Source organism: Streptomyces sp. NPDC043746 (genome assembly GCF_056436485.1).
Window position 1 is genome coordinate 1 of the sequence record NZ_JBWKCM010000013.1, and the last position, 111,044, is coordinate 111,044.

At 72.0% G+C, this 111,044-nt stretch carries 110 protein-coding genes and 1 riboswitch (1 of these 111 running past the window's edge); of the genes, 50 read left to right on the top strand and 60 right to left on the bottom strand.

What is annotated here, in order from left to right; translation table 11 throughout:
• Both AC0682_RS16020 and AC0682_RS16025 read right to left on the bottom strand, forming a co-directional pair.
• Window positions 1–264: hypothetical protein (locus tag AC0682_RS16020; RefSeq protein WP_478533392.1), on the bottom strand; the 264-nt coding region annotated here is incomplete at its 3' end.
• Between the two features lie 237 nt (window positions 265–501).
• Window positions 502–1,146: a DNA-3-methyladenine glycosylase gene (locus AC0682_RS16025; protein ID WP_478533393.1), complete on the bottom strand. Its 645-nt coding sequence runs from the start codon at window positions 1,144–1,146 to the stop codon at window positions 502–504.
• A 97-nt stretch (window positions 1,147–1,243) separates the two neighbouring features.
• Between AC0682_RS16025 and AC0682_RS16030 the strand changes: the two genes are divergently transcribed.
• The 3 genes from AC0682_RS16030 (at window position 1,244) to AC0682_RS16040 (ending at window position 3,344) form a co-directional block, all read left to right on the top strand.
• Entirely contained in the window at window positions 1,244–2,026 is a 783-nt protein-coding gene (locus AC0682_RS16030; protein WP_478533394.1) for a sporulation protein, read from the top strand.
• Window positions 2,027–2,156: 130 nt separating this feature from the next.
• Window positions 2,157–2,693 carry a YbhB/YbcL family Raf kinase inhibitor-like protein gene (locus AC0682_RS16035; RefSeq protein WP_478533395.1) on the top strand — a complete coding sequence of 179 codons (537 nt, stop codon included), beginning with the start codon at window positions 2,157–2,159 and terminating at the stop codon, window positions 2,691–2,693.
• Between the two features lie 138 nt (window positions 2,694–2,831).
• Window positions 2,832–3,344, top strand: coding sequence for an HNH endonuclease (locus AC0682_RS16040; RefSeq protein ID WP_254812864.1), 513 nt, complete (start codon window positions 2,832–2,834; stop codon window positions 3,342–3,344).
• Between the two features lie 82 nt (window positions 3,345–3,426).
• On the opposite strand, the gene AC0682_RS16045 is transcribed toward AC0682_RS16040, so the two are convergent.
• The 4 genes from AC0682_RS16045 to AC0682_RS16060 all read right to left on the bottom strand — a co-directional run bounded on the left by AC0682_RS16045 (window position 3,427) and on the right by AC0682_RS16060 (window position 6,765).
• A complete protein-coding gene (locus AC0682_RS16045; protein ID WP_478533396.1) occupies window positions 3,427–4,200 on the bottom strand; it encodes a sulfite exporter TauE/SafE family protein in 774 nt (257 codons plus the stop codon).
• 78 nt (window positions 4,201–4,278) lie between these two features.
• Entirely contained in the window at window positions 4,279–5,280 is a 1,002-nt protein-coding gene (locus AC0682_RS16050; protein WP_175535184.1) for an SPFH domain-containing protein, read from the bottom strand.
• Window positions 5,281–5,395: 115 nt separating this feature from the next.
• Window positions 5,396–5,824 carry an NfeD family protein gene (locus tag AC0682_RS16055; RefSeq protein WP_254812862.1) on the bottom strand — a complete coding sequence of 143 codons (429 nt, stop codon included), beginning with the start codon at window positions 5,822–5,824 and terminating at the stop codon, window positions 5,396–5,398.
• Window positions 5,825–5,967: 143 nt separating this feature from the next.
• Window positions 5,968–6,765, bottom strand: a complete 798-nt coding sequence (locus AC0682_RS16060; RefSeq protein ID WP_254812861.1) for an ABC transporter ATP-binding protein — start codon at window positions 6,763–6,765, stop codon at window positions 5,968–5,970.
• A 166-nt stretch (window positions 6,766–6,931) separates the two neighbouring features.
• Here AC0682_RS16060 and AC0682_RS16065 point away from each other — a divergent pair, with 166 nt between their 5' ends.
• Window positions 6,932–7,717 carry a hypothetical protein gene (locus tag AC0682_RS16065; RefSeq protein WP_478533397.1) on the top strand — a complete coding sequence of 262 codons (786 nt, stop codon included), beginning with the start codon at window positions 6,932–6,934 and terminating at the stop codon, window positions 7,715–7,717.
• Window positions 7,718–7,977: 260 nt separating this feature from the next.
• Here AC0682_RS16065 and AC0682_RS16070 read toward each other — a convergent pair whose 3' ends face one another.
• Both AC0682_RS16070 and AC0682_RS16075 read right to left on the bottom strand, forming a co-directional pair.
• Window positions 7,978–8,622 (bottom strand): response regulator, encoded by a 645-nt coding sequence (locus AC0682_RS16070; RefSeq protein WP_254812859.1) that lies wholly within the window; start codon window positions 8,620–8,622, stop codon window positions 7,978–7,980.
• Window positions 8,615–9,760: a GAF domain-containing sensor histidine kinase gene (locus AC0682_RS16075; protein WP_254812858.1), complete on the bottom strand. Its 1,146-nt coding sequence runs from the start codon at window positions 9,758–9,760 to the stop codon at window positions 8,615–8,617. Before AC0682_RS16075 ends, AC0682_RS16070 begins: the two co-directional genes overlap by 8 nt.
• Window positions 9,761–10,102: 342 nt before the next feature.
• Here AC0682_RS16075 and AC0682_RS16080 point away from each other — a divergent pair, with 342 nt between their 5' ends.
• The 3 genes from AC0682_RS16080 to AC0682_RS16090 all read left to right on the top strand — a co-directional run bounded on the left by AC0682_RS16080 (window position 10,103) and on the right by AC0682_RS16090 (window position 13,103).
• Window positions 10,103–10,828 (top strand): SDR family NAD(P)-dependent oxidoreductase, encoded by a 726-nt coding sequence (locus AC0682_RS16080; RefSeq protein ID WP_478533399.1) that lies wholly within the window; start codon window positions 10,103–10,105, stop codon window positions 10,826–10,828.
• A 74-nt stretch (window positions 10,829–10,902) separates the two neighbouring features.
• Entirely contained in the window at window positions 10,903–12,084 is a 1,182-nt protein-coding gene (locus AC0682_RS16085; RefSeq protein ID WP_478533400.1) for an S-adenosylmethionine:tRNA ribosyltransferase-isomerase, read from the top strand.
• A 272-nt stretch (window positions 12,085–12,356) separates the two neighbouring features.
• Window positions 12,357–13,103 (top strand): transglycosylase SLT domain-containing protein, encoded by a 747-nt coding sequence (locus tag AC0682_RS16090; protein WP_254812855.1) that lies wholly within the window; start codon window positions 12,357–12,359, stop codon window positions 13,101–13,103.
• 108 nt (window positions 13,104–13,211) lie between these two features.
• On the opposite strand, the gene AC0682_RS16095 is transcribed toward AC0682_RS16090, so the two are convergent.
• On the bottom strand, window positions 13,212–15,848 hold the full coding sequence (locus tag AC0682_RS16095) for an ABC transporter ATP-binding protein/permease (RefSeq protein WP_478533402.1): 2,637 nt from the start codon (window positions 15,846–15,848) through the stop codon (window positions 13,212–13,214).
• 310 nt (window positions 15,849–16,158) lie between these two features.
• Between AC0682_RS16095 and serB the strand changes: the two genes are divergently transcribed.
• Entirely contained in the window at window positions 16,159–17,412 is a 1,254-nt protein-coding gene (gene serB / locus AC0682_RS16100; protein ID WP_254812853.1) for a phosphoserine phosphatase SerB, read from the top strand.
• Window positions 17,413–17,607: 195 nt separating this feature from the next.
• Here serB and AC0682_RS16105 read toward each other — a convergent pair whose 3' ends face one another.
• The 4 genes from AC0682_RS16105 to AC0682_RS16120 all read right to left on the bottom strand — a co-directional run bounded on the left by AC0682_RS16105 (window position 17,608) and on the right by AC0682_RS16120 (window position 20,178).
• Window positions 17,608–18,126 (bottom strand): SixA phosphatase family protein, encoded by a 519-nt coding sequence (locus AC0682_RS16105; protein WP_254812852.1) that lies wholly within the window; start codon window positions 18,124–18,126, stop codon window positions 17,608–17,610.
• A 105-nt stretch (window positions 18,127–18,231) separates the two neighbouring features.
• The gene (locus AC0682_RS16110; protein WP_478533403.1) at window positions 18,232–18,492 is read right to left on the bottom strand and encodes a hypothetical protein; all 261 of its coding nucleotides are present in this window, start codon (window positions 18,490–18,492) and stop codon (window positions 18,232–18,234) included.
• Window positions 18,493–18,641: 149 nt separating this feature from the next.
• On the bottom strand, window positions 18,642–18,758 hold the full coding sequence (locus tag AC0682_RS16115; RefSeq protein ID WP_254812850.1) for an SGM_5486 family transporter-associated protein: 117 nt from the start codon (window positions 18,756–18,758) through the stop codon (window positions 18,642–18,644).
• 31 nt (window positions 18,759–18,789) lie between these two features.
• Window positions 18,790–20,178: a CynX/NimT family MFS transporter gene (locus AC0682_RS16120; RefSeq protein WP_478533404.1), complete on the bottom strand. Its 1,389-nt coding sequence runs from the start codon at window positions 20,176–20,178 to the stop codon at window positions 18,790–18,792.
• Between the two features lie 118 nt (window positions 20,179–20,296).
• Here AC0682_RS16120 and AC0682_RS16125 point away from each other — a divergent pair, with 118 nt between their 5' ends.
• Entirely contained in the window at window positions 20,297–20,971 is a 675-nt protein-coding gene (locus tag AC0682_RS16125; protein WP_478533405.1) for a FadR/GntR family transcriptional regulator, read from the top strand.
• Window positions 20,972–21,058: 87 nt separating this feature from the next.
• Here the strand turns inward: AC0682_RS16125 and AC0682_RS16130 are convergent, their stop codons facing one another.
• The 3 genes from AC0682_RS16130 to fabG all read right to left on the bottom strand — a co-directional run bounded on the left by AC0682_RS16130 (window position 21,059) and on the right by fabG (window position 23,120).
• Entirely contained in the window at window positions 21,059–21,427 is a 369-nt protein-coding gene (locus tag AC0682_RS16130; protein WP_478533406.1) for a hypothetical protein, read from the bottom strand.
• 200 nt (window positions 21,428–21,627) lie between these two features.
• Window positions 21,628–22,395 carry an enoyl-ACP reductase FabI gene (fabI, locus tag AC0682_RS16135; RefSeq protein WP_254812848.1) on the bottom strand — a complete coding sequence of 256 codons (768 nt, stop codon included), beginning with the start codon at window positions 22,393–22,395 and terminating at the stop codon, window positions 21,628–21,630.
• 5 nt (window positions 22,396–22,400) lie between these two features.
• Window positions 22,401–23,120: a 3-oxoacyl-[acyl-carrier-protein] reductase gene (gene fabG, locus AC0682_RS16140; RefSeq protein ID WP_031125501.1), complete on the bottom strand. Its 720-nt coding sequence runs from the start codon at window positions 23,118–23,120 to the stop codon at window positions 22,401–22,403.
• Window positions 23,121–23,357: 237 nt separating this feature from the next.
• On the opposite strand from fabG, the gene AC0682_RS16145 reads away from it, so the two are divergent.
• From AC0682_RS16145 to tyrS, 3 genes are all read left to right on the top strand, one after another.
• Complete coding sequence (locus AC0682_RS16145) at window positions 23,358–24,881, top strand: TldD/PmbA family protein (protein WP_254812847.1); 1,524 nt, start codon at window positions 23,358–23,360, stop codon at window positions 24,879–24,881.
• Between the two features lie 82 nt (window positions 24,882–24,963).
• Entirely contained in the window at window positions 24,964–26,358 is a 1,395-nt protein-coding gene (locus tag AC0682_RS16150) for a metallopeptidase TldD-related protein (RefSeq protein ID WP_478533408.1), read from the top strand.
• Window positions 26,359–26,410: 52 nt separating this feature from the next.
• On the top strand, window positions 26,411–27,682 hold the full coding sequence (gene tyrS, locus AC0682_RS16155) for a tyrosine--tRNA ligase (protein ID WP_478533409.1): 1,272 nt from the start codon (window positions 26,411–26,413) through the stop codon (window positions 27,680–27,682).
• A 93-nt stretch (window positions 27,683–27,775) separates the two neighbouring features.
• On the opposite strand, the gene AC0682_RS16160 is transcribed toward tyrS, so the two are convergent.
• A complete protein-coding gene (locus tag AC0682_RS16160) occupies window positions 27,776–28,054 on the bottom strand; it encodes a GlsB/YeaQ/YmgE family stress response membrane protein (protein WP_478533410.1) in 279 nt (92 codons plus the stop codon).
• 221 nt (window positions 28,055–28,275) lie between these two features.
• Here AC0682_RS16160 and AC0682_RS16165 point away from each other — a divergent pair, with 221 nt between their 5' ends.
• Together AC0682_RS16165 and AC0682_RS16170 are read left to right on the top strand one after the other, a co-directional pair.
• Entirely contained in the window at window positions 28,276–28,641 is a 366-nt protein-coding gene (locus tag AC0682_RS16165) for a DUF3099 domain-containing protein (protein WP_478533572.1), read from the top strand.
• A gap of 252 nt (window positions 28,642–28,893) precedes the next feature.
• Complete coding sequence (locus AC0682_RS16170; protein WP_478533412.1) at window positions 28,894–29,163, top strand: hypothetical protein; 270 nt, start codon at window positions 28,894–28,896, stop codon at window positions 29,161–29,163.
• A 40-nt stretch (window positions 29,164–29,203) separates the two neighbouring features.
• Here AC0682_RS16170 and moaA read toward each other — a convergent pair whose 3' ends face one another.
• From moaA to AC0682_RS16185, 3 genes are all read right to left on the bottom strand, one after another.
• Window positions 29,204–30,193 carry a GTP 3',8-cyclase MoaA gene (gene moaA / locus AC0682_RS16175; protein WP_478533573.1) on the bottom strand — a complete coding sequence of 330 codons (990 nt, stop codon included), beginning with the start codon at window positions 30,191–30,193 and terminating at the stop codon, window positions 29,204–29,206.
• Between the two features lie 256 nt (window positions 30,194–30,449).
• Window positions 30,450–32,090, bottom strand: coding sequence for a solute symporter family protein (locus tag AC0682_RS16180; RefSeq protein WP_478533413.1), 1,641 nt, complete (start codon window positions 32,088–32,090; stop codon window positions 30,450–30,452).
• Complete coding sequence (locus AC0682_RS16185; RefSeq protein ID WP_478533415.1) at window positions 32,087–32,452, bottom strand: DUF485 domain-containing protein; 366 nt, start codon at window positions 32,450–32,452, stop codon at window positions 32,087–32,089. Before AC0682_RS16185 ends, AC0682_RS16180 begins: the two co-directional genes overlap by 4 nt.
• 415 nt (window positions 32,453–32,867) lie before the next feature.
• Between AC0682_RS16185 and AC0682_RS16190 the strand changes: the two genes are divergently transcribed.
• On the top strand, window positions 32,868–34,406 hold the full coding sequence (locus tag AC0682_RS16190) for a S8 family serine peptidase (protein ID WP_478533417.1): 1,539 nt from the start codon (window positions 32,868–32,870) through the stop codon (window positions 34,404–34,406).
• Between the two features lie 83 nt (window positions 34,407–34,489).
• On the opposite strand, the gene AC0682_RS16195 is transcribed toward AC0682_RS16190, so the two are convergent.
• On the bottom strand, window positions 34,490–35,173 hold the full coding sequence (locus tag AC0682_RS16195; protein WP_478533418.1) for a lysoplasmalogenase: 684 nt from the start codon (window positions 35,171–35,173) through the stop codon (window positions 34,490–34,492).
• On the bottom strand, window positions 35,170–36,180 hold the full coding sequence (locus AC0682_RS16200; protein WP_478533420.1) for a sterol desaturase family protein: 1,011 nt from the start codon (window positions 36,178–36,180) through the stop codon (window positions 35,170–35,172). Before AC0682_RS16200 ends, AC0682_RS16195 begins: the two co-directional genes overlap by 4 nt.
• Window positions 36,181–36,547: 367 nt before the next feature.
• On the opposite strand from AC0682_RS16200, the gene AC0682_RS16205 reads away from it, so the two are divergent.
• The 5 genes from AC0682_RS16205 to AC0682_RS16225 all read left to right on the top strand — a co-directional run bounded on the left by AC0682_RS16205 (window position 36,548) and on the right by AC0682_RS16225 (window position 41,398).
• On the top strand, window positions 36,548–37,567 hold the full coding sequence (locus tag AC0682_RS16205) for a DEDDh family exonuclease (protein ID WP_254812844.1): 1,020 nt from the start codon (window positions 36,548–36,550) through the stop codon (window positions 37,565–37,567).
• 63 nt (window positions 37,568–37,630) lie between these two features.
• On the top strand, window positions 37,631–37,864 hold the full coding sequence (locus AC0682_RS16210) for a hypothetical protein (protein ID WP_078507646.1): 234 nt from the start codon (window positions 37,631–37,633) through the stop codon (window positions 37,862–37,864).
• Between the two features lie 79 nt (window positions 37,865–37,943).
• Complete coding sequence (locus AC0682_RS16215) at window positions 37,944–38,750, top strand: SURF1 family cytochrome oxidase biogenesis protein (protein ID WP_478533422.1); 807 nt, start codon at window positions 37,944–37,946, stop codon at window positions 38,748–38,750.
• A gap of 94 nt (window positions 38,751–38,844) precedes the next feature.
• Window positions 38,845–40,638: a glycoside hydrolase family 15 protein gene (locus AC0682_RS16220; protein WP_478533423.1), complete on the top strand. Its 1,794-nt coding sequence runs from the start codon at window positions 38,845–38,847 to the stop codon at window positions 40,636–40,638.
• A gap of 4 nt (window positions 40,639–40,642) precedes the next feature.
• The gene (locus AC0682_RS16225; protein WP_478533425.1) at window positions 40,643–41,398 is read left to right on the top strand and encodes an SDR family oxidoreductase; all 756 of its coding nucleotides are present in this window, start codon (window positions 40,643–40,645) and stop codon (window positions 41,396–41,398) included.
• Window positions 41,399–41,529: 131 nt separating this feature from the next.
• Here the strand turns inward: AC0682_RS16225 and amaP are convergent, their stop codons facing one another.
• The 5 genes from amaP to AC0682_RS16250 are packed head-to-tail and all read right to left on the bottom strand — an operon-like array spanning window position 41,530 to window position 43,865.
• The gene (gene amaP / locus AC0682_RS16230; RefSeq protein ID WP_478533575.1) at window positions 41,530–42,108 is read right to left on the bottom strand and encodes an alkaline shock response membrane anchor protein AmaP; all 579 of its coding nucleotides are present in this window, start codon (window positions 42,106–42,108) and stop codon (window positions 41,530–41,532) included.
• A gap of 5 nt (window positions 42,109–42,113) precedes the next feature.
• Window positions 42,114–42,809: a DUF6286 domain-containing protein gene (locus AC0682_RS16235; RefSeq protein WP_478533426.1), complete on the bottom strand. Its 696-nt coding sequence runs from the start codon at window positions 42,807–42,809 to the stop codon at window positions 42,114–42,116.
• The gene (locus tag AC0682_RS16240; protein WP_478533427.1) at window positions 42,806–43,156 is read right to left on the bottom strand and encodes an Asp23/Gls24 family envelope stress response protein; all 351 of its coding nucleotides are present in this window, start codon (window positions 43,154–43,156) and stop codon (window positions 42,806–42,808) included. Before AC0682_RS16240 ends, AC0682_RS16235 begins: the two co-directional genes overlap by 4 nt.
• Window positions 43,153–43,344, bottom strand: a complete 192-nt coding sequence (locus AC0682_RS16245) for a hypothetical protein (protein ID WP_018488194.1) — start codon at window positions 43,342–43,344, stop codon at window positions 43,153–43,155. The genes AC0682_RS16240 and AC0682_RS16245 overlap by 4 nt, the downstream gene beginning before the upstream one ends.
• Before the next feature lie 35 nt (window positions 43,345–43,379).
• A complete protein-coding gene (locus AC0682_RS16250) occupies window positions 43,380–43,865 on the bottom strand; it encodes an Asp23/Gls24 family envelope stress response protein (RefSeq protein WP_478533428.1) in 486 nt (161 codons plus the stop codon).
• Window positions 43,866–43,959: 94 nt separating this feature from the next.
• Between AC0682_RS16250 and AC0682_RS16255 the strand changes: the two genes are divergently transcribed.
• The gene (locus tag AC0682_RS16255; RefSeq protein WP_478533429.1) at window positions 43,960–44,883 is read left to right on the top strand and encodes a hypothetical protein; all 924 of its coding nucleotides are present in this window, start codon (window positions 43,960–43,962) and stop codon (window positions 44,881–44,883) included.
• Here the strand turns inward: AC0682_RS16255 and AC0682_RS16260 are convergent.
• The 3 genes from AC0682_RS16260 to AC0682_RS16270 all read right to left on the bottom strand — a co-directional run bounded on the left by AC0682_RS16260 (window position 44,873) and on the right by AC0682_RS16270 (window position 47,998).
• Window positions 44,873–45,664 (bottom strand): enoyl-CoA hydratase/isomerase family protein, encoded by a 792-nt coding sequence (locus AC0682_RS16260; protein ID WP_478533430.1) that lies wholly within the window; start codon window positions 45,662–45,664, stop codon window positions 44,873–44,875. The genes AC0682_RS16255 and AC0682_RS16260 overlap by 11 nt on opposite strands.
• Before the next feature lie 129 nt (window positions 45,665–45,793).
• Entirely contained in the window at window positions 45,794–46,015 is a 222-nt protein-coding gene (locus tag AC0682_RS16265; RefSeq protein ID WP_006123601.1) for a helix-turn-helix domain-containing protein, read from the bottom strand.
• 384 nt (window positions 46,016–46,399) lie between these two features.
• Complete coding sequence (locus tag AC0682_RS16270) at window positions 46,400–47,998, bottom strand: ABC-F family ATP-binding cassette domain-containing protein (RefSeq protein ID WP_478533431.1); 1,599 nt, start codon at window positions 47,996–47,998, stop codon at window positions 46,400–46,402.
• Window positions 47,999–48,205: 207 nt separating this feature from the next.
• On the opposite strand from AC0682_RS16270, the gene ypfJ reads away from it, so the two are divergent.
• Together ypfJ and AC0682_RS16280 are read left to right on the top strand one after the other, a co-directional pair.
• Window positions 48,206–49,099: a KPN_02809 family neutral zinc metallopeptidase gene (ypfJ, locus tag AC0682_RS16275; protein ID WP_478533433.1), complete on the top strand. Its 894-nt coding sequence runs from the start codon at window positions 48,206–48,208 to the stop codon at window positions 49,097–49,099.
• 110 nt (window positions 49,100–49,209) lie between these two features.
• Entirely contained in the window at window positions 49,210–49,623 is a 414-nt protein-coding gene (locus AC0682_RS16280) for a VOC family protein (RefSeq protein ID WP_254812839.1), read from the top strand.
• Between the two features lie 96 nt (window positions 49,624–49,719).
• On the opposite strand, the gene AC0682_RS16285 is transcribed toward AC0682_RS16280, so the two are convergent.
• From AC0682_RS16285 to AC0682_RS16295, 3 genes are all read right to left on the bottom strand, one after another.
• On the bottom strand, window positions 49,720–51,087 hold the full coding sequence (locus tag AC0682_RS16285) for a hypothetical protein (protein WP_478533577.1): 1,368 nt from the start codon (window positions 51,085–51,087) through the stop codon (window positions 49,720–49,722).
• Window positions 51,088–51,272: 185 nt separating this feature from the next.
• Window positions 51,273–52,400, bottom strand: coding sequence for an alpha/beta hydrolase (locus AC0682_RS16290; RefSeq protein WP_478533435.1), 1,128 nt, complete (start codon window positions 52,398–52,400; stop codon window positions 51,273–51,275).
• Window positions 52,401–52,497: 97 nt separating this feature from the next.
• The gene (locus AC0682_RS16295; RefSeq protein ID WP_254812837.1) at window positions 52,498–53,157 is read right to left on the bottom strand and encodes a class II aldolase/adducin family protein; all 660 of its coding nucleotides are present in this window, start codon (window positions 53,155–53,157) and stop codon (window positions 52,498–52,500) included.
• A gap of 277 nt (window positions 53,158–53,434) precedes the next feature.
• On the opposite strand from AC0682_RS16295, the gene AC0682_RS16300 reads away from it, so the two are divergent.
• From AC0682_RS16300 to AC0682_RS16330, 7 genes are all read left to right on the top strand, one after another.
• Entirely contained in the window at window positions 53,435–54,709 is a 1,275-nt protein-coding gene (locus AC0682_RS16300; protein ID WP_254812836.1) for an inorganic phosphate transporter, read from the top strand.
• 12 nt (window positions 54,710–54,721) lie between these two features.
• Window positions 54,722–54,961, top strand: a complete 240-nt coding sequence (locus tag AC0682_RS16305; protein WP_254812835.1) for a hypothetical protein — start codon at window positions 54,722–54,724, stop codon at window positions 54,959–54,961.
• Between the two features lie 150 nt (window positions 54,962–55,111).
• Window positions 55,112–55,240, top strand: a riboswitch (cobalamin riboswitch).
• A 209-nt stretch (window positions 55,241–55,449) separates the two neighbouring features.
• Entirely contained in the window at window positions 55,450–56,415 is a 966-nt protein-coding gene (locus tag AC0682_RS16310) for a cobalamin biosynthesis protein (RefSeq protein ID WP_478533578.1), read from the top strand.
• 58 nt (window positions 56,416–56,473) lie between these two features.
• Window positions 56,474–58,111: a cobyric acid synthase gene (locus AC0682_RS16315; protein WP_478533437.1), complete on the top strand. Its 1,638-nt coding sequence runs from the start codon at window positions 56,474–56,476 to the stop codon at window positions 58,109–58,111.
• Window positions 58,108–60,144: a putative cobaltochelatase gene (locus AC0682_RS16320; RefSeq protein ID WP_478533438.1), complete on the top strand. Its 2,037-nt coding sequence runs from the start codon at window positions 58,108–58,110 to the stop codon at window positions 60,142–60,144. The genes AC0682_RS16315 and AC0682_RS16320 overlap by 4 nt, the downstream gene beginning before the upstream one ends.
• Window positions 60,144–60,743 (top strand): cob(I)yrinic acid a,c-diamide adenosyltransferase, encoded by a 600-nt coding sequence (cobO, locus tag AC0682_RS16325; protein WP_478533439.1) that lies wholly within the window; start codon window positions 60,144–60,146, stop codon window positions 60,741–60,743. The genes AC0682_RS16320 and cobO overlap by 1 nt, the downstream gene beginning before the upstream one ends.
• Window positions 60,737–62,095 carry a cobyrinate a,c-diamide synthase gene (locus tag AC0682_RS16330; RefSeq protein ID WP_478533441.1) on the top strand — a complete coding sequence of 453 codons (1,359 nt, stop codon included), beginning with the start codon at window positions 60,737–60,739 and terminating at the stop codon, window positions 62,093–62,095. Before cobO ends, AC0682_RS16330 begins: the two co-directional genes overlap by 7 nt.
• A gap of 34 nt (window positions 62,096–62,129) precedes the next feature.
• On the opposite strand, the gene AC0682_RS16335 is transcribed toward AC0682_RS16330, so the two are convergent.
• Window positions 62,130–62,852 carry a ZIP family metal transporter gene (locus AC0682_RS16335; RefSeq protein WP_478533442.1) on the bottom strand — a complete coding sequence of 241 codons (723 nt, stop codon included), beginning with the start codon at window positions 62,850–62,852 and terminating at the stop codon, window positions 62,130–62,132.
• 208 nt (window positions 62,853–63,060) lie between these two features.
• Between AC0682_RS16335 and cobC the strand changes: the two genes are divergently transcribed.
• Window positions 63,061–64,653, top strand: a complete 1,593-nt coding sequence (gene cobC, locus AC0682_RS16340; RefSeq protein WP_478533443.1) for an Rv2231c family pyridoxal phosphate-dependent protein CobC — start codon at window positions 63,061–63,063, stop codon at window positions 64,651–64,653.
• Window positions 64,654–64,776: 123 nt separating this feature from the next.
• On the opposite strand, the gene AC0682_RS16345 is transcribed toward cobC, so the two are convergent.
• Window positions 64,777–65,823: an SCO1860 family LAETG-anchored protein gene (locus AC0682_RS16345; RefSeq protein WP_478533445.1), complete on the bottom strand. Its 1,047-nt coding sequence runs from the start codon at window positions 65,821–65,823 to the stop codon at window positions 64,777–64,779.
• 308 nt (window positions 65,824–66,131) lie between these two features.
• Window positions 66,132–67,244, bottom strand: coding sequence for an amidohydrolase family protein (locus AC0682_RS16350; RefSeq protein WP_478533447.1), 1,113 nt, complete (start codon window positions 67,242–67,244; stop codon window positions 66,132–66,134).
• Between the two features lie 161 nt (window positions 67,245–67,405).
• Here AC0682_RS16350 and AC0682_RS16355 point away from each other — a divergent pair, with 161 nt between their 5' ends.
• The 6 genes from AC0682_RS16355 to AC0682_RS16380 all read left to right on the top strand — a co-directional run bounded on the left by AC0682_RS16355 (window position 67,406) and on the right by AC0682_RS16380 (window position 73,440).
• Window positions 67,406–68,512, top strand: coding sequence for a pyridoxal-phosphate-dependent aminotransferase family protein (locus AC0682_RS16355; RefSeq protein ID WP_478533448.1), 1,107 nt, complete (start codon window positions 67,406–67,408; stop codon window positions 68,510–68,512).
• A gap of 315 nt (window positions 68,513–68,827) precedes the next feature.
• Complete coding sequence (ectA, locus tag AC0682_RS16360; RefSeq protein WP_478533450.1) at window positions 68,828–69,358, top strand: diaminobutyrate acetyltransferase; 531 nt, start codon at window positions 68,828–68,830, stop codon at window positions 69,356–69,358.
• Window positions 69,359–69,622: 264 nt separating this feature from the next.
• Entirely contained in the window at window positions 69,623–70,885 is a 1,263-nt protein-coding gene (ectB, locus tag AC0682_RS16365) for a diaminobutyrate--2-oxoglutarate transaminase (RefSeq protein ID WP_478533451.1), read from the top strand.
• Window positions 70,886–70,972: 87 nt separating this feature from the next.
• On the top strand, window positions 70,973–71,371 hold the full coding sequence (locus AC0682_RS16370) for an ectoine synthase (RefSeq protein WP_018512207.1): 399 nt from the start codon (window positions 70,973–70,975) through the stop codon (window positions 71,369–71,371).
• 5 nt (window positions 71,372–71,376) lie between these two features.
• The gene (gene thpD / locus AC0682_RS16375) at window positions 71,377–72,270 is read left to right on the top strand and encodes an ectoine hydroxylase (RefSeq protein WP_478533452.1); all 894 of its coding nucleotides are present in this window, start codon (window positions 71,377–71,379) and stop codon (window positions 72,268–72,270) included.
• A gap of 135 nt (window positions 72,271–72,405) precedes the next feature.
• A complete protein-coding gene (locus tag AC0682_RS16380) occupies window positions 72,406–73,440 on the top strand; it encodes a VOC family protein (protein WP_478533453.1) in 1,035 nt (344 codons plus the stop codon).
• On the opposite strand, the gene AC0682_RS16385 is transcribed toward AC0682_RS16380, so the two are convergent.
• On the bottom strand, window positions 73,416–74,486 hold the full coding sequence (locus AC0682_RS16385; RefSeq protein ID WP_478533454.1) for an alkene reductase: 1,071 nt from the start codon (window positions 74,484–74,486) through the stop codon (window positions 73,416–73,418). The genes AC0682_RS16380 and AC0682_RS16385 overlap by 25 nt on opposite strands.
• A gap of 207 nt (window positions 74,487–74,693) precedes the next feature.
• Here AC0682_RS16385 and AC0682_RS16390 point away from each other — a divergent pair, with 207 nt between their 5' ends.
• Window positions 74,694–75,206 (top strand): MarR family winged helix-turn-helix transcriptional regulator, encoded by a 513-nt coding sequence (locus AC0682_RS16390; RefSeq protein ID WP_478533455.1) that lies wholly within the window; start codon window positions 74,694–74,696, stop codon window positions 75,204–75,206.
• A gap of 12 nt (window positions 75,207–75,218) precedes the next feature.
• On the opposite strand, the gene AC0682_RS16395 is transcribed toward AC0682_RS16390, so the two are convergent.
• From AC0682_RS16395 to AC0682_RS16410, 4 genes are all read right to left on the bottom strand, one after another.
• On the bottom strand, window positions 75,219–76,301 hold the full coding sequence (locus AC0682_RS16395) for an aminotransferase class V-fold PLP-dependent enzyme (protein WP_478533456.1): 1,083 nt from the start codon (window positions 76,299–76,301) through the stop codon (window positions 75,219–75,221).
• Between the two features lie 85 nt (window positions 76,302–76,386).
• Window positions 76,387–77,103, bottom strand: a complete 717-nt coding sequence (locus AC0682_RS16400) for a DsbA family oxidoreductase (RefSeq protein WP_478533457.1) — start codon at window positions 77,101–77,103, stop codon at window positions 76,387–76,389.
• Between the two features lie 180 nt (window positions 77,104–77,283).
• Window positions 77,284–78,804, bottom strand: coding sequence for a hypothetical protein (locus AC0682_RS16405; RefSeq protein WP_478533459.1), 1,521 nt, complete (start codon window positions 78,802–78,804; stop codon window positions 77,284–77,286).
• Between the two features lie 89 nt (window positions 78,805–78,893).
• Entirely contained in the window at window positions 78,894–80,414 is a 1,521-nt protein-coding gene (locus tag AC0682_RS16410; RefSeq protein ID WP_478533461.1) for an aldehyde dehydrogenase (NADP(+)), read from the bottom strand.
• 144 nt (window positions 80,415–80,558) lie between these two features.
• Between AC0682_RS16410 and AC0682_RS16415 the strand changes: the two genes are divergently transcribed.
• From AC0682_RS16415 to AC0682_RS16425, 3 genes are all read left to right on the top strand, one after another.
• Window positions 80,559–81,329: an IclR family transcriptional regulator gene (locus AC0682_RS16415; RefSeq protein ID WP_478533462.1), complete on the top strand. Its 771-nt coding sequence runs from the start codon at window positions 80,559–80,561 to the stop codon at window positions 81,327–81,329.
• Window positions 81,330–81,441: 112 nt separating this feature from the next.
• Entirely contained in the window at window positions 81,442–82,893 is a 1,452-nt protein-coding gene (locus AC0682_RS16420) for a peptidoglycan D,D-transpeptidase FtsI family protein (RefSeq protein WP_478533465.1), read from the top strand.
• A gap of 183 nt (window positions 82,894–83,076) precedes the next feature.
• A complete protein-coding gene (locus tag AC0682_RS16425) occupies window positions 83,077–84,276 on the top strand; it encodes a TerD family protein (protein ID WP_478533467.1) in 1,200 nt (399 codons plus the stop codon).
• A gap of 60 nt (window positions 84,277–84,336) precedes the next feature.
• Here the strand turns inward: AC0682_RS16425 and AC0682_RS16430 are convergent, their stop codons facing one another.
• The 4 genes from AC0682_RS16430 to AC0682_RS16445 all read right to left on the bottom strand — a co-directional run bounded on the left by AC0682_RS16430 (window position 84,337) and on the right by AC0682_RS16445 (window position 87,843).
• Complete coding sequence (locus tag AC0682_RS16430) at window positions 84,337–84,567, bottom strand: hypothetical protein (protein ID WP_003969918.1); 231 nt, start codon at window positions 84,565–84,567, stop codon at window positions 84,337–84,339.
• Between the two features lie 252 nt (window positions 84,568–84,819).
• The gene (locus tag AC0682_RS16435) at window positions 84,820–86,283 is read right to left on the bottom strand and encodes a hypothetical protein (RefSeq protein WP_478533469.1); all 1,464 of its coding nucleotides are present in this window, start codon (window positions 86,281–86,283) and stop codon (window positions 84,820–84,822) included.
• Window positions 86,284–86,380: 97 nt separating this feature from the next.
• Window positions 86,381–87,091 carry an antibiotic biosynthesis monooxygenase gene (locus AC0682_RS16440; RefSeq protein ID WP_478533471.1) on the bottom strand — a complete coding sequence of 237 codons (711 nt, stop codon included), beginning with the start codon at window positions 87,089–87,091 and terminating at the stop codon, window positions 86,381–86,383.
• A gap of 95 nt (window positions 87,092–87,186) precedes the next feature.
• Window positions 87,187–87,843 (bottom strand): DUF4232 domain-containing protein, encoded by a 657-nt coding sequence (locus AC0682_RS16445; protein WP_478533473.1) that lies wholly within the window; start codon window positions 87,841–87,843, stop codon window positions 87,187–87,189.
• 171 nt (window positions 87,844–88,014) lie between these two features.
• Here AC0682_RS16445 and dapA point away from each other — a divergent pair, with 171 nt between their 5' ends.
• A complete protein-coding gene (gene dapA, locus AC0682_RS16450) occupies window positions 88,015–88,902 on the top strand; it encodes a 4-hydroxy-tetrahydrodipicolinate synthase (protein ID WP_478533475.1) in 888 nt (295 codons plus the stop codon).
• A 20-nt stretch (window positions 88,903–88,922) separates the two neighbouring features.
• Here the strand turns inward: dapA and dapD are convergent, their stop codons facing one another.
• Complete coding sequence (gene dapD, locus AC0682_RS16455; protein ID WP_478533477.1) at window positions 88,923–89,921, bottom strand: 2,3,4,5-tetrahydropyridine-2,6-dicarboxylate N-succinyltransferase; 999 nt, start codon at window positions 89,919–89,921, stop codon at window positions 88,923–88,925.
• A 10-nt stretch (window positions 89,922–89,931) separates the two neighbouring features.
• On the bottom strand, window positions 89,932–91,176 hold the full coding sequence (locus tag AC0682_RS16460) for an MFS transporter (RefSeq protein ID WP_478533479.1): 1,245 nt from the start codon (window positions 91,174–91,176) through the stop codon (window positions 89,932–89,934).
• Window positions 91,177–91,294: 118 nt separating this feature from the next.
• On the opposite strand from AC0682_RS16460, the gene AC0682_RS16465 reads away from it, so the two are divergent.
• Window positions 91,295–92,170 (top strand): winged helix-turn-helix transcriptional regulator, encoded by an 876-nt coding sequence (locus tag AC0682_RS16465; RefSeq protein WP_478533481.1) that lies wholly within the window; start codon window positions 91,295–91,297, stop codon window positions 92,168–92,170.
• 177 nt (window positions 92,171–92,347) lie between these two features.
• Here the strand turns inward: AC0682_RS16465 and AC0682_RS16470 are convergent, their stop codons facing one another.
• Together AC0682_RS16470 and AC0682_RS16475 are read right to left on the bottom strand one after the other, a co-directional pair.
• Window positions 92,348–92,920 carry a TetR/AcrR family transcriptional regulator gene (locus tag AC0682_RS16470; protein WP_478533483.1) on the bottom strand — a complete coding sequence of 191 codons (573 nt, stop codon included), beginning with the start codon at window positions 92,918–92,920 and terminating at the stop codon, window positions 92,348–92,350.
• Window positions 92,920–93,246: a DMT family transporter gene (locus AC0682_RS16475; RefSeq protein ID WP_018512172.1), complete on the bottom strand. Its 327-nt coding sequence runs from the start codon at window positions 93,244–93,246 to the stop codon at window positions 92,920–92,922. The genes AC0682_RS16470 and AC0682_RS16475 overlap by 1 nt, the downstream gene beginning before the upstream one ends.
• Window positions 93,247–93,580: 334 nt before the next feature.
• Between AC0682_RS16475 and AC0682_RS16480 the strand changes: the two genes are divergently transcribed.
• Window positions 93,581–94,564 carry a DUF7847 domain-containing protein gene (locus tag AC0682_RS16480; RefSeq protein ID WP_478533486.1) on the top strand — a complete coding sequence of 328 codons (984 nt, stop codon included), beginning with the start codon at window positions 93,581–93,583 and terminating at the stop codon, window positions 94,562–94,564.
• Window positions 94,565–94,573: 9 nt separating this feature from the next.
• On the opposite strand, the gene AC0682_RS16485 is transcribed toward AC0682_RS16480, so the two are convergent.
• The 9 genes from AC0682_RS16485 to AC0682_RS16525 form a co-directional block, all read right to left on the bottom strand.
• Complete coding sequence (locus AC0682_RS16485; RefSeq protein WP_478533488.1) at window positions 94,574–94,939, bottom strand: VOC family protein; 366 nt, start codon at window positions 94,937–94,939, stop codon at window positions 94,574–94,576.
• 53 nt (window positions 94,940–94,992) lie between these two features.
• Complete coding sequence (locus tag AC0682_RS16490; protein WP_003969897.1) at window positions 94,993–95,331, bottom strand: metal-sulfur cluster assembly factor; 339 nt, start codon at window positions 95,329–95,331, stop codon at window positions 94,993–94,995.
• The gene (gene sufU, locus AC0682_RS16495; protein ID WP_478533490.1) at window positions 95,328–95,783 is read right to left on the bottom strand and encodes a Fe-S cluster assembly sulfur transfer protein SufU; all 456 of its coding nucleotides are present in this window, start codon (window positions 95,781–95,783) and stop codon (window positions 95,328–95,330) included. Before sufU ends, AC0682_RS16490 begins: the two co-directional genes overlap by 4 nt.
• Before the next feature lie 10 nt (window positions 95,784–95,793).
• Window positions 95,794–97,062 carry a cysteine desulfurase gene (locus AC0682_RS16500; protein WP_478533492.1) on the bottom strand — a complete coding sequence of 423 codons (1,269 nt, stop codon included), beginning with the start codon at window positions 97,060–97,062 and terminating at the stop codon, window positions 95,794–95,796.
• Window positions 97,059–97,823 (bottom strand): Fe-S cluster assembly ATPase SufC, encoded by a 765-nt coding sequence (gene sufC / locus AC0682_RS16505; protein WP_478533494.1) that lies wholly within the window; start codon window positions 97,821–97,823, stop codon window positions 97,059–97,061. The genes AC0682_RS16500 and sufC overlap by 4 nt, the downstream gene beginning before the upstream one ends.
• A 7-nt stretch (window positions 97,824–97,830) precedes the next feature.
• A complete protein-coding gene (locus AC0682_RS16510; RefSeq protein WP_478533496.1) occupies window positions 97,831–98,148 on the bottom strand; it encodes a bifunctional 3-phenylpropionate/cinnamic acid dioxygenase ferredoxin subunit in 318 nt (105 codons plus the stop codon).
• Entirely contained in the window at window positions 98,148–99,365 is a 1,218-nt protein-coding gene (sufD, locus tag AC0682_RS16515) for a Fe-S cluster assembly protein SufD (RefSeq protein WP_478533497.1), read from the bottom strand. The genes AC0682_RS16510 and sufD overlap by 1 nt, the downstream gene beginning before the upstream one ends.
• A gap of 98 nt (window positions 99,366–99,463) precedes the next feature.
• On the bottom strand, window positions 99,464–100,885 hold the full coding sequence (gene sufB / locus AC0682_RS16520) for a Fe-S cluster assembly protein SufB (RefSeq protein ID WP_478533498.1): 1,422 nt from the start codon (window positions 100,883–100,885) through the stop codon (window positions 99,464–99,466).
• Window positions 100,882–101,625 (bottom strand): helix-turn-helix transcriptional regulator, encoded by a 744-nt coding sequence (locus AC0682_RS16525; protein WP_478533500.1) that lies wholly within the window; start codon window positions 101,623–101,625, stop codon window positions 100,882–100,884. The genes sufB and AC0682_RS16525 overlap by 4 nt, the downstream gene beginning before the upstream one ends.
• 136 nt (window positions 101,626–101,761) lie before the next feature.
• On the opposite strand from AC0682_RS16525, the gene AC0682_RS16530 reads away from it, so the two are divergent.
• From AC0682_RS16530 to AC0682_RS16540, 3 genes are all read left to right on the top strand, one after another.
• Complete coding sequence (locus tag AC0682_RS16530; RefSeq protein ID WP_478533502.1) at window positions 101,762–102,688, top strand: ABC transporter ATP-binding protein; 927 nt, start codon at window positions 101,762–101,764, stop codon at window positions 102,686–102,688.
• Window positions 102,685–103,452 (top strand): ABC transporter permease, encoded by a 768-nt coding sequence (locus tag AC0682_RS16535; RefSeq protein WP_478533503.1) that lies wholly within the window; start codon window positions 102,685–102,687, stop codon window positions 103,450–103,452. The genes AC0682_RS16530 and AC0682_RS16535 overlap by 4 nt, the downstream gene beginning before the upstream one ends.
• 86 nt (window positions 103,453–103,538) lie before the next feature.
• Window positions 103,539–104,546 carry a COX15/CtaA family protein gene (locus AC0682_RS16540; protein ID WP_478533504.1) on the top strand — a complete coding sequence of 336 codons (1,008 nt, stop codon included), beginning with the start codon at window positions 103,539–103,541 and terminating at the stop codon, window positions 104,544–104,546.
• 57 nt (window positions 104,547–104,603) lie between these two features.
• On the opposite strand, the gene AC0682_RS16545 is transcribed toward AC0682_RS16540, so the two are convergent.
• Entirely contained in the window at window positions 104,604–104,981 is a 378-nt protein-coding gene (locus tag AC0682_RS16545) for a hypothetical protein (protein WP_018488130.1), read from the bottom strand.
• Window positions 104,982–105,068: 87 nt separating this feature from the next.
• On the bottom strand, window positions 105,069–106,022 hold the full coding sequence (locus AC0682_RS16550) for a heme o synthase (protein WP_478533506.1): 954 nt from the start codon (window positions 106,020–106,022) through the stop codon (window positions 105,069–105,071).
• Window positions 106,023–106,310: 288 nt separating this feature from the next.
• Here AC0682_RS16550 and tkt point away from each other — a divergent pair, with 288 nt between their 5' ends.
• The 3 genes in view from tkt to zwf are tightly spaced (at most 34 nt apart) and all read left to right on the top strand, a layout consistent with a single transcriptional unit that may run on beyond the window.
• Window positions 106,311–108,398 (top strand): transketolase, encoded by a 2,088-nt coding sequence (gene tkt / locus AC0682_RS16555; protein ID WP_478533507.1) that lies wholly within the window; start codon window positions 106,311–106,313, stop codon window positions 108,396–108,398.
• A gap of 34 nt (window positions 108,399–108,432) precedes the next feature.
• A complete protein-coding gene (tal, locus tag AC0682_RS16560) occupies window positions 108,433–109,551 on the top strand; it encodes a transaldolase (protein ID WP_478533508.1) in 1,119 nt (372 codons plus the stop codon).
• A 5-nt stretch (window positions 109,552–109,556) separates the two neighbouring features.
• On the top strand, window positions 109,557–111,044 hold the 5' portion of the coding sequence (gene zwf, locus AC0682_RS16565) for a glucose-6-phosphate dehydrogenase (protein WP_478533509.1). Its footprint extends 45 nt past the window's final position; the window shows 1,488 of its 1,533 coding nt (coding positions 1–1,488); it begins with the start codon at window positions 109,557–109,559; its stop codon lies beyond the right edge, outside the window.

Here is a 111,044-nt window from a genome sequence, read left to right on the forward strand (position 1 = left end):
TTCCTTCGGTCCCGTATCACCGGGGCCCTCCGGGCGCTTCCCTTCGTTTACTTCTGTATCCTGCTGTCTTGCGTTTCCGACTCTATCAGACTCTTTCGCGTCCGATTCCCGGTCGAAGCGGGATCCTGCTGTTCGCTTTCCAGGGTTCTTCGCTTTCGCGCTTTTCCCTTTCGGCGGTTCCAACTTTACCAGACTCTTTTTCGTTCCGTTTCCGGTCCGAATTCGATTTCCGGCGGCCAGTGGAGCGGCCTTGCCTTTCGGCATGTCCACTACGTTAGCCCATTCCCTTGGCGGCTCATAATCGAGCCTGTCCAGCGAATTACGGGCACACCTGACTGGCATGCGGAATACGCACCCGCCAGGGTGATATGTCGTAGTGGTTTGGCCTCTTTGGGGGTGGCCGGTCCGGTCCGAAGGGCCGTGCCGACAGCTGCACCCGTGTCAAGTGGCTCGGACTACATTAGGCGTCCGCCCGGGGCTCGTCAAGTTGCTCATGGTCCGTCACTTCGGCTTGCGGCGGCGGGGGGCGTGGGCGCGGTAGAGGCTCACGGTGGGATCGCTCTCGATCCAGAAGCGCCAGGGCTGGTGGGCTCCGTCGCCGCCGACTCCGGTGCGGGGGCCGCTGCGTACCTGGTCGGCGGGGGGCGGGGTGCCGTGGAGAGCGGAGATGGCAGCGGTGGGGCCCGCGAAGAGGTCGCTGCCGTTCAGCGTGCGATCGACGTCGAGGGCGGTGGCGAGGCGGGCCGGACCTTTGGCCAGTTCCTTGTCGTTTCGGGCCGAGGCTCGTCGTGCGCGGGCCAGGGCGGCACCGACGTTGATCTCGCCGGCCCGGAGCAGTACCCCGCTCGCGTGTCCTTCCGGGCCGCAGACCAGATTGAGGCAGTGCCACATCCCGTACGTGAAGTAGACGTACGTATGACCGGGCGGGCCGAACATCACGCTGTTGCGGGCGGTGCGGCCACGGAAGGCGTGGGAGCCGGGGTCGGCCTCGCCCGCGTACGCCTCCACCTCGGTGATGCGGACCTCGATCGGGCCCTCGTCGGTGCGGCGGACGAGGGTGCGGCCCAGGAGGTCGGGGGCGACGTCGAGTACGGATCGCTCGAAGAAGTCGCGGGTCAGTGGTGTGCGGTCGAGGCCCTTGGTCATGGCGTCCGAGGGTACTGGGAGGGGGCGCAAGGACGGGAGCGGGAACCGGCTACGGTCATGGCGCGTATCTAGGGGTCAGGACCAAGAAGGAGTGAACATGGGCTTCAAGCGGCTGCTCGCGAGTCTGGGTGCCGGGGGTGCCTCGGTGGAGACCGAGCTCGCCGAGGCGAACGTCGTCCCCGGCGGGGTCGTGCAGGGTGAGGTGCGGATCCAGGGCGGTTCGGTTCCCCAGCAGATCGAGGGGCTGTCCGTCGGGCTGCGGGCGCGGGTCGAGGTCGAGAGCGGTGACCAGGAGACCAAGCAGGACATCGAGTTCGCCAAGGTGCGGCTGGGCGGGGCCTTCGAGGTGCAGGCGGGGGCGGTGCACGTGGTGCCGTTCGGTCTGGAGATCCCCTGGGAGACGCCGGTCACCATGTTCGCGGGTCAGCATCTGCGCGGGATGGACATCGGGGTCTTCACCGAGCTGGAGATCGCCCGCGCGGTGGACTCCGGTGACCTGGACCCGGTCAACGTGCACCCGCTGCCGGCGCAGCAGGCGATTCTGGACGCCTTCGGGCAGCTGGGGTTCCGCTTCCTCAGCGCGGACATGGAGCGCGGTCACATCCGTGGGTCGCGTCAGCGGCTGCCCTTCTACCAGGAGATCGAGTTCGTACCGCCTGCCCAGTACCGGGGGCTGAACCAGGTCGAGCTGACGTTCGTCGCGGACGACCGCGAGATGGACGTGGTCCTGGAGATGGACAAGAAGGGCGGCCTGTTCAGCGAGGGCAGCGACTCGTACCGGGCGTTCAAGGTCGGTCTGCACGACTTCCACCAGACGGACTGGGCGGCCTACCTCAACCAGTGGCTGGCCCAGGTCGGCGGTCAGCGCAACTGGCTGTAGGACACGGGTCGGGAGCCCTGGCGAGCGGTGCCTTCGCGGGGCGGGTATGGAAACACGTCCATGATCTGTTGAGGTCGAGGACGGACCTGGCCAAGAGCCGTCGATGCTGTCGATCAGGAAAGGTGCTGACGTGACCGAGCCGAAGAGGGCCCCGCTCCCGCACGACTTCCATCCGGAGGTACCCGCGTTCACCGTGACGAGCGATGACCTCGCGCCGGGTGCCGTGCTGGGGGACGCCCAGGTGCTCGCGTCCGGGAACACGTCGCCGCAGCTGCGGTGGGAGGGGTTCCCGGCGGAGACCAAGAGCTTCGCCGTGACGTGCTTCGACCCGGACGCCCCTACGGGGAGCGGGTTCTGGCACTGGGTGGTCTTCGACATCCCGGCGTCGGTGACCGAGCTGCCGACGGGGGCGGGCAGCGGTGCGTTCGAGGGGCTGCCCGCCGGGGCCGTTCAGGCCCGTAACGACTACGGGTCCAAGGACTTCGGCGGGGCCGCGCCGCCCGCCGGGGAGAACCACCGCTATGTGTTCACCGTGTACGCGGTGGACACCGAGAAGCTCGGCGCCGACAGTGACTCCTCGCCCGCGGTGGTCGGGTTCAACCTCCGGTTCCACACGCTGGGGCGTGCTCATCTGATCGGTGAGTACGAGGCTCCCGTCATCGATTAGTTCGCCTGTTGTTTGCCCTGCTCTGGTCTTGGAGAGACCAGAGCAGGGCATTTTTTATTGCGTTGTCCATCGCGGCCTGCCCAGCCAGAGTTGGTCCGGGCCTGCCAGGGGGCGGGCGGCACACGGGAGGTGGGCAGGATGCGTGACACGCTGGTTCTCAATGCGAGCTTCGAGCCGCTGTCGACAGTGACGCTCAACCGTGCGGTGGTCCTCATCCTCACGGACAAGGCCGTCGTCGAGCAGTCGCATCCCCAGCTGCGTATGCGTGGTGCCGCCGTGGACATTCCGGCGCCCCGGGTGATCAGGCTCTGCCGGTATGTACGGGTGCCGTTCCGAAGACAGGCGCCGTGGTCCCGGAGGGGTGTGCTCGTACGGGACCAGTACCGGTGCGCGTACTGCGGGAAGCGGGCCTCCACCGTCGACCATGTGGTGCCGCGGGCCCAGGGCGGTCAGGACACCTGGCTGAACACGGTGGCCTCCTGCGCCGAGGACAACCACCGCAAGGCGGCCCGGACTCCGGAGCAGGCGGGGATGCCGCTGCTGAAGCAGCCGTTCGTGCCCTCCCCCGCCGAGGCGATGCTGCTGGCGATGGGGGCCGGTGACCGGGCGGAGCTGCCCGAGTGGCTGGATCGGGCGGCGGCTGCCGCGTAGGGAGCGGTGGCATCGGTCGCGTACGTCGGGCTGTTGACGGACAGGTGGGCCCGTCCCCTTGCTGGGGGCGGGCCCACCTGTGTCAGCGGAGCAGCAGTTGGACGATGGCCGCCGTGCCGACGGCGACGATCAGGACGCGGAGCAGGGTGGGGCTGAGGCGGCGGCCGACCTTGGCGCCTATCTGGCCGCCGATGGCGGAGCCGACCGCGATCAGCAGGACCGCCGTCCAGTCGAAGTCCGCGACGAAGAGGAAGAACAGCGCGGCGATGCTGTTCACCACGGCGGCCAGGACGTTCTTGACGGCGTTGAGGCGCTGGAGGGTGTCGTCGACCAGCATGCCCATGAGGGAGAGGTAGATGATCCCCTGGGCGGCGGTGAAGTATCCCCCGTAGACGCTGGCGAGGGTGAGGCCGGTGAAGAGGAGCGGGCCGCCGTCGGGGCGGGCCGGGGATCCGGTGCGGTCGCGGCGGTTCTGGACGGCTCTGCTGATGCGTGGTTGCAGGATCACCAGGACGAGGGCCAGGGCGACCAGGACCGGGACGATCGTCTCGAACGCCGTGGAGGGCAGGGCGAGGAGGAGGGTGGCTCCGGTGAGGCCGCCGACGGCTGCTCCGACGCTCAGTCTGAGGATGCGGCGGCGCTGGCCCGCCAGCTCCTTGCGGTAGCCGATGGCTCCGCTGATGGAGCCGGGTATGAGGCCGAGTGCGTTGGAGACGGTGGCGGTCACCGGGGGGAGGCCGGTGGCGAGGAGGACGGGGAAGGTGATCAGGGTGCCTGAGCCGACGATGGTGTTGATCGTGCCCGCGCCGACGCCCGCCGCGAAGACGGCGAGTATTTCCCAGATGGACAAGGCCATCTCCTTCGATGGTCAGTGACGCCTCCCCGCCATGAAGGTCGAGGGGCCTCACTGATCATGCACGAAGGGGGTGGTGCGTCAGTGGACCGGGGGTTCCTCACGCCGTTCGACGGCCGCACCGCGGGGGTTGACCACTCCGGGGGCTCCTCCGTTTCCGCCGTTGCCCCCGTTTCCTCCGTTGCCGCTGGTGTCGAAGCCGGGGACGCCGCCCCCGAGGTTGCCGAAGGCTCCGCTGAGGCCCTTGAGGGCGTCGCCGATCTCGCTGGGGACGATCCAGAGCTTGTTGGCGTCGCCCTCGGCGATCTTCGGGAGCATCTGGAGGTACTGGTACGACAGGAGCTTCTGGTCCGGGTCTCCGGCGTGGATGGCCTCGAAGACCGTGCGTACGGCCTGGGCCTCGCCCTCGGCCTTGAGGGCGGCTGCCTTGGCCTCACCCTCGGCGCGCAGGATCGCGGACTGCTTCTCGCCCTCGGCGGTGAGGATCTGGGACTGCCGGATGCCTTCCGCGGTGAGGATCGCCGCGCGCTTGTCACGGTCGGCGCGCATCTGCTTCTCCATCGAGTCCTGGATGGAGGTGGGCGGCTCGATCGCCTTGAGCTCGACGCGGTTGACGCGGATGCCCCACTTGCCGGTGGCCTCGTCGAGGACGCCCCGGAGGGCCGCGTTGATCTCCTCGCGGGAGGTGAGGGTGCGCTCCAGGTCCATGCCGCCGATGATGTTGCGGAGCGTGGTGACGGTGAGCTGCTCGATCGCCTGGATGTAGGAGGCGACTTCGTAGGTCGCGGCGCGGGCGTCGGTCACCTGGTAGTAGATGACGGTGTCGATGTTGACGACCAGGTTGTCCTGGGTGATCACCGGCTGCGGCGGGAAGGGCACGACCTGTTCACGGAGGTCGATCCGGTTGCGGATGGAGTCGATGAACGGGACGACGATGTTCAGACCCGCGTTGAGGGTGCGTGTGTAGCGGCCGAAGCGCTCCACGATGGCGGCGCTGGCCTGCGGGATGACCTGGATCGTCTTGATCAGGGCGATGAAGACGAGCACCACCAGAATGATCAGGACGATGATGATCGGTTGCATCGTGTCTCTCGTGCCCTTCGGTTGCCGACGGATCTCATGGCGATCGACTCACGGGGTGATCGGCATGATCGACTTCGAGTCTCGCAGAACTGCGGCCGCGTCGTGCGCCGTTCGCTCACATGACGACGGCCGTCGCTCCGTCGATGTCCACGACATCGACCTGTCGGCCGGGCTCGAAGACCTGGCCCTCGTCGAGCGAGCGGGCCGACCAGACCTCGCCGGCGAGCTTGATGCGGCCGCCGGCGGCGCTGACCCGCTCCAGGACGACCGCCTGACGGCCCTTCAGGGCGTCGACGCCGCTGGCGTGTCCGGTCTGCCCGGCCCGGTGTCTGGCGGCGATCGGGCGGACGACGGCGATCAGCGCCACCGACACCACGACGAAGACCAGCACCTGGGCGACGATGCCGCCGCCGAGCGCAGCCGTGACGGACGCGGCCAGCGCCCCGACCGCGAACATTCCCAACTCGGGCATCGCGGTCAGGACGAGGGGGATGCCCAGCCCCGCCGCGACGATCAGCCACCACACCCACGCGTCGATGTCCACCTGGTCATCGTAGGACTGTCGGTGCGTCACCGACAGGGCGCAGGGGTGGTCAACTGTGGACAACTGCGGTACGTGTCCGGCGGATTGCGCCGGGACGGTCGGGCCGGGCGATGGGCGGGAGGGCTGTGGCGGGTGCCCCGGGGTCAGGAGAGCGGCAGGCCGTGGGCGGTGTAGCGGTCGCCGGTGTGCTCGACGATCAGCGGCAGGCCGAAGCAGAGCGAGAGGTTGCGGGAGGTCAGCTCGGTCTCCATGGGGCCGGCGGCGAGGACCTTGCCCTGGCGGATCATGAGGACGTGGGTGAAGCCGGGCGGGATCTCCTCGACATGGTGGGTGACCATGATCATGGAGGGGGCGTACGGGTCGCGGGCGAGCCGGCCGAGGCGGCGGACCAGGTCCTCGCGGCCGCCCAGGTCGAGTCCGGCGGCGGGCTCGTCGAGGAGCAGCAGCTCAGGGTCGGTCATCATCGCGCGGGCGATCAGCGTGCGCTTGCGCTCTCCTTCGGAGAGCGTCCCGAACGTGCGGTCCAGGTACTCGGTCATGCCGAGGCGGTCCAGGAAGGCGCGGGCGCGCTCCTCGTCGACGGCCTCGTAGTCCTCGTTCCAGGTGGCGGTCATGCCGTACGCGGCGGTGAGGACCGTCTGGAGCACGGTCTGCCGCTTGGGCAGCTTGTCGGCCATCGCCACGCCCGCCATGCCGATGCGGGGGCGCAGCTCGAAGACGTCGGTGCCGACGCCGCCCAGCTTCTCGCCGAGGACGGTGGCCGTTCCCCTGCTCGGGAAGAGGTAGCTGGACGCGAGGTTGAGAAGCGTCGTCTTGCCGGCGCCGTTGGGGCCGAGGATGACCCAGCGCTCCCCCTCCTTGACCGACCAGGAGACGTCGTCCACCAGAGCGCGTCCGTCGCGGACCACGGATACGTCCACCAGCTCCAGTACATCGCTCATGAGCGCGTTGTCTCCCCATGCAGTCTCGTCGAGATCGTCGCGTGCCTGTGGGCACGGTCCCAGAGGAAAACCTACGCCACGGCGCAAGCGGTCCGGCCGTGAGGTCCGTAACCCGGGTCGTTCCGGACCCGGCATGGCCGACGGGACACCCCCCTAGGCTGTCTCCATGCTTGTTGAACCACGTTCAGGGTTGTTGGCCGCCTGGGGGAACGCGCTGCTGGCGGGGCTCGTCTCGCCGGACGACGCCGTCGGCGCGATTGTCGGGGAGGACGCGGTGCACCGCGTCGAGGGGCTGCCGGGTGAGGCGGGGCCGGTCGGGCTGACGCTGGCGCTGGGCCGGCTGCGGGCGCTGGGGGCGGCCGGATTCCGGGTGGCGCTGCCGGTGCCGGGGCATCCGCTGGGGCTGTCGGGGCCGGCGGACTTCAACGCGCGGGCGCTGGAGGCGGAGGAGGCGGTGGTCGCGTACGGGGCGCCGTACGGGCTGGTGCCGGAGGTGTCCGAGGCCGGGCCCGAGGGGGATCGCCACGTCGAGGTGGTGTGGCGGGTGCTGCCGGTGCGGGAGGCGCCGCCGGCGGACGTGCCGTCGCTGGGCGAGGCGGAGCGGGAGCTGGCGGAGGCGTTGCGGGATGCGACGGCGCTGCTGTCCCGGCTGGATGTGGCCGGTTCCGGTCCGGTGGCGGAGGCGGCGGTGGACGCGTACCGGGCACGGGCGCAGGGGGGCCGGGAGGTGCTGGCGCCCGGGTATCCGCCGCGGGCGGCACGGGTGCTGGAGCTGGCGCAGCGGGTGGGGCTGCTGGTCTCGGTGGCGTACGGATCCGGGCACGGGGGTGCGGTGAGTGCGTCGGAGATCGCGGCGCGGGGGGCCGCGTTGCGGCCGGTGGAGCGGGTGGCTCGGCGGGCGGTTGTCGCCGCGTACAACGCGTACGTCGAGGGCGGGGAGGTTCGGCGGTAGGCCTGCGGACCTTCGCCCTCGGGCGCCGGACGGACGGTGAGGTCGGCGGAGGCCGCGCCCGCGCCGACGGCGATGGGCCCCCCGACGACCGTGGTGACGGCGGCGGCCTTCTTCAGGTTCTGCACTGCGGGTTCCTCCGGGGCAAGCTGCGGGAAGCCGCCGCGGCCCGCCCCTGGAGAGCGCCGCACGGCACGGAAGGACGCGCCGTTCGGATGGCACCCGCCCAGCGTTGCGCGTCTGGGCCCGGGGCGGCGCGGGTCTCAGCCCGCCGCCCCGTTCCGTACCGCCCACAGCGCGGCCTGGGTGCGGTCCGCCAGGTCGAGCTTCATCAGGATGTTCGACACGTGGGTCTTGACCGTCTTCTCGGAGAGGACGAGGGCGCGGGCGATCTCGCGGTTGGAGCGGCCGTCCGCGATCAGGCCGAGCACCTCGCGTTCGCGCTCGGTGAGCGTGCTCCCCCTCCCCGTCCCGCTGCCGGCGTCGTCCTGGGCGAGGAGCGCGCCGGCGACCTCCGGCTGGAGCAGGACGTGCCCGGCGTGGACCGAGCGGATGGCGCCGGCGAGGGCGTCCGGGTCGACGTCCTTGTAGACGTAACCGGAGGCTCCGGCGCGCAGGGCCGGGACCACCGTGCGCTGCTCGGTGAAACTGGTGACGATGAGGATCTTCGCCGGGTTGTCCAGCTCGCGGAGTCTGCGCAGGGCCTCTATGCCGTCGGTGCCGGGCATCTTGATGTCCATGAGGACGACGTCGGGCCGCAGCTCCTCGGTGCGGGCCACGCCCTGTGCGCCGTCGGACGCCTCGCCGACGACCTCGATGTCCTCCTGGATCTCCAGGAACGTACGCAGTCCACGGCGGACGACCTGGTGGTCGTCGACCAGCAGCACCCTGATGGTCTTGTCAGCCACCGGGGACCTCCATCTCGATCGTGGCGCCCTTTCCGGGCTCCGAAGCAACGGTGAGCCGGCCGCCGACGCTCTTGGCCCGGTGGCGCATGGAGACCAGCCCCAGATGGCGGCCCGCCCGGCGGACGGCGGTGGGGTCGAAGCCGGTGCCGTCGTCGGTGATGCGCAGGACGGTCCAGGTGGAGCGCCGGGTCAGGGTGACGTCCACGTGCTCCGCGCCGGAGTGGCGCAGGGCGTTGTGCAGGGCCTCCTGGGCGACCCGGAGCAGCGCCTCCTCCTGGGCGGCGGGCAGGGCGCGTACGCCGCCGGTCTCGAAGGTGACCCGGGCCGCGTGGGCCCGGTCCAGGACCTGGATCTGGGTGCGGAGGGTGGCGATCAGGCCGTCCTCGTCGAGGGCGGCCGGGCGCAGCTCCACGACCGCCGCCCGCAGCTCGTCGACCGCTTCTGCGGCGAGGGCGGCCACCTGCTGGAGCTCCCCCTTGGCACGGGCCGGGTCGCGGTCGACGAGGGCGGCGGCGGCCTGGGCGGTGAGCCGGAGCGAGAACAGCTTCTGGCTGACCGCGTCGTGCAGTTCGTGGGCGAGGCGGGAGCGCTCCTCGGCGATGGTCAGCTCGCGGCTGCGCTCGTAGAGGCGGGCGTTGGTGAGGGCGATCGCGGCGTGCTGGGCGAGGATCGAGAGCAGTTCCTCGTCCTCGGCGGTGAAGCCGCAGCCTCCGGCGGGCTTGGGGCACATCTTGTTGGCGAGGAAGAGCGCGCCGACGATCTCGTCCCCGTCCGTGATGGGCAGGCCGAGGAAGTCCGACATGTCGGGGTGCGCTTCGGGCCAGCCGCCGAAGCGGGGGTCCGCGCGGACGTCCGCGAGCCGTTCGGGCTTCGCCTGGTGGAGCATCGCGGCGAGGATGCCGTGCTGGCGGGGCAGCGGGCCGATGGCCTTCCACTGTTCGTCGCTCACCCCGTCGACCACGAACTGGGCGAAGCCGCCGTGGTCGTCCGGGACCCCGAGCGCCGCGTACTGGGCGTCGAGGAGTTCGCGGGCGGAGGCGACGATCGTCTTGAGGACGTCCCCCACTTCAAGATGCCGGCTCATGGCGAGCAGCGCGGCGCTCACCGCGGCGAGGCCCGACGCTGGGCGATGACTCATGGGATCACCGTACCGGCGGGGGCGCGGGGGCCGTATCGGGCCGGGGGCCGCTGCCGGTGGCCGGTGGTCCTAGGCCGGTTCTGGCCGGTACCGGGTCGGAGGTCGTAGGACCGGTCGGAGGCCGTAGGTCCGGGGCGGACGTCCCAGGGCCGAGCCCGGGGGCGCGGGGCCGAGGAGGCCCGAGGGACCAGGGCTTCCTGAGGACTAGGACGAAGTGCCGTGGGCGGGTGCGGCTCAGGGGCGAGGCGGGGCGCCGGTGCGTCTTTCTACGTTGGAGGCGCCGGGGGTCGCCCGGCGGACGCCGATGCGCAGGTAGCTGCGCGGACCAAGGGGACGGTCACCATGCCGGTCGCGTTGATCACGGGTGGTTCGAAGGGGCTGGGGCGTGCCTTGGCCGAGGTGCTGGCCGGGCAGGGCTGGGAGCTGGTGCTGGACGCGCGGACGGCCGGGGTGCTGGAGGCTGCGGCGGAGGAGGTGCGGGAGCGGTACGGGACCCGGGTGGTGGCTGTTCCCGGGGATGTCACGGACGCGGCGCACCGGGCGGAGCTCATGGCGGCGGCCGGGGAGCTGGGCGGGCTCGACCTGCTGGTGAGCAATGCGAGTGTGCTGGGCGCCGAGCCGCTGGTCCGGCTGGAGGCGCACCCGCTTCAGGGGTTGCGGCAGGCGCTGGAGACCAACGTGGTGGCCGCGCTCGGTCTCGTACAGGAGGCGTTGCCGCTGCTGCGGGCGTCCGCCGCGGGGGCGGTCGTGGTGGTCAGCTCGGACGCGGCGGCGACGGCGTACGAGACCTGGGGCGGTTACGGGGCGTCCAAGGCGGCCCTGGACCAACTGGCGGCCGTGCTGGGCGTGGAGGAGCCGGGGCTGCGGGTGTGGGCCGTCGACCCGGGGGACATGGACACGGATCTGTACGAGGCCGCGGTGCCGAAGGACGGCGGGGAGCGGCGGCCGTCGCCCGCGCGTGTGGCGCCCGCGTTCCTGCGGCTGGTGCGGGAGCGGCCGGCCAGTGGGCGGTTCTCCGCTCCGGCCCTGCTGGAGGACGGCCCGGGGGCTGCCGGGGGTGCGCGGTGAGTGCGATGGGTGCGGTGCGGCGGGACGGGGGCTCGGGCGCTCCGGTGGGTGGGGGGTGCCGGGCGGGGGCCGGGGTGTCCTCGCTGGAAGCGCTGCGGGTACCGCCGGAGCTGTCGGCCCGGGTGCCTGCCGAGCAGCGGGGGGCGGGGCGGGACGACGTACGGCTGCTGGTGACGCGGGGGACGGACGTCTCGCACCATGCGTTCCGGGAGCTGCCCGGGCAGGTGCGGGCCGGGGACGTGCTGGTGGTGAACACGTCGGCGACGTTGCCTGCCGCGGTGAACGGGCGGGTGGGCGGGGAGCGGGTCGTCGTGCACTTCTCGACGCGGGGTGAGGACGGGCGGTGGGCGGTGGAGCTGCGGGCGCCCGGTCCGTCGGGGGCCACCGTGCCGCGCCCGGGCGGGCCCGCCGGGGCGGTGGTGCGGCTGCCGGGCGGGCGGGAGCTGGTGCTGGAGGAGCCGATGGGGGGCACTCTGCCCCCGGAGCCGGGGCTCGCTCCGGGGTCCGCGGCGGCGGGGGCCGCGGCGGCGGGGCCGGGCAGGGCGGCTCCCGTCGGGGTGGGGCCCGCGGCGGGGGCCCGGCTCTGGTGGGCGCGGGTGCCCGAGGGGGTGCCGGGGCTGTTGCGGCGGTACGGGCGCCCGATCCGGTACGGGTACACGGAGCGGGATCAGCCCCTCTCCGCGTACCAGACGGTCTTCTCCGTGGCGGCGCCCGACGGGAGCGGTTCGGCGGAGATGGCGAGTGCGGCCCGCCCCTTCACGGCCGCCCTGGTGGCGGAGCTGGTGAGCCGCGGGGTGCAGTTCGCCCCGCTGTCGCTGGATACGGGGGTGGCGTCGGCCGAGGCGCACGAACCGCCGTATCCGGAGCGGTTCTCGGTTCCGCCCGCCACGGCGTGGCTGGTGAACGCGGCGCGGGCGGCGGGCGGCCGGGTGATCGCGGTGGGGACGACGGCGGTGCGGGCGCTGGAGTCGGCGGTGGAGGCGGGCGGGGTGGTGCGGCCGGGGGCGGGGTGGACCGACCTGGTGGTGACACCGCGCCGGGGCGTGCGGGTGGTGGACGGGCTGCTGACCGGGCTGCACGAGCCGGAGGCCTCGCATCTGCTGATGCTGGAGGCGGTGGCCGGCCGCGAGGCGCTGCTCCGCGGGTACGAGGCGGCGCTGGAGCGGCGCTACCTCTGGCACGAGTTCGGGGACGTCCACCTCATCCTGCCGAATGAGGAACGTAACGTTCCGAATTGCTCCAGCAACGCAAGGTGAGTCGGGCGCGTCGCCGATGTGAGGCCGGGCATAGGGCCCACGTCACTTACGAACGCACCTAGTGGGTAGGTAAGGGCGTTTTGAGGGGGCACACCTAGGGCTTATTTCGGACTAACGGGACCCTCTTCCACTACTCGGCTTCGTACGTCACACCTTTGCCACGCGATTTTGCTGCCGCTAAGAATTGCTCTCGTCCCCGACGGAGGTGCGCTTCACCGCCTCCGGTCTCGTCCTCCGTGAGGACACCTGAGCATTCGAAGAGGTAGCCCTACATGTCTGCGACTCGCATTCCCAGCCGTCTCCGTCGTCTGAACAAGGTCCAGAAGATCTCCGTGGCCGGTGTGTCGGCCCTGGCCGTCGCCTCCCTGACCTTCTCGCTCGTCCCGTCGAACGCCGAAGCCGAGATTGCCCCGCAGGCAGCCGCCGCTGCCGCCCCCGTCGCCTTCGCCGGAGGCTCCGCACAGGCCAAGACCGTGCAGGACAGCCTCCTCGAACAGCACGCCACCGCCGAGCAGATCGTGAAGGCCGCCGACGCCGCCAAGGCCAAGGCCACCGCCGAGGCCAAGGCGAAGGCCGCCAAGGCCAAGGCCGCGGCCGACGCGAAGGCCAAGGCCGAGAAGGCCGCCAAGGCCAAGGCCGACGCCGAGAAGCGCGGCGACCAGGCCGCCAACCGCTCCACCGGGCGCAAGCCCGTCTACGCCAACAACCTGGACGGCTGGATCCGCGAGGCCATGGCGATCATGAAGAAGGAAGGCATCCCGGGCTCCTACAACGGGATCCACCGCAACATCATCCGGGAGTCCAGCGGCAACCCCTGGGCGATCAACAACTGGGACATCAACGCCCGCAACGGCGTCCCGTCCAAGGGCCTTCTCCAGGTGATCCAGCCGACCTTCGACCGGTACCACGTCAAGGGCACCAAGAAGGACCTGTACGACCCGGTCGCCAACATCGTCGCCGCCTGCAACTACGCGGCCGACCGCTACGGCTCCATGGACAACGTCAACAGCGCGTACTGAGTCCAGCCGTACCGAGGCCGGGCCCAGCCACGCACACGCCGGAGGCCGGCACCCCGCGGGGTGCCGGCCTCGGCGTCGTCCGGTCCCGGTCGGCGGACCCGGTGGACCCTACTTGCGCATGACCTCGGGCTCGTGGCGACGCAGCAGGCGCGCCACCGCGACGGCGCAGACGGCGCCGAGCACCAGCAGCACGAAGATGTTGATCCCCCACTGGGTCGCCGTGGCCTCCCAGAGCGGGTCCAGGTCGGTCGGGTTCTTCGGGTCCCACGGCGGCATCAGGTTGGCCAGGTCCAGTGTGGTGCCGGCCGCGGCGACGCCCCAGCGGGACGGCATCAGCCAGGTGAGCTGCTCCAGGCCGGGCGTCCCGTACACCTGGAAGAGGACGCCGGTGAAGACCAGCTGGACGATCGCGAACATGACCAGCAGCGGCATGGTCATCTCGGAGGTCTTGACCATCGCGGAGATCATCAGGCCGAACATCATCGAGGTGAACCCGAGGGCCACGATCGAGATGCAGATCTCGACGGCCGGAGGCATGAACAGCCCCTCCTCCGGCAGCTCACGGACGGCGAAGCAGATGCCGCAGAGGATGACGCTCTGGAAGGCCGTGATCACACCGAGCACGATGACCTTGGAGGTCAGATAGGCCGAGCGGGAGAGGCCGGTGGCCCGTTCCCGTTCGTAGATCACGCGCTCCTTGATCAGTTCGCGTACGGAGCTGGCCGAGCCCGCCAGGCAGATGCCGACCGCGAGGATCAGCAGGATCATCCCGGCCTTGCCGTTGAACGGGGTCGGCGGGGTGGGCGGGGCCAGTCCGAAGTCCGCCGGGATGACCGCGGCCAGCACACCGATCACCGCGGGCAGCGCCACCATCAGGCCGAGGAAGGCCTTGTCGGAGGCGATGACGGAGGTGTAGCGGCGCACCAGGGTCCACAGCTGCGTCCCCCAGCTCTGCGGCTTCGGGGGCCGCATCTGCTGGGGCGGCGGCATGTGCACGGACTGCGCGGCGACGCTGTCGATGTCGGCGGCGTACATCTGGTAGTGCTGCGAACCGCGCCAGCGGCCCGCCCAGTCGTAGTCGCGGTAGTTCTCGAAGGCGGAGAAGACATCGGCCCAGGAGGTGTAGCCGAAGAAGTTCAGCGCCTCCTCCGGCGGACCGAAGTACGCGACGGCGCCGCCGGGCGCCATCACGAGCAGCTTGTCGCAGATGGCGAGCTCGGCCACGGAGTGCGTGACGACGAGCACCGTACGGCCGTCGTCGGCGAGGCTGCGCAGCAGCTGCATGACGTCGCGGTCCATGCCCGGGTCGAGGCCCGAGGTCGGCTCGTCCAGGAAGATCAGCGACGGCTTGGTCAGCAGCTCCAGGGCGACCGAGACGCGTTTGCGCTGGCCGCCGGAGAGCGAGGTGATCTTCTTGTCCTTGTGGATGTCGAGCTTGAGCTCGGCGAGGACCTCGGTGATCCGGGCCTGGCGCTCGGCCTCGGTGGTGTCCGCGGGGAAGCGGAGCCTGGCCGCGTACTTGAGGGCCTTGGCGACGGTCAGCTCCTTGTGCAGGATGTCGTCCTGCGGGACCAGACCGATGCGCTGGCGCAGCTCGGCGAACTGCTTGTACAGGTTCCGGTTGTCGTAGAGGACGTCGCCCTCGTCGGCGGGCCGGTAGCCGGTGAGCGCCTTGAGCAGGGTGGACTTTCCGGAGCCGGAGGGGCCGATCACCGCGACCAGCGACTTCTCCGGGACGCCGAAGGAGACGTCCTTGAGGATCTGCTTGCCGCCGTCGACCGTCACCGTGAGGTGGCGGGCGGAGAAGGAGACCTGGCCGGTGTCGACGAACTCTTCCAGCCGGTCCCCGACCAGGCGGAACGTCGAGTGACCGACGCCGACGATGTCGTTCGGGCCGATGAGCGCCGAGCCGGACTTCTGGAGCGGCAGACCGTTGACGTACGTGCCGTTGTGCGAGCCGAGGTCCCGGATCTCGAACCGGCCGTCGGGGGTCGCGTGGAACTCGGCGTGGTTGCGGGAGACCTGGAGGTCGGAGACGACCAGCTCGTTCTCCAGCGCACGGCCGATGCGCATGACCCGGCCCAGCGCCAGCTGGTGGAACGTGGTCGGGCTGCGGTCGCCGTAGACGGGCGGGGCGCCCGCCGCACCGCCGTGGGCCGCTGTGCCGCCGTGTGCCGGGGCGGCCGGCTGGGCCGGGCCCTGCTGGTGCGGAACCTGCTGGTGGTGGGCCGGGGCCTGCTGCTGGTACGGGGGCTGGGGCGCCGGGGCCTGCTGCTGCCACGCCTGCTGGGGCGGGGCCTGGTGCTGCGGGGCCTGGTGCGCGGGCGCCTGGTGCTGGGCGGGTGCCTGCTGTCCGGGCCAGGCGGCGGCCGGCTGCGCGTGCTGCTGCTGGTGCGCCGGGGCCTGGTGGGCGGGTGCCTGCTGTCCGCCGTGGGCACCGGCGGAAGCGATGAGATTCAGCCGTGGGCCGTCGGTGGCGTTGCCCAGGTGCACGGCGGAGCCGGGCCCGAGCTCCGTCCGCTGGACCCGCTGTCCCTGGACGTAGGTGCCGTTGGTGGAGCCGTGGTCCTCGATGGACCAACTCCGGCCGTCCCAGCTGATCGTGGCGTGCCGCCACGAGACCCTGGCGTCGTCGATCGTCAGGTCCCCCTGCGGATCACGCCCCACGGTGTACGGCCTGGACGGATCGAGCGTCCAGGTGCTGCCATTCAATTCCAGTACGAGTTCCGGCACTCCGCGCCCCACTAGTTGTCCCCCGTGTTACCCCCGTCGCAGGGAGTCTAGGGATGCTGAACATCGTGGGGAACTATTCCAGGAGCAGTCCCCTATCCGAAAGTCGGGCCGGTGAAGAGGGACACCGAAAGGGAGAAGGGGACACGAAGATCCCCTTACCGCCCGGTGAAGGGCAAGTGGCGCGATCTCGCCGTATAGGGGACGGTGGAGCGGCGGCGGCCGGACGGTCGGCGGGGGCCGTGCCAAAAGGCCCGTACCTTTCCGTCCGGCACTCGGGACGGACGGCCGGAGGCGGCCCTGGGACCGATACGGTGGGAGCACCATGAGCGCATCTCAGCCACCTCAGCCTCCCGTCTCCCCCGAGCCTCCCGTGACCTCTGTGGACAGCACGCCCACCCTCCTCGTCAAGATCTTCGGCAAGGACCGCCCCGGCATCACCGCCGGGCTCTTCGACACCCTCGCCGCCTACTCCGTCGACGTCGTGGACATCGAGCAGGTCGTGACCCGGGGCCGTATCGTGCTGTGCGCCCTGGTCACCTCGCCCACCGCGGGCGGGACGACCGAGGGCGACCTGCGGGCGACCGTGCACAGCTGGGCCGACTCCCTGAAGCTCCAGGCCGAGATCATCTCGGGCACCGGTGACAACCGGCCGCGGGGCAGCGGCCGTTCCCATGTGACCGTGCTGGGCCACCCGCTCACCGCGGAGTCGACCGCCGCCATAGCGGCCACGATCACCTCGACCGGCGGGAACATCGACCGCATCTTCCGGCTGGCGAAGTACCCGGTCACCGCCGTCGAGTTCGCGGTGTCGGGGACCGGGACGGCGGAGCTGCGAACCGCGCTGGCGACCGAGGCCGCGGAGATCGGCGTGGACGTCGCGGTGGTCTCGGCCGGGCTGAGCCGTCGGGCCCAGCGGCTGGTCGTCATGGATGTGGACTCCACGCTCATCCAGGACGAGGTGATCGAGCTGTTCGCGGCCCACGCGGGCTGTGAGGACAAGGTCGCCGAGGTCACCGAGCAGGCGATGCGCGGCGAGCTGGACTTCGAGCAGTCGCTGCACGCCCGGGTGGCACTGCTGGCGGGGCTCGACGCCTCGGTGGTGGAGAAGGTCCGCGCCGACGTACGGCTCACGCCCGGCGCCCGCACCCTGATCCGCACGCTGAAGCGCCTCGGGTACCAGGTGGGCGTCGTCTCGGGTGGTTTCACCCAGGTCACGGACGACCTGAAGGAACGTCTCGGCCTGGACTTCGCCTCCGCCAACACCCTGGAGGTGGTGGACGGCAAGTTCACCGGGCGGGTCGTCGGCGATGTGGTGGACCGGGCGGGCAAGGCCCGGCTGCTACGGAGCTTCGCCGAGCAGGCGGGGGTGCCGCTGGCGCAGACGGTGGCCATCGGGGACGGGGCCAACGACCTCGACATGCTGAACACCGCGGGGCTCGGGGTCGCCTTCAACGCCAAGCCCGTGGTCCGCGAGGCGGCGCACACCGCGGTGAACGTGCCGTTCCTGGACACCGTGCTCTATCTGCTCGGCATCACCCGTGAAGAGGTCGAGGCGGCGGACAGCCTCGTCGACTGACGGCGGCTGCGCGGGCGGCTCCCGGGTTGACCGGAGGCTACGCCCCGGCTCCCCGCGTTGAGGGCGGCTGCGCGGGCCGGACGGCTCCCGTAGGCGTACGGAGCCTCCCGGCCCGGAGACGTAGGAGAAGAGGGCCCCGGCACGGGAGAGGTGCCGGGGCCCGCGCGTTCAGGCGTCCAGCGGTGCCGGGGCGGCTCAGTCGTTCGGCGTCCAGTACTCGACGAGTCGGCCCGCCCCGTGCTCCACGCTCTTCCAGGAGCCGGGGAACTCCACCACCGCGTAGGAGGCCGTGGGGAAGCCGTCCCTGGTCATCCGGGCCAGCGTGTCGCCCTCGGCCGAGCCGGAGAGAGCGTCGGCCGCCCCGTGCATGCCCGGGTTGTGGCCGATGACCAGGACGTTGCGGACCTCGTCCGGGGTCTCGTTGAACAGGGCGATCAGATCGCCGAGGGAGGCCTCGTACAGCCTCTCCTCGTAGACGGTCCGGGGGCGCTGGGCGAACTCGTGGACCGCCAGCTTCCAGGTCTCCCGGGTCCTGACGGCGCTGGAGCACAGGGCCAGATCGAAGTCGATGCCGGAGTCGGCGAGCCTGCGGCCGGCCACGGGCGCGTCCTTACGACCGCGCTCGGCCAGCGGGCGCTCATGGTCGGAGGACTGCGACCATTCCGCCTTGGCATGCCTGAGAAGGACGATCCTGCGAGGTGTCTCGACGCTCATACACCTCAGCTTCGCATGAAACGCGGCCTGTGGCGCAGGGTGTTGACAGCGTCATCCGGAAGGTGGACGCGCCTGGTCCGGGGCGGGTCGGCGGCGGCGCGCGGCTCAGTGGGAGAGCAGTTGGAGGGTGCGCTCGATCAGCTGTCCGAGCGCGGGGTCGGCGGTGGCGGCCCGCGCCTGCCCCGGGCTCATGATCATGAACAGCAGGGCGCCGAACGTGACGACCGGGAGCGCCACGGCCCACCAGGGCAGCCGTATCTCCGCACGGCCGGCGGCCGGGCGGCGGGAGGCGGCCGGGCGGCGGGAGGCAGCCGGGCGGCGGGAGGCAGCCGGGCCGGGCGACCTGGGGTGCGCTGGGACCGTCATGTCCGCCTCCGTGGGGTGTTCGGTTCGTTACCGAAGAACCTACGGAACGGCCGAGGGCGGTCCCATCCGGTGATCCACCCACTTCACCCTGACCCTGGCCCCCTAGGGGATGGTGGGGCCAGCCCCACCATGGGCGGGGCCGGCCGCCGTCAGGGTGAGGCGATCGAGGCGATCACACCGATGACCACCGTGACCAGAAGCATCCCCCCGAGGACGAGGAGGAGCTTCTTCTGACCGTTCTTGGGCTGCGGATCGAGCACTGGCATGGGGCCAGTCTCGCATCTCGGCACCCGTCTCTCAGCACTCGTCCTCGATCGTCCGGTCCCGCCCGGCCAGCACCCCGGCCACCATCTGCGGGATCATCAGCCCCGCCATCAGGGCGATGGGCAGCCCCCAGCCGCCGCTGTGCTGGTAGAGCACGCCGACGAGCAGCGGGCCGGGGATCGAGAGCAGATAGCCGGTGGACTGGGCGAAGGCGGAGAGCCGGACCACGCCCGCCCCGGTCCGCGCCCGCATGCCGATCATGGTGAGCGCGAGCGGGAAGGCGCAGTTGGCCACCCCGAGCAGCAGCGCCCAGGCCCAGGCCCCGGCGGCCGGGGCCAGGTAGAGGCCCGTGTACCCGATCAGGCCGCAGAGGCCGAGGGCGACCACGATCGGGCCCTGCTGCCGGAGCCGGCCGGCGACCCGGGGGATGACGAAGGCGAGCGGCACGCCCATCGCCATGGTGACCGCGAGCAGGACACCCGCCGTACCGGCCGGGACCCCCGCGTCGCGGAAGATCTGCGGCATCCAGCCCATGGTGATGTACGCGGCGGTGGCCTGGAGCCCGAAGAAGCAGGCGAGCCCCCACGCGGTCCGGCTCCGGGCGATCCGGAGCGCCGGGGCGTCGGCGGGGCGCGCACCAGCCGAACCGGAGGCCGCCCCCGCGCGCGCACCCTCAGCCGAACCGGAACCGGCGGCAGGGGTCCCGCCCGCCCCCGACCCGCCCGACGCCCGCTGCCCCGGGGCCGGGGTCCGGTCCCGCACGAGGACGATCCACGGCAGCACCGCGAGGGCGGCGAGCACGGCCCAGACGGCCAGCCCGGACTGCCAGTCACCCCCGAGCGCGCCGGTGAGCGGGACGGTGACGGCGGCGGCGAGGGCCGTGCCGAGGGCCAGCGCCATGGAGTAGAGGCCGGTCATGGTGCCCACGCGGTCGGGGAACCAGCGCTTGACGATCACCGGCATCAGGATGTTGCTGACGGCGATGCCCATCAGGGCCAGCGCGCTGGCGGCCAGGAACCCGGCGGTGGAACCGATGTACGGGCGGATCGCCAGGCCCGCCGCGATGGCGGCCATGCCCGCGCAGACGACGGTGCCCGCGCCGAAGCGGCGGGCCAGCCGGGGTGCCATGACCCCGAAGACCGCGAAGCAGAGCGGCGGCACGGAGGTCAGCACGCCCGCCACGCTGCCGCTCATGTGCAGCCCTTCGCGGACCTCTTCGAGGAGGGCTCCGAGGCTGGTGATGGCAGGGCGGAGATTGAGGGCGGCGAGGACGAGGCCGACGGCGATCAGGCGCAGCAGCCAGGGGGCCGGGCCGCCGTCGACGGCACCGGGAAGCCGGGCGGCGGATCCGGCGGAGCTGCGGTTCAGGGTCTGGCTCTGCGGTGGGGCCTGGGTGGGGGCCGGGGTCTCGTCGTGCGGCATGAGGCCCATCATAGAATCATGGGATGATTGGTTGTCCAATGCCCGGAGGTGCGGGCTCCTGAGAGAATCCGGCCGGACACCCCTCACTCCTCACAGCCCGCCACGAGCAAGGAGCACCATGGCGCTGACGTCTCCCCGGCGTTCGGCCCTCGCCGACCAGGTGATCGCGCAACTGCGGAACCAGATCACCTCGGGCGAGTGGCCGGTCGGCTCGCGGATCCCGACCGAGCCGGAGCTGGTCGAGCAGCTCGGCGTGGCCCGTAACACCGTGCGCGAGGCCGTGCGGGCCCTGGCGCACAACGGGCTGCTGGACATCCGGCAGGGCTCGGGCACCTATGTGGTCGCCACCAGCGAGCTGGCCGGGGTGATGCACCGCCGCTTCGCCGCCGCCGATCCGCGCCACATCGCGGAGCTGCGCTCGACGCTGGAGTCGTCGGCCGCGCGGCTGGCCGCCGTACGGCGCACCGAGCGCGATCTGCGGCAGCTCGACACGCTGATGGCGCGCCGGGAGGAGGCGTGGGCGTCGGGGGACGCGGAGGCGTTCGTGGCGGCCGACGCGACGCTGCACCTGGCGGTGGTGGCCGCCTCGCACAACGACGTGCTGACGGAGCTGTACGCGGACCTCGGGGATCTGCTGCGCGACTACCTGCGCGGTGACGTGGGGCCCGAGCTGCGGCCGGAGGACCACATGGACCACGCGCGACTCGTCGAGGCGATCCGGGCCGGGGACGCGGAGACGGCCGCGGCCGAGGCGGCGAGCCATGCGCTGAACTGCCTGGCGGACCGGGTGTAGCGGCGCTCCCCCGCGCACCGGTGCGCCCCGTGCCCCCGGGCCGCCCACCGGGCCCCGTCCGGCCCCCCGGGTGCCCGGACGTCCGCCTCAGACCGGGGCCGGGCGGTGGCTGACCCAGGCCGTCGCGATCTCCTTCCAGCAGCGGTCCTCCAGCCGTACGGTCCGCCCCGGTTCGACCGCGACCGCCGCGCCGTCCGCGTCGACGTCCCACCAACGGACGCACTCGGTGTGGAGCTGGACCAGGTCGGTGGAGGGGTAGGGGTTGTGGCAGTAGGCGACGACCCGGGAGCCCTCGATCGTCGTACGGCACTCGGAGCCGGCCGGCTCGGGCTCGGGGGGCGCCGCCGTACCGGAGTCGGCACCGCTGGCCGCGCGGACCCCCAGGGGTACGGCGAGGGCGGCGACGGCCACCGAAGCGGCGAGCAGGAGACGGGTGCGGCGACGCTGGGGGCGCACGGCGACCTCCCTCCCGCAGCCTGACCAGAAGTCCGGTTCCTCCACATTCTGCGGTGGATCGTCCGACATTTCGACCGGAGCGCCGCCCGGGGCAGGACGGCAGCGGCCCCACACGGCGACGGCCCCCGGCCGCGTAGCGCCTCCGTACGGACACGGGAGGGGTACGCGGCCGGGGGCCGTTCAGCGGGGGCGGAGGCCGGTCAGGCGCCCATCATGTGCACACCGCTGTCGACGTGGATGATCTCGCCCGTCGTCCGCGGGAAGAAGTCGGAGAGCAGCGCCACGACACCGCGGCCGGCCGGCTCCGGGTCGGACATGTCCCAGGCGAGCGGGGCGCGGGTGTTCCAGACGTCGGCCAGCTCGGAGAAGCCCGGGATGGACTTGGCGGCCATGGAGCCGATCGGTCCGGCGGAGATCAGGTTGCAGCGCAGCCCGTCCTTGCCCAGGTCCCGGGCGAGGTAGCGGGAGGTGGCCTCCAGGGCGGCCTTGGCCGGGCCCATCCAGTCGTACTGCGGCCAGGCGTACTGGGCGTCGAAGGTGAGGCCGACGATCGAGCCGCCCTCGCTCATCAGCGGCTTGCAGGCCATGGCCAGCGACTTCAGCGAGAACGCCGAGACGTGCATCGCGGTGGCGACAGACTCGAAGGGGGTGTTGAGGAAGTTGCCGCCGAGCGCGTCCTGCGGCGCGAAGCCGATGGAGTGGACGACACCGTCGAGCGAGCCCAGCTCCTCGCGGACCAGGCCCTCCAGCCGGTCCAGGTGCTCCTGGTCGGTCACGTCCAGCTCGATGACCTTGGCGGGCTTCGGCAGCTTCTTGGCGATGCGCTCGGTCAGGGTCGGGCGCGGGAAGGCGGTGAGGATGACCTCGGCGCCCTGCTCCTGGGCCACCTTCGCGGTGTGGAACGCGATGGACGACTCCATCAGCACCCCGGTGATGAGGACGCGCTTGCCGTCGAGAATTCCGCTCATGGTGATCAGTGACCCATGCCCAATCCGCCGTCAACGGGGATGACGGCTCCAGTGATGTACGACGCGTCGTCGGAGGCGAGGAAGCGCACCGCGGCGGCGATCTCCTCGGGCTGCGCGTAGCGGCCCAGCGGCACCTGGGACACGATGCCCTTGCGCTGCTCCTCGGTGAGCACCTGGGTCATGTCGGTGTCGACAAAGCCGGGGGCGACGACGTTGAAGGTGATGTTCCGCGAGCCCAGCTCACGGGCGAGGGAGCGGGCGAACCCGACCAGCCCGGCCTTGGAGGCGGCGTAGTTCGCCTGGCCCGCTGAGCCGAGGAGGCCGACGACGGAGGAGATCAGGACGACACGGCCCTTCTTGGCGCGCAGCATGCCGCGGTTGGCGCGCTTGACGACCCGGAAGGTGCCGGTGAGGTTGGTGTCGACGACGGAGGTGAAGTCCTCCTCCGACATCCGCATCAGCAACTGGTCCTTGGTGATACCGGCGTTGGCGACCAGCACCTCCACGGGACCGTGCTTCTCCTCGATCTCCTTGTAGGCCTGCTCCACCTGCTCGGCGTCGGTGATGTCGCAGCGGACCGCGAGGACACCGGCTTCGGTGAGGGCCTGGGGCGGCTCGCCGGAGCGGTAGGTGATCGCTACCTGGTCGCCGTTGTCGGCGAAGGCGCGGGCGATGGCGAGGCCGATGCCCCGGTTTCCTCCGGTGACGAGAACCGAGCGGCTCAACGGATCACCCTTTCCTTGGCGGTGTGGTGCGCAGTCCATGACGGGCTGGTACGTCGAAAACCTATCGGTACCGTGCTCCGATCGAGGAATCGGGCCCTGACAGTGGCTTGTCCGGGGCGCTGTGGGGTTCCTACAGTCCGCACGGTTGCATGCCGGGCACACATGTCCGCGATATCCCCGGCTGTCCCCACCGTGCGCATGGTTCACTGCCGTCGTGTATCGAGAAGGGAATTCCCTGTGCCCCACGAGGTAGATCAGTCATTCCTGGCCCTGCCGTTGCGCGCCCTGGCCGACGCGGCGCTCGCGCGGGCGCGGGCCCTCGGCGCCGCGCACGCCGACTTCCGGCTGGAGCGGGTGCGCAGCGCCTCCTTGCGGCTGCGGGACGCCCGCCCGGCCGGGGCTTCGGACAGTACGGACCTCGGGTACGCGGTGCGGGTCGTGCACGGCGGGGCCTGGGGGTTCGCCTCGGGCGTGGACCTGACGATGGACGCGGCGGCGAAGGTGGCCTCGCAGGCCGTGGCGATGGCCAGGCTATCGGCGAAGGTGATCGCGGCAGCGGGCTCCGACGAGCGCGTCGAGCTGGCGGACGAGCCGGTGCACGGCGAGCGGACCTGGGTCTCGGCGTACGACGTCGACCCGTTCTCCGTACCGGACGAGGAGAAGGCGGCGCTGCTCGCGGAGTGGAGCGGGCGGCTGCTGGGCGCGGAAGGGGTGGCGCATGTGGACGCGTCCCTGATGACCGTGCACGAGAACAAGTTCTACGCGGACACGGCAGGGACGGTCACCACGCAGCAGCGGGTGCGCATCCAGCCGCAGTTGACGGCGGTGGCGGTGGACTCCGCGACCGGTGAGTTCGACTCGATGCGGACGATCGCGCCGCCGGCCGGGCGCGGCTGGGAGTATCTGACCGGCACCGGCTGGGACTGGGACGCGGAGCTGGAGCGGATCCCGGGGCTGCTGGCGGAGAAGATGCGGGCGCCGAGCGTCGAGGCGGGGACGTACGACCTGGTCGTCGACCCGTCGAACCTCTGGCTGACCATCCACGAGTCGATCGGCCACGCCACCGAGCTGGACCGGGCGCTCGGTTACGAGGCGGCGTACGCGGGCACGTCGTTCGCCACCTTCGACCAGCTGGGCAAGTTGAGGTACGGCTCCCCGGTCATGAACGTGACCGGTGACCGCACCGCCGAGCACGGTCTCGCGACCATCGGGTACGACGACGAGGGCGTCGAGGCGCAGTCCTGGGACCTGGTCAAGGACGGTACGCTCGTCGGCTACCAGCTGGACCGCCGCATCGCGAAGCTCACGGGGCTCGGCCGCTCCAACGGGTGCGCGTTCGCGGACTCGCCGGGCCACGTCCCCGTCCAGCGCATGGCGAACGTGTCGCTCCAGCCGGACCCGGGCGGGCTGTCGACGGAGGACCTGATCGGCGGGGTCGAGCGCGGGATCTACGTGGTCGGTGACCGGTCCTGGTCGATCGACATGCAGCGCTACAACTTCCAGTTCACCGGGCAGCGGTTCTTCCGTATCGAGAACGGCCGCCTGGCCGGGCAGCTGCGCGATGTGGCGTACCAGGCGACGACCACGGACTTCTGGGGCTCGATGGAGAAGGTCGGCGGCCCGCAGACGTATGTGCTCGGCGGCGCCTTCAACTGCGGCAAGGCCCAGCCGGGCCAGGTCGCGGCGGTCTCGCACGGCTGCCCTTCCGCCCTCTTCCGAGGCGTGAACATCCTCAACACGACGCAGGAGGCCGGACGATGAGCGGCGACCACAAGATCGGCTGGGGGTCCGGGGGTCGTCCCCCGGGCAGGCACAGTCTCGACACGACGCAGGAGGCCGGACGATGAGCCGGGTCAGCAAGCCGTACGAGATCGTCGAGCGGGCTCTGGAGCTGTCCACCACGGACGGGCTGGTGGTCATCGCGGACGAGCACTCCTCCGCCAATCTGCGCTGGGCGGGCAACGCGCTCACCACGAACGGCGTGACGCGAGGGCGGACCCTCACCGTCATCGCGACCGTGGACGGGGCCCAGGGCACGGCGTCCGGTGTCGTCTCGCGGTCCGCCGTGACCGCCGACGACCTGGAGCCCCTGGTGCGGGCCGCCGAGGCCGCCGCCCGGGGCGCGGGTCCCGCCGAGGACGCGCAGCCGCTGGTGGGCGGGGTGCCCTCCTCCCCGGACTTCACGGACGCGCCCGCCGAGACCGGCTCGGAGGTCTTCGCGGACTTCGCCCCGGCCCTCGGTGACGCCTTCGCCCGGGCCCGCTCGGGTGGCCGCGAGCTGTACGGGTTCGCCAACCACGAGCTGACCTCCACCTACCTGGGGACGTCGACGGGACTGCGGCTGCGCCACGACCAGCCGACCGGGACGCTGGAGCTGAACGCCAAGTCGCCGGACCGGACCCGTTCCGCGTGGGCGGGGAGGTCGACGCGGGACTTCAAGGACGTCGACCCGGCGGCGATGGACGTGGAGCTGGCGCGGCGGCTGGGCTGGGCGGAGCGGCGGATCGAGCTGCCCGCCGGACGGTACGAGACGCTGCTGCCGCCGACCGCCGTGGCCGACCTGCTGATCTACCAGCTCTGGTCGTCCACGGCACGGGACGCGGTGGAGGGCCGGACGGTCTTCTCCCAGCCGGGCGGCGGAACCCGGCTGGGCGAGAGCCTGGCGCCGCTGCCGCTGACCCTGCGCAGCGACCCGTACGCGCCGGGGCTGGAGTCGGCGCCGTTCGTGATCGCCCACTCCTCCGGCGACAGCGCCTCGGTCTTCGACAACGGGCTGCCGCTGGCCCCGACCGACTGGATCCGGGAGGGGAGGCTGGAGCGGCTGACGACGACCCGGCACTCGGCGGCCCTCACCGGGCTGCCGGTCGCCCCGGCGATCGACAACCTGGTGCTGGACGGGGGCGGTGAGCGGTCGCTGGAGGAGATGGTGGCCGCGACGACCGGGCGGGCGCTGCTGCTGACCTGCCTCTGGTACATCAGGGAGGTGGACCCGGCGACCCTGCTGCTGACCGGGCTGACCCGGGACGGCGTCTATCTGGTGGAGGACGGCGAGGTGGTCGGTGAGGTGAACAACTTCCGGTTCAACGAGTCGCCGGTGGACCTGCTGTCCCGGGCCTCGGAGGCGGGGCGCACGGAGAAGACGCTGCCGCGCGAGTGGGGCGACTGGTTCACCCGGGCGGCGATGCCCGCGCTGCGCGTGCCGGACTTCAACATGAGCTCGGTCAGCCAGGGCGTGTGACCCGCCTAGACTGACCCGTACATCCCTACGTATCGCAAGGAGCACCGGAACCGTGACGGACATCGTCGACGAGCTGAAGTGGCGCGGGCTGTTCGCCCAGTCCACCGACGAGGACGCATTGCGCAAGGCTCTCGCGGACGGTCCCGTCACCTTCTATTGCGGCTTCGACCCGACGGCGGCGAGCCTGCACGTGGGGCACCTCGTGCAGGTCCTCACCGTGCGCCGGCTCCAGCTGGCGGGGCACCGCCCGCTCGCCCTGGTCGGCGGGGCCACCGGTCAGATCGGTGACCCGCGCCCGACCGCCGAGCGCACGCTGAACGACCCGGAGACGGTCGCGGCCTGGGTGCAGCGGCTGCGGCAGCAGATCGAGCCCTTCCTCACCTTCGAGGGCCCGAACGCGGCGACGATGGTCAACAACCTGGACTGGACCGCGGGGATGTCCGCGATCGAGTTCCTGCGGGACATCGGCAAGCACTTCCGGGTCAACAAGATGCTCACCAAGGACTCGGTCGCCCGCCGGCTGGAGTCGCAGGAGGGCATCAGCTACACGGAGTTCAGCTACCAGCTGCTCCAGGGGATGGACTTCCTGGAGCTGTACCGCCGCTACGGCTGCGTCCTCCAGCAGGGCGGCAGCGACCAGTGGGGCAACCTCACCGCGGGCATCGACCTGATCCATCGCCTTGAGCCGGGTGCAACCGTGCACGCGCTGGCGACGCCGCTGATGGTGAAGGCGGACGGGACCAAGTTCGGCAAGTCCGAGAGCGGTGCCGTCTGGCTGGACCCGGAGATGACCACGCCGTACGCGTTCTACCAGTTCTGGCTGAACGTGGACGACCGGGACATCACGCGCTACCTGCGCATCCTCAGCTTCAAGAGCCGTGAGGAGCTGGAGGAGCTGGAGAAGCTGACGGAGGAGCGCCCGCAGGCGCGTTCGGCGCAGCGGGCGCTGGCCGAGGAGCTGACCACGCTGGTGCACGGCGGCGAGCAGTGCGCGGCGGTCATCGCGGCGTCGAAGGCGCTGTTCGGGCAGGGCGATCTGGCCGAGCTGGACGAGGCGACGCTGAGCGCGGCGCTCTCCGAGGTGCCGCACGCCCGGGTCTCCGAGCCGGCTCCGCTGGTGGACCTCCTGGTGGAGGTCGGCCTGGCGCCCAGCAAGTCGGGGGCCCGGCGCACGGTCAAGGAGGGCGGCGCCTACGTGAACAACGTGAAGGTCGTCGACGGCGAGGTCGCGCCGGACGCCGGGGAGCTGCTGCACGGGCGCTGGCTGGTGCTGCGCCGGGGCAAGAAGAACCTGGCGGCGGTGGAGGTCCGTCCGGCGGACTGACGCCCCCGCCCCTCGCCCGCGCATGACGGCGCCGCGGCCGGACACGCTGTTTCTCGCGTGTCCGGCCGCGGCGTCTCGGGGTCCCGGTGCGGGTCAGGTTCTCTGATTCCGGTTGCCCCGGATCGCCTGCCAGGCCATGTCGCCGACGGCGACGACCGCCACGGCGCCCGCCAGCTGCAGCGCATGGCGGATCCAGTCGATGCCCTTGGTGTCCTCGACGCCGATCCAGCCGGCCACGGCGTTACCGAGGATGGAGCCGAGAATGCCGAACACGATCGTCAGCCAGATCGGGATGTCCTGCTTGCCCGGCAGGATCGCCCGTGCGATCACACCGAGCACCAGACCCACGATGATTGCCCACAACCAGCCCATTTCGCCTCCTCGTACGGCGCGGAGTGCGCGTCCGCCCCAGTCTGGGCGGCGCCCGTCGGCGCCGCACTCCGAGCGGGGCCGTAGGAGTGGGGCCGTACGAGTGGAGGCAGCTGCCGTACGGCGCCGGGGGCGCCCCGGTCTTCGGTCCGGCGGGGGTCCGGCGTACGGTGGATGCGGCCCGGTCCGGGAGCGTCCGGCACAGAGATCTGGTGGTGGAACACATGCTGCGGAAGAACGACGAGGTGGAGGTCTTCCGGATCACGGGGGCCCGCCAGGGGCTGGCCGAGGACGTGCGGGGCAGGCAGCGGCGCTATGTGATCTCGATGTCCGTGCGCACGGTCTCGGTGGTGCTGGCCGCGGTGCTGTGGAACGTGGAGCGGCACGTGGCGATCGTGGCGCTGGTGCTGGGGGCGCTGCTGCCGTACATCGCGGTGGTCATCGCCAACGCGGGCCGGGAGAGCGCCCCTTCGCTGCCGTCCACGTATCTGACGGCGCCGGTCCGGCCCGCCGTGGAGGCGGCTCCGGCGGCGGGTTCCGCCGAGTCGGCGGGTCCTCAGGAGCGCTCCGGGCGGGTGCCGCCTCCGTAGGAGCACAGGTGAGCGTGCGTGCCCCGGCAGGCCCAGAAAAGCTCAGATCAATCATGACGTTCCGGTGCACCGCACCCTGGTCCCCGTGACATACTTCGAGTGCGCTCCGCATCCCCCGTCGGAGCGATGGACCGACGCCGGGCAGCTCCCCCCGTGGCTGCCCGGCGTCGCCGTTTCTCCGGCGGGGATGCGTCGTTCGCCGTGCACAGCACCGGACTCGGGCGTGCACAGCGCCTGGCTTAGGCTGGTCCCGTGATCTTCCCCGAGACCTCCGCCGAGAGCGCCGCCGGTGCCCCGATCTGTTCCGCCAAGGGCTGCCGGGCCGACGCGGTCTGGGTGCTCGCCTGGAACAACCCCAAGCTGCACACGCCGGACCGGCGCAAGACGTGGCTGGCCTGCGAGGAGCACCGGGAGCACCTGTCGCAGTTCCTGGGCGTACGGGGGTTCCTCAAGGAGGTCGTGGCGCTCGCGGACTGGGAGTCGGGGTCCGGGCCGACGGAGCCCGGGGCCGTGTCCGGCTGAGTCCGGGCCGCCGCGGTGCGAAACCTGATCCGGCTGAGAATCAGCCGCCGATGGCCGACATCGGCCGGTCCGGCTGGAGGAAGGACGGGTCGTCCAGTCCGGAGCCCGCTTTCTTGCCCCACATGGCGACCTTCCAGAGCCGGGCGATCTCCGTGTCCGGGGCGTCCGAGCGGAGCGCGGAGCGCAGGTCCGTCTCCTCGCGGGCGAAGAGGCAGGTGCGGATCTGGCCGTCGGCGGTCAGCCGGGTGCGGTCGCAGGCGCGGCAGAACGGGCGGGTGACCGAGGCGATCACGCCGACGCGGTGCGGCCCGCCGTCGACGGTCCAGCGCTCGGCGGGGGCGGAACCGCGGGCCTGGTCGGTCTCCGGGGTGAGGGTGAAGCGGGTGCGCAGCGAGGCGAGGATGTCGCCCGCGGTGATCATGCCGTCGCGCTTCCAGCCGTGCTGGGCGTCCAGGGGCATCTGCTCGATGAAGCGGAGCTCGTAGTCGTTGGCCACGGCCCAGGCGAGCAGCTCGGGGGCCTCGTCGTCGTTGAGTCCCGGCATCAGGACGGAGTTGACCTTGACCGGGGTGAGGCCGGCCTCGCGGGCGGCTTCGAGGCCTTCCAGCACGTCCCGGTGGCGGTCGCGGCGGGTGAGGGTCTTGAAGACGTCGGGGCGCAGGGTGTCCAGCGAGACGTTGACCCGGTCGAGGCCCGCGGCCTTGAGGGCGGGGGCGGTCCGCTTGAGGCCGATGCCGTTGGTCGTGAGGGACATGCGGGGGCGCGGGGTGAGCGCGGCGCACTGCTCGACGATGGAGACGAGGCCGGGGCGGAGCAGCGGCTCACCGCCGGTGAAGCGGACCTCGGTGATGCCGAGGGAGGTGACCGCGATCCGGATCAGGCGCACGATCTCGTCGTCGGAGAGCAGCTCGCTCTTGCCGAGCCACTGCAGCCCCTCTTCCGGCATGCAGTAGGTGCACCGCAGATTGCACTTGTCGGTCAGTGACACGCGCAGATCGGTGGCGACCCTGTCATAGGTGTCGATGAGCACGGTGGGTCCCTCCCCCGGTGGTGTCCGCGATGGTGCGGTCATACGTCTCTCCGGCCGGCATGCGTCGCCCCGGACGGCCTCCGCCGTCCTCGGCGTCCGTCTCTTCCGCCGTCATGTGACCGAGCCTACGTGAGACCTGTGACATCGCGGGGGCCCGTTTGCCACGAGGTGTGGCCGGACCGCGTCGTAGGACTCTACGACGCGGCCCGGACCCCACGCTGGACGATGAGCCGAACGACTCGGTGAATTCCTTCTCTCAGTGCGCTCCGGTGCCGGTGAGGGACTTGACCTCCAGCTCGGCGTACTTGTCGGTGTCGGGCTTCTCCCTGGAGACCACCGAGCCGACCCAGCCGAGCAGGAAGCCGAGCGGGATCGAGATCAGGCCGGGATTCTCCAGCGGGAACCAGGCGAAGTCGACGCTCGGGAACATCGAGGTCGGCTTGGAGGAGACGACCGGTGAGAAGAGCACCAGCAGGACGGAGGAGGTGAGACCGCCGTAGATGGACCAGAGGGCCCCCTGCGTGGTGAACCGCTTCCAGAAGAGGCTGTAGAGGATCGTGGGCAGGTTGGCGGAGGCGGCGACCGCGAAGGCGAGGGCGACCAGTCCGGCGACGTTGAGGTCGCGGGCGAGTGCGCCCAGCGCGATGGAGACGACGCCGATGGCGACGGTGGCCCAGCGGGCGGCGCGGACCTCCTCCTTCTCGGTCGCCTTCCCCTTGCGGATCACGTTGGCGTAGATGTCGTGCGCGAAGGACGAGGAGGAGGCGAGGGTCAGTCCCGCGACGACGGCGAGGATGGTCGCGAAGGCGACGGCGGAGATCACCGCGAGGAGGATCGCGCCGCCGGTGGAACCGGAGCCGCCACCGATCTCCAGGGCGGCGAGGGGCGCCGCCGTGTTGCCCGCCTTGTTCGAGGCGATGATGTCGTCGGGGTTGAGGATCGCGGCGGCGCCGAAGCCGAGCACGATCGTCATCAGGTAGAAGGCGCCGATGATGCCGATCGCCCAGTTCACGGACTTACGGGCGGCCTTGGCGGTGGGCACGGTGTAGAAGCGGATCAGGATGTGCGGCAGACCCGCGGTGCCGAGGACCAGGGCGATGCCGAGCGAGATGAAGTCCAGCTTCGAGACGCCGGTGGCGCCGTACTTCAGACCGGGCTCCAGGAAGGCCGCGCCCTTGCCGCTGTTGCTGGCGGCGGTGCCGAGCAGGTCGGAGATGTTGAAGTTGAACTTCAGCAGGATCAGGAAGGTGATGAGCAGGGTGCCCGCGATGAGCAGGACGGCCTTGACCATCTGCACCCAGGTGGTGCCCTTCATGCCGCCGATGGTGACGTAAAGGATCATCAGTACGCCGACCAGGGCGACGATGACGATCTTCCCGAAGTCGCTGGTGATGCCGAGCAGCAGCGAGACGAGGACGCCCGCACCGGCCATCTGGGCCAGCAGGTAGAAGATCGAGACGACGATGGTGGAGGTGCCGGCGGCGGTACGGACGGGACGCTGGCGCATCCGGTAGGCGAGGACGTCGCCCATGGTGTAGCGGCCGGAGTTGCGCAGCGGTTCGGCGACCAGGAGCAGGGCGACGAGCCAGGCGACGAGGAAGCCGATGGAGTAGAGGAAGCCGTCGTAACCGAAGAGGGCGATGGCGCCCGCGATGCCGAGGAAGGACGCGGCGGACATGTAGTCGCCGGAGACCGCGAGCCCGTTCTGGAAGCCGGTGAACTGGCGGCCGCCCGCGTAGAAGTCGGCGGCGCTCTTGGTCTGGCGGCCGGCCCACACGGTGATGAAGAGGGTCGCCACGACGAAGGCGGCGAACAGGGTGATGATCAGCGGCCGGTGCTCGCCCGCGCTGTCGGCGGCGAGCTGGACGGTCGGGTAGAGGGTGTGGGCGGCACTCATGCGTCGGCCTCCATACGGGACTTGATCGCTTCGGCCTTCGGGTCGAGCCGGGTGGCGGCGTGCCGGGAGTAGAGCCAGGCGATGAGGAAGGTGGTGGCGAACTGGGCGAGCCCGAGGACGAGCGCCATGTTGATGTGGCCGAGGACCTTGGTGCTCATGAAGTCGCCCGCGTAGTTGCAGAGCAGGACGTAGAGGAGGTACCAGGCGACGAAGCCGACGGTGAGCGGGAAGGCGAAGGACCGGAACGAGCGGCGCAGGTCGGCGAACTCGGCACTCGCCTGCACCGCGTTGTACGCCTCGGTGGTGGGCTGGGCAGGGCTCGTACCGACCGGGCCCTCGGGCGGCGGTGCATCGATAGCCACGGAATCTCCTCGCGACGCTGGTGCGGTGGTCTGGGGAACGGCGGGTGTCATCGGAGGCCTCGCTTACCGGGGTCGGTGATGTGCCTCCTGGACAACGGCACGGAGAGCGCGACGAAGCGGTTCACCGGATCTTTCGCCTTCTCGGCGGCATGCCGGCGGGCCGGGAACCCGGGGACCCGGTGGACCGGAAGTCCGGCCCCGGGGGACCGGGAGGCTCGGTCGCGAGGGGCCGGGAGGCGCGGTCCCGGCGGCGCGAAAGCCACCCGTACGCATTCGGTCGCCCTGGTGCACTCTTCGAACTCACTTGCCCCAAATCATTGATGCGCCGGGAAGATCAACGGTAGTTTCACTCGTCATGTACGCGACCGAACACGCCAGGTGTCCGGTCGTCCGGCACGGATGATGTGGAGAACCCATGGCTCATCTGGCATCGAGACGGGCCCGCGCGCTGGCGCTGCCCGTCGGACTCGCACTCGTCGCCTCGCTCGGATTCCTGCCGGCGGCGACGGCCGCAGCGGCGCCCACCGGCGCCCCGGCCGCCTCGACCCCGCGGACCGACGGGCCGAAGCTCAGCTACGTGGTCAACACCGGCCCCGGCCGCGGGGCCGTCAAGCAGGTGGAGAAGGCCGTCGCGCAGGCGGGCGGCACGGTCGTCATCTCGTACGACCAGATCGGCGTGATCGTCGCCCACTCGCAGAACCCGGCGTTCGGCGAAACGATCCGGCGCGTACGGGGGGTGGCGTCGGCGGGTGCGACCCGGACCAACCCGATCGTGCCGCAGGCCACCAAGGACGTCGGTGCCATGGCGCAGCCGCTGACCGAGGCCCAGGCGGCGTCCGCGGCCGCCGCGGCGACGGCGGGCGAGGACCCGCTGGAGCCGCTCCAGTGGTCGCTGCCCGCGATCAAGGCGGACAAGGCGCACCAGAAGTCACTCGGTTCGGACCGGGTCACGGTCGCCGTGATCGACACGGGCGTCGACGACACCCACCCGGACCTGGCGCCCAACTTCGACCGCGCCGCCTCCGCCAACTGTGTGACGGGCGCTCCGGACACCACCGCCGGCTCCTGGCGACCGGCGGCGGGCGAGAGCGACCACGGCACCCACGTGGCGGGCACCATCGCCGCGGCGAAGAACGGCTTCGGCGTGACGGGGGTGGCGCCGGGTGTGAAGGTCTCCGGCATCAAGGTCTCCACCCCCGACGGCTTCTTCTACACCGAGGCCGTCGTCTGCGGCTTCCTGTGGGCGGCCGAGCGGGGCGTCGATGTGACGAACAACAGCTACTACACCGACCCGTGGCTGTTCGCCTGCAAGAACGACGCCGACCAGGGCGCCCTGGTCGAGTCGCTCACCCGGGCCATCAAGTACGCCGAGCGCAAGGGCACGGTGAACGTGGCCGCCGCGGGCAACGCCCGCCACGACCTGGCCGCCCGCACGATCGAGGACCGGACCAGCCCGAACGACACCGAGCCGGTCACCCGGACGATCGACCCGCGTGTCTGCCCCGACATCCCGACCATGCTGCCGGGCGTCGTGACGGTCGCCGCGACGGGCGCCAAGGGCCTCAAGTCCTCGTACTCGAACTACGGCAAGGGCGTCATCGACATCGCGGCCCCGGGCGGTGACTCGACGGTCTACCAGACTCCGGAGCCGCCGGCCGTCAGCGGGCTGATCCTCTCCACGCTGCCGGGCGGCAGGTTCGGCTACAAGGCCGGTACGTCGATGGCGTCCCCGCACGTCGCGGGCGTCGTGGCCCTGATCAAGTCCCGTCACCCCCACGCCTCGCCCGCCGCGGTGAAGGTGCTGCTGGGCCTCCAGGCGGACGCGAAGGCGTGCGGCGAGCCGTACGACTACAACGGTGACGGGGTCATCGACGCGGTCTGCGAGGGCGGCAAGGGCTACAACGGCTTCTACGGGGCCGGCATGGTGGACGCGCTGGACGCGGTCCGCTGGTAGGCGCGTAGCGCCGTAGACACGGCAGACAAGAGGCAGGGGCCCGGGGGATCTCCCCCGGGCCCCTGCTCGTACGTTCCCGTCCCCTACGGGCGGTTGACGCGCGCCGCCCCCAGTACCCCGAGGGCCAGCAGGAGTTGTGCGGCGATGTAGGTGAGCATCACCCAGAAGTCAGGGGCGGGCACCCGGGGCCACTGCGCGATACCGGTGGCGATGAGGGCGTCGGAGAGCAGGAAGAGCGCCCCACCGGCCGCCGCGTACCGGCCGAGGACCCCGGCCCGCCACGCCATCGCTGTGAGCAGCAGGCTGTAGCCGGCCACCGGAACACGCAGCTCCGCCGGGAGGTCGGACCAGATCAGGACGAGGAAGACGGCGAGGACGAGGACGTACGCGGCCCCTGCGGCCAGGGCCGCGGGGGCCCGGTCCCGGCCGAAGAGCGTCAGGTAGCAGACATGGCCGACGGCGAAGGAGCCCATCCCGAGGAGGAAGGCCAGGTCGCTGTCGGCGAGCAGGAACACGTCCCCGCCCCACCCGAACAGCAGGGCCGCGATCAGCAGCCGGGGCCCGCCCCGGACGGCCGCGTACCCGGCGAGCAGCGGCATCAGCAGCGGCTTGGCGGCCACGTGGACGGTGTCGAGCCCGGCGAGGAGCCCGGCCAGGTCGACGGCGGCGGCGACGAGGAAGGCGATGAGCAGGGGCCGCGCGAACCGCTCGGCCCGTGGTGCGGTGGCGCGTCCCGGGCCGGTGGGACGGGAGGCCGTGGCGCTCATCGGGTGGGCTCCGGGGCGGCGGCCTGAGCGGGTACGGGGGTGGGTGCGGGCGCTTCGACAGGCAGGGCGGCGGGAGCGGGCGCTTCGCCGGGTACGGAGACGGAGGCGGGAGCTTCGACGGGCACAGGGGCGGGTTCGGGAGCTGCGCCGGATCCGGGCACCGCCCCCTTCCTGGCCGCGGGCTGCCAGCCCGGCCCCCGGAAGACCCGCCCGGCGCGCTCGCTCCAGCTGTCGGCGGCCCGGATGTCCCGGGCGATGGCCGCGTACTCGTGGGTGGCCACGCGCAGCGGGTTGTGGGTGGAGATGTTCTTGGTGAGTCCGTAGACGGGCCGCTCGGTCTCGGCCGCGAAGGAGCCGAACATCCGGTCCCAGATGATCAGGATGCCCCCGTAGTTGCGGTCCAGGTAGCTGCCCTGGGAGGCGTGGTGGACGCGGTGGTGCGACGGGGTGTTCAGGACGTACTCGAAGGGGCGCGGAAGCTTGCCGACCCGCTCGGTGTGGACCCAGAACTGGTAGACGAGGTTGGCCGACTGGCAGAAGGCGAGGGCCGCCGGGTGGACACCGCAGGCGATCATCGGCAGGTAGAAGGGCCAGACGGTGGCGGAGGTCCAGGGCTGGCGGAGCGCGGTGGTGAGGTTGAACTTCCGGCTGGAGTGGTGGACCACATGGCAGGCCCACAGGATCCGGATGACGTGGTGGCCCCGGTGGGACCAGTAGTAGAAGAAGTCCTGGGCGAGGAGCATCAGCAGGACCGTCCACCACACCACCGGCACCCGCAGCGGTGTCAGCTCGTAGACCGCCATGTAGATGGCGAGGACGGGAATCTTCCACAGCAGGTCGAACCCGAGGCTGCCGAGCCCCATGGTGACGCTGGTCGCGGCGTCCTTGGTGTCGTATCCGGCGGCGTCCTCGTCCGGATGGAAGCGGTAGCTCACCATCTCGATCACGGTGAGCAGCACGAAGGCCGGTATTGACCACAGCACGACATCGGGCAGGTTCGGCTCCATGCGAGCACCGTAGGGCCGCCCGTCGATGAGGGCTAGAGGTTGTTACCCACAAGTATGCGAGACCTGTTGTCAGCAGTCTTTGGCACCTTCTGCCAAGGGACGGGCCGCAGGATTTCCGGGACGCGTGTCGCCGAGGGGGAGGAACGCACGTGTCCGGTACGGAAGTTGCGCTGATTCGGCCGGCCGCGACGGTGCTCACGCCGCTCATGGCCGCCGAGGTCCGGCGATGCGACCGGCCCGGGGCGCCCCTGTCATGGGCACGCGCCCCCTCCCGCCCGAGCGCATCATCCGCCTCTCCTGACTCCTCCGGCGAGGGAGAGTCGGGGACCACCGGATAGGGCACTGTCAGTCGCGGCCCGTATTCTCTGTGACCATGCTCGACGACCGCCAGACAGCCGCACCGTGGCCGACCGCCTACCCCCAGGGGTACGCGGTCGTCGACGTGGAGACCACCGGCCTCGCCCGGGACGACCGGATCATCTCCGCCGCCGTCTACCGGCTGGACGCCCTGGGCGATGTCGAGGACCACTGGTACACGCTGGTGAACCCCGAGCGGGACCCCGGTCCCGTCTGGATCCACGGGCTGACGAGCGACGTGCTGGAAGGCGCGCCGCTCTTCCCCGAGGTGGCCGGGGAGCTGTCGGCGCGGCTCGCGGACCGGGTGCTCGTCGCGCACAACGCGGCGTTCGACTGGTCGATGATCGCCCGGGAGTACGCCCGGGCCTCGGTCGTCGCCCCGGTCGAGCAGCGACTCTGCACGATCGCGCTCGCCAAGGAGCTGCGGCTGCCGCTGCCCAACCACAAACTGGCCTCGCTCGCCGCCCACTTCGGCGTCGTGCAGCAGCACGCGCACCACGCTCTGGACGACGCCCGGGTGCTGGCCGAGGCCTTCCGGCCCAGTCTGCACGCGGCGGCGCGGGGCGGGGTGCGGCTGCCGTTGCTGGAGTGCCGGCCGCTGACCGAGTGGTCCGACTCCCCCGTCGCCCCCCGCGTCGGGTACCGCCCGGCGCGGCAGCCGAACAGTTGGCGGCCCTCGCGGAAGCGCCCGGCCTGCCCGTATCCCAACCCGGGGCGGTACGAGAAGGAGAAGCCGCTCAAGCAGGGGATGCGGGTGGCGTTCTCCGGGGACACCTCGGTCGACCGGGAGCTGCTGGAGGACCGGGCCGTGGAGGCGGGGCTGCATGTGGCGACCAGTGTGTCGCGGCTGACCAGCCTGCTGGTGACCAACGACCCGGACTCGGCCACCTCCAAGACGCAGAAGGCGAAGGCGTTCGGCACACCGATCCTGGAGGAGAGCGCCTTCACCCATCTGCTGCGCGACGTGGCCCCCGCCGACCAGGGCGCACCGGGGTCGGTGCCGCCGCAGGCCACCCCGTCATCGGAGTGAACCGGGCGCGACTCGCCCCGCGCCCGCTCGCCCGCCGACGCCGGGCGCCCCACCCTGTGGCGCATGGCACGTTGTGAGGTTTGCGGAAACGACTACGGCATGTCCTTCGAGGTGCACGCACAAGGTGCGGTGCACGTCTTCGACTGCTTCGCCTGCGCCATCCACCGCATGGCCCCGATCTGCGAGCACTGCCGGGTCCAGGTGATCGGGCAGGGCGTCGAGGCCGACGGGCAGTGGTACTGCGGCGCCCACTGCGCCCGCGCCGAGGGGAAGGCGGGCATCGTGGACAAAGTGTGACGAAGTCACTCATGGCCGGGCATCCCCGACCACACCCCCTGAGTGCCGCACCCCACGACCCCGGTTGTACGGTCATGGGGTGTACCGCTTCCTGTTGACCCGGCAGTGGGTTCTCCTCACCCTTCTCGCCCTCGTCCTGATGCCGACGATGGTCGAGCTGGGTTTCTGGCAGTTCCACCGCCATGAGAGGCGGGTCGCGCAGAACGAGCTGATCTCACGGAACCTCGAAGCGGCACCGGCCCCGGTCACCGATCTCACCTCCCCCGGGCACACCGTCCCGCGCGCCGACTACTGGCGGGCGGTCACCGCGACGGGCACGTTCGACACCGAGCACGAGGTGGTGGTCCGCCGGCGGACGTCGGCGGACGACAAGATCGGCGTGCATGTGCTGACCCCGCTGGACCTCAAGGACGGCTCCACCGTCCTGGTCAACCGGGGCTGGGTCCCCGCCGCGCCCAACCAGAAGGCGTACCCGGACGTGCCACCCGCCCCCCGCGGCGAGGTGACCGTCACCGGGCGGCTCAAGGCGGACGAGACGACCGGAAGCAGCGGGATCAAGGATCTGGCGGGGCTGCCCGACCGGCAGGTCATGCTGATCAACAGCGAGCAGCAGGCCCAGCTCCTCTCCCGTGAGGTCCTCGGCGGGTACATCGAGCAGACCTCCCCCGAGCCCTCGGGCGGACTGCCCGAGCAGATCCCGGACCCCGACGACAGCTCCATCGGCGCCCACATGGCGTACGCGGTCCAGTGGTGGCTGTTCGTCGCCGCCGTCCCGGTCGGCTGGATCATCCTCGTACGGCGGGAGAAGCGGGACCGCGAGGAGGCCGCCGCGAAGGGCGAGCCGGCCGGGGACGGTGCCGAGCAGACCGCGCCCGCGAGCGTCTGAGGCCTGGAGTACGACAAGTCCCCCGGCGGGCCTGAGAGGTCCGGCACACCGGTCGGCTGGTTGACGAGGGGCCGGTTCGGGAAAACGCCAGAGCGTGACCCCACGCATCGAGGACTACGCCCTGATCGGCGATCTCCAGACCGCCGCGCTCGTCGGCAGGAACGGTTCGATCGACTGGCTCTGCCTGCCCCGCTTCGACTCCGGCGCCTGTTTCGCCGCCCTGCTGGGCACCGAGGAGAACGGCCACTGGCGCGTCGCCCCGCAGGGCGCCGGGCCCTCCGACACCTGCACCCGGCGCGGCTACGCCGGTGATTCGCTGGTCCTGGAGACGTACTGGGAGACCCGGACCGGCACGGTCAAGGTCATCGACTTCATGCCGCAGCGCGACAAGTCGCCCGATGTGATGCGGATCGTGGAGGGCGTCAGCGGCAGCGTGGACATGAGCTCCGTGCTGCGGCTGCGCTTCGACTTCGGCTCCGTCGTGCCCTGGGTGCGCAAGTCGCACGGCCACCGGGTCGCGGTGGCGGGGCCCGACTCGGTGTGGCTGCGCAGCGAGCCGCCGGTCAAGACGTGGGGTCAGCAGTTCAGCACCTGCTCCTCGTTCACCGTCGCGGAGGGCGAGAGCGTGGCGTTCGTGCTGACCTGGCACCCCTCGCACTCGCCGCGCCCGAAGCTGATCGACCCGCACAAGGCGCTCAAGCACACGCTGCACGACTGGGTGAAGTGGACCGAGCGGTGCACGTACGAGGGGCCGTACCGCGAGGCCGTGCTGCGCTCGCTGATCACGCTCAAGGCGCTGACGTACGCCCCGACCGGCGGCATCGTGGCGGCCCCGACCACCTCGCTGCCGGAGGAGATCGGTGGCGTACGGAACTGGGACTACCGCTTCTGCTGGCTGCGGGACGCCACGCTCACCCTCGGGGCGATGGTCTCGGCCGGCTATCTGGAGGAGGCGGAGGCCTGGCGGGACTGGCTGCTGCGGGCCGTCGCCGGGGACCCGGCCGACCTCCAGATCATGTACGGCCTGGCGGGCGAGCGCCGGCTGCCGGAGATGGAGCTGCCCTGGCTCGCCGGATACGACAACTCCCGCCCGGTGCGGATCGGCAACGCGGCCGTCCGCCAGCGGCAGCTGGATGTGTACGGCGAGGTCATCGACGCGCTCCGGCTGGCCAGGGTCGCCGGTCTGGACGACAAGCCGCACGCCTGGAACCTCCAGCTCAGCCTGCTCGGCTTCCTGGAGTCGTCCTGGCGCGAGCCGGACGAGGGGCTGTGGGAGATCCGGGGCGCCCGGCGCCACTTCGTGCACTCCAAGGTGATGGCCTGGGTCGCCGCCGACCGGGCGGTCCGCTCGCTGGAAGAGAACCCGGAGCTGCCCGGGGACGCGGACCGCTGGCGGGCGATGCGGGACGCCGTCCACGCGGAGGTGTGCGCGAAGGGGTACGACCCCGTCCGGAACACCTTCACCCAGTCCTACGGGTCGCGGGAGCTGGACGCCTCGACGCTGCTGATCGTCCGGACCGGGTTCCTGCCGCCGGACGACCCCCGGGTGATCGGCACGGTCGACGCGGTCCGCGCCGAGCTGGGCAGCGACGGGCTGGTCCGCCGCTACAGCACCGAGGGCGGCAGTGTCGACGGACTGCCCGGCGAGGAGGGGGCGTTCCTGGCCTGCTCGTTCTGGCTGGTGGACGCGTTGCAGCGGATCGGCAGGCACCAGGAGGCGCGGGAGCTGTTCGAGCACCTGCTGGAACTGCGCACCGACATGGGGCTGCTGGCCGAGGAGTACGACGTCACGGGCGGACGGCAGCTGGGCAACTTCCCGCAGGCGTTCAGCCATATCGGACTGGTCAACTCCGCGGTCGACCTGGCCGGGGAGGACCCGGCAGGATAGGGCCATGGATCTTGGACTGAAGGACCGCGTGTACATCGTCACCGGCGCGACCCGGGGCCTCGGCCACGCCACGGCACGGGAGCTGGCCGCCGATGGCGCGAAGGTGGTCATCACCGGCCGGGACGCGAGGAGCGTCGAGGAGGCCGCCGCCGAGCTGGGCCCGAACGCCGTGGGCCTCGCCGCCGACAACGCCGACCCGAGCGCCGCCCAGCGGCTGGTGGACACGGCGCGGGAGCGTTTCGGGCGGCTCGACGGCATCCTCGTCAGCGTCGGCGGGCCGGCGCCCGGCTTCGTCGCGGACAACACCGACGACCAGTGGCAGACGGCCTTCGAGACGGTGTTCCTCGGGGCGGTCCGGCTGGCCAGGACGGCGGCTGCCGCGCTGGGCGAGGGCGGGGTCATCGGCTTCGTGCTCTCCGGATCGGTGCACGAGCCGATCGCCGGACTGACCATCTCCAACGGGCTGCGCCCCGGCCTCGCCGGATTCGCCAAGTCGCTCTCCGACGAGCTGGGGCCGCGCGGCATCCGGGTCGTGGGCGTGCTGCCCGCCCGGATCGACACCGACCGGGTCCGCGAACTGGACGCGCTCTCGGGCGACGCCGAGGCCTCGCGTACGGCCAACGAGGCCCGCATCCCGCTGCGCCGGTACGGGACGCCGGAGGAGTTCGGGAAGACCGCGGCCTTCCTGCTCTCCCCCGCCGCCTCGTACCTGACGGGGATCATGGTGCCGGTGGACGGCGGGGCCCGGCACGGGTTCTGAGGGGGCACCGCCCGCCCAGGGGGCGTGCACGCGTGGGCTCACGGGGCCGGGCCTGCGGTACGCGTACGCCTGGGGCCCGTCCCCGTACATACGCGTACGCCTCGGGGCTCGCCCCGTAAGCCCACGGGTCGTCAGGACACCCGTTCCGCGCGGTGCTTGACGGCCTTCAGCCGGACCTCGGCCGGGAGTTCGTCCAGGCCCGCCGACTCGCGGGCGTGGGCCAGCGCGCCGTCGGCCACCGCGTCGAGGGCCCGGGCGGGGGCGGCGTGCGGCTCCATCAGGAGGCGGACGCGGGCCCGGGGCGCGGTCCGGCGGCCGGTCAGGGCCGCCCGGGCGCGGGCCACCCCGTCCACCTCGCCCGCCTCCTCGGCGAGGACACCCTCCAGCGCCCGGCCGCGGACCTGGGCGCCCTCGCCGTCGCCGCTGTCGACCAGCACCTCGGCGAGGCGGCCGCGCCGGAGCTGGGCGAGCAACCACCACAGGGCGAGGACGACCAGCACGGCGAGGACCGCGATCACGGTCGGCCACCACCAGCCCTCGTCGCGCCAGCGGCCCCGGTCGGCGGCGCTGAGCAGTACGTCGTTCCTGCCGTCCCAGGGCCACCAGGACGGTACGGCGGCGCCGAGGCCCGCCGCGAGGACCGCGCCGCCCACGGCGATCAGGACGAGTCCGGCGAGACCCAGCAGGATCCGGTTGACGGTGGGGCGCATGCCGCTCATCCCTTCCTCGCCGGTCGGTCGACCCGGACGGAGAGGCCGGGCGGCTTCGCCAGGCCCAGCTCCCCGACGGCCCTGGCCAGCACGGTCTCCAGATCGGCCCGTACGTCGTCGATCCCCCGGAAGTGCGAGAGGGCCCGCACCTTCGCCCTGCGCCGCCCCATCCGGACCCGGACGGACTGCACCCCGGGCACCTCCACGGCCCGGTCCCGCAGGACCAGCGCGGCGGCGGTGCGGTCGAGTCCGGCCCGTACCCCGGTACGGTCGCGGCGCATCGGCAGCAGATCGCGCAGCCCGGGGGTGAGGGCGAGCAGGAGCAGCCAGAGGCCGATCGCCGCGGCGACGCCCGCGCCGACGAGCACGGCCGCATCGTCGAGCTGCCGCTCCGCCAGGCCGTCCGCCAGGGAGCGCCGCCACTGCATGGCCGGGTGACCGGCCCGTACGGCGGCGATGTCGTAGAGCAGCAGCCCGGCAGCGCCCAGGAGCACCAGGGCCAGCAGGGCCGCCGGGACCCGGCGGGCGGACCAGAAGCGGCCGACCCGGCCGCCTCCGCCCTGGTCGAGGGTGGGGACCGGCTTGTGGGACGGGGGCGCGCCGGGGTCGGGCGGGCCCGGGGCGCCCCCGGCCCGGTCCACCGTGGGCATACGCCGGGTGGAACCGGTGGAGCCCGTGGGGTCGGTGGGGTCGGTCGTCATCGGATCCTCCCCTGTCCGCCCCCGGCTCCCGCCGTGTGCAGCCGTTCGACCTGGACGGCCACTTCCGGCACGTCCATTCCGGCCAGCGAGGTGACCCGCTGGACGACCCGGCTCCGTACGGCACCGCACTGGCGGCCGATGTCGCACGGGTAGCGCAGCTCCAGGCTGACCCGGACCCGGGCCGCGTCACGGTGGACGGTGACCGTGGCACGCGGGGAGGCCCCCTCCTCGGGGGGTTCGCCGACGGCTTCCTTCGCCGCCTGCGCGGCGATCTTGGCGACGACCCGGTCGGCGATCCGGGTCTCGCCCCGCTCGGCGGCGGCGACCTGCCCGGTCACCGCCGTCACCGTCGCCGGTCGCCGCGCTCGCGACTCCGGAAGAAGTCGCCGGGTTCCAGGTCACCGTCGAGGAAGCGGCCGGCGATGAAGCCGATCGCCCCCAGGGCGGCCACCAGGACGAACGCTCCGAACCCGCCGAAGTATCCGGCGAATCCGAGCGCCATGCCGGCCAGCAGACCGGCCGCAGCCATGCTCATCGTCTCTCCTCAACTGCTGTGCGGAACCCGGGGATCTACTGGACGCGCTGCTGGCCCTCGTCGTCATCGTCGTCGTCCTCGTCGGGCAGCTTGACGTCGCTGACCGCGATGTTGACCTCGACGACTTCGAGTCCGGTCATGCGCTCGACCGCCGAGACGACGTTCTCGCGCACGTCACGGGCGACATCGGAGATGGCCACGCCGTAGTCGACGACGATCTCCAGGTCCAGGGCCGCCTGGGACTCGCCGACCTCGGCCTTCACGCCTCGGGTGACGGACTTGCCGCCGCCGGGGACCCGGTCGCGGACCGCGCCGAAGGTCCGGGACAGGCCGCTGCCCATCGCATGGACGCCGGCCACATCGCGTGCGGCCATTCCGGCGATCTTCTCGACCACGCCGTCCGCGATGGTGGTCCGGCCCCGGGTGCCGGGGTCACCGCCACCGCGCTTGTTCAGGGAGGACTTGCCCCGGCCGTCGCCGGAACCGCTGTCGGGGCCGTTGCGCTGGGAGTTCTCGCTCATCGCCACTCTTCCCTTCGGGACAGGGTTGGGACTTCCCTGCCCACGTTAAGTGCGCTTGCCCGGTCCCGCGCCGTGGATACGGCAAGGTGGGGGGATGACGACGGAGCGGAGCCCGCGGAGGGCCGACGGATGGACAGCTGCGGTACGGCAACGGCTGGGCCTCGGCCGTCTGCTCCCCCTGGGGGGTGCCACGGACGGCATCTGGATCGCGGAGACGGCGGCGGCCTCGGTGCTGCGCGCGGAGGCGGCCGTGCCCGGCGCGGTGCTCGGGACGCTGAGGATCGGGTTGTCCCGGGGAGCCGCCGATATGAGGGACATGACCACGTCCACGTCCCCGCCCTCCTCGTCGCCCCCGGCCGGGCCCGGGCCCGTGCCGCCACCGGGTGCTCTGCCGCCCGGGCCGCTGAGGATCGAGGCGGAGTTCCGGGCGGTGGCGGACCGCCCGCTGCCGGGGACGGCGGCCACCCTGCGCGCGGCGCTCGTCGCGGCGGCCACCGCCCGGCTCGGCCTGGAGGTCGCGGAGGTCGACCTGCGGGTGACGGCTCTGCTGGAGGACGGGTCCTCCGCCGGGGACGGGAGGCCCGGCGAGGGCACGGCAGCCGATGGCCGCCGTGCATCCGATGGCGGCGGGGCATCCGATGGCGGCGGGGCATCCGATGGCGGTGATGCGCCCGATCAGGTGATGACCCCCTTCGGCCCGGCCTCGTCCGCCCCGGCGGCCACCGCACCGCAGGCCGATGGTCCCGTGGCGGAGGCCGCCGCCGGGGTGCCCGGTGTCGCCTCTCTGACCCGGACGCTGGGCAGCCCGGTCCACACCGCGACCGACCACGTCCGGGTCGAGGTGGCGACGGCCGGGGACCATCGGGTTCTCGATGTGGCCCGGGCGGTGCGCACGGCGGTGTCGACGGCCATGGCGGACCGGCTGCCGGTGTCGGTGCTGGTCACGGACGTCGTGGAGCCGTCGGTCGAGGGGGGCACCCGCTCAGGGCCGCCCCCCTCGGCCGGGTTCAGTCGGTGATGCCCGCCAGGTCCCGCAGCCGGCGGCCCTGGGCGGCGCGCTCGGCGACGCACTGCTCCTCGTACGTACGGGAGACGGCACCGCTCAGCAGCGCCTTGGTCTCCACGACCGCGTCGCGCGGGGCGGCGAGCAGTGCGGCGGCAAGGTCGCGGGCCGCGCCGTCGAGCTGGTCGGCGGGGACGACGAGGTTGGCGAGGCCGGTGCGCTCGGCCTCCTGGGCGTGGACGAACCGCCCGGTGGCACAGATTTCGAGCGCGCGGGCATACCCGACCAGGTTCACCAGGGGGTGGGTACCGGTGAGGTCGGGGACGAGGCCGAGGCTGGTCTCGCGCATGGCGAACTGCACGTCCTCGGCGACGATCCGCAGATCGCAGGCGAGGGCGAGCTGGAAGCCGGCGCCGATGGCGTGGCCCTGGACGGTCGCGATCGACACGAGGTCATTGCGGCGCCACCAGGTGAACGCCTCCTGGTACTCGGCGATGATCGCGTCGAGTTCGGCCTCCGGGCCGCGCGCCATGTCGAGGAAGGACGGCTCGCCGTCGAACCCTTCGGGAGTGAACGCCTGCCGGTCGAGCCCCGCGGAGAAGGACTTGCCCTCGCCGCGGAGCACCACGACACGGACATCGCCGGGCAGTGCCCGTCCGGCCTCGGTCAACGCCCGCCACAGAGCGGGAGACTGGACGTTGCGCTTGGCCGGGTTGGTGAGCGTCACCGTGGCAACCGCGTCTTCGACGGTGAGCCGTACGCCGTCCTTGTCGAGCACGGGGTCGAGCGAGGTCATGGGGCACCTCCGGATCGGGTGCAGTCAGCACTCGGAAATGAAGTGACTGAACAGTAACCACCCGGACGACCTCGCGGTCAGCCGGGTGGCCACCCCCAATTCCGATGAGCCCGCAGAGGGCCGGGGCACTCAGGCCGAAGCGGCCTTCTTGCCCCGTGTGGCACCGCCACGTCCACGCAGCGTCACTCCGGACTCACTGAGCATCCGGTGAACGAACCCGTAGGAGCGGCCGGTTTCCTCGGCCAGCGCCCTGATGCTCGCACCGGAGTCGTACTTCTTCTTCAGGTCTGCCGCGAGCTTGTCACGCGCGGCGCCGGTCACCCGGCTGCCCTTCTTCAGAGTCTCGGCCACCCGTGCCTCCTCCATGGGAAGTGCGCTCTGGACTCTCATGATCACCCCTCCCGCGCTTCCTGGCCACCCATTCGGCAAGGTCGATGCGACCGGATTCCGGACCGGAGAGCGCTCCGACACGATCGGAATCCCGTATTCCGCGGGGTTTTCGGGGCATGCGGCGCCGACCGGCGAAAGAACCGGCAGGTCAGAGCCGTACTGGGAGCAAAGGCCCGGAAAGGGGCGCACGGCAGGTGAACGCCGGGCGCACCACCGGGGTACGAGACATCCTCACGCAGATGGTGGATCACGCGTAGGCCGAATGATCTATCCGGGGGTGATCCTGGCTCCTCCCGAAGCATTCGACGCAGCGCTCGACGCGGGTCCCGGTGGGGGCGCGACGGCTCAGGCCAGGGCCACCAGGTCCCGGTAGTCGGCGCCCCAGAGGTCCTCGACACCGTCCGGCAGCAGGATGATGCGCTCCGGCTGGAGCGCCTCGACCGCGCCCTCGTCGTGGGTGACGAGGACGACGGCGCCCTTGTACGTACGGAGCGCGCCGAGGATCTCCTCGCGGCTGGCGGGGTCCAGGTTGTTGGTGGGCTCGTCGAGCAGGAGCACGTTGGCTGACGAGACGACCAGGGTCGCGAGCGCGAGCCGGGTCTTCTCCCCGCCGGAGAGCACCCCGGCCGGCTTGTCGACGTCGTCGCCGGAGAAGAGGAACGAGCCGAGCGTCTTGCGGACCTCGACGAGATCGAGGTCGGGGGCGGCGGAGCGCATGTTCTCCAGGACCGTGCGCTCGGGGTCCAGGGTCTCGTGCTCCTGGGCGTAGTAGCCCAGCTTGAGGCCGTGGCCCTGGATGACCTCGCCGGTGTCGGGCTTCTCGGCGCCGCCGAGGAGGCGCAGCAGCGTGGTCTTGCCTGCGCCGTTGAGACCGAGGATGACGACGCGTGAGCCCTTGTCGATGGCGAGGTCGACGTCGGTGAAGATCTCCAGCGATCCGTACGACTTCGACAGGCCCTCCGCCATCAGCGGGGTCTTGCCGCAGGGGGCGGGCTCGGGGAAGCGGAGCTTGGCGACCTTGTCGGAGACCCGGACGGCCTCCAGGCCCGCGAGCAGCCGGTCGGCGCGCTTGGCCATGTTCTGGGCGGCGACGGTCTTGGTGGCCTTGGCTCGCATCTTGTCGGCCTGCGAGTTGAGGGCGGCGGCCTTCTTCTCGGCGTTCTGGCGCTCGCGCTTGCGGCGCTTCTCGTCGGCCTCGCGCTGCTGCTGGTAGAGCTTCCAGCCCATGTTGTAGATGTCGATCTGGGAGCGGTTGGCGTCGAGGTAGAACACCTTGTTGACGACCGTCTCGACCAGCTCGACGTCGTGGGAGATGACGACGAAGCCGCCGCGGTAGGACTTCAGGTAGTCGCGCAGCCAGACGATCGAGTCGGCGTCGAGGTGGTTGGTCGGCTCGTCCAGGAGCAGGGTGTCGGCGTCCGAGAAGAGGATCCGGGCCAGCTCGACGCGGCGGCGCTGACCACCGGAGAGGGTGTGGAGGGGCTGGCCGAGCACCCGGTCGGGCAGGTTGAGCGCGGCGGCGATGGTGGCGGCCTCGGCCTCGGCGGCGTACCCGCCCTTGGTGAGGAACTCCGTCTCCAGGCGCTCGTACTTCTTCATCGCCTTCTCGCGGGTGGCGCCCTTGCCGTTCGCCATCCGGTCCTCGTTCTCGTGCATCTTGCGCAGGATCTCGTCGAGACCACGGGCGGAGAGGATGCGGTCCCGGGCGAGGACGTCGAGGTCGCCGGTGCGGGGGTCCTGCGGGAGGTAGCCCACCTCGCCGGAGCGGGTGATGGTGCCGCCCGCTGGGGCGCCCTCGCCCGCGAGGCACTTGGTGAGGGTGGTCTTGCCGGCGCCGTTGCGGCCGACCAGGCCGATGCGGTCGCCCTTGGCGATCCGGAAGGAGGCGGACTCGATGAGGATGCGGGCGCCGGCGCGCAGCTCGATGCCGGTGGCGGTGATCACGGAAGAACTCCAGGGCAGTGTGGACGGCGGAGGGACGAGGGCGGAGGTCTCTCGACGCCGCTAATGCACAAGGAGATGGGCCATGGGTCCCATTCTACTGGCGGTGTGCAACTGCTTTTCCGCGTGCCCCGGGGGGGGAAAGATCCGTCCGATACTCTGCGCAGGGCGGCGCCCCGCCGTCCGGACCGAGCCGAGGGTGGTGCGCCCGTGCAGTTCGACGACGACGCCGATCTGGACACATCGCAGGTCCAGGACGTACGCGGGAACCGGATCCCGGGCGGGCGGGCCACCGTGGGCGGCGGCATCGTGGGTCTGCTCATCGCCCTGGCCCTGGGGCTGCTGTTCGGTGTCGGTCCGGATCAGCTCGGCCTCTCGTCCGGCGACACCGGGCCGGAAGCGGTCTCCTCGTCGGCGGCGCAGGTGCAGCAGAGCTGCCGGACGGGCCAGGACGCCGACAACCGGGACGACTGCCGGACGGTGGCGGTGGTCAACAGCGTGCAGGACTTCTGGCGCCAGGAGTTCCAGCGCAGGCGCGGCGGTTACACGGCCGCGCCGACGGTCCTGTTCAGCGAGCGGGTGGACACCGCGTGCGGGTCGGCGACCTCGGCGGTGGGGCCCTTCTACTGCCCGGGTGACCAGAAGGTCTATCTGGACCTGGGCTTCTTCGACGAGCTGCGGACGAAGTTCGGCTCCAGCGGCGGGCCGTTCGCCCAGGCGTACGTGGTGGCGCACGAGTACGGCCACCATGTGCAGAACCAGCTGGGCACGCTGAGCCGGTCCCGGGACGGGCGGCAGGGCGCGGACAGCAACGCGGTGAAGGTGGAGCTGCAGGCCGACTGCTACGCCGGGGTCTGGGCGCACCATGCGACGACGACACCGGACGAGTCGACGGGCCGGCCGCTGATCACGGAGCTGACCCCGGCGGACATCCGGGACGGGCTGGACGCGGCGGCGGCGGTCGGGGACGACCGGATCCAGGAGCGGTTCCAGGGGCGGGTGACCCCGGAGTCCTGGACGCACGGCTCATCGGCGCAGCGGCAGCAGTGGTTCTCCACCGGGTTCCGCAGCGGTGACATGGCGCGGTGCGACACCTTCTCCTGATCCTCTCCCGGACCCCGGTGGTCGGCGGCGGACGGAAGGCCGTTGTCCGTGCCGGGTGGAAGACTGGGACACAGGTCACATGGACGATCGGTCCGGGAGAGGTGAGGACCATGGCGGGCGCGGCGCAGGGTGTCCCGACGATCTACCCGACGGTGCTGTACGAGGACGCGAAGGCGGCGATCAGGACGCTGACGGAGGGCTTCGGCTTCACCGAGGAGGCGGTCTACGAGGGCGAGAACGGCAGCGTGCTCCACGCCGAGCTGTCCTGCGGCAACGGCAGGGTGATGCTCGGCTCCAAGGGCGGGTCGGGGGTCTTCGCGCGGGCGATGGCGGGGGCGGGGCCGGCGGGGGTGTACGTGGTGGTGGACGAGGTGGACGAGCACTACGCGCGGGCCCGGACGTTCGGCGTGGAGATCCTCATGGAGCCGACGGACCAGGACTACGGCTCGCGGGACTACATGGCCCGGGACGCCGAGGGCAACGTCTGGAGCTTCGGGACGTACGCACCGGGGTCCGCCGGGTGAACGGCGGGACCCGGCGGGGGGTCGCGGAGCGGGCGGCGCGGGGCGCGGGCCCGGCCCGTGGGGACGTTCCGCGTGAGGCCGCGCCCGCGGCGGCGGTCAGGCTCCGCCGGTGTGGACCTGGAAGGCGGCCCTGCGGACCGCCTTGGCCAGAGCCGGGTCGGGGTGGGCGGCGGCAAGGGCGACCAGGACCTGGACCGTGCGCGGGTGGCCGACGGCCCTGACCTCGTCGAGCAGGGCCGGGACGGTGCCCTGGACGGCGGAGTCCAGGTGGCGGACCAGGAGCCCGGTCTCGCCGTGGTCGGCGACGGCGGCGGCGGTGTCGACCCAGAGCCAGGTGGCCTCCTCGCGGCTGAGGATCTCCTGCGCGTCGTCAGGGTCGACCCCTTCGTACTCCGCGAGCCAGAGCAGGGCGTAGGGGCGTAGCGAGGGGTGGTCGACCACCGCGCGGACCTCGGGCTCGGCGGGGGCTCCGACGACGCGCAGCGCCTCGAAGGCCAGGCCGCGCAGGAGTGCGTCCTCGCCCCGGGCGACGGCGAGCAGCTCCGCGACGGCGCTGCCGACCGTACGGGCGGCCAGCCAGGCCCGGTACTCGTCGCGGGCCGGTCCGGGGGTGAGCCGGGCGCAGCCGAGGAGCATGTCGGCGGCGGACTGCTCGATGTTCCCGGCCGGGCTCTGGGCCGCGACGCAGATCTGTTCCAGCTTGACCCAGACCGCCCAGTTGCCGAGCGGGGTGAGGGTGGCGTGGCCGTTGCCGAGAGTCAGGGCGCCGACGGCGGCGAGGCCCTCCAGGGCCCAGTCGAGCAGCAGGGCGTCCAGGTCGGCGTTCCGGTCCGCCGAAGGCGCCGGGGCGGGCACGGACGCGGATGCCGGAGCGGGGGCCGGGCGTCCGTCGGCCGGAGCGCTCTCCCCGGCCGCGCGGCCGGTCCCGTACGGCACTTCGCAGCGCTCCCCCTGGAGTTCGGCGATGCGCTGGGCGAGGAGGTCCAGGAGGGCGGGTACGGGAACGGGGCCGGCGGAGAGCTGGAGGAGGGAGAGCACCTGGGGCACCGCCTCGACGGCTTCGGCGACCGCGCCGGTCTCGATGCCCTCGGGGGCGGCGTGGACCAGCGACCAGGCGTCGAAGAGCGCCACCCAGCCGCGGAGGACGGCCGAGTCGTCCCGGTCCCAGGCGCGCAGCCGCCAGCCGGGGCGGGCGGTGTCGCCGTGCAGCTCGATGAGGCCGGCCAGCCGGGCCCGGTCCCAGCCCGCGCGCACCTGGGCCGGGGAGAGTTCCAGGGCGGTCGCGGCCCGTTCGAGCGCCTGGGCGGCGAGCGGGGCGGAACTGCCGGGTGCCGGGGCGTCGGCCGCCCAGTGGGCGATGCGGACGGCGTCGGCGAGGGCCGCCCTGGCCTGGCGGGCCAGTTCCGTGCGGGGCGGGGTGCCCTCGGGGGGCCGGGGGGCCGGCCTGGTGCGCCGGGTGGACACGGCCCTGCGGGCGGTGGTGAGGGGTCGCGGGCGGACAAGTCGCAGCCTGGAGTCGCGCGGGGTACGGGACGTCACGGGAGCAGTCTTGCCCCTGACGGCCCGAAAGCCCAAACGGAAGGCGTTTCCCCGCTAACGGCGCCGTGGCACGGGGACGGGTGACCAAAGGGACCGATCCCCGCATCACCTCACATCAGGGGCGTGAGGAAGCGTCGGAGGGCCTCCTCGTAGCGGCCGGGATCGGCGTTCCACATCGACGCGTGCGGAGCCTGCCGTACGGCGTGGAGGCTGATCAGGTCCGGGCGGCGGGCGGCCAGTTCCCGGGAGGGGGCCCAGGGGGCGATGGTGTCGTCGGGGCCGTGCAGGATCAACGTGGGGGCGGGCAGCGCGTCGGGCAGGGCGGGGTCCAGGAGCGGGTCCGAGGCCATCCCGGTCCGGCCCTGGGCGGCGCGGACGGCCAGCGGCAGCAGGGCGGCGGGCACCCCGCGGGCGACGGCCAGGGCACGCAGGGTGGTCTGCCAGTCCAGGACCGGGGAGTCCAGGACGAGGCCGCCGATCCGTTCGCGGAGCGGGGAGCTGACGGCCGCGTGCAGGGCCATGGAGGCGCCGGTGGACCAGCCGTACAGGATCACGCGCCGGGCGCCGTAGCGGACGGCGAAGCGCATCGCCGCGTCCAGGTCGCGCCACTCGGAGGCGCCGAGGTGGCCGAGGCCGTCGGCGGGGCGGGGGGCTTGGGGGTCGCCCCGGTAGGCGAGGTCCAGCACGGGGAGGTGGCGCTCGCTGAGGAAGCCCATGAGGTTCATGGGGTGGTCGCGGGTGGTGCCGAGCCCGTGTGCCGTGATGACCCAGGTGTCGCGCTTGCCGGGCACCCACCAGGCGGGCAGTGAGCCCAGCTCGCCGGGGATCTCGACCTCCCGGTACTCCAGGCCGAGGGCGCTGCCCGGGTCACCCCGGTGCAGCTCGGGCGTGAGGCGGACCTTGTCGCCCGGCTCCAGGGTGCCGGTGTCGATCTGCTCCAGCCGGCGGACGACGGTGTCGGCGGTGGTCCCTGCTCCCTCGACGACGGGGCCGACCACCGCGTGGACGCCCGGGCCCTCGATCCCGTACGTGCCGGGGCGGAGCGCGGCGAGGGAGCGGGTCAGGGTGATCCGGCCGGGCGCCGTGGCGTGGACGGTGAGTCTGCGGTCGGCGGGGAGGGGCCGTCCGGGCGCCGCCTTGAGGGCGGCGTCGCTGGCGTACCGGCCGGCCGCGACCGCTGCCGCGCCGACGCCGAGGATCGTGGTGACGGCCGTTGCCGTCGCAGTTGCCGGGCGCACCGCTCCAGTGTCGTGGGGCGGGCGGCGCGGTGCCAGTGGGCGGGGGCCGTCCGGTGCGGCGCCCGCTCCTTCGTGACCGCCCGGGAGGGCCGGGCGGTCACCCCGTCTGTCCGTATCCCTTCAGCGCTTCGGTGACCTCGTCGAGCTGGGCGCGGCTGAGCAGGGACGGGCTCAGGCCCGGTACGGCGTTCGCGGTGAGCCAGAGGCGGCAGAGCCACTCCAGTTGGACGGTGCGCTCGTAGGCCTGGTCGGGGGTGGTGCCGTAGGTGACGGTGCCGTGGTTGGCGAGCAGGCAGCCGGTGCGGCCCCGGAGGGCGGTGAGCATGGCGTCGGCCAGCTCCGGGGTGCCGTAGCGGGCGTAGGCGGCGGTGCGGACGGGGCCGCCGAGGAGGGCGGCCGCGTAGTGCACGAGCGGCACCTCGGTGACGAGCGTGGAGACGGCGGTGGCGTGCACGGCGTGGGTGTGGACCACGGCGGCGGCGTCGGTCTCGCGGTAGACCGTGAGGTGGAGGGGGAGTTCGCTGGTCGGCCGGAGCTCCCCGAGGACCTGGCGGCCGTCGAGGTCGACGCCGACCGCGTCCTGTGGTCCGAGCCGGTCGTAGGGCACCCCGCTGGGGGTCACCAGGACCAGGTCCCCGACCCGGACGGAGACGTTGCCCGAGGTGCCGACGACCAGCCCGTCGGCGGCGCTGCGGCGGGCGGTGTCGACCACCTCCCGCCAGCCCTGGGAGACGGATTCCGGCTGCTGCTCGCTCATGGGGCGAGCGTAGGGGTGACGGGCCGGAAGCGGAACGTGACCCCCCACGTGACGGGTATCTCTTCCGGGCCCGAAACCGCCCGTCAAAGTCTTCCCCAACGAGGGGTAAAGGGCTGCCCGGCCGGTGTCCCACAGGCCTTTCCCAGCCCCTCCCGCACACAAGCGGAACCATGGCACTCCGGTTGGAGACACCACAGCGCCCCGCTCAGTTCATCTTCCGTTCACCCAGGTTGCCTACGGTCCACGAGCCACTGACGTCGAACGATTGCCTGGGTAAATGGAACACATCACGCTGCTGCTTGCGATTGTGGTCGTAACAGCTCTCGTGTTCGATTTCACGAACGGTTTCCACGACACCGCCAACGCGATGGCGACCACCATCTCGACCGGCGCGATGAAGCCCAAGACAGCGGTGGCCATGTCCGCCGTTCTCAACCTGATCGGCGCGTTCCTGTCGGTGGAGGTCGCCAGGACGATCTCCGGCGGGATCGTCAACGAGGACGGCATCAGAACAGAGGTCATCTTCGCGGCGCTGGTCGGCGCCATCCTGTGGAATCTCCTGACCTGGCTGGTCGGTCTGCCGTCCAGCTCCTCCCACGCCCTGTTCGGCGGTCTGATCGGTGCCGCCGTGATGTCGGCCGGCTGGTCCTCGATCAACGGCGGCACGGTCGTCACCAAGGTGCTGCTGCCCGCGATCGCGGCCCCCCTGGTCGCCGGTATCGCCGCGATGCTGGCCACCCGGCTCACGTACCGGATCAACCGGAACGTCACCGACCCGAACCAGCAGAAGTCGACCGCCAAGGGCTACCGGGCCGGGCAGATCGCCTCCGCCGGTCTCGTGTCGCTCGCCCACGGCACCAACGACGCCCAGAAGACGATGGGCATCATCACCCTGGCGCTGGTCACCAGCGGTGTCCTGGCCCCCGGCTCCAACCCGCCCCTGTGGGTCATCGTCTCGGCCGGCATCGCCATCGCGCTCGGCACCTACCTCGGCGGCTGGCGCATCATCCGCACCATGGGCAAGGGCCTGACCGACCTCCAGCCGCCGCAGGGCTTCGCCGCCCAGACCAGTGCGGCCACGGTCATCCTGGCCTCCTCGCACCTCGGCTTCTCGCTCTCCACCACGCAGTCCTGCTCCGGCGCCGTCATGGGCGCGGGCCTCGGCCGCAAGGGCGGCGTGGTCCGCTGGTCCACCGCCACCCGGATGTTCGTCGCCTGGGGTCTGACCCTCCCGGCCGCCGCCCTGGTCGGCGCGGGCGCCGAGTTCCTCACCAAGCAGGGCCCGTGGGGCGTGGCCGCCACCGCGGTCATCCTCGTCGGCGGCTCCTTCGCCATCTGGGTGGCCTCGCGCCGCGAGCCGGTCGACCACACCAACGTCAACGACACCGAGGACACGACGGCGAACGAGCCGCAGGGCGTCGTCACCACCGCCATCGCCGCGGTCGCGCCGCCGCCCACCGCCGCTGCGGTCCCCGACCTCTCGACCACCATCCCGGCCCCGGCCCCGGCCGCGGCGCCCGACGACACGCCCCGCCCCGCGGCCACGGTGTAAGGACGGATCCGCATGAAAATCGACTGGGCAGCTCTCGCCTCCGTCTTCGGTGTCAGTCTCGTCGTCACCGTCGCACTGGTCGGCGTCTTCACCCTGGGCATCGTCGCCCTCTCCAAGCTGTCGACCCCGGCCGACGGCGACACCCCCGCCCCCTCCGGTGGCACGGCGGCACTGGCTCGCACCGGCGCGTACGCCGCCTTCGCGGCGTGCGCGGCGGCGGTCGCGTACGGGATCTACCTGATCGTCGCCTGACCCGCGCCGACGCGCTCCGTCGGGCCGGACACACCACCGTGTGTCCGGCCCGATGTGCGTCTGCGCACACCGGGCCTCCGCAGGTCAACAGCGAGTTGACGGCCGTTCTCGCAACGTGGTGGACTGCCCGGGCCATTACGGCGACAGGAGAGGAAGCCGGTGCGAATCCGGCGCGGTCCCGCCACTGTCACCGGGGAGCACTCCCCCACATCGGAGTCACGGCCCGCCGCACGCGGGCTGGAAGGCCGGGGGAACTGCGGATCCGGAAGCCAGGAGACTCTCGTCGCCGGACACGTCGAACCAGGGCGCGGACCCTGAGTGAGGACCTGACGCCATGCCTGGCCGCCGAGCGCCGCAGCTGCCGCCGTTGTCGTTGCCGCCTTTCCCGTACGCCGGTACCTCCCGCCCCACGACGGCCTGACCCCGTGCGTGCCGATCGCGCTTCCCTGCGCGCCGATCGCCTTCCCGTACGCCCCGATCGCGCTCCCCTGCGCGCCGGGCGCGTCTTCGCGTACGGTGCCGCCGCCGGGCTGGTCGCCGACACCCTGCTCGGGGACCCGCGCCGGGGGCATCCCGTCGCCGGTTTCGGGCGGGCCGCCGCGCGGGTGGAGTCGCTGCTCTGGCGGGACGACCGGGGCCGGGGCGCGCTGCACGCCCTCGTCTGCGCCGGAGGCGCCGTGGGGGCCGCCGCGTTGGCCGCCCGTGCCGTACGGGGGCGCCCCGCGCTCGCCGTCGCGCTGACCGCCGCCACCACCTGGTCGGTCGTCGGCGGCACGTCGCTGGGCCGGGAGGCCCGCGCCGTCGGGGGCGCACTGGCCGCCGGAGACATGGAGGTGGCCCGGGAGCGCCTGCCGCATCTGTGCGGGCGCGATCCGCACGCGCTGGACGGGCCGGGGATCGCCCGCGCGGTCGTGGAGTCGGTCGCGGAGAACACCTCGGACGCCGTCGTCGGCGCGCTGGTGTGGGGCGCGATCGGCGGGGCCCCCGGCCTCGTCGGCTTCCGGGCCGCGAACACGCTGGACGCGATGGTCGGTCACAAGTCGCCCCGCTACCGGCGCTACGGCTGGGCCTCGGCCCGCCTGGACGACGTGGTGGGGTGGCCCGGCGCCCGGCTGACGGCCGCGCTGGCCGTGGTGGCCGGGGGGCGGCCGACCGAGGCCGTACGCGCCTGGAAGGCGGACGCGCACCGGCACCCGAGCCCGAACGCGGGTCCGGTGGAGGCGGCGTTCGCGGGGGCGCTCGGCGTACGGCTGGGCGGCACGCTCGCGTACGCGGGGCGCGTGGAACACCGGCCGGTGCTGAACGGGGAGTTCGGGCGGGAGGTCCGGGGCAGCGACATCGAGCGGGCCGTGCGGCTGTCGCGGCGGGTGAGTGCGCTGGCCCTGGGGGTGTGTGTGGCGGGCCGGCTGGTGGCGGGGCACCTCGTCGCGGGGCGGAAGCGGGAGCGGGCATGAGCGGTACGGCATCGAGCGGTACGGCATCGAGCGGTGCGGTACGGGAACGGGGGCGGGTATGAGCGGCGGCGGGCTGCTGGTCGCGGGAACGACCTCGGACGCGGGCAAGAGCGTCGTCACGGCGGGCATCTGCCGGTGGCTGGTGCGCCGGGGCGTGAAGGTCGCGCCCTTCAAGGCGCAGAACATGTCCCTCAACTCCTTCGTCACCCGCGAGGGCGCGGAGATCGGGCGCGCCCAGGCCATGCAGGCGCAGGCCTCCCGGGTGGAGCCGACGGCCCTGATGAACCCGGTCCTGCTCAAGCCCGGCGGCGACCGGTCCAGCCAGGTCGTCCTGATGGGCAGGCCGGTCGGTGAGATGAGCGCCCGGGGGTACCACGGGGGCCGGCAGGAGGCACTGCTCGGCACCGTCACGGACTGCCTGGAGCAGCTGCGGTCGGCGTACGACGCGGTCATCTGCGAGGGCGCCGGCTCCCCGGCCGAGATCAACCTCCGGCGCACCGACATCGTGAACATGGGGATCGCGCGGGCCGCGCGCTTTCCCGTGCTGGTGGTCGGGGACATCGACCGGGGCGGGGTCTTCGCCTCGTTCTTCGGGACGACGGCGCTGCTGGGCGCCGAGGACCAGTCACTGGTCGCGGGGTACCTGGTGAACAAGTTCCGGGGTGACGTCTCGCTGCTGGAGCCGGGGCTCGACATGCTGTACGGGCTGACCGGGCGGCGTACCTACGGGGTGCTGCCGTACGCCCACGGGCTCGGCATCGACGAGGAGGACGGCCTGCGGGTCTCCCTGCGGGGCGCGGTACGGGAGTCGGTCGTGGCACCGCCGCACGGGGAGGACGTGCTGCGGGTCGCGGTCTGCGCGGTGCCGTTGATGTCCAACTTCACGGACGTGGACGCGCTGGCCGCCGAACCGGGGGTCGTCGTGCGGTTCGTGGACCGGGCCGAGGAGCTGGCCGACGCGGACCTGGTCGTCGTGCCCGGCACGCGCGGCACGGTGAAGGCGCTGGCCTGGCTGCGCGAGCGCGGTCTCGCCGAGGCCCTGGTGCGGCGGGCGGCCGAGGGGCGGCCGGTGCTGGGGATCTGCGGCGGGTTCCAGGTCCTCGGTGAGCGCATCGAGGACGAGGTGGAGTCGCGGGCGGGGGTCGTGGACGGGCTGGGGGTCCTTCCCGTACGCATTCGCTTCGACCGCGCCAAGACGCTGGCGCGGCCGGTGGGTTCGGCGCTCGGTGAGGTGGTGGAGGGGTACGAGATCCACCACGGGGTGGCCGATGTACGGGGCGGGGAGCCGTTCCTGGACGGCTGCCGGGTCGGGGCGGTCTGGGGGACGCACTGGCACGGGTCGTTGGAGAGCGATGCCTTCCGGCGCCGGTTCCTGGAGGAGGTGGCGCGGGCCGCGGGCCGGCGGTTCGTGCCCGCGCCGGACACCTGTTTCGGGGCGCTGCGGGAGGAGCAGCTGGACCGGCTGGGGGATCTGGTGGAGGAGCACGCGGACACGGACGCGTTGTGGCGGTTGATCGAGGGGGGCGCGCCCGGGGGGTTGCCCTTCGTACCGCCGGGGGCTCCGCCGTCGGCGGCGGGTGCGGGTGCTTCGGAGGGCCGGGACGCCGCCCCGGACCCCGCTCCTCGATCGCCGGAGGGGCTTGATGTGACCGGTCACGTAGAAGCCGAACAGCATGTCGACCAGGAGGCCTTGTGAGTACGCCCTATCCCTTCACCGCGATCGTCGGGCAGGACGACCTGCGGCTCGGGCTGTTGCTGAACGCGGTCAGCCCGGCCGTCGGCGGAGTGCTCGTGCGGGGTGAGAAGGGGACCGCCAAGTCCACCGCCGTGCGGGCGCTGGCCGCGCTGATGCCCGAGGTCGCCGTCGTCCCGGGGTGCCGGTTCTCCTGTGACCCGGTCTCGCCCGATCCGGCGTGTCCCGACGGGCCGCACGCGGAGGCGGCCGGGGCGGCGCGGGCCGCGCGGACCGTGGAGCTGCCCGTGGGCGCGTCCGAGGACCGGCTCGTGGGGGCGCTGGACATCGAGCGGGCGCTCTCGGAGGGCGTGAAGGCGTTCGAGCCGGGGCTGCTGGCCGACGCCCACCGCGGGATCCTGTACGTCGACGAGGTCAACCTCCTCCATGACCACCTGGTGGACCTGCTGCTGGACGCGGCGGCCATGGGTGCCTCGTACGTCGAGCGCGAAGGCGTCTCCGTACGGCACGCGGCACGGTTCCTGCTGGTCGGGACGATGAACCCGGAAGAGGGCGAGCTGCGGCCGCAGTTGCTGGACCGGTTCGGGCTGACCGTGGAGGTCTCCGCGTCCCGGGACACCGACGAGCGGGTGGAGGTCGTCCGGCGCCGGCTCGCGTACGACGACGATCCCGAGGGGTTCGCCGCGCGCTGGGCCGAGGAGGAGGGCGCCCTGCGGGAGCGGATCGCGGGTGCGCGGGCCCTGCTGCCCCGGGTCGTGCTCGGTGACGGCGTGCTGCGGCAGATCGCCGCCACCTGCGCCGCGTTCGAGGTCGACGGGATGCGGGCGGACATCGTGATGGCCCGCACCGCGACCGCGCTCGCCGCCTGGGCCGGACGTGAGGAGGTCACCGCCGACGACGTACGGCAGGCCGCCCTGCTGGCGCTCCCCCACCGGCGGCGGCGCAACCCGTTCGACGCGCCGGGCCTCGACGAGGACAAGCTCGACCAGACGCTGGACGAGGCCGCCGGGGACCCGGGGCAGGGCAACGGCGACGATCCCGACCCCGGGCCCGACGGCGGGGGCGACGGCGGTGGGGGCGGTGGCGTGCCGCCGCAGGCCGACGGGGAGGACCGTACGCCTCCGCAGGGCTCCGAGGGCGACTCTCCGTCCCCCGCCCCCGAGGGCGCGCCCGACGCGCCCGGGCGGCCCACCGGGGGCGAGCAGCAGCCGGTGGCGTCCGCCGAGCCGTTCCGTACGAAGATGCTCAGCGTGCCGGGGCTCGGGGAAGGTGCTGCGGGGCGGCGCTCCCGGGCCCGTACTGAGCACGGGCGTACGACCGGCGCGCGGCGGCCGGAGGGGGCGCTGACCAAGCTGCACCTGGCCGCCACCGTGCAGGCCGCCGCCCCGCACCAGCAGGCGCGCGGGCGCAGTGGGCGCGGGCTCGTGGTGCGGCGGGACGATCTGCGGCAGGCCACCCGGGAGGGACGGGAGGGCAACCTCGTGCTGTTCGTCGTGGACGCGTCCGGGTCCATGGCGGCCCGGCAGCGGATGAGCGCGGTCAAGGGGGCCGTGCTCTCGCTGCTGCTGGATGCCTACCAGCGGCGGGACAAGGTCGGCCTGGTCACCTTCCGGGGCAAGGAGGCCGACGTGGCGCTGCCGCCGACCTCGTCCGTGGACGCGGCCGCCGCCCGGCTGGAGTCGCTGCCGACCGGGGGACGTACGCCGCTCGCCGCCGGGCTGCTCAAGGCCCATGACGTGCTGCGGGTGGAGCGGCTGCGCGATCCGTCGCGGCGGCCCCTGCTCGTCGTCGTCACGGACGGACGGGCGACCGGCGGTCCGGAGCCGGTGGCGCTCGCGGGGCGGGCGGCGCGGCTGCACCGCTCGGAGGGGACGGCCTCGGTCGTCGTGGACTGCGAGTCGGGGTACGTACGCCTCGGTCTCGCCGGGGAGTTGGCCCGGGAGCTGGGAGGCACCGCCGTCACGCTGGACGAGCTGCGGGCCGACTCGATCGCCGGGCTCGTCAAGGACGTCACCGCAGCCGGGAGGGCCGCTTAATGCCACAGGGACAGCCGACATCGGTACCGGACGACGGGCTCACCACCCGTCAGCGCCGCAACCGCCCGCTCCTGTTCGTCCACACGGGCATCGGGAAGGGCAAGTCGACCGCCGCCTTCGGGCTCGCGCTGCGGGCCTGGAACCAGGGGTGGCCGATCGGGGTGTTCCAGTTCGTCAAGTCCGCGAAGTGGAAGGTCGGCGAGGAGAACGCGCTGAAGGTACTGGGCGCGAGCGGTGAGGGCGGCACGGTCGACTGGCACAAGATGGGCGAGGGCTGGTCCTGGGTCCAGCGCGACGGCCAGGTCGACAACGAGGAGAAGGCCCGCGAGGGCTGGGAGCAGGTCAAGCGGGACCTGGCCGCGGAGACGTACAAGCTGTACGTGCTCGACGAGTTCGCCTATCCGCTGCACTGGGGCTGGATCGACACCGACGAGGTCGTCGAGGTCATGCGGAACCGGCCCGGCACCCAGCATGTGGTGATCACCGGCCGCAACGCGCCGGACGCGCTGGTCGAGGCCGCCGACCTGGTGACCGACATGTCGAAGGTCAAGCACCCGATGGACGCGGGGCAGAAGGGCCAGAGGGGCATCGAGTGGTGAGTGTGCCGCGTCTGGTCATCGCCGCTCCGGCCTCGGGCAGCGGCAAGACCACCGTCGCCACCGGCCTGATGGCCGCCTTCGCCGCGCGCGGGCTGGCCGTCTCGCCGCACAAGGTGGGCCCGGACTACATCGATCCGGGCTACCACGCGCTGGCGACGGGCCGCCCCGGCCGGAATCTCGACGCGTACATGTGCGGGCCGGAGCTGATCGCCCCGCTCTTCGCGCACGGGTCGGCGGGGTGCGACCTCGCCGTGGTCGAGGGCGTGATGGGGCTGTACGACGGTGCCTCGGGGCAGGGCGAGCTGGCGTCGACCGCCCAGGTGGCGAAGCTGCTCCGGGCCCCGGTGGTGCTGGTGGTGGACGCCTCCTCGCAGTCGCGTTCGGTGGCGGCCCTGGTGCACGGGTTCGCCTCCTGGGACCCCCAGGTGCGGATCGGCGGGGTGATCCTGAACAAGGTGGCCTCCGACCGGCACGAGGCGCTGTTGCGGGACGCGCTGGACGAGTCCGGGCTGCCGGTGCTCGGCGTGATCCGGCGGGCCCCGCAGGTCGCGACGCCCTCGCGCCACCTGGGGCTGGTCCCGGTGGCCGAGCGGCAGGGCGATGCGGTGGAGGCCGTACGGGCCATGGGCGAGCGGGTGCGCGCCGGGTGCGACCTGGAGGCGCTGCTGGCGCTGGCGCGGACGGCGCCCGCGCTGGCGGACGAGCCGTGGGAGCCCGCGTACGCCCCCGCGGTCTCCGGTCCGGGGCCCCGGCCCGTCGTCGCCGTGGCGGGCGGGGCAGCGTTCACCTTCGCGTACGCGGAACACGCCGAGCTGCTGACGGCGGCCGGGGCGGACGTCGTGGTCTTCGACCCGCTGCGGGACGAGAAACTGCCCGCGGGGACGGCGGGGCTCGTGATCGGCGGCGGGTTCCCGGAGATGTACGCCCCCGAACTGTCGGCCAACGAGCCGTTGCGGCGGGGGGTGACCGAGCTGGCCCTGAGCGGGGCCCCGGTGGCGGCCGAGTGCGCGGGGCTGCTGTATCTGGCGCGGGAGCTGGACGGGAAGCCGATGTGCGGGGTGCTGGACGCCGAGGCCCGGATGTCGGAGCGGCTCACCCTCGGGTACCGGCAGGCGGTGGCGGTCTCGGACAGTCCGCTGGCGGCGGCCGGGACGCGGATGCGGGGGCACGAGTTCCACCGGACGGTACTGGAGCCGGGAGCGGGGCCGGTGCCCGCCTGGGGGATGCACCAGCCGGAGCGGCGGGTGGAGGGGTATGTCCAGCGGGGCGTGCACGCCAGCTATCTGCACACCCACTGGGCGGCCTTCCCCGAGGCGGCCCGGCGGTTCGTGGAGCACTGCCGGGTGCGGTGAGGCGTACAAGGGCGCGCAAAGGCGCACGGGCGGCTCACTCCGCGATGCCGACCACCAGCCAGATGAAGCCCACGCCCCCGACGGTGCAGAGAAGGGTGGAGCGGGCGGGATGGGTGTGGTGTGCCTCGGGAAGAATCTCCGCGGCGGCCAGGTAGAGCAGCGCTCCGCCGAAGAAGCCGAGATAGCCGCCGAGCAGTTCCTCCGGAAGGGTGAACAGCAGCGTCGTCGCGGCGCCCACGACCGGGGCCACGGCGGCCGCGAACAGCATCACGAGCGCCTTGCGGCGGGCGTTCCCGTAAAGACTGGTGAGGGTGTACGTGTTGAATCCGTCGGCGAAGTCATGACTGATCACGGCCAGCGCCACGGCCATGCCCATGGAGCCGCTGATCTGGAACGCGGCGCCGAGCGCGACGCCGTCCATCAGGCTGTGGCCGATCATCGCGGAGGCCGCCGCCAGCCCCACCTGCGGCACCCGCTGCCCGTCCGCCCCGTGTGCCACCTGGCGGGCGGCGAGCAGCCGCTCGACCAGATGGGCCACCAGAAAACCGCCGACGAACAGCAGCAGCGCGGCGGGCACCCCGAACACCGGCGCGCCCGCGGCCTCCAGGGACTCCGGCAGGAGGTCCAGGCCGACCACGCCGAGCATCAGACCGCCCGCGAAGCCGAGCACCAGATGGCGGCGGTCGGTGACACGTTGGGCGACCCAGCCACCGGCCAGGGTCATCAGGAACGCGCCGAGCGCGACGAACACCGCCATGGGCTCTTGCTAGCCGATCGACCTCGTCGGCCGCATCTCAGGATGCCCTTACCCGGGGGCGGACGTACCCGCCCGCAGGAGGACCTGAGCCGTACGACGGCCGGGTCCGTGACCGTATACGGAACAGCTCCACCCCCCACCCCGTGATGTGCTTGATGTGAAAGGCAGGCTCCGCCATGACGAGCATCCCGCCCCCAGGAATCCGGCCATGACCCGAGCGGCCGCCCGTCCCGCGCCGGAGCCGGGCGCGCGGGACCTGGTCGTCGGAGTCGGCGCCCGGCGCGGTGCGCCGGCCGACGAGGTGTACGGCCTGATCGAGGCGGTGCTGCGGGGGGCCGGGCTGCGTACCTCCGATGTGGTGGAGGTGGCGACCGTCGACGCGAAGGCGGACGAGCCGGGGATCGTCGGGGCCGCCGCCCGGCTGGGGGTCGCGGTGCGGTCGCATCCGGCGGCGGCGCTGGCCGGAGTGCGGGTGCCGAACCCGTCGGGCGCGGCAGCCGGTTCGGTGGGCACCCCGTCGGTCGCGGAGGCGGCGGCACTGATCGACGCGGACGAGCTGGTGGTGGAGAAGTCCGCCGGAAAGGGGCGCGCCACCTGTGCGGTGGCCCGCCGTCTGCCGGTCGCCCTCCCGTCGTTCCCTGTTTCCGGCGAGAAAACTTCCGCCCCCCTCGTGACGGAAGGCCCCCGCCCGTTCACCATGGCAGCCATGAACCCCCCCACGCATCCCCCCACGCGGGACCTCGAGAGCGCCGGGCCCGACCTGCGGCACCACGGCGACGCGGAGGTGCGCGGCGAGAATCTGACCGATCTCGCCGTGAACGTCCGCACCCACACCCCACCGGAGTGGCTGCGCCAGCGGATAGCCGCCTCCCTGGTCTCGCTGGCCGCCTATCCCGACGGCACGGCGGCCCGGGAAGCGGTGGCCGAGCGGCACGGACTGCCGGTGGAGCGCGTCCTGTTGACGGCGGGTGCCGCCGAGGCGTTCGTCCTGATCGCACGGGCGCTCCCGGCCCGCTGCCCGGTGGTGGTGCATCCGCAGTTCACCGAGCCGGAGGCGGCGCTGAGGGCGGCCGGGCACGGGGTGGGGCGGGTGCTGCTGCGGGCGGAGGACGGCTTCCGGCTCGATCCGGCGGCGGTGCCCGAGGAGGCGGACCTCGTGGTGGTCGGCAACCCGACCAACCCGACGTCCGTACTGCACCCGGCGGCCCTGCTGGAGCGGCTGGCCAGACCGGGGCGGACGCTGGTGGTCGACGAGGCGTTCATGGACGTGGTGCCGGGCGAGCGCGAGGCGCTGTGCGGGCGGACGGACATCCCGGGGCTCGTCGTGCTGCGCAGCCTGACCAAGACCTGGGGGCTGGCCGGGCTGCGGATCGGCTATGTCCTGGCCGAGCCGGAGACCGTGGCGCTGCTGGCCGAGGCGCAGCCGCTGTGGCCGGTGTCGTCCCCGGCGCTGGCGGCGGCCCAGGCGTGCGTGGAGCCGCGGGCGCTGGTGGAGGCGGCCGAGGCGGCGGACCGGATCACGGTGGACCGGGCCCATCTGCTGGCCGGGCTCGCGGAGTTCAGCGAGGTGCGGGTGGTGGAGGAGGCCCGGGGGCCGTTCGTCCTGGTCCGGCTGGAGCGGGCGGCGGAGATCCGGGAGCGGCTGCGACTGCTGGGCTTCGCGGCCCGGCGCGGTGACACGTTCCCGGGGCTCGGGCCGCAGTGGCTGCGGCTCGCCGTACGGGACCGGGCGACGACGAACCGCTTCCTCCAGGCCCTGGACCAGGCGGTGCAGGCGCTGCCCGCGCGGACGGGGCGCTGAGACCCGCGCAGGAGGCGTCGCGGCCTCCTCCTGTACGGAGGCCGAGGCCCGCGCAGGAGGTCACGGTGCCCTCGGGGCGGCGTCCTGTGTACGGACGCCGCCCCGAGGTCCCGTGCGCGGGGATCAGCCCCGGGTGCTGCCGCCGCGTCGGCGTGCGACCACCGTGGCGCCCGCGCCGACCGCGAGCAGCAGGGCGGCGCCGCCCGCGAGGTACGGAGTGGCGGAGCTGCCGCCGGTCTCGGCGAGGTTGGGCGCGGTGCCGGAGTCGGAGCCGGTCTGCGGCTTCACACCGGTCCCGCCGTCGCCCTTGTCTCCGGTGGAGCCGGTGTCCGAGCCGCCGCCCGATCCGCCCGTCTCGCCGCCGGTGGAGCCTGCCGTGTCCCCGCCCGTGGAGCCTCCGGTGGAGCCGTTCGTCGACCCGCCGTCGGTGGTGCCCGGCTTCTCGGGCCCGGTGGGCGCCTTCGGGGTCTCGCAGGTGGCTCCGGCGAGCGTGACCTCGCCGTTCACCTCGGCCACGTTGAGGTCGAGCGGGTCGACCGCGACCTTGAGCTGAAGCGCCGTCGCGGCGGCCGTACGCGAGGTGGTCTCCGTCGTCGACAGGTCGAGGCTCACCTCACCCACGCCCGGCACCGCCACCCGGGTCGGCCCGCCCGCCGAGAGCGTCACCTTCTTGCCGAGCACCGAGACATGTCCGAGGACGTTGGACTCGGCGACGGGCTCCTTGCCGACCTCGCAGAGCGCCTTGGAGGTGACCTTCTCGACCTCGATGAGCGAGAGCAGCGGCAGACCGGGCACATGGACGCGGGCCTTGGCCAGGTTGGTGTAGCCCTCGGCCTTCTTCTCGTCCACGGTGGCGTTCGCCGTGGCCACGTCGGCGCGCAGCACGCTGACCGGCTTTCCGCCCTCCACGCCGTCCAGGTTCACGGTCAGCGCGGTCTCCTCGGCGCTGGCCGGGGCCTGCACCTCGTTGAGCGTGACCTTGAGGGGCACCTGGACGGACTTGTTGAGGAGCGAGACGTCGAGCCCGGTACGGAGCACGACCGCGCTCGCCTTGCCCTCGCCGCCGGTGGCGGGCGTCGCCGGGGCTGCCTGCGCGGGGACGGCAGCAAGCAGGGCGACGGGAGCGGCGGCGACCGCCAGGGCGGCGAGACGGAAGGTGTTGCTGTTCAAGATGGTGGAACCCCCACAAGAGACATGGAGCCACCGGCACAGTCCAATGGGGGACATCGCCTGCGCCGGTGGCATCGACTCCGTGAATCTTTACGCACTGTGGGTGAACTGGCGTACACCTGAAGTGAGTTCACCCCAAAGGGTGGTTTCCGCGCGCATATTCGAATCTTTCGGCACGTGCGTTCCCTCGCGCCTCGTTCCGTCACCCGTTTCCCACGGGCGAGCCGGGGCGGGGCACCGGGTCGAGCCACTTCAACGAGGCAGGACCGGCATACGTCACCGCCTGTCAACCCGTCGCCGCGGTCGACTCACCCCACCACCCTCCCGTTCAGCACCACATGGCGCGGGGCCGCCAGCACCCGGACGTCGGCGCGCGGGTCCTCCTCGTACACGACCAGGTCCGCCGGAGCGCCCTCTTCCAGGCCCGGCCGCCCCAGCCACCGCCTCGCCCCCCACGCGGTGGCGGAGAGGGCCTCCAGGGGCGGGATGCCCGCCTTCACCAGCTCGGCCACCTCGCCCGCGACCAGGCCGTGCGCCAGCGAACCGCCCGCGTCGGTGCCGACGTAGACGGGGATGCCGGCGTCGTACGCGGCGCGCACGGTGTCGTACCGGCGCTCGTACAGCTGCCGCATATGCGCCGACCAGCGGGGGAACTTCGCCTCGCCGCCCGCCGCGAGGTCGGGGAACGTGGCGATGTTGACCAGGGTCGGGACGATGGCGACACCGCGCTCGGCGAAGAGCGGAATGGTCTCCTCGGTGAGGCCGGTTGCGTGCTCGACGCAGTCGATGCCCGCCTCCACCAGGTCGCGCAGCGACTCCTCCGCGAAGCAGTGCGCGGTGACGCGGGCGCCCAGGCGGTGCGCCTCCGCGATGGCCGCCTCGACCTCGCCGCGCGGCCAGCAGGCGGTGAGGTCCCCGGCGGAACGGTCGATCCAGTCCCCCACCAGCTTGACCCAGCCGTCCCCGCGCCGGGCCTCCCGGGCCACGTACGCGACGAGGTCGCCCGGCTCGATCTCATGGGCGTAGTTGCGGATGTAGCGGCGGGTCCTCGCGATGTGGCGGCCCGCCCGGATGATCTTCGGCAGATCCTCGCGGTCGTCGATCCAGCGGGTGTCGGAGGGCGATCCGGCGTCCCGGATGAGCAGGGTCCCGGCGCCCCGGTCGGTGAGCGCCTGCTTCTCCGCGGTGGCCGCGTCGACCGGGCCGTGCGCATCCAGCCCCACATGGCAGTGCGCGTCGACCAGACCGGGCAGCGCCCACCCCGTGACGGTCTGCGCCCCCTCCGCGCCCGGCGGCCGTTCGTAGGTGATCCGCCCGTCGACGGCCCACAGTTCCTCGCGCACCTCGTCCGGACCGACGAGGACCCGCCCCTTCACGCGCAGCACCGGCTGCCGCTCCTGATCGCGCACCTGATCGCTCATAGCGGCACTGTACGAGGCCATCGGTAGGCTGCGCGGGGGGCGTCGGGGACCGACCGGGCACCCCCTCGCGCGGCAGACCCCCACGGGCGGCGGCGGCCGCGCGGCAGGACCCGCCGCCCGGCCACGGACCCGACCCGATCCGAACCGAAGAGAGCCCCACCGTGACGCACCCCTTCCTCGACCTCCCCCCGCTGACCGCCGCCCGCTTCGCGGCCATCGAGCGGCGGGTGGCCGCGCTCCTCGCCACCGGGCAGGACGTCGTCATCACGCAGGGCGAGGCGCTGCTGCCGCTGGAGGGCTGCATCCGCAGCGGCGCCCGGCCCGGCTCGACCGCGCTGAACGTGGTCACCGGACCGTACGGACAGACCTTCGGCGACTGGCTGCGGGACTGCGGCGCCCAGGTCGTCGACCTCACCGTGCCCTTCCACACGGCGGTCACCGCCGCCCAGGTCGCCGAGGCGCTCGCCGAGCACCCGGAGATCGACTTCGTCTCGCTGGTGCACGCGGAGGCGGCCACCGGCAACACCAACCCGGTCGCGGAGATCGGTGAGGTGGTCCGGGCCCACGGGGCGCTCTTCATGCTGGACGCGGTCGCCTCGGTGGGCGCCGAGCCGCTGCTGCCGGACGCCTGGGGCGTGGACCTGTGCGTGATCGGCGCGCAGAAGGCGATGGGCGGTCCGGCCGGGGTCTCGGCGGTGTCGGTGAGCGAGCGGGCCTGGGAGCGCTTCGCCGACAACCCGGCCGCCCCGCGCCGCTCCTACCTCTCGCTCCTGGACTGGAAGGAGCGCTGGATCGACACGGGCCGCACAGCACTCCCGCACGCCCCGGCGCAGCTGGAGATGCTGGGCCTCGAAGCGTGCCTGGAGCGGATCGAGGCCGACGGCCTGGAGACGCTGACGGCCCGCCACTCCTCGGCCGCGGCGGCGACCCGGGCGGGCGCGGTGGCCCTCGGCGGCGGCCTGGAGCCGTACGTCCACGAGGCGCGGGACGCCGCTCCGGTGGCCACGACGCTGCGCGCCCCGGCGGGGACCGACGCCGCCGCGCTGGTCGCGCGGGCGCGGGCGACAGAACCCTCGCTGCCGCTCGTCGCAGGCGGCGGGGCGCTGTCGAAGGAGATGATCCGGGTCAATCACTACGGGGCGGATGCGACGCGCGGCGCGGTGCTGTCCTCGCTCGCGGCTCTGGGGGCGGCGCTGGCCGCCACGGGTCGGCAGGTCGACTTCGAGGCTGCCCGCCGCGCAGTCTCGGAAACCTCTCCGGACCTCTGAGCCTCTGATATTCAGAATGCGGGGAGCTGCTTTATCGAAAGCAGCTCCCCGCATTCTTCTGCCCGCTTTCCCGCCCTCTAAACGCAGAAGTTTTTCCGGGTTCGAACTTCGTGATTCGGACACGTTCCGAAGGAGTTACCAGCTTGTGACCGACTCCACAAGCCGGGCGTTATGCCCGAAAAATTCGGGACAAGTATGACCAAATCGCACCTCGATTCCCCGGGGCCTCGCGCACGCCTGATAACACAGTCCGGCGCTCCACCCAACCCCTCACCTCGATGCAATTTCGAAATTTGCTGGGTAAATTCAATTCGCATGACCGCCGCACCAGCAGATTTTGCCCGTGCCCGAAGCGAATTCCTGAGTATCGACACACCACGAGTGGAGGACGGAGCCGCGATCTGGCGTATCGCCCGCGACTCCGAGGTCCTGGACCTGAACTCCTCGTACAGCTACCTGCTGTGGTGCCGTGACTTCGCCGCCACGTCCGCCGTCGCCCGTGGCGAGGACGGCGAGCCCATCGCCTTCGTCACCGGCTACATCCGGCCCGACCGGCCCGAGACCCTGGTCGTCTGGCAGGTGGCCGTCGACGGGGCGCACCGCGGCAGGGGGCTGGCCGCCGCGCTGCTGGACGCGCTGACCGCCCGGGTCGCCGCCGCCCAGGGGCTCTCCTGCGTCGAGACGACGATCACCCCGGACAACACGGCATCCGACCGGCTGTTCACGTCCTACGCCCAGCGGCACGACGTGGCACTGGAGCGGGAGGTGCTCTTCGACGGCGGGCTGTTCCCCGAGGGGACGCACCTGCCCGAGGTCCTCTACCGGATAGGTCCGTTCACCGGCTGAGACACCCGGGGCACCGCTGAGGCGTCCGCAGCGTCCGAGGCCCCCGGCCGGGGCACGGCCGGACCGCGACCCGCCCGGCACACCCGAACCCGTACGACCCCGCGGGCCCTACGGCCCCGTACGGCCGGGCGTACCGCACCCGTACGCCCGGTCCCCCACGACTTTTCGCGCCGGCCGACCACCCGGCGCGGTCCCGGCCGCCCCCTCGGGGCCGGGAGCACCGACCACACCGCCCGTCACACCCCCTCACGCAGGAGATCCGCTGTGACCATCACCCCGCCCGCACTGAGCGTCTTCGAGACCCTGGAGTCGGAGGTCCGTAGCTACTGCCGCGGCTGGCCCGCCGTGTTCGACCGCGCGCAGGGCGCCCGGCTGACCGACGAGGACGGCCACTCCTACCTGGACTTCTTCGCCGGGGCCGGCTCGCTCAACTACGGCCACAACAACCCCGTGCTGAAACGGGCGCTGATCGACTACATCGAGCGCGACGGCATCACCCACGGCCTGGACATGGCGACCACCGCCAAGCGCGCCTTCCTGGAGACGTTCCAGAACGTGATCCTGCGCCCGCGCGACCTGCCGTACAAGGTGATGTTCCCCGGCCCGACCGGCACCAACGCCGTCGAGTCGGCGCTGAAGCTGGCCCGCAAGGTCAAGGGCCGCGAGTCCGTCGTCTCGTTCACCAACGCCTTCCACGGCATGTCGCTGGGCTCGCTCGCCGTCACCGGCAACGCGTTCAAGCGGGCCGGCGCCGGCATCCCGCTGGTGCACGGCACGCCGATGCCGTTCGACAACTACTTCGACGGTACGGTCCCCGACTTCCTCTGGTTCGAACGGCTGCTGGAGGACCAGGGCTCGGGGCTCAACAAGCCCGCCGCCGTGATCGTGGAGACCGTCCAGGGCGAGGGCGGCATCAACGTGGCCCGCGCCGAGTGGCTGCGCGCGCTCCAGGAGCTGTGCCACCGCCAGGACATGCTGCTGATCGTCGACGACATCCAGATGGGCTGCGGCCGGACCGGCGGCTTCTTCTCCTTCGAGGAGGCCGGGATCGTCCCGGACATCGTCACGCTGTCGAAGTCCATCAGCGGCTACGGCCTGCCGATGTCGCTCTGCCTGTTCAAGCCGGAGCTGGACATCTGGGAGCCGGGCGAGCACAACGGCACCTTCCGCGGCAACAACCCGGCCTTCGTCACGGCCGCCGCCGTGCTGGACGCCTACTGGGCCGACGGGCAGATGGAGCAGCAGACCAAGGAGCGGGGCCTCCAGGTCGAGCAGGCGCTGCTGGCGGTCTGCGCCGAGGAGCCGACGGCGCAGTTCCGCGGCCGGGGCCTGGTCTGGGGCATGGAGTTCGAGGACCCGGCGCGCGCCTCGGCGGTCTGCGCCCGCGCCTTCGAGCTGGGACTCCTGCTGGAGACCTCGGGCCCGCAGAGCGAGGTCGTCAAGCTGCTGCCGCCGCTGACCATCACCACCGAGGAGCTGGACGAGGGCCTGCGCACACTGGCCCGGTGCGTCCGCGAGACCGCCTGACCCGGCGCGACCGGGGCAGGCGAGAGAAGAAGGAGCCCCGGGCCCCCGAGGCCCGGGGCGGAGCACGAGAGAAGGGCACCGCTCACCGTGATCGTCCGATCGTTCAAGGACATCGAGAACACCGACCGGCATGTGAAGTCCGCGTCCGGCACCTGGGAGAGCAAGCGCATCGTGCTCGCCAAGGAGAAGGTCGGCTTCTCCCTCCACGAGACCGTGCTCTACGCGGGTACGGAGACCTCCATGTGGTACGCCAACCACATCGAGGCCGTCCTGTGCACCGAGGGCGAGGCCGAGCTCACCAACGACGAGACCGGCGAGACCCACTGGATCTCCCCCGGCACGATGTACCTGCTGGACGGGCATGAGCGCCACACCCTGCGGCCCAAGACCGACTTCCGCTGCGTGTGCGTCTTCAACCCCCCCGTCACCGGACGGGAGGACCACGACGAGAACGGTGTCTACCCACTGCTGACCGAGGAGGCCTGAACCGTATGACCACCGAAGTACGCGCCGATCTGTACCCCTCGCGCGGCGCCGCCGAGATGACCACTCCCCGCCAGGACCCGGTCATCTGGTCCGCGCCGGGCGCACCGGGCCCGATCTCCGCCAAGGACCTCCAGGGGTACGAGCACGACGGCTTCCTCACCGTCGACCAGCTCATCACTCCGGACGAGGTCGCCGTCTACCGCGCCGAACTGGACCGGCTCGTCTCCGACCCGGCGGTCCGCGCCGACGAGCGCTCGATCGTCGAGAAGCAGTCGCAGAACGTCAGGTCCGTCTTCGAGGTCCACCGGATCAGCGAGGTCTTCGCCGGCCTGGTCCGCGACGAGCGGGTGGTGGGCCGGGCCCGTCAGATCCTCGGCTCGGACGTGTACGTCCACCAGTCCCGGATCAACGTGAAGCCGGGCTTCGGCGCCTCGGGCTTCTACTGGCACTCGGACTTCGAGACCTGGCACGCCGAGGACGGCCTCCCGAACATGCGGACCGTGTCGGTGTCGATCGCTCTGACGGAGAACTTCGACACCAACGGCGGGCTGATGATCATGCCCGGTTCGCACAAGACGTTCCTGGGCTGTGCGGGCGAGACGCCGAAGGACAACTACAAGAAGTCGCTCCAGATGCAGGACGCGGGCACCCCGTCCGACGAGGCGCTGACGAAGATGGCCGACCGGCACGGCATCAGGCTCTTCACGGGCAAGGCCGGTTCGGCGACCTGGTTCGACTGCAACGCCATGCACGGCTCGGGCGACAACATCACTCCGTACGCCCGCTCCAACGTCTTCATCGTCTTCAACAGCGTGGACAACGCGGCGCAGGAGCCGTTCGCGGCACCGGTCCGCCGCCCGGAGTTCATCGGGGCGCGGGACTTCACCCCGGTGAAGTAGCGGGACACATGACGCGCGAGGGGGTCCGGGACGGTAGGCCGGTATGCCGTTCCGGGCCCCCTGCCGCGCACCCGTTCCGCCCCCTCGCGCGTTACTCGGTGGACCGGGCCCAGGCAACCGGGGAGGGTGGCGGCCATGACTTCTCACGTACGGCACATCACGATCGACTGCGCGGACCCCTACGCGCTCGGCACGTTCTGGTCCCAGGTGCTCGGCGCGCCGCTGGCCGAGGACGACCTCCCCGGTGACCCGGAGGCCCTGCTGGAGACTCCCGGCGCGGCGGTCCTCTTCGTCTCGGGGCCCGACGCCAAGACCGTCAAGAACCGGGTCCACCTCGATATCCAGCCGCAGGACCGCACCCGGGACGAGGAGGTGGAGCGGCTGCTGGCGCTCGGGGCCACCCTCGTGGGCGACCACCGCAAGCCGAACGGACGGGGGTGGGCGACCCTCGCGGACCCGGAGGGCAACGAGTTCTGCGTGGAGTGCTCCGCCGCCGAGCGGGCGGCGCTGACCGGCACCCGGCTGCCGGTGACGGCCGACGATGTGACGACCGCCGTGCGGCTCGCGGTGGATGTGCTGGCCGGGGCCCCGGCGGACCGCTGGGAGGCCCTCGCCGGAACGCTGGAGTGGACCTGCTGGGAGACGGCGGAGCACCTGAGCGACGATCTCGTCTCCTACGCCGTCCGGTTGGGCACGCGCACGCCCCCGCTGGAGCAGAACCTCCCCCTGCGGTGGACCTCGGAACGCCCGGACGGGCCGTACGGCCTGTTCTTCGCCGACCGCGGGGCCGGGCCCGCCGGGCTGCTGGCGACGGTGGAGGCGAGCGGCGGGCTGCTGGCCTCGATGGTGCGGACGACGCCTTCCCGGGTGCGGGCGTACCACGTCTACGGCGTCTCCGACCCGGAGGGATTCGCCGCGATGGGGGTGGTGGAGACCCTGGTGCACACCCATGACCTCGCGGAGGGGCTGGGGCTGGACTGGGCCCCGCCCGCCGCGCTCTGCGACCGGGCGCTGGCCCGGCTCTTCCCCGACGCCCCGGCGGGCGGCGACCGGTGGACCGTGCTGCTCTGGGCCACCGGTCGCGCCGAACTGCCGGACCACCCGCGCCGCACGGAGTGGCGGTGGGACGGGCGGCCCCTGGAGGATCAGACGGCTTCGAGCGCCGGGTAGTCGGTGTAGCCCTGGGCGTCGCCGCCGAAGAAGGTCGACGGGTCGGGGGCGTTGAAGGGGCCCCCGGCCTTGAGGCGGGCGGGCAGGTCCGGGTTGGCGAGGAAGAGCGCGCCGTACGAGATGAGGTCGGCGATCCCGTCCTCGATCACGGTGAGGTGGTCCGGCCCGGTCGGCCCGTCGGAGTGCACGTTGATCAGGACGGGGCCGGTGAACACCTTGCGCAGGGCAAGGGTCAGGTCGCGGATCGGGGCGCCTTCCAGGATGTGCAGGTAGGCGAGGCCGAGCGGCTCGATCTCCTGGGCCAGCGCGGTGTAGACGGCGTCCGGGGCGGGCTCGTCGATGTCGTTGTAACCGTTCGAGGGCGAGATGCGCAGGCCGGTGCGGGCCCCGCCGATCTCGGCCGCGACCGCCTTGACGACCTCCACGGCGAACCGGATGCGGCCCTCGTCGGAGCCGCCCCACCCGTCGGTGCGCAGGTTGGTGTTGGGCGCGAGGAACTGGTGGATCAGGTAGCCGTTGGCCCCGTGCAGCTCCACCCCGTCGAACCCGGCCTCGATGGCGTTGCGGGAGGCGGAGACGAAGTCGGCGATGGTCTGCCGGATCTCGGCGTCGGTCAGCTCGTGCGGCTCGACGAAGTCCTTGGGGCCCTCGTGGGTGTAGACCTGGCCCGCGGCCCTGACCGGGGAGGGGGCGACGGGGACGAGTCCGTCGGGGAGCAGGACCGGGTGGCCGATGCGCCCCGCGTGCATGATCTGGGCGAAGATCCGGCCGCCCTCGGCGTGCACGGCGTCGGTGACCTTGCGCCAGGAGGCCACCTGCTCGACGCTGTGCAGCCCGGGGGTGAAGGGGTAGCCCTGGCCGACGACGGAGGGCTGGATGCCCTCGGTGACGATCAGCCCGGCGGAGGCCCGCTGGGCGTAGTAGGCGGCGGTCAGCTCGGTGGCCGTGCCGCCCTCGCCGGCCCGGCTGCGGGTCATCGGGGCCATCACGATGCGGTTGGCCAGGGGGGTGCCGGCCAGGTCGATCGGGTCGAAAGCGGTGGTCATGCGGACTCCCGGAGAAAATAGGTAATTGACCGATCAACGAAGTATGTGGTCGGCCAAGTATCGGCACTGGCGCCACTGTAGCTCATTAATTGGCCGACCAAGGTAAAGTGTGGGCAAGCTGCGAACGTCACCGAAGCCCCGGATGCCGCCGCAAGCCCTCAGGCCCCCCGGAAGCCCTCGTCCCAGCAGCACCGAAGGAGCCCCGCCATGGACACCGGCCACGCCAGCACCGCGGATGCCGCCTGTTCCGACGCACTGCCCGGGGCGGCGCTCAGCGGGCCCGTGAGCCACGCCGTCTCACGCGTCGCCCGGCTGCACCGGATCGCGGCGGGGAAGCTACTGAAGGGGCTGGGGCTCTACCCGGGGCAGGAGCTGCTGATGATGCACCTGTGGGACGCGGGGCCGGCACGCCAGTCCGAGCTGATCAGGACACTGGACCTGGACCCGTCCACGGTGACCAAGACGCTCCAGCGCCTTGAGCAGGCCGGGCATGTGCGCCGCCGCCCCGACCCGGACGACCGGCGGGCCGTACTGGTCGAGGCGACGGAGGCGAGCTGCGCGCTGCACCGGGAGGTACGGGACGCGTGGGGCAGCCTGGAGGAGCACACGCTGGCCGGGCTGGACGGCGACGAGCGCACGGAGCTGACGCGGCTGCTGGCGAAGGTGGAGGAGAACCTCTGCCGGGAGACGGAGGGCTGCCCGGAGCGTCGGGCCCTCTAGGCCGGACACCCCCTAGGCGCGCGGCCGGGGGTCCCTCCGACCCAGGACCTCCAGCACCCGGTCCACGTCGGCCTCGGTGTTGTAGAGGTGGCAGGAGATCCGCAGGTTCCCGGCGGGCGCCGAGACCGCGATCCCGGACTCGGCCAGCTCCGGCTCACGGCTCTCCAGCCCCGGCACGGAGACGATCGCGGACTCCCCCGGCACCACCGCGTACCCCTGCTCCACCAGCCCCGCGCGCAGCCGGGCGGCCAGCGAGGTGGCGTGGGCGTACAGCGCGTCGGTGCCGATCTCCCCGAGCAGCGCGAGAGAGTGCTCGGCCCCGTGGTACGAGAGGAAGGCGGGCGGCTCGTCGAACCCCCGGGCTCCGGGGGCGAGATGCTCCAGCGGACCGTAGTTGCTGGTCCACGGCGCCCCGGCGGCCACCCAGCCCGCGAAGAGCTTCGGCAGCGTCTCCTGCGCCTCCTCGGTGACGGTGAGGAACGACGTACCCCGCGGGCAGAGCAGGAACTTGAAGCCGCCCGCGACGGTGTAGTCGTACGCCCCGGCGTCCAGCGAGAACCAGCCCGCCGACTGGGTGGCGTCCAGCAGGGTCCGGGCCCCGTGGGCGGCGGCGGCCGCGCGGACGGCGGCGAGATCGGCGACCCGGCCGTCGGCCGACTGGACCGAGGAGAAGGCGACGAGCGCGGTCGTGGGGCGCACGGCGTCGGCCAGCCGCGCGAGGGGGACGTACCGCATCCGCAGATCGCCCCGGAGCGCGAACGGGCTGACGACAGAGGTGAACTCCCCCTCGGGCGCGAGGACTTCGGCCCCGGGTGGGAGTGAGGCGGCGATCAGCCCGACGTGGACGGTGACCGAGCTGCCGGTGGCGACCCGGTCCGGCCCGACCCCGGCGAGCCGGGCGAACCCGACCCGGGCCGCCTCCACGGCGTCGAAGCTGCCCGCTCCGATCCGGCGGCCGGCGGCGTTCTCGTCGGCGAGGGCCTTGACGGCGGCGATGGTCCGGCGGGGCAGCAGCCCCCAGCTGGAGGTGTTGAGATAGGTGACCTCGGGCGCGAACTCGGCGGCGGCGGCCCGGCTGAGTTGAGAGATCGTCATGGGCCCAGCCTGGAGCCGCCCCACTCCATAGTCAATGATCGAATTTCACGTCGCTAACCCAAGGATTCCTTATGAGGGCGAGGGTTCAGCCGCGCGGGACCTCGCAGGCGCCGTCCGTGTCGCAAGCCTCGGCGTCGCCGCCGACGGTGGTGAGAGCGGTGGCCGGGCGGTCCTTCCATGCCTGCTCCAGCGCCTGGACGAAGACCTCGGATGGCTGGCCGCCGGAGATCCCGTACCGCCGGTCGAGCACGAAGAACGGCACCGCGTTGGCGCCCAGTTCGGCCGCCTCCCGCTCGTCCGCCCGGACCTCGTCCGCGTACGCCTCGGGGTCGGCCAGCACCGCCCGCGCCTCCTCGCCGTCGAGCCCGGCCTCCACGGCGAGGGCGAGCAGCACGTCGTCGTCGAAGACGGACCGCTCCTCGGCGAAGTTGGCCCGGTAGGCGAGGGTCAGCAGCTCGTCCTGGCGGCCGCGGGCCTTGGCCAGGTGCAGCAGCCGGTGGATGTCGAAGGTGGAGCCGTGGTCCCGGCCCTCGGTCCGGTATCCGAGCCCCTCGGCCCGCGCGTTGGCCGCGACATTGGCCTCCATCCCGGCGGCCTCCTCGCGGGTCCGGCCGTACTTGGCGGCCAGCATGTCGACGACCTGCTCCCGCTCGCCCTTGGCCCGCCCGGGGTCCAGCTCGAACGACCGGTGGACGACCTCGACCCGGTCCCGGTGGGCGAACTCGGCGAGCGCCTTCTCGAAGCGGGCCTTGCCGATGTAGCACCAGGGACAGGCGATGTCCGACCAGATCTCGACGCGCATGACTCTTCTTCTCTCCAGGGGCCGCGGACGGGCGCGGCGGGCAGTGTGCGGGCGTGCTGGGCGCGGTGGGCGAAGGGGCTCTCCGCCGTACCGGCCTCTCGGTCGAACACCGGACATGACCTGCTCATTCCCAGGATCCGTCCGTCTGCGCCGGAGCCGTTCCCGCTCTGCCCGAGCCGTTCACGAAGACGAGGCGCAGCTCTTGGGGGGCTTCTCCACCGGGACGATGCGGAGCTTGTCCATGGGCAGCTTGAGCGCGCCCTTCTCGGCGGGGTCCCAGAGCACCGCGGCCCCTGACGCGTCACCGATCTTCAGGTACGGGCGGGTGGGGCGGAACTCCCCTCCGTCGACGTGGATGCCGTCGGCCGGGCCGATGGGGTGCACGCACACCCACCGGGGGGTGATGCCGAAGTACGCGTCCGGAGCCTTGCCGGATGCCGCCGCCTTCACCACTCCGGCCCCGGCACGGGCGGCGGTTTCCAGGCCGAGGTTCCAGCCGCCGGTCCACAGCAGGATCAGGGCGAAGAAGCCCAGCAGGGTGTAGGCGGGCCACCGCTCGCGTACGCACCAGTGGAAGTGGTGCAGATACCCGAGCCCGGCCAGGGCGATCAGCCAGAGGTTGACCGCGAGCCCCAGTCTGGCCGTCGCGATGAGCTGCCAGAGTTTGGGGATCTCCACGTCTTCGAGGTTCAGGCCGAAGGCGTCCAGATAGAGCGCGTGCAGCCCGAGGCCCAGGGAGGGGAAGAGCCCCAGGGCGAGCGGCAGCACGGCGGGGAGCAGCCAGGGGGCGACGACGCGCCAGCTCCACTGGCGTACCAGCAGGCGGATGCCCGTGAAGACCACATAGGCGGCGGCGACGGCCAGCAGGCCCAGCGCCCCCGAGGGCCCGCCTGGCCCCCCGGAGAGCTCGATCGTGGCTCCCATGCCGACTGTGAGCACGCCGATCACCAAGGCCGCTCCCAGGGCGGCGCCGGGCTTGCCGGGCATGAACCTGATCAGCCAGTGGGCGGCCAGCCCCAGAGTCGTCACCGCCACCAGGCCCAGCACCCACCACGCGGCGAAGCCCTGCGGCCAGAGGCGGGCGATCAGCGAGGACGTGATCATGAGGGCAGCCGCGGCGTGGCAGAGCCGGAAGATCTCGCGGTCGCCTCGCCGCCTCCTCCCGGTCACGGCCCCGGGCTCCGGGTCCGGGGTCCCGATGGGCCGGCGGACCGTGACGCGTGGCGAGGGCGCGACCGCGCCCGGCAGCGTACGCGTGGCGAGTTCCTGGGCCCGCGCGCGGTCCGGGGCGGAGATGTGGCGCCCCGTGCGGTAGGGCGCGAGCCGCTCCGCGCACCACCGCCGGGCCCGCCTCCGCCACCGTGCCCGACGTGTCGGAGGGGTGGCCGGAGGGGCGTCGGCCGCCGGGCGCTCGTAGGCGAACCAGGCCGGTCGCTCCTCGGGGTCCCTGACGACGAGGTCGGTGACCTCCACGTTGAGATCGAGCTGCAGCTCGTCCCCCACCACCTCGATGCGCTCCCGCGCTCCGCGCCGGGCGTTGACCCGGCTGCCGGGGAAGCGGCACTCCAGCAGATAGCGGGTCGTCCGTGCGGTCATCGCTGTGGAGGGGCCGCCCTCCTTCTGGAGGACCGGCCACCTTCTCTCCGCCAGCGCCTGCTCGAAGTCGTCGCACTCCGTCGTCGTTCCCAGCAGCTCCACCACGGCTGTCGCCCGCTGGTCGAATCTCCGCCTCGCCGGCACCCGCCGACCCCCGTTCTCTCCGCGTGCTCCGGGCCGTGTTCAGCCCGGGCTCATGTCAGGCGGCCGTCCACCCGCCGGGGCAGACCCAGCGGGTTGGCCTCGCGCAGCTCCGGCGGGAGGAGTGCGTCGGGGGTGTTCTGGTACGTCACCGGGCGCAGCCAGCGCTCGATCGCCGTCGCGCCGACCGAGGTGGTGGGCGAGGTGGTGGCCGGATAGGGGCCGCCGTGGTGCTGGGCGGGGGCAACGGCGACCCCGGTCGGCCAGCCGTTGACCAGGACGCGCCCGGCGAGCGGGGTGAGGGCGGCCAGCAGCCCGGCCGCCCCGGGGTCCTCGCCCTCCGTCGCGGTCTGGAGCGTGGCGGTGAGGTTGCCCGGGAGCCGGGCGAGCACGGCGGCGACTTCGTCCCCGGAGCCGTAGCGCGCGATCACGGTGACCGGGCCGAAGCACTCCTCCAGGAGCACGTCGTGCGGGCCGTCGGCGGTCAGGCGATCGGCGGGCACGGTGAGGAATCCGGCCGAGACGGTGTGCTCACCGGCCGCGCCGGGGGTGACGGGCGCCTCGACGCCGGGGAGCCGGGCCCGCTCCCGTACGCCCGCGAGGAACGCGTCCCGCATCCGGTGGTCCAGCATCACGCCGGAGCCGGTGGAGCTGACCGTCTCGGTGAGGGCCTTGACCAGTCGGTCGCCCGCACCGCCCGCCGGGGCGAGGACGAACCCCGGCTTCGTGCAGAACTGGCCCACGCCCAGGGTCATGGAGGCGCCGAGCCCCGCGCCGATCTCCGCCGCGCGCTCGGCCGCGGCGGCCTCGGTGACCACGACCGGGTTGAGCGAGCCGAGTTCGCCGTGGAAGGGGATGGGGGCGGGGCGGGCGGCGGCCGCGTCGAACAGGGCGCGTCCGCCGCGGAGCGAGCCGGTGAACCCCGCCGCGCTCACCAGCGGGTGGCGGATCAGCTCGACGCCCGCGTCGAACCCGTGGACCAGGGTCACCACGTCCTCGGGCAGGCCGGTGCGGGCGGCGGCGCGGCGGAGGACCGAGGCGCAGAGTTCGGAGGTGGCGGGGTGGCCGGGGTGGGCCTTGACCACGACCGGGCAGCCCGCGGCCAGCGCGCTGGCGGTGTCGCCGCCGGGGACGGAGAAGGCGAGCGGGAAGTTGCTCGCCGCGTAGACGGCGACGACCCCGAGCGGGATCTTCCAGCGGCGCAGGTCGGGCCGGGGCGGGGTGCGGGAGCCGTCCTCGTGGTCGATGCGGATGTCGAGGTGGCCGCCCTCCTCGACGACCTCCGCGAAGGCCCGCAACTGGTCCGCCGTGCGCGCGAGTTCCCCGGTGAGGCGGGCCGGGCCGAGGGCGGTCTCCGCGTCGGCGGCCTCGATGATGTGCGCGCCGGAGCCCTCCAGCAGCTCCGCCGCCGCACGCAGGAACGCGGCCCGTGGCGTGCGGTCGGCCAGGGCGTCCCGTACGGAGTGGGCGGCCCGGACCGCCCGGTCGACCTCCTCGGCGGTGGCCTCCACCGCGACCTGTTCACGCGCATTCCCGCTGCGGGGGTCGACGCTCCAGACTGGCGCTGCGCTCACCGTGGCTCCCCTCGGTTCCTGGAACACCGGCCGGAAACGTTCGTTATTCTGAACGGAGTTCCTGATCGTGAATGTCCTCGGACTCTATTTCCGGGCCTTCCGTGTTGGCAATGGCCGCAGAAGCCGAAGAAGGAGCGTGGGGCGATGTCGGTCGCCGAGTCCGGTGGGGCACCGGTCAAGTCCGCGGTACGCACGGTGGAACTGCTCGAGTACTTCGCGGGGCGGCCCGGGACACACTCGCTCGCCACCGTCCAGGAGGCCGTGGGCTACCCCAAGTCCAGCCTCTACATGCTGCTGCGCACCCTGGTCGAGCTGGGCTGGGTGGAGACGGACGCCACGGGCACGCGGTACGGGATCGGGGTGCGGGCCCTGCTGGTGGGCACCTCCTACGTCGACGGCGACGAGGTCGTGGCCGCCGCGCGGCCCACCCTGGACCGGCTGGCCGACGACACCACGGAGACCGTCCATCTGGCCCGGCTCGACGGCACGAACGTGGTCGACCTCGCCACCCGGCCGTCCCAGCACTCTCTGCGCCCCTTCACCCGGGTCGGCCGCCGGCTCCCCGCCCACTCCACCGCGCTCGGCAAGGCACTGCTGGCCACCCACACCGACGAGCAGGTCCGCACACTGCTCCCCGAGACGCTGCCCGCGCTGACCGAGCACACCGTCACCGACCGCGAACGGCTCATCGAGGAGCTGCGCCTGGTCCGTGAGCAGGGGTACGCGGTGGACCGCGAGGAGAACACCCTCGGCCTGCGCTGCTTCGGCGTGGCGATCCCGTACCGGACCCCCGCCCGGGACGCGGTCAGCTGCTCGGTGCCGGTCGCCCGGCTCACCCCCGGCCATGAGCAGACGGTCAAGGACGCCCTGCTCGACGCCCGCGACCGGCTCACCCTGGCGACGCGCAGACTCTGACCCCGGAGCCGGGTCCGCGCCGGGGAGGAACCTCCGTAACGCCGGGTGAGAAATCGGTGAGAAGCGGCACAAGCGGGAACGGGCGGAACGGCCCCGCTCGTCCTCCAGCGGGATGAACAAGACAATCAGGCGCGCTTCGGTCTGCTGCCTGCTCGCGGTCCTCGCCCTGCTGGTGCGGGCGACGTGGGTGCAGGGCTACCAGGCCAAGGCGCTCGCAGACGACGAGCACAACCGGCGGAACACCATCGCGCAGTACGCGCAGCCGCTCGGGGACATCATCGTGGCCGGTTCGCCGGTCACCGGATCGAAGGGGACCCGTGGCGGAGACCTCCGGTACAAGAGGACCTACACCCAGGGCGAGCTGTACGCGGCCGTCACGGGCTACAGCTCGCAGGCGTACGGGGCGACCCAGCTGGAGGGCATCTACAGCCATGTCCTGGACGGCACGGACGACCGTCTGAAGAGCCCGGCCGATCTGATCACCGGCAAGCGGGCCGCCCCGGGCAACGTCCTGACCACCATCGACCCGGACGTCCAGAAGGCGGCGTACGAGGCGCTCGGCGGGGACAAGGGCGCGGCGGTGGCCATCGACCCGACGACCGGCCGCATCCTGGGCATGGTCTCCACCCCTTCGTACGATCCCTCCGCCATCAGCGGCACGGACGACGGCGACACCTGGAGGAAGCTGCTGGCCGACGAGGACAAGCCGCTGGTCAACCGGGCGCTGCGGCAGCCGCTGGCGCCGGGCTCCACGTTCAAGCTGGTGGTCGCGGCGGCGGCGCTGGAGAACGGGCTGTACGGCTCGGTCGACGAGGCCACCGACAGCCCCGACCCGTACACCCTCCCCGGCACCCGGACGGTCCTGCGCAACGAGAACGCCTCCGCCCCCTGCGAGAACGCCACCCTGCGCACCGCCCTCCAGTACTCCTGCAACAACGTGTTCGCCAAGGCGGCGGCCGATCTCGGCCAGGACAAGGTCAAGGAGATGGCGGACGCGTTCGGGTTCGACACCGAGAAGCTGGACGTCCCGGTGCGGGCGGCGAAGAGCGTCTACCCGACCGGCATGGACAAGGCGCAGACGGCGCTGACGGGCATCGGCCAGTTCGAGGTCACCGCGACCCCGCTCCAGATGGCGATGGTCACCGCGGCCCTCGCCAACGGCGGTGAGCTGGCCGCCCCGCACATGGTCTCGTCGGTGACGGACGGCGACGGCTCGACGCTGGAGGAGACCGGTGACGGGAAGGCCGAGCGGGTCGTGAAGGAGTCCACCGCCGAGCAGCTCCGCAGCGCGATGGTGACCGTCGTCGAGAAGGGCACCGGCACCAACGCGAAGATCCCCGGGGCCGAGGTCGGCGGAAAGACGGGGACCGCGCAGAACGGTGTGGACAACAGCAACACTCCGTACGCCTGGTTCACCTCGTACGCGAAGGACGACAGCAACGGCAAGGAGGTCGCCGTCGCGGTGATCGTCGAGGACTCCGGCTCGGCGCGCTCCGAGGTCAGCGGCAACGGCCTGGCGGCGCCGATCGCCCAGAAGATGATGAAGGCGGCGCTGGAGCGGTGAGCCGGGCACGCCCGTGGCGGGCAGCAGAGCGGGGCTGAAGGAGGGGGCCCGTGCTGGTCCGGTTCGTCGTGGAGCGCGCCCAGGCGCATCGGGCGGCGCTCGGGCGGGGGCGGGGTGACCCGGGGCGGGGATGAGGGGGAAAGGTAAGGGAACGGCAAAGCGGGGTCGTTCGTTACTCCGTGCATGACCGCAATGACCCCCGGCTCGAACATCCCTCTCTCCGCCGCCCGTGTGGCGGTGGACGTCGCCGCTCCGGTGCGGCTCGACGTCTCGGGCCTGCTGCTCACCGCCGACGGCAAGGTGCGCTCCGACGACGACTTCATCTTCTACAACCAGCCCTCGGGCCCCGGTGTGACCTATCGCGCCGGCGGCGGCTCGGCCCCCGACGCGATCGTGGTGGACACCAGCGCGGTCCCGCCGGGCATCGAGAAGATCGTCGTCACCGCGAGTCCGGACGCCGCGGGACAGACCTTCCAGGGCATCGAGCCCACCGCCACCGTGCGCAACGCCGACGACGGCACCCCGCTGGCCACGTTCACCCCGCCCCGGCTGAGCAGCGAGACGGCGCTCGTGGTCATCGAGATCTATCTGCGCAACGGCGCCTGGAAGGCCCGCGCGGTGGGCCAGGGCTATGCGAACGGGCTGGCGGGCATCGCCACGGACTTCGGCGTCTCGGTCGAGGACGAGCCGGCCGCCCCGCCGGTCCCGGCCGCCGCTCCGGCGGCCGCGCCGGTCGACCCGCGGATCGCGCCGCCGGCCCCCGCCGCTCCCCCGGCCCCGCCCATCGCGGCCCCCGCGGCCGCGGGGAAGATCAACCTCGACAAGGGCCGGGTCAGCCTCCAGAAGAACCAGACCGTCTCCCTGGTCAAGGGCGGTGCCCCGCTGCTCTCGCGGGTCAGGATGGGCCTGGGCTGGGAGCCGGCGTTCCGGGGCAAGGACATCGACCTGGACGCCTCGGTCATCGCCTACGGCCCCAACCGCAACCACCTGGACAGCTGCTACTTCGGCAAGCTGACCATCCTGAACGGGGCGATCAAGCACTCCGGCGACAACCTCACGGGCGAGGGGGCGGGCGACGACGAGACGATCGTCGTGGACCTGGGCCGGATCCCGGCCGAGGCGACGGGCCTGGTCTTCACGGTCAACTCGTTCACCGGACAGAAGTTCAACGAGGTCGCCAAGGCCTACTGCCGCCTGATCGACGACGCCACCGGCGAGGAACTGGTCCGCTTCGACCTCACCGGCGCCGAGCCGCAGACCGGCGTCATGATGGCCAAGCTGATCAAGCAGTTCAGCGGCGAGTGGGAGATGACGGCCATGGGCGAGTTCGTGAAGTCACGCACCGTACGCGGCATGGTGAAGCCCGCCGCCCAGGCGCTCTGAACACATCCGGGGCACCTGAACCGGTGGTTCAGGTGCCCCGGGTCGGAAGAAGGCGGGCGCTCAGAGCTTGGTGAGCTTGGAGTAGGGGCTCAGGATCCTTCCCTGGCGCCCCGAGAAGTCGATGAGGACCGCGTCGTTGTCGCCCTCGACAGCAAGAATCCTGCCGAGTCCGAACTGGTCGTGCGACACCCTGTCGCCCACATCGAAGCATTCGACCGGTGGGGCCTCCTGGGCCGGGCGGTTGAAGGGACTGGACGGCAGGTGACGCCGGGAGCCGGCTGATTGTTTCATCAGGTCGAGTATGCGCCCTGTGAAGGCCCGACGCCATGCCCGTCTGCCGCCCGGCCCCCAGAAGTACCGGATTCGTGACCCGCGCCCACCAGTGCCGGTCAGCGCTTTCCCCGGCCCTCAGCGGCGGAACCACACGGAACGGGGCGCCGGAAAACACCCCCGAACGTGTGGCGTTTTCAGCCGCCGACACCTGATGAGCAGCCGACATCCGCTTGGTAAGAGCAGATGTCGGCGGAAGCCCTCCGCTCCCCCTCAGCCGCCCGCCCGCGACCGCGCCTTGAACGCGGCCTTCCGGGCGTCCTTGGCCGCCTTCTTGTCGCTGTGCAGGCGGCCCATGGCCTCCAGCACAGCGGCGGTGGCCGGGTGGTCGACGCGCCAGACCTCGTCGAAGAAGCCGCTGTGCTGGGCGGAGAGGCCCTCGACCAGACCCTGGAGTTCGTCGAGTTCGCCGTCGGCGTCCAGCTGGGCCGCGATGGTGTCGATGGCCAGCCAGAAGACCATGGCCTCCGAGGGGGCCGGGACGTCGGTCGCCCCGTGCTCGGCCAGCCAGACCCGGGCCAGGCCGCCCAGTTCCGGGTCGCCCAGGACCGCGCGCACGGCGGGTTCGGCCTCCTCACCGGCGAGGGCGAGGGCCTGCTGGCAGTGGAGGCGGCGCAGCGGCGCGCCCTCGTCCGTACCGCGTGCCGCCGCCAGCAGCTCGGCCGCGGCCGGGACCGCTCCTTCGGCCCCGCGCCCGGCCAGCCACAGCTGGATCTCGGCGCGGGCGGCGCCCTCCGGGTAGTAGGCGATGCCGTCGAGGAGGGCGTCGGCGCCCTTGTCCGCGAGGTCGCCGACGGCGGGAGCCACCGCCCCGGCCTCCAGCATCCGAGCCCGGACGCCGTACAGGCCGAGGGGGGTGAGCCGGACCATCCCGTACCGGGTGACGTCCTCCTCGTCGGCCCCGGCGGCGTCCGCCGGGTCGCCCGCCTCGGCCATCAGCGCCTCGTCCACCGGCTGGTACTCGACGATCCCGATGGGTTCGAGCAGCCGGAACTGGTCGTCGAGGCGCATCATCGCCTCCGAGACCTGCTCCAGGATGTCATCGGTGGGCTCGCCCATGTCGTCGGGGACGAGCATCGACGCGGCGAGGGCGGGCAGCGGCACCGGCGCGTCACCCGCGCCGCTGTCCGCGAGGGTGAGGAGGTAGAGGTTGCCGAGGACCCCGTCGAGGAACTCCGTCTCCTCCTCCGGGTCCCAGTCCAGGGCGTCGAAGTCGATCGACCCGTCCTCACCCACGAGGTCCGCGAAGTCGTCCAGGAGGGGTGCGGTGGCGTCGGCGTGCACGGCGTCGAGACCGTCCAGCCAGATGTCGAGGATCTCCTGCGGGGAACCGGTGGTGAGCAGCGCCAGGTTCTCGCCGGCGGTGACGGTGCCCTCGGCCTCGTCGTCCTCCCCATCGGGGTCGGTGACGTCGAGGAGGCCGGTGTCGACGGCGAGCCGCCAGGCCTCGCTGGCGTACGCGGCGCCCTCCTCGTCGGCCGGGAGGCCGAGGTGCTCGGCGGCTGCGGGCAGTTGGGCCTCGACGAGTTCGCCGCCCGCGCCGACCCGGGTCTCGGGTCCGGCCCAGCGGGCGAGCCGGACGGCCCGGACGAACAGCGGCGCGGCGAGCGCGTCCCGCGCCAGTTCGGCCTCGGAGTTCAGCCGTACCGGCGGCAGGACGGGGCGCTCTGCGGACATCGGGGGTTCTCCTCGGTGCGTGCTCGGGGGCGTACGGAGCGCGTACGCGTTCAGCCGTCCCAGCCTATGCGCATTTCGCCGTCCGCCACCCCGGCTCTCACTCCGCCCGCATACTGAGTGCGGGCGTGTACCGGTGCACGCCTCCACCGGTCATCCCCGAGTAGGTCCGGACGCGTTCCCACAGCGGTGACGGGGAGCCGATCCCCTCACCGGGTGCGGCGAGGGCCGCGATGTGGTGCGCGGCGCTCTCCCACTCCGCGTAGTTGAGGACCCGGGTGCCGTCGGTGCTGGTGTGGAAGTGCGCGGCGATGGCTCCCTCGGGCGGCCCGGCCTCGCTACCGAGTGCCTCGAACACGGCGTCGATCCAGGCGCGTTGCCGGTCCGGGTCGGGCCCGTCGAACTCCACGTCCACGATCACGACGCTCCCGGACTCACGGGTGTCGCCCTCGGCCCGGAGCCCGGAGCGGTACAGCTCGTACGTGTGGATGTCGACGCGCTCGATGTCCGGCACGGCGGCGTCGATCTCCGCGTTGCGGTCTGTCCGGTTCTCCTGGACGAAGTCCTGGTAGGCCTGTTCGCCGGTCCACTGGGAGTAGTGCAGCAGGGTCCTGCCGTCCTCGCCCGTGTAGACGCTGTACGAGAGCAGTCCGGGGTGCGGCCACTCCTTGCTCTCCCAGGCCTTCCGGATGGCGTCGACGGCCTGCCGCTGCCGTTCGGGCGTACCGACGTCCCAGGTGCTGACCTTGGCGATGCCGGCATCGGCGCGGGCCGGGTCCGGGCGGTCGGTGAGCTGCGTGGTCGCGGTCATGGTGGCGTACCCCTCGTGTCGTGGTGCCGCGCGCACCGGTCGGTGCGCCGTGATCACCACCCTCACACCTCAAGTCCGGTCGAGGTCAAGGGCGGTCACTCGGGCAGCTCCGCCCTCCAGGCCGTCATGTTCAGCTCGTCCATGTACCGGATGTCGTGGCCTTCCAGCGGATAGACCCGCGCCCCGGCGTCGGGGGCGGCGGCCAGCTCCAGGGCGTCGGCCATGATGAGTTCGCCGCCCTCCTGGGTGGAGACCCAGGCGAGGACCGACCGCGCGGTGCCGCCGGGTTTCAGGGTGAGCTGCTCGGGCCCGTGGTCGCGGCCGAACTTCGAGCCCGCCGGGTTGACCTTCACCGGGAGGCGCTCGCCGTCCTTGCCGAGCGCCTGCACCGAGGGGTAGCCGTCGACCCGGTAGGGCGTGGAGCCGCAGTTGGTCAGGGTGAGCACGACCGCGCGGCTCATCAGCAGGGCCTGCACCTCCCCCATGGTCACCACGGCTCCGGAGGCGGGGCACTCCTCGGTGGGGGTGGGGGACGGGCCCGGTTCCTGGGCGGCCGGCACATCGGCAGCGGGCGGGCCGGGCGGAGCGGTGGCGGAGGGAGTCGGTGCGGGCGTCGGAGTAGGCTCGGGTTCCCCCTCACCGGCCGGAACGAGAAACCCGGCGCAGCCGGTCAGCACCAGGGCGGCCACCGCCGCCCACAGCACCCCCGCCGGAGGAACCGGCCCCCGCGTCCGCTCACCCGTACCGCTCACCGTTGCTCGCCCGCCCCTCACCGCAGCCCCCGCCGCACACGTCGTACGCCGCCCCAGCCGTCCGATCATGTCAGTGCCGGACTCCCCCCTCCCACTGTTCAGCGTCTCTTCCCGGTCCGAACAAGCAGATCTAAGTGGACCTTCACGGTCGTCGGAGTCGACACTTCGGGCATGACTCCCACCGCACCCCGCCCCCGCCCCTTCGGCCGCGCGCTCTGCGCCATGATCACACCGTTCACCGCCACCGGGGCACTGGATCTCGGTGCCGCTCGCGCCCATGCCGCGCACCTGGTGGCCGAGGGGTGCGACGGGCTGGTTCTCAGCGGGACCACCGGGGAGTCGCCCACCACCTCGGACGCGGAGAAGGCGGCGTTGCTGCGGGCCGTGCGGGCGGAGGTCGGTGTCGGGGTGCCGCTGCTCACGGGCGTCGGCAGCGCGGACACCGCGCACGCGGTACGGCTGGCGCGCGAGGCCGAAGAGGCGGGCGCGGACGGGGTGTTGGTGGTGCCCCCATACTACAGCCGGCCGCCGCAGGGAGCCGTGGAGGCGTACTTCCTGCGGATCGCGGAGGCCACCGGCGTACCGCTGATGCTGTACGACATCCCCGGCCGCACCGGCGTCCGGATCGAGCCGGAGACCCTGCTGCGGCTGGCGGACCATCCGCGGATCGTGGCGGTCAAGGACTGCGCGTACGACCTGCTCGGGTCGACGAAGGTGCTGGCGCGGACCTCGCTGGCGTACTACTCGGGGTGTGAGGAGCTGAACCTCCCGCTGTACGCGGTCGGCGGCGCGGGCTATGTGAGCACCGTCGCCAACGTGGCCCCGCGCCGCATGCGGGCGCCGCTGGACGCGTTCGACGCGGGGCGCACCGACGAGGCCGCCCGGCTCAACGGGCTGACCGTCCGTCTCACCGAGCTGATGATGGCGAGCGGCCTGCCCGGCAGCGTCAGCGTGAAGGCCCTGCTGGACGCGGGCCCGGTCCGGGAACCGCTGCAACCCGCCGGCCGCGAGGCGGTCGACGGGCTGCGCGCGGCGTACGAGGAACTCCTCGCGGCCTGATCCCGATCCCCGGGAGGGGGTCAGTTGTGGGCGTGCAGGACCTCGTTCAGCCCGCCCCACACCGCGTTGTTCGGACGGGCCTCCACCGTGCCGGTGACCGAGTTGCGGCGGAAGAGGATGTTGGAGGCGCCGGAGAGTTCGCGGGCCTTGACCACCTGGCCGTCCGGCAGCGTGACGCGGGTACCGGCCGTGACGTACAGTCCGGCCTCCACGACGCACTCGTCGCCGAGCGCGATGCCGACGCCGGCCTCGGCGCCGACCAGGCAGCGCTCACCGATGACGATGCGGACGTTGCCGCCACCGGAGAGGGTGCCCATGGTGGAGGCGCCGCCGCCGATGTCGGAGCCGTCGCCCACGACGACGCCCGCGGAGATACGGCCCTCGACCATGGAGGTGCCGAGCGTGCCCGCGTTGAAGTTGACGAAGCCCTCGTGCATGACGGTGGTCCCGGCGGCGAGGTGCGCGCCGAGCCGGACCCGGTCGGCGTCCGCGATACGTACGCCCTGGGGGGCCACGTAGTCCGTCATGCGCGGGAACTTGTCGACCGAGGTCACCTGGAGGTGCAGCCCCTCGGCGCGGGCGTTGAGGCGGACCCGCTCCAGGTCGTCGACGGCGACCGGGCCGAGCGAGGTCCAGGCGACGTTGGCGAGCAGGCCGAAGACCCCGTCGAGGTTCTGGCCGTGCGGCTGGACGAGCCGGTGCGAGAGCAGGTGCAGACGCAGGTACGCGTCGTGCGCGTCCAGCGGCTTGTCCTCCAGCGAGGAGATGACCGTGGAGACGGCGACGACCTCGACCCCGCGCCGGGCGTCCACACCGATGGCCTTGGCGGCGCCCTCGCCGAGGCGGTTCACGGCCTCGTCCGGGGTGAGCCGTGTCGTACCGGCCGGGCCGGGCTCGGGCTTGAGCTCGGGGGCGGGGAACCAGGTGTCGAGGACGGTGCCGTCACCGGCGATGGTGGCGAGGCCGGCGGCGACGGCGCCGGTGGTACGGGAGGTGGCCTGGGAAGTCGTGTCGGTCATGGACAGCAACCTAACCGGCCGGGGCCCGCTCGGGCGAACCGGTCTCGGTTTCCGGCACGTTCGCCGTGGTCCGCGCCTTCTCCCCCGCTCCGGGCAGCCGGCGAGCCGCCAGCACGGCCGCCCCGGCGCCCGTCGCGAGCAGGGCGCAGGCCGGCCAGAGCAGTGCGGGAGCCGCCGCGTACAGGACGGCCCCCAGGGGTGGCGCGAGGACCTGGCCGCTGATCGAGGCACCGGCGTACAGGCTCTGGAAGCGGCCCTGTGCGTGGGCGGGCGCCTGGTCGGCGACGTATGCGGCGGCGGGGGTCTTGTAGAGGATCTCCCCGAGGGTCAGCGAGAACATCATGGCGACGGCGAAGAGCACGCCCGCGCCGGGGATGAGCACGGCGTAGCCGAGCCCGACGAGCAGCAGCCCCACCCCGACCACGCCGAGCGGGGCACGTCTGCGCAGGACGTGGGCGGCGGGCAGTTCGAGGCAGAGGATGACCCCGCCGTTGATGGCGAGCAGCCAGCCGTAGAGCTGGGGTCCGTGCCCGTGGTCCGCGAGGAAGACGGGCAGAGTCGTGTACTGCTGGCGGTAGACGAGGTCGACGCAGACGATCGCGGCGAGCAGCACCAGCACCGCGGGCCTGGCCCGCAGTTCGCGCCATACGCCCGGCGCGTCGGGGTCGTGGGAGGGCGCGGAGTGGGCGCTGCCCCGGGCGGGCAGGATGCGGGCGGCGTACAGGGCGAAGAGCAGGGTGCCGATCCCGTCCGCGACGAAGAGCCAGTCGTACGAGAACCGGCCGGCGACCAGGGCGCCGAGCGGCGGGCCGATGGCGAAGCCCCCGTTGGCGGCGAACCGGGTGAGGGCGAAGCTCTGGCGCAGGTCCCCGCCCTCGGGCACGGAGACCGCGACGAGGGCCGCGTTGGCGGAGCGGACGACCCCGGCGGCGTACTGGGCGAGCGGCAGCACCCCGTACAGCGCCGCGACCGGCAGGACGGGCAGGACCACGAGGGCGGATCCGCTGACGCAGGCACCGGCCAGCAGCGCCCGGCGGTGGCCGAGGCGGTCCCCGAACCAGCCGCCGGTGAAGTTCCCCGCGACCAGGCCGATGCCGCCGATCCCGCTGATCACCCCGGCCTGGGTGGCGGAGAGTCCGCGCGGACCGACGAGATAGATGAAGAGGTAGACGAACGTGATGCTGACGACGGCGTTGAGGAACACCCCGAGCGCCAGCAGCCGTACCGTCCTCGGCACTCCGCGCACCATGCCCATGAACGTGACGCCCCCCGCAGTAAGTTCCCTGAGGGAACGGACTATGGCAGCATGGTTCCATCAAGGTCAACCGCACAGCGGAGGGCGGTACGCGACAGCGACGGAGAGGACGGGGACCATGGCGCAGCGGACCAGCCTGGCCGACGCCGACTGCTCGATCGCCCAGGCGCTCGACGTCGTCGGTGACTGGTGGACCCTGCTGATCGTGCGGGACACCGCACGCGGCGTGCACCGGTTCGACGCGCTCCAGCAGGAGCTGGGCGTCTCGCGCAAGGTCCTCACCGAGCGGCTGCGGCTGCTGGTGGAGGCGGGGGTGCTGGTGCGGGAGCCGTACCAGGAGCGCCCGGTGCGGTACGAGTACCGCCTCACCCCGCGCGGCCGCGCGCTGCTGCCCGTCCTGATCGCGCTCCAGGACTGGGGCGACGCGTGGGTACTGGGGGGAGGGGAGACGATGGCGACGACGACGGAGGCCTCGCGGGAGGCGGACCGGGTGGCCGGACTGCTGGGGACACGGGTGCCGGAGCTGACGCTGACCGGGGCGGACGGGGAACGGCACGACCCGGTGGCGGACACCCCGTACACCGTTCTGTACTGCTTCCCCAGCGCCTACGCCCGCGCGGACGCCTATCCCCCGGGGTGGGCCGGGATCCCGGGGGCGACCGGCTGCACCCTCGAGTCGTGCACGTACCGCGACCAACTGGCCGAGTTCACGGCCGCCGGAGCCACCGTGCACGGGGTCTCCGTGCAGCGCCCGGACGAGCAGCGCGCCTTCGCGGAGAAGGAAGGGCTGCGCTTTTCGCTGCTCTCGGACGCGGATCTGACGCTGACGGCGGCCCTGCGGCTGCCGACGTTCCGGGCGGCGGGGGTCAGCCGCCTCAAGCGGCTGACGCTGGTGGTGGACCGGGAGCGGACGGTCCGGCAGGTGCTGTACCCGATCACGGACATCGAGGCTAGCGTGCGGACGGCGCTGGAGACGGTACGGAACCTGGGCTGACCGGCGCCCTGCGGGCCGGGCGGCCGGAGAAGCCGGAGGGCCGGAGGAGCCAGAGAGCCAGAGGGGCCAGAGAGCCAGAGGGGCCGGAGGGCCGGAGGAGCCAGACAGGCCATCCCGCCGAGCGACCGCCCCGCGGCTCCCGGTCGGCGCAGGTCCCGGCGCCCCTCCGAACGCCCTTCAGGCGCGCCCGTCCACGACCCGGGTCAGCATCTCGCGGGTGTACTCCGCATCGAAGGCGGAGCCGGTCAGCAGCACCTGGAGGCAGACGCCGTCCATCAGCGCGACCAGCGCCCGCGCGGTGGCCGGGTCGGTGCGCGCCGACAGCAGCTCGACCGCCGACGCGGTCCACTCGGCGGCGACGGGGCGCAGGGCCGGGCGGCGCAGGGCGGCGAGGTACAGCTCGTACTCCAGCTCGACCGCACCCCGCTCCCCCGCGAACCACTCCCCCAGCACCCGGGTCAACTCATCGGCGAGCCGGGCGCCGGAGGAGGCGGCCTCGCCCCCGTCCGCATCCCCGGCGCAGACCTCGCTGTCTCGCAACGCCTGGGCGAAGTTCTCGTTGGACCGGCGCAGGGCGGCCGTCAGCAGCTCGTCGAGCGAACCGAAGTGGTACGTCGTCGAGCCGAGCGGCACGTCCGCCTCGGCGGCCACGGACCGGTGGCTGAGCCCGGCTATCCCGTCGGCCACGATCACCCGCAGCGCCGCGTCGATGATCCGCGTCCGCCGGTCGGGGTCGTACCGGCGGGCCATCAGTGCGCTCCCCCCAGATTGAGCACGACGACCCCGACGACGATCAGACCGACCCCCACGATCTTGACCAGGCTGCTGGACTCCCCCAGGAACAGGATGCCGATGAGCGCCACCGCCGCCGTGCCGACACCGGCCCAGATCGCGTAGGCGGTGCCCACGGAGAGCGTCTTGAGGGTCTGGGCGAGCAGGGTGAAGGCGATGAGATAGCCCACGGCCGTGCCGATCGAGGGCCAGAGCCGGGTGAAGCCCTCGCTGTACTTCATGGCCGTCGTCCCGGCCACCTCCGCCGCGATCGCCGCGGCCAGCAGTCCGTATGCGTATCCCATGCGTACAAGTGTACGCATCGTTGCGTACGACTGTACATATGATCGGCCCACCTCGGGGGCGCTACGGTGTCCCGACCGATAGAACGGCCCGGCGGACAGCACGGGCCGACGAGACACGGGAGACGCAGTGGCGCAGGACGCAGGGTGGGGTGGTGGCCCGCAGGGGGGCGCACCCCTCGGTGGGGGACCCTTCCACGGGGGTGCGCAGGGACCGGGCCCACAAGGGCCGGGCGGGCCGGGTGCGCAGGGCCCCGGCCCCGGCGGCTGGCACGGCGGCTGGGCGCCGCCGCCCAAGCCGGGGGTGATACCCCTGGCGCCGCTGAGGGTCTCGGACATGCTCAGCGGCGCCTTCACCACGATCGGCCGCTACTGGAAGCCGCTGGTCGGCATCGCCCTGGCGCTCTTCGGCGCGGCGACGGTGGTGCTCGGCATCGCGGTGGCCATCGCCTTCTCCACCATCGCGGCCGACTGGGACGCCCTCACCGGCCCCGGCTCTCCGGACACAGCCGAACTGATCCCGCTGGGCATCACGTTCGGCGTCCTGATGGTCCTGGGCATCGTCGCCTACCTGCTGGCGTCGGCCGTCGTCCAGGCGGCCGTCCCGGTGGTCCTCCAGGAGGCCGTCCTGGGCCGCCCGATCGGCTTCGGCACCGTCTGGCGCCGCGCCTGGTCCCGGGTCGGGGCGATGATCGGCACGGTGTTCCTGGTGGGGCTGATCGTCTTCGTCCCCTTCGTGCTCGCGATGGTGGCCATGGTCGCGACCATGATCTACGCGGTCACCCTGGGCGACGCGGAGAGCGTGCTCCCGCTGCTCTTCTCCGCCCTCCTCGCCTGGCTCGCCCTCACCCCGGTCGCCATCTGGCTGATGGTGAAGTTCACCCTGGCCCCCACGATCGTGGTCTTCGAGGGACAGCGGCCGGTCGCGGCCCTGCGCCGCTCGGCCCAGCTGGTCCGCGACAACTGGTGGCGGGTCTTCGGCGTCGGCCTGCTCGCCTTCGCCCTGGCCTCCATGGTCGGCTACATGATCCAGCTGCCGTTCCAGGCTCTGGGGATGCTCCCCGGCGCGTTCGAGGACCCCAACACCCTGGGCGAACCGAGTGGCGGGGAGATCGTCGCCCTGTTCGCCGGCTTCATGGTGCTGTCCATGGTCAGCGGCCTGGTGAGCCAGCTCTTCTCGTCGATCTTCCCGCCGCTGGTGACCGGCCTGCTGTACGTGGACCTCCGCATCCGCAAGGAGAACCTGGCCCAGGTCCTGACGGAGGCGGCGGCCCAGCCGGTGCCCGACCAGTACGGGCCGCCGCCGACCACCCCCGCCTGAGGCCCGGGCTCAGTCCGTCAGCGTCCGCTTGGGACGCAGCACGCAGAACTCGTTGCCCTCGGGGTCGGCCAGCACCACCCAGGTGGCGTCCGCCTCCTGCCCGACGTCCAGCCGCCGTGCGCCGAGCGCGATGATCCGCTCGACCTCGGCGGCCTGGTCGTCGGGGGTCAGATCGATGTGCAGCCGGTTCTTGACGGTCTTCCCCTCCGGCACGGGGAGGAAGCACATGCCCGGCAGCGCGGTCTCGTGGGCGCCGATGACGATCTCGTGCTCGTCCTCGTAGAGGATCTTCCAGTCCAGCACGGCGCTCCAGAAACGGGCCATGAGCGGCAGGTCGTGGGCGTCGACGGCGAGGTGGTAAAGGGATACGGCCATGCCCGCCAGTATGACTGGCGGGCATGGCCGTTCACTTCATGGTGCGGGGCGCGTCAGACGTTGAACCCCAGCGCGCGCAGCTGCTCGCGGCCGTCGTCCGTGATCTTGTCCGGGCCCCACGGCGGCATCCAGACCCAGTTGATCCGGAGCTCGTTGACGATGCCGTCCGTGGCGGACTTCGCCTGGTCCTCGATGACGTCGGTCAGCGGGCAGGCCGCGGACGTCAGGGTCATGTCGAGGGTGGCGATGTTGGCGTCGTCGACGTGGATGCCGTAGATCAGGCCCAGGTTGACGACGTCGATGCCCAGCTCGGGGTCGACGACGTCGTACAGCGCCTCGCGGACCTCCTCCTCGGAGGCCGGCTTCATGGTCGCGGTCTCGTTGTCGCTCATGCGGTCTTCCCTTCGGACAGCGCCTTGGCCGTCGCGTCCTTCCACGCCATCCAACTCAGCAGCGCGCACTTGACCCGGGCGGGGTACTTGGAGACGCCGGCGAACGCGACCGCGTCCTCCAGCACCTCCTCCATCGCGTCGTCAGGCTCCAGCTGGCCCTTGGACTGCATCAGTTCCAGGAAGGTGTCCTGGATCTTCCGCGCCCGGGTCAGCTCCTTGCCGACCAGCAGCTCGTTCAGTACGGAGGCGCTGGCCTGGCTGATGGAGCAGCCCTGGCCCTCGTAGCTGACGTCGACGATGGTCTCGCCGTCGTACTTGACCCGGAGAGTGATCTCGTCGCCGCATGTCGGGTTGACATGGTGCACCTCGGCGTCGCCGTCCCGCAGGCCGCGCCCGTGGGGGTGCTTGTAGTGGTCCAGGATCACTTCCTGGTACATGGAATCAAGCTTCACCAGTCAACCCTCAGCCGAAGAAGTTCCGGACGTGCTCCAGCCCGTCCACCAGTGCGTCGACCTCGGCGGGCGTGGAGTACAGATAGAACGACGCTCGCGTCGTCGCAGGAATTCCGTACCGCAGGCAGACCGGGCGGGCGCAGTGGTGGCCGACCCGGACGGCGATGCCCAGCTCGTCGAGGACCTGGCCCACGTCGTGCGGGTGGATGTCGCCGAGCGTGAAGGAGATCGCCGCACCGCGGTCCTCGGCCGTCGTCGGACCGATGATGCGGAGGTCCGGGACTTCCAGGAGGCGCTTCAGCGCGTACTCGGTGATCGCCTTCTCGTGCCGGTGGATGTTCTCCATGCCGATCGCCGAGAGGTAGTCCACGGCCGCACCGAGGCCGACGGCCTGGGCGATCGGGGGCGTACCGGCCTCGAACTTGTGCGGCGCCGGGGCGTACGTCGACGAGTGCATCGACACGGTCTCGATCATCTCGCCGCCGCCGAGGAACGGCGGCAGGTCCTCCAGCAGCTCCTGCCGTCCCCAGAGCACGCCGATGCCGGTCGGGCCGACCATCTTGTGGCCGGTGAAGGCCACGAAGTCGGCCTGGAGCGCCTGCACGTCCAGCACCATGTGCGGGGCGGCCTGCGAGGCGTCGATGCAGACCAGCGCGCCGACCTGCTGGGCTCGGCGGATGATCTGCTCGACCGGGTTGACGGTGCCCAGGATGTTGGAGACCAGCGTGAAGGAGACGATCTTCGTCTTCTCGGTGATGATCTCGTCGATGTTCGACAGGTCGAGCCGGCCGGCGTCGGTGATGCCGAACCACTTCAGCTTCGCGCCCGTGCGCTGCGCGAGCAGCTGCCAGGGCACGATGTTGGAGTGGTGCTCCATCTCCGTGGTGACGATCTCGGTGTCGCGGTCCACCCGGTAGGGCTCGTCCGCCCAGCCGAGCATGTTGGCCACGAGGTTGAGCGACTCCGAGGCGTTCTTGGTGAAGATCACCTCGTCGCGGCTGGGTGCGTTGATGAAGGCCGCGACCTTGTCACGGGCGCCTTCGTACAGCGCGGTGGCCTCCTCGGCGACCGTGTAGACGCCGCGGTGCACGTTCGCGTTGTGGCGCTCGTAGTACGTGTTGAGCGCGTCGAGGACCTGGCGCGGCTTCTGCGAGGTGGCCGCGGAGTCCAGGTAAACGATCTTCTTGCCGTCGTGGACCGTGCGGTCCAGGAGCGGGAAGTCCTTGCGGATCGCCTCGGTGTCGAGGAGGCCGGTGAGCCCCTGTCGGGCGTCAGTCACGCGGAAGCGCCACCCTTCGTGTATGCCTCGTAGCCCTCGTTCTCCAGCTGGTCGGCCAGCTCGGCGCCACCGGAGGCGGCGATCCTGCCGTTGGCGAACACGTGCACGAAGTCGGGCTGGATGTACTTCAGGATCCGGGTGTAGTGCGTGATCAGCAGGGTGCCGACCTCGCCGGTCGCGCGGACCCGGTTGACGCCCTCGGAGACGGTCTTGAGCGCGTCGACGTCCAGGCCGGAGTCGGTCTCGTCCAGGACGGCGATCTTCGGCTTGAGCAGCTCCAGCTGGAGGATCTCGTGGCGCTTCTTCTCACCGCCGGAGAAGCCCTCGTTGACGTTGCGCTCGGCGAAGGAGGGGTCCATCTGGAGCCCGGCCATCGTCTCCTTGACCTCCTTGACCCACGTACGGAGCTTGGGGGCCTCGCCGCGGACGGCGGTGGCGGAGGTGCGCAGGAAGTTGGAGACCGAGACACCGGGGATCTCGACCGGGTACTGCATGGCGAGGAAGAGGCCGGCGCGGGCGCGCTCGTCGACGGACATCTCCAGGACGTCCTCGCCGTCCAGGGTGACCGAACCGCCGGTGATCGTGTACTTGGGGTGACCCGCCAGCGAGTACGCGAGGGTGGACTTGCCGGACCCGTTGGGGCCCATGATGGCGTGGGTCTCGCCCTGCTTCACGGTCAGGTCGACGCCCTTGAGGATCTCCTTCGTGGCGTTGTCGGCCTCGACGGTGACGTGCAGGTCGCGGATTTCAAGCGTTGCCATGGGTGACTCAGGACTCCTGGGTGACGGAGACGAGCACATCGTCCCCTTCGATCTTTACGGGGTATACGGGGACGGGGCGCGTCGCGGGAAGGCCGGACGGCTTGCCGGTGCGGAGGTCGAACGACGATCCGTGCAGCCAGCACTCGATCGCGCAGTCCTCCACCTCGCCCTCGGAGAGGGAGACGTTCGCGTGCGAGCAGATGTCGTTGATCGCGAACACCTCGCCCTCGGTGCGGACGACGGAGACCGGTGTGCCGTCGAGTTCCACCCGCTTGGGGGTGTCCTCCTCCAGCTCACTCAGCGCACAGGCTTTGACGAAGGCCATCAGACGGACGCCTTCAGCTCGGCCTCGATCTTGTCGATCAGCCGCTCCTCGACGTCCGGCAGGCCGATCTGCTGGACCAGCTCGGCGAAGAAGCCGCGCACCACCAGGCGGCGGGCCTCCTCGGCCGGGATACCGCGGGACTGGAGGTAGAAGAGCTGCTCGTCGTCGAAGCGGCCGGTCGCCGAGGCGTGGCCCGCGCCGACGATCTCGCCGGTCTCGATCTCCAGGTTGGGTACGGAGTCGACCCGGGCGCCGTCGGTGAGGACGAGGTTCCGGTTCATCTCGTAGGTGTCGGTGCCCTCGGCCGCGGCCTGGATGAGGACGTCCCCGATCCAGACGGCGTGGGCGCCGTCGCCCTGGAGCGCGCCCTTGTACACCGCGTTGGACTTGCAGTGCGGGGTGTTGTGGTCGACCAGGAGGCGGTGCTCCTGGTGCTGGCCCTTGTCGGTGAAGTACAGACCGAAGAGCTCCGCCTCGCCGCCGGGCGCCGCGTAGGCGACCCGCGGGTGGAGGCGGACCAGGTCGCCGCCGAAGGTGACGACGATCGACTTGAAGGAGGCGTCCCGGCCGACCAGCGCGTTGTGCTGGCCGACGTGGACGGCCGTGTCGTCCCAGTCCTGGACGGAGACGACGGTCAGCTTGGCTCCGTCGCCCAGCACGTAGTCGACGTTGGCGGCGAGCACCGCGTCACCGGTGTGGTCGATGACGACGACGGCTTCGGCGAAGGCGCCCAGCTCGATGACCTGGTGGCCGAAGGCGGTCCCGCCCTCGCCGTGCACGGCGATCCGGATCGGCTCGGAGAGCACGGCCTCCTTGGCGACGGTGACGACCGAGGCCTGCTCGAAGGAGCTGTACGCCTGGGCGGCGACCCGGTCCACCGGCGTACCGGCCTTGCCGAGCCGGGCGTCGTCGCGGCCGACGGTCTCGACGGTGACGCCCTCGGGCGCCTCGATCGCGACCTTGACACCGCTGCCCGTGGCGACGGCGGTGCCGTCGTGCAGCCCGCGCAGCCGCTCCAGCGGGGTGAAGCGCCACTCCTCCTCGCGACCGTGCGGGACGGGGAAGTCCGCGACGTCGAAGGACGGGGGTGCGCTCATGCGCGTGGCGACGGTCGACTCGGCGGCCACCGCGATGGAGCCGGCGGTGGTGGAGCCCACCGGAGGGGGCCCCCCCGCTCGAGCGGAGCCGAGAGTGGGGGAGTTCTGAGCCTCAGCCATGGCTGTCGTAGTGCTCGCTTTCTCAGTCAAGAAGGGGGTGGTTCGGTGGGGGCGGGGGCGGCCGGCGGGCGGCCGTCCCCAGGGCCTCGCGGGAGGTCCTAGCCGACCGAACCCTCCATCTGCAGCTCGATCAGCCGGTTGAGCTCCAGGGCGTACTCCATGGGCAGCTCCTTCGCGATCGGCTCGACGAAGCCGCGCACGATCATCGCCATGGCCTCGAACTCGGTGAGTCCGCGGCTCATCAGGTAGAAGAGCTGGTCCTCGGAGACCTTGGAGACGGTCGCCTCGTGGCCCATCGACACGTCGTCCTCGCGGACGTCGACGTAGGGGTAGGTGTCCGAGCGGGAGATCGTGTCGACGAGCAGGGCGTCGCAGAGCACGTTGGACTTCGCGCCCGGCGCGCCCTCGCCGATCTCGATCAGTCCGCGGTAGGAGGTGCGGCCGCCGCCTCGTGCCACCGACTTGGAGACGATGTTCGAGGAGGTGTTCGGCGCCATGTGGACCATCTTGGCGCCGGCGTCCTGGTGCTGGCCCTCGCCCGCGAAGGCGATGGAGAGCGTCTCGCCCTTGGCGTGCTCGCCCATCAGGTAGACGGCCGGGTACTTCATGGTCACCTTGGAGCCGATGTTGCCGTCGACCCACTCCATGGTCGCGCCCTCGTAGGCCACGGCCCGCTTGGTGACCAGGTTGTAGACGTTGTTCGACCAGTTCTGGATGGTCGTGTAGCGGCAGCGGCCGCCCTTCTTCACGATGATCTCGACCACGGCGCTGTGCAGCGAGTCCGAGGAGTAGATCGGGGCGGTGCAGCCCTCGACGTAGTGGACGTAGGCGTCCTCGTCGACGATGATCAGCGTCCGCTCGAACTGGCCCATGTTCTCCGTGTTGATACGGAAGTAGGCCTGGAGCGGGATGTCCACGTGGACGCCCTTGGGCACGTAGATGAACGAGCCGCCGGACCACACGGCCGTGTTCAGCGAGGCGAACTTGTTGTCGCCGACCGGGATGACGGTGCCGAAGTACTCCTTGAAGAGCTCCGGGTGCTCCTTCAGCGCGGTGTCGGTGTCCAGGAAGATGACGCCCTGCTCCTCCAGGTCCTCGCGGATCTGGTGGTAGACGACCTCGGACTCGTACTGCGCGGCGACACCGGCGACGAGGCGCTGCTTCTCCGCCTCGGGGATGCCGAGCTTGTCGTACGTGTTCTTGATGTCCTCGGGCAGGTCCTCCCAGGAGGCGGCCTGCTTCTCCGTGGAGCGCACGAAGTACTTGATGTTGTCGAAGTCGATGCCCGACAGGTCCGAGCCCCAGCTGGGCATGGGCTTCTTGTCGAAGAGCTTCAGACCCTTGAGGCGGAGCTTCAGCATCCACTCGGGCTCGTTCTTCTTCTCCGAGATGTCGCGGACGACCTCCTCGGAGAGGCCGCGCTTGGCCGTCGCGCCTGCCGCGTCGGAGTCGGCCCAGCCGAATTCGTACGTACCCAGACCCTCGAGCTCAGGGTGGGCAGTCTCCGTGGGGAGCGTCATGCGGGGTTCCTCCCGGCCGTGCTTGCAGATGCTGAATGGGTGGTCTGTGGGGGTGCTGCGTGGCCGCTGCGCGGCACGTATGTCGTGCACACGCCGTCGCCGTGGGCGAGGGTGGCCAGACGCTGCACATGGGTCCCGAGGAGGCTGGAGAAGAATTCCGTCTCCGCCTCGCACAGCTGTGGGAACTGCTCGGCGACATGCGCCACCGGGCAGTGGTGCTGGCACAGCTGCTCTCCCTGCTGCGGGCCCGGCGCGCTTCGCGCCGTAGCAGCGTACCCGTCGGCGCTCAGGGCCCTGGCGAGGGCCTCCGTGCGCCGCTCGGGCTCCGCGGCCTCGACCGCGACGCGGTACGCCTCGCCCATCGCGGCCATCCGGGCGCGGGCGAAGGCGGTGACCGCCTCGTCCCCGCCGGACGCGGCGATGAAGCGCAGGGCGTCGGCGGCCAGCTCGTCGTAGGACTGGTCGAAGGCGTCCCGGCCGCAGTCCGTCAGGGCGAACACCTTGGCGGGCCTGCCTCGGGTCCGCGCCCCGTAGACCCGCTGTTCACGGGCTTCGACGACATCGTCGGAGACGAGGGCGTCGAGGTGGCGGCGGACGGCGGCCTGGGTGAGGCCGAGGCGCCCCGCGAGATCCGCGACGGTGGAGGGGCCATGGCGCAGGATGGAGCGCGCGACCCGGTCGCGCGTCGAGCGCTCACCGGTCGCGAGTTCCTCCCGAGGAGCCCCGCCGTCGTTTTTCACAACACCATTGTTGCGTAATTCATTCGACTCTGACAACCACGGTCCGGAACGATCTACGGTGTGGTTCGTCACTTAGGGTTACCTAATCTGGCCCCGGGACCGGGCCTCCCCGCGCCCCTGCCTAGACTTCCCTGCCATGGAGAACGAGCCCGTCGTACAGGTCACCGGCCTGGTGAAGCGGTACGGCACGAAGACCGCGGTGGACGGCCTCGACCTGGCGGTCCGGGCCGGCGCGGTGACCGCCGTCCTCGGCCCGAACGGCGCCGGGAAGACGACCACGATCGAGACGTGCGAGGGCTACCGCCGCCCCGACGCCGGCACCGTACGCGTCCTCGGACTCGACCCGGTCACCGACGCGGAGCGGCTGCGCCCCCGGATCGGCGTCATGCTCCAGTCCGGCGGCGTCTACTCCGGCGCCCGCGCCGACGAGATGCTCCGGCACATGGCCAAGCTGCACGCCCACCCGCTGGACGTGGACGCGCTGATCGAGCGGCTCGGCCTCGGCTCCTGCGGCCGTACCACCTACCGGCGGCTCTCCGGCGGCCAGCAGCAGCGGCTCGCCCTGGCCCTCGCGGTCGTCGGCCGGCCCGAGCTGGTCTTCCTGGACGAGCCGACCGCCGGGCTCGACCCGCAGGCCCGCCGCTCCACCTGGGACCTGGTCCGCGAGCTGCGCGGGGACGGGGTGTCGACCGTCCTCACCACCCACTTCATGGACGAGGCCGAGGCGCTCGCCGACGATGTGGCGATCATCGACGCGGGCCGGGTCATCGCCCAGGGCTCTCCCGAGGAGCTCTGCCGCGGCGGCGCCGAGAACACCCTGCGCTTCACCGGGCGCCCCGGGCTCGACCTGGGCTCGCTGGTCAAGGCGCTGCCCGACGGCTCCCAGGCCGCCGAGCCGCTCCCGGGCACGTACCGCATCTCGGGAGCCGTCGACCCGCAGTTGCTGGCCACCGTCACCTCCTGGTGCGCCCAGCACGGCGTGATGCCCGAGGGCATCTCGGTGGAGCGGCACACCCTGGAGGACGTCTTCCTCGAACTGACCGGCAAGGAGCTGCGCGCATGAGCGCCGGTACGTACACCCCGCGCCCCGGCGCCGCCCCGCTTCCCCGGATGATCGCCGCGCAGACCGCGCTGGAGACCCGGATGCTGCTGCGCAACGGCGAGCAGCTGCTGCTGACGGTGATCATCCCGACGCTGCTGCTGGTGCTGTTCAGCGCGGTCGACATCGTGGACACCGGCTCGGGAGCGTCGGTCGACTTCCTGGCTCCGGGCGTCCTGGCGCTCGCCGTGATGTCCACCGCCTTCACCGGCCAGGCCATCGCCACCGGCTTCGAACGCCGCTACGGAGTCCTCAAGCGGCTGGGGGCCTCCCCGCTGCCGCGCTGGGCGCTGATGACGGCCAAAACCCTGTCGGTGCTGGTCACCGAGGTGCTCCAGATCGTGCTGCTGACGGCGATCGCCTTCGCGCTGGGCTGGTCGCCGCAGGGCAACCCGCTCGCCGTGCTGCTGCTCCTGGTGCTGGGGACTGCCGCCTTCTCCGGGCTGGGGCTGCTGATGGCCGGGACGCTGAAGGCCGAGGCGACGCTCGCCGCCGCCAACCTGGTCTTCCTGCTGCTGCTGGTCGGCGGCGGGGTCATCGTGCCGCTGGACAAGTTCCCGGACGCGGTGCAGTCGGTGCTGGGGCTGCTGCCCATCTCGGCGCTCTCCGAGGGGCTGCGGGACGTCCTCCAGCACGGCGCGGCCATGCCGTGGGCCCAGGCCGGGATCCTGGCCGTGTGGGCGGTGCTGGGGCTCGGCGCGGCGGCGAAGTTCTTCCGCTGGGAGTAGCCGACGACAGGACCGCCGTAGAGGATCTTCCGGGCAAGGGGCACGAACCCACCCCTCGTGAAATCGTGCACAAGCCACCTCCTACGATGGTCCGCGTGGAAACCCCCATCTCTGCCATCGCCAAGCGTTGGACGCCGTCCACCAGGATCGTCAAGCGTGCCGCGCTCTCCGCCGTCATGATGAGCGTCCTGATCATCGTCACCGGCGGGGCCGTCCGGCTCACCGGTTCGGGCCTCGGGTGCGACACCTGGCCCAAGTGCACCGACGAGAGCCTGTTCGCCACCCCGGAGCAGGGGCTGCACGGTGCGATCGAGTTCGGCAACCGGATGCTGACGTACGTCCTGTCGGCGGCCGTCGGCTGGACCATCGTCGCCACCCGCTCCATCAAGCCGCGCCGCCGCTCGGTGAGCCGACTGGCCTGGTCGCAGTTCTGGATCGTGCTGGGGAACGCGGTCCTCGGCGGCATCACCGTCTGGGCCGGGCTCAACCCCTGGACGGTGGCCGGGCACTTCCTGCTCGCCAACGCGCTGCTCGCGGTCACCGTGATCACCTGGGTCCGCGTCGGCGAGGGCGACGGCCCGGCCCGCCCCCGCGCGCCCCTGCCGGTGCGCCGGCTCGCCTGGGCGATCGTGGCGGCCACCGTGGTCCTCATCGTGCTCGGCACCTCGGTGACCGGCTCCGGCAAGCACGCGGGCGACAGCAGCGACGTACCGCGCATGCCGTGGGACTGGTCGGCCGCCGCCCATGTGCACGCCGTCTCCGCCTGGGTCGTCTGCGCGCTGGCCATCGCCATGTGGCTGGCCCTGCGCGTGGTCGACGCCCCCGCCGACGCCCGGGCCCGCGCCCGCGACCTGCTGGTCGTGCTGCTCGCCCAGGGCGCGATCGGGTACGTGCAGTACTTCACCGACGTCCCGGAGATCCTGGTCGGCATCCACATGTTCGGCTCGGCCGTCATGTGGATCGCCGTGATCCGCCTGGTGATGAGCATGCGCGAGCGCGGCGACGGGGCCCCGGCCCCGCTGCCGGGCCCGTCGTCCGCCGGAGAGCGCGGGCAGCAGGAGCAGCAGCCGTCGGCGTCCGCACCGGCGGTCTAGGAGTTCGTACGCGAAAGGGGCGGCGGGCATGTGCCCGCCGCCCCTTTCGCGTACGGCTCAGCTGTCGTTGGACGGGCCGCCGACCTGGATCCCGGCCATCCGCGACCACTCGTAGGGGCCCGTGCGGACCTTGAGGGCGAAGTCGCCGTCGAACTCCTCGTGGACCGTGATGCCGGACTTCTCCACCGCGCTCTCGGCCACGGCGTAGGTCGGGGCCACCAGGTCGCCCCAGGCGCCGTCCTGGCCGACCAGGACGATGCGGGCGCCGGCCTCACCGATGTAGGCGAGCTGCCCCTCGGCGCCGCCGTGCTCCTTGGCGAAGGCCCCGATCTCGCGGGCCAGCTTCGCCGCCCTGCGCTCCGCGCGGGCCGCCTTCCGTGCGTCGCTCCGCGAGGTCTGCCCGGTCTCTGCTGCGTCTGCTGCCGTCTCTGCCATGAACAGGATGCTACCGACGAGTAGTTCGAACGGCGACGGGCGGGTCGCGTGGCTTCTGCCACGTGACCCGCCCGTGAAGGCCTGGGACTAGCGGAGGAAGGGGTCCACCGCGACGGCCAGGAAGAGCAGCGAGACATAGGTGATGGACCAGTGGAACAGCCGCATCTCCCTGAGCTTGGCGCCGGTCACCCCCGCCTTGGCACGGTTCTGCAGACCATGGGCCTCCCAGAGCCAGAAGCCGCCCGCCAGCAGCGCCACCGAGAGGTAGAACCAGCCGGTGTAGCCCAGCGGGGTGAGGAGCAGCGAGACGCCCACCATGACCCAGCTGTAGATGACGATCTGCCGGGCGACCACCTGGTTGGAGGCGATGACCGGGAGCATCGGGACGCCGACGCGGGCGTAGTCGTCCTTGACCTTCATGGAGAGCGGCCAGTAGTGCGGCGGCGTCCAGAAGAAGATGACGGCGAAGAGGATGACGGCGGCCCAGGAGAGGGAGTTCGTCACGGAGGACCAGCCGATGAGCACCGGCAGGCAGCCGGCGATCCCGCCCCAGATGATGTTCTGCGAGGTGCGGCGCTTCAGGAGCATCGTGTAGACGACGACGTAGAAGAGCAGCGCCCCGAGGGCGAGTCCGGCGGACAGCCAGTTGACGAGCAGTCCGAACCAGAGGGTCGAGACCACCGCGAGGGAGATGCCGAAGACGAGGCACTCGCGCGGACTGACCATCCCGGTGACCAGCGGACGCTGCGACGTGCGGTCCATCAGCGCGTCGATGTCGCGGTCGATGTACATGTTCAGCGCGTTGGCGCCGCCCGCCGAGAGATATCCCCCGAAGGTGGTGGCGAACACCAGCCACAGGTCGGGCACGCCCTGGGCGGCGAGGAACATCACCGGAATCGTGGTGATGAGCAGCAGCTCGATGATCCGTGGCTTGGTAAGCGCCACGAATGCCTTGACACGGGCCCCGTACGGGCGATGGCCCCCTGGGCTGGGAGTCAAGGCGACCCCGGCGGGTCGGGACTCGACGGCCGTCACGCACACCCCTGACAGAGAAATCCCAGCAAGCTCCGGGCCGAAGGGCCCTTGTGAAGACTTGCGCGAACCCGACCACTGTAGACGTTGGGCCCACACCGTCCTTCGCGGGGGTGGGGTCGTGTTGGGGGTGACTGTGGGATGTACGGAGAAGGTCCGCCGGGAGGCGAAGTGCCCGCGTCGCCCGCACCCTGGAAAGAGCCGGAAGGTGTGGGCCCCGGCGGGGGTAGGCTCGGCAGCGCCCGGTGCGGTATCAGCCACCGGCCTACGAACAGTGGAGAGGAGCCCTGACGCAGGGTGAGCATCAAGCCGACCACCTCAGACCTCCAGTGGACCGAATTGGACCAGCGGGCGGTGGACACCGCCCGCGTCCTCGCCGCGGACGCCGTACAGAAAGTCGGAAACGGCCACCCGGGCACGGCGATGAGCCTGGCCCCCGCCGCGTACACCCTGTTCCAGAAAGTCATGCGGCACGACCCGGCGGACGCGGAGTGGACCGGCCGTGACCGGTTCGTCCTGTCCGCGGGCCACTCCAGCCTGACCCTCTACATCCAGCTCTACCTCGCCGGTTACGGCCTGGAGCTGGACGACCTGAAGGCGTTCCGGACGTGGGGTTCCAAGACCCCGGGCCACCCGGAGTACGGCCACACGACCGGTGTCGAGACGACGACGGGCCCGCTGGGCCAGGGTGTCGCCAACGCGGTGGGCATGGCCATGGCCGCCCGCTACGAGCGCGGCCTCTTCGACCCGGAGGCGGCCCCCGGCACCTCCCCGTTCGACCACACCGTCTGGGTCGTCGCCGGTGACGGCTGCCTCCAGGAGGGCATCGCCGCCGAGGCCTCCTCGCTGGCCGGGCACCAGAAGCTGGGCAACCTGGTCCTGCTCTGGGACGACAACCACATCTCCATCGAGGGCGACACCGAGACCGCGGTCTCCGAGGACACCCTCAAGCGGTACGAGGCGTACGGCTGGCACGTCCAGCGCGTCGAGCAGCAGGCCAACGGCGACCTGGACCCGGCGGGTCTGTACGCGGCGCTCCAGGCGGCCAAGGCCGAGACCGAGCGCCCCTCGTTCATCGCGGCCCGCTCGATCATCGCCTGGCCCGCCCCGAACGCCCAGAACACCGAGGCGGCCCACGGCTCGGCCCTCGGCGAGGCGGAGATCGCGGCGACCAAGCGGGTCCTGGGCTTCGACCCGGAGCAGACCTTCGAGGTCTCCGACGAGGTCATCGGCCACACCCGCCAGGCCCTGGACCGCGGCCGTGAGGCCCGCGCCGAGTGGGACAAGGCGTTCGCCGCGTGGCGCACCGCCAACCCCGAGCGCGCCGCCGACTTCGACCGGATCGCGGCGGGCGAGCTGCCCGCGGGCTGGGAGGAGAAGCTCCCGGTCTTCGAGGTCGGCAAGTCCCTGGCCACCCGGGCCGCCTCCGGCAAGGTGCTCCAGGCGCTGGGCGAGATCGTGCCCGAGCTGTGGGGCGGCTCCGCCGACCTCGCGGGCTCGAACAACACCACGATCGACAAGACGTCGTCGTTCCTCCCGGTGGGCAACCCGCTGCCCGAGGCCGACCCGTACGGCCGCACGATCCACTTCGGGATCCGCGAGCACGCGATGGCCGCCGCGATGAACGGCATCGCGCTGCACGGCAACACCCGTGTCTACGGCGGGACCTTCCTGGTCTTCTCCGACTACATGCGCAACGCGGTCCGCCTCTCCGCGCTGATGCACCTGCCGGTGACGTACGTGTGGACGCACGACTCGATCGGCCTCGGCGAGGACGGCCCGACCCACCAGCCGGTGGAGCACCTGGCCTCGCTGCGCGCCATCCCGGGCCTGAACATCGTCCGCCCGGCCGACGCCAACGAGACGTCCATCGCCTGGCGCGAGATCCTGCGCCGCTACACCAAGGTGTTCGGCAAGGGCACCCCGCACGGTCTGGCGCTGACCCGCCAGGGCGTGCCGACGTACGAGCCCAACGAGGACGCGGCCAAGGGCGGTTACGTCCTGTTCGAGGCCGAAGGCGGCGAGCCGCAGGTGCTGCTCATCGCGACGGGCTCCGAGGTCCACGTCGCGGTCGAGGCGCGCGAGCAGCTCCAGGCGGCCGGGGTGCCGACCCGGGTGGTCTCGATGCCGTCGGTCGAGTGGTTCGAGGAGCAGGATCAGGGATACAAGGAGAGCGTCCTCCCGCCGTCGGTCAAGGCACGGGTCGCTGTGGAGGCGGGCATCGGCCTGACCTGGCACCGGTACGTCGGGGACGCCGGCCGGATCGTCTCGCTGGAGCACTTCGGTGCCTCGGCCGACGCCAAGGTCCTCTTCCGCGAGTTCGGCTTCACCGCCGAGAACGTGGCCGCCGTAGCGCGGGAATCTCTCGAAGCCGCAGCGCGCTGACGCCGGTAGACACCACTAGTAGGAGATGCAACTCATGACAGACGCACTCAAGCGCCTGACCGACGAGGGCGTGGCGATCTGGCTCGACGACCTGTCGCGCAAGCGGATCACCTCGGGCAACCTCGCCGAGCTGATCGACCAGAGCCATGTCGTCGGCGTCACCACCAACCCGTCGATCTTCCAGAAGGCGATCTCCTCGGGCGACGGTTACGAGCAGCAGCTCACCGACCTCGCCGCCCGCAAGGTCACCGTCGAGGAAGCCCTGCGCATGATCACGACGGCGGACGTCCGTGACGCCGCGGACATCCTGCGCCCGGTCTTCGACGCGACCGGCGGCCAGGACGGCCGGGTCTCCATCGAGGTCGACCCGCGCCTGGCGCACAACACCACGGCCACCGTCGCCGAGGCCAAGCAGCTGGCGTGGCTGGTCGACCGGCCGAACACGCTCATCAAGATCCCGGCCACCAAGGCGGGCCTCCCGGCGATCACCGAGGTCATCGGCCGGGGCATCAGCGTCAACGTGACGCTGATCTTCTCCCTGGAGCGCTACCGCGCGGTCATGGACGCCTACCTGGCCGGTCTGGAGAAGGCGAAGGCCGCGGGCCTGGACCTCTCCAAGATCCACTCGGTGGCGTCCTTCTTCGTGTCCCGCGTGGACACCGAGATCGACAAGCGCCTGGACGCCATCGGATCCGACGAGGCGAAGGCCGCCAAGGGCAAGTCCGCCCTGGCCAACGCGCGGCTGGCCTACGAGGCGTACGAGGAGGTCTTCTCCTCCGACCGCTGGACCGCCCTGGACAAGGCGCAGGCCAACAAGCAGCGCCCGCTCTGGGCGTCGACCGGCGTCAAGGACCCGTCCCTCAAGGACACCCTGTACGTCGACGAGCTGGTCGCCCCCAACACGGTCAACACCATGCCGGAGGCGACCCTGGAGGCCGTGGCCGACCACGGCGAGATCACCGGCGACACCGTCTCCGGCGGCTACGACCAGGCCCGCGCGGACCTCGACGCGATCAAGAAGCTCGGCGTCTCGTACGACGAGGTCGTGCAGGTGCTGGAGGACGAGGGCGTCGAGAAGTTCGAGGCGTCCTGGAACGACCTGCTCAAGTCGACCGAGGCGGAGCTCTCGCGCCTCGCCCCCTCGGAGGGCTGACCACTTTGTCTGCTGTTCCCGGAGCCAACCCGCTCCGTGACGCACAGGACCGACGGCTCCCGCGCATCGCGGGGCCGTCGGGCCTGGTCATCTTCGGCGTCACGGGCGATTTGTCCCGTAAAAAGCTGATGCCTGCCGTCTACGACCTGGCCAATCGCGGTCTGCTGCCACCGGGCTTCTCGCTCATCGGCTTCGCCCGCCGCGACTGGGAGGACGAGGACTTCGCGCAGGTCGTCCACGACGCCGTCAAGGAGCACGCCCGAACGCCGTTCCGCGAGGAGGTCTGGCAGCAGCTCATCCAGGGGATGCGCTTCGTCCAGGGCAACTTCGACGACGACGAGGCGTTCGACACGCTGAAGTCGACCATCCAGGAGCTGGACCAGGCGCAGGGGACGGGCGGCAACTTCGCCTTCTACCTCTCCGTGCCGCCGAAGTTCTTCCCCAAGGTCGTCCAGCAGCTCAAGAAGCACGGGCTGGCCGAGCAGACCGAGGGCTCCTGGCGACGGGCCGTCATCGAGAAGCCGTTCGGCCACGACCTGGCGAGCGCGCAGGAGCTCAACCAGATCGTCCACGACGTCTTCCCGCCCAACGAGGTCTTCCGGATCGACCACTACCTGGGCAAGGAGACGGTCCAGAACATCCTGGCGCTGCGGTTCGCCAACACGATGTTCGAGCCGATCTGGAACCGGTCCTACGTCGACCACGTCCAGATCACGATGGCCGAGGACATCGGCATCGGCGGCCGGGCCGGCTACTACGACGGCATCGGCGCCGCCCGTGACGTCATCCAGAACCACCTGCTCCAGCTGCTGGCGCTCACCGCGATGGAGGAGCCCGGCTCCTTCCACCCCAAGGCCCTGGTCGCCGAGAAGCTGAAGGTGCTCACCGCCGTCGAGCTGCCCGAGGACCTCGGACTGCACACCGTGCGCGCCCAGTACGAGCACGCCTGGCAGGGCGGCCAGGAGGTCCTCGGCTACTGCGAGGAGGAGGGCATCGACCCCAAGTCGACGACCGACACCTACGCGGCGATCAAGCTGACGATCAACAACCGCCGCTGGGCGGGCGTGCCGTTCTACCTCCGGACCGGGAAGCGGCTCGGCCGCCGGGTCACGGAGATCGCGGTCGTCTTCAAGCGCGCCCCCTACCTCCCCTTCGAGTCCGGTGCCACGGAGGAGCTGGGCGGTAACGCCCTGGTCATCCGGGTCCAGCCCGACGAGGGCGTCACCGTGCGCTTCGGGTCCAAGGTGCCCGGCACCTCGATGGAGGTCCGGGACGTCACGATGGACTTCGCGTACGGGGAGTCCTTCACGGAGTCCAGCCCGGAGGCGTACGAGCGGCTCCTGCTGGACGTGCTGCTCGGGGACGCCAACCTCTTCCCGCGCCACCAGGAGGTCGAACTCTCCTGGACCATCCTCGACCCGATCGAGGAGTACTGGGCCAAGCACGGCAAGCCCGCGAAGTACGCGGCCGGTACCTGGGGTCCGGCGGAGGCC

Excerpts from the sequence above, each read along its gene's own strand:
- AC0682_RS16190 (WP_478533417.1), top strand. The coding sequence starts at position 32,868 with ATGGCTCATCTGGCATCGAGACGGGCCCGCGCGCTGGCGCTGCCCGTC.
- amaP (WP_478533575.1), bottom strand. The coding sequence starts at position 42,108 with ATGCGCCCCACCGTCAACCGGATCCTGCTGGGTCTCGCCGGACTCGTC.
- AC0682_RS16235 (WP_478533426.1), bottom strand. The coding sequence starts at position 42,809 with ATGACGACCGACCCCACCGACCCCACGGGCTCCACCGGTTCCACCCGG.
- serB (WP_254812853.1), top strand. The coding sequence starts at position 16,159 with ATGAGCGCATCTCAGCCACCTCAGCCTCCCGTCTCCCCCGAGCCTCCC.
- AC0682_RS16385 (WP_478533454.1), bottom strand. The coding sequence starts at position 74,486 with ATGACCACCGCTTTCGACCCGATCGACCTGGCCGGCACCCCCCTGGCC.
- AC0682_RS16380 (WP_478533453.1), top strand. The coding sequence starts at position 72,406 with ATGACTTCTCACGTACGGCACATCACGATCGACTGCGCGGACCCCTAC.
- AC0682_RS16470 (WP_478533483.1), bottom strand. The coding sequence starts at position 92,920 with ATGGCCCGCCGGTACGACCCCGACCGGCGGACGCGGATCATCGACGCG.
- AC0682_RS16465 (WP_478533481.1), top strand. The coding sequence starts at position 91,295 with ATGGCGCAGCGGACCAGCCTGGCCGACGCCGACTGCTCGATCGCCCAG.
- sufB (WP_478533498.1), bottom strand. The coding sequence starts at position 100,885 with ATGACGCTCCCCACGGAGACTGCCCACCCTGAGCTCGAGGGTCTGGGT.
- AC0682_RS16540 (WP_478533504.1), top strand. The coding sequence starts at position 103,539 with ATGGTCCGCGTGGAAACCCCCATCTCTGCCATCGCCAAGCGTTGGACG.
- AC0682_RS16160 (WP_478533410.1), bottom strand. The coding sequence starts at position 28,054 with ATGGGCTGGTTGTGGGCAATCATCGTGGGTCTGGTGCTCGGTGTGATC.
- AC0682_RS16425 (WP_478533467.1), top strand. The coding sequence starts at position 83,077 with ATGACCGCAATGACCCCCGGCTCGAACATCCCTCTCTCCGCCGCCCGT.
- AC0682_RS16030 (WP_478533394.1), top strand. The coding sequence starts at position 1,244 with ATGGGCTTCAAGCGGCTGCTCGCGAGTCTGGGTGCCGGGGGTGCCTCG.
- AC0682_RS16080 (WP_478533399.1), top strand. The coding sequence starts at position 10,103 with ATGCCGGTCGCGTTGATCACGGGTGGTTCGAAGGGGCTGGGGCGTGCC.
- AC0682_RS16420 (WP_478533465.1), top strand. The coding sequence starts at position 81,442 with ATGAACAAGACAATCAGGCGCGCTTCGGTCTGCTGCCTGCTCGCGGTC.
- AC0682_RS16040 (WP_254812864.1), top strand. The coding sequence starts at position 2,832 with ATGCGTGACACGCTGGTTCTCAATGCGAGCTTCGAGCCGCTGTCGACA.
- cobO (WP_478533439.1), top strand. The coding sequence starts at position 60,144 with ATGCCACAGGGACAGCCGACATCGGTACCGGACGACGGGCTCACCACC.
- AC0682_RS16395 (WP_478533456.1), bottom strand. The coding sequence starts at position 76,301 with ATGACGATCTCTCAACTCAGCCGGGCCGCCGCCGCCGAGTTCGCGCCC.
- AC0682_RS16535 (WP_478533503.1), top strand. The coding sequence starts at position 102,685 with ATGAGCGCCGGTACGTACACCCCGCGCCCCGGCGCCGCCCCGCTTCCC.
- AC0682_RS16435 (WP_478533469.1), bottom strand. The coding sequence starts at position 86,283 with ATGTCCGCAGAGCGCCCCGTCCTGCCGCCGGTACGGCTGAACTCCGAG.
- AC0682_RS16510 (WP_478533496.1), bottom strand. The coding sequence starts at position 98,148 with ATGGCCTTCGTCAAAGCCTGTGCGCTGAGTGAGCTGGAGGAGGACACC.
- AC0682_RS16060 (WP_254812861.1), bottom strand. The coding sequence starts at position 6,765 with ATGAGCGATGTACTGGAGCTGGTGGACGTATCCGTGGTCCGCGACGGA.
- AC0682_RS16125 (WP_478533405.1), top strand. The coding sequence starts at position 20,297 with ATGGCGCTGACGTCTCCCCGGCGTTCGGCCCTCGCCGACCAGGTGATC.
- fabI (WP_254812848.1), bottom strand. The coding sequence starts at position 22,395 with ATGAGCGGAATTCTCGACGGCAAGCGCGTCCTCATCACCGGGGTGCTG.
- AC0682_RS16315 (WP_478533437.1), top strand. The coding sequence starts at position 56,474 with ATGAGCGGCGGCGGGCTGCTGGTCGCGGGAACGACCTCGGACGCGGGC.
- tal (WP_478533508.1), top strand. The coding sequence starts at position 108,433 with ATGACAGACGCACTCAAGCGCCTGACCGACGAGGGCGTGGCGATCTGG.
- AC0682_RS16390 (WP_478533455.1), top strand. The coding sequence starts at position 74,694 with ATGGACACCGGCCACGCCAGCACCGCGGATGCCGCCTGTTCCGACGCA.
- AC0682_RS16250 (WP_478533428.1), bottom strand. The coding sequence starts at position 43,865 with ATGAGCGAGAACTCCCAGCGCAACGGCCCCGACAGCGGTTCCGGCGAC.
- AC0682_RS16195 (WP_478533418.1), bottom strand. The coding sequence starts at position 35,173 with ATGAGCGCCACGGCCTCCCGTCCCACCGGCCCGGGACGCGCCACCGCA.
- AC0682_RS16430 (WP_003969918.1), bottom strand. The coding sequence starts at position 84,567 with ATGAAACAATCAGCCGGCTCCCGGCGTCACCTGCCGTCCAGTCCCTTC.
- AC0682_RS16105 (WP_254812852.1), bottom strand. The coding sequence starts at position 18,126 with ATGAGCGTCGAGACACCTCGCAGGATCGTCCTTCTCAGGCATGCCAAG.
- AC0682_RS16165 (WP_478533572.1), top strand. The coding sequence starts at position 28,276 with ATGCTGCGGAAGAACGACGAGGTGGAGGTCTTCCGGATCACGGGGGCC.
- AC0682_RS16475 (WP_018512172.1), bottom strand. The coding sequence starts at position 93,246 with ATGGGATACGCATACGGACTGCTGGCCGCGGCGATCGCGGCGGAGGTG.
- AC0682_RS16415 (WP_478533462.1), top strand. The coding sequence starts at position 80,559 with ATGTCGGTCGCCGAGTCCGGTGGGGCACCGGTCAAGTCCGCGGTACGC.
- AC0682_RS16245 (WP_018488194.1), bottom strand. The coding sequence starts at position 43,344 with ATGAGCATGGCTGCGGCCGGTCTGCTGGCCGGCATGGCGCTCGGATTC.
- AC0682_RS16305 (WP_254812835.1), top strand. The coding sequence starts at position 54,722 with ATGAAAATCGACTGGGCAGCTCTCGCCTCCGTCTTCGGTGTCAGTCTC.
- AC0682_RS16260 (WP_478533430.1), bottom strand. The coding sequence starts at position 45,664 with ATGACCTCGCTCGACCCCGTGCTCGACAAGGACGGCGTACGGCTCACC.
- ectA (WP_478533450.1), top strand. The coding sequence starts at position 68,828 with ATGACCGCCGCACCAGCAGATTTTGCCCGTGCCCGAAGCGAATTCCTG.
- AC0682_RS16300 (WP_254812836.1), top strand. The coding sequence starts at position 53,435 with ATGGAACACATCACGCTGCTGCTTGCGATTGTGGTCGTAACAGCTCTC.
- AC0682_RS16295 (WP_254812837.1), bottom strand. The coding sequence starts at position 53,157 with ATGAGCGAGCAGCAGCCGGAATCCGTCTCCCAGGGCTGGCGGGAGGTG.
- AC0682_RS16545 (WP_018488130.1), bottom strand. The coding sequence starts at position 104,981 with ATGGCAGAGACGGCAGCAGACGCAGCAGAGACCGGGCAGACCTCGCGG.
- AC0682_RS16335 (WP_478533442.1), bottom strand. The coding sequence starts at position 62,852 with ATGGCGGTGTTCGTCGCGCTCGGCGCGTTCCTGATGACCCTGGCCGGT.
- AC0682_RS16120 (WP_478533404.1), bottom strand. The coding sequence starts at position 20,178 with ATGCCGCACGACGAGACCCCGGCCCCCACCCAGGCCCCACCGCAGAGC.
- AC0682_RS16440 (WP_478533471.1), bottom strand. The coding sequence starts at position 87,091 with ATGACCGCGACCACGCAGCTCACCGACCGCCCGGACCCGGCCCGCGCC.
- sufC (WP_478533494.1), bottom strand. The coding sequence starts at position 97,823 with ATGGCAACGCTTGAAATCCGCGACCTGCACGTCACCGTCGAGGCCGAC.
- AC0682_RS16280 (WP_254812839.1), top strand. The coding sequence starts at position 49,210 with ATGGCGGGCGCGGCGCAGGGTGTCCCGACGATCTACCCGACGGTGCTG.
- AC0682_RS16045 (WP_478533396.1), bottom strand. The coding sequence starts at position 4,200 with ATGGCCTTGTCCATCTGGGAAATACTCGCCGTCTTCGCGGCGGGCGTC.
- AC0682_RS16075 (WP_254812858.1), bottom strand. The coding sequence starts at position 9,760 with ATGAGTCATCGCCCAGCGTCGGGCCTCGCCGCGGTGAGCGCCGCGCTG.
- cobC (WP_478533443.1), top strand. The coding sequence starts at position 63,061 with ATGACCCGAGCGGCCGCCCGTCCCGCGCCGGAGCCGGGCGCGCGGGAC.
- AC0682_RS16200 (WP_478533420.1), bottom strand. The coding sequence starts at position 36,180 with ATGGAGCCGAACCTGCCCGATGTCGTGCTGTGGTCAATACCGGCCTTC.
- AC0682_RS16400 (WP_478533457.1), bottom strand. The coding sequence starts at position 77,103 with ATGCGCGTCGAGATCTGGTCGGACATCGCCTGTCCCTGGTGCTACATC.
- AC0682_RS16255 (WP_478533429.1), top strand. The coding sequence starts at position 43,960 with ATGACGACGGAGCGGAGCCCGCGGAGGGCCGACGGATGGACAGCTGCG.
- AC0682_RS16490 (WP_003969897.1), bottom strand. The coding sequence starts at position 95,331 with ATGAGCGACAACGAGACCGCGACCATGAAGCCGGCCTCCGAGGAGGAG.
- AC0682_RS16065 (WP_478533397.1), top strand. The coding sequence starts at position 6,932 with ATGCTTGTTGAACCACGTTCAGGGTTGTTGGCCGCCTGGGGGAACGCG.
- AC0682_RS16090 (WP_254812855.1), top strand. The coding sequence starts at position 12,357 with ATGTCTGCGACTCGCATTCCCAGCCGTCTCCGTCGTCTGAACAAGGTC.
- AC0682_RS16480 (WP_478533486.1), top strand. The coding sequence starts at position 93,581 with ATGCTCAGCGGCGCCTTCACCACGATCGGCCGCTACTGGAAGCCGCTG.
- AC0682_RS16115 (WP_254812850.1), bottom strand. The coding sequence starts at position 18,758 with ATGCCAGTGCTCGATCCGCAGCCCAAGAACGGTCAGAAGAAGCTCCTC.
- AC0682_RS16150 (WP_478533408.1), top strand. The coding sequence starts at position 24,964 with ATGAGCCGGGTCAGCAAGCCGTACGAGATCGTCGAGCGGGCTCTGGAG.
- AC0682_RS16350 (WP_478533447.1), bottom strand. The coding sequence starts at position 67,244 with ATGAGCGATCAGGTGCGCGATCAGGAGCGGCAGCCGGTGCTGCGCGTG.
- AC0682_RS16110 (WP_478533403.1), bottom strand. The coding sequence starts at position 18,492 with ATGACGGTCCCAGCGCACCCCAGGTCGCCCGGCCCGGCTGCCTCCCGC.
- AC0682_RS16180 (WP_478533413.1), bottom strand. The coding sequence starts at position 32,090 with ATGAGTGCCGCCCACACCCTCTACCCGACCGTCCAGCTCGCCGCCGAC.
- AC0682_RS16225 (WP_478533425.1), top strand. The coding sequence starts at position 40,643 with ATGGATCTTGGACTGAAGGACCGCGTGTACATCGTCACCGGCGCGACC.
- AC0682_RS16050 (WP_175535184.1), bottom strand. The coding sequence starts at position 5,280 with ATGCAACCGATCATCATCGTCCTGATCATTCTGGTGGTGCTCGTCTTC.
- AC0682_RS16460 (WP_478533479.1), bottom strand. The coding sequence starts at position 91,176 with ATGGGCATGGTGCGCGGAGTGCCGAGGACGGTACGGCTGCTGGCGCTC.
- thpD (WP_478533452.1), top strand. The coding sequence starts at position 71,377 with ATGACCACCGAAGTACGCGCCGATCTGTACCCCTCGCGCGGCGCCGCC.
- dapA (WP_478533475.1), top strand. The coding sequence starts at position 88,015 with ATGACTCCCACCGCACCCCGCCCCCGCCCCTTCGGCCGCGCGCTCTGC.
- AC0682_RS16530 (WP_478533502.1), top strand. The coding sequence starts at position 101,762 with ATGGAGAACGAGCCCGTCGTACAGGTCACCGGCCTGGTGAAGCGGTAC.
- AC0682_RS16025 (WP_478533393.1), bottom strand. The coding sequence starts at position 1,146 with ATGACCAAGGGCCTCGACCGCACACCACTGACCCGCGACTTCTTCGAG.
- AC0682_RS16210 (WP_078507646.1), top strand. The coding sequence starts at position 37,631 with ATGGCACGTTGTGAGGTTTGCGGAAACGACTACGGCATGTCCTTCGAG.
- sufD (WP_478533497.1), bottom strand. The coding sequence starts at position 99,365 with ATGGCTGAGGCTCAGAACTCCCCCACTCTCGGCTCCGCTCGAGCGGGG.
- AC0682_RS16485 (WP_478533488.1), bottom strand. The coding sequence starts at position 94,939 with ATGGCCGTATCCCTTTACCACCTCGCCGTCGACGCCCACGACCTGCCG.
- dapD (WP_478533477.1), bottom strand. The coding sequence starts at position 89,921 with ATGACCGACACGACTTCCCAGGCCACCTCCCGTACCACCGGCGCCGTC.